The 88,323-nt window shown below is 62.5% G+C and carries 77 protein-coding genes, 1 tRNA gene and 2 pseudogenes; 46 read left to right on the top strand and 34 right to left on the bottom strand.

Annotation, left to right across the window (positions count from 1 at the left end; genetic code table 11):
- Window positions 1-152: 152 nt before the first annotated feature.
- Window positions 153-971: a posphoenolpyruvate synthetase regulatory kinase/phosphorylase PpsR gene (gene ppsR, locus IAE36_RS12660; RefSeq protein ID WP_028632418.1), complete on the bottom strand. Its 819-nt coding sequence runs from the start codon at window positions 969-971 to the stop codon at window positions 153-155.
- Window positions 972-1,147: 176 nt separating this feature from the next.
- On the opposite strand from ppsR, the gene ppsA reads away from it, so the two are divergent.
- The 9 genes from ppsA (at window position 1,148) to IAE36_RS12615 (ending at window position 10,485) form a co-directional block, all read left to right on the top strand.
- Window positions 1,148-3,523 carry a phosphoenolpyruvate synthase gene (gene ppsA / locus IAE36_RS12655; RefSeq protein ID WP_060482150.1) on the top strand — a complete coding sequence of 792 codons (2,376 nt, stop codon included), beginning with the start codon at window positions 1,148-1,150 and terminating at the stop codon, window positions 3,521-3,523.
- A 106-nt stretch (window positions 3,524-3,629) separates the two neighbouring features.
- Window positions 3,630-4,622, top strand: a complete 993-nt coding sequence (locus tag IAE36_RS12650; protein ID WP_201212702.1) for an alpha/beta fold hydrolase — start codon at window positions 3,630-3,632, stop codon at window positions 4,620-4,622.
- Between the two features lie 130 nt (window positions 4,623-4,752).
- Window positions 4,753-5,244 (top strand): ribonuclease E activity regulator RraA, encoded by a 492-nt coding sequence (gene rraA / locus IAE36_RS12645; RefSeq protein ID WP_060482151.1) that lies wholly within the window; start codon window positions 4,753-4,755, stop codon window positions 5,242-5,244.
- A gap of 27 nt (window positions 5,245-5,271) precedes the next feature.
- Window positions 5,272-6,267, top strand: a complete 996-nt coding sequence (locus IAE36_RS12640) for a zinc transporter ZntB (RefSeq protein ID WP_201162722.1) — start codon at window positions 5,272-5,274, stop codon at window positions 6,265-6,267.
- An 87-nt stretch (window positions 6,268-6,354) separates the two neighbouring features.
- Window positions 6,355-6,627 carry a hypothetical protein gene (locus tag IAE36_RS12635; RefSeq protein ID WP_028632423.1) on the top strand — a complete coding sequence of 91 codons (273 nt, stop codon included), beginning with the start codon at window positions 6,355-6,357 and terminating at the stop codon, window positions 6,625-6,627.
- A gap of 2 nt (window positions 6,628-6,629) precedes the next feature.
- Window positions 6,630-7,454, top strand: coding sequence for a mechanosensitive ion channel family protein (locus IAE36_RS12630; RefSeq protein ID WP_028632424.1), 825 nt, complete (start codon window positions 6,630-6,632; stop codon window positions 7,452-7,454).
- Between the two features lie 113 nt (window positions 7,455-7,567).
- Window positions 7,568-8,134: an RNA polymerase sigma factor SigX gene (gene sigX / locus IAE36_RS12625; RefSeq protein ID WP_033727927.1), complete on the top strand. Its 567-nt coding sequence runs from the start codon at window positions 7,568-7,570 to the stop codon at window positions 8,132-8,134.
- Window positions 8,135-8,245: 111 nt separating this feature from the next.
- Window positions 8,246-9,283, top strand: coding sequence for an OmpA family protein (locus tag IAE36_RS12620; protein WP_028632426.1), 1,038 nt, complete (start codon window positions 8,246-8,248; stop codon window positions 9,281-9,283).
- 176 nt (window positions 9,284-9,459) lie between these two features.
- The gene (locus tag IAE36_RS12615; protein WP_201212700.1) at window positions 9,460-10,485 is read left to right on the top strand and encodes a quinone-dependent dihydroorotate dehydrogenase; all 1,026 of its coding nucleotides are present in this window, start codon (window positions 9,460-9,462) and stop codon (window positions 10,483-10,485) included.
- Window positions 10,486-10,579: 94 nt separating this feature from the next.
- On the opposite strand, the gene rmf is transcribed toward IAE36_RS12615, so the two are convergent.
- Window positions 10,580-10,795, bottom strand: coding sequence for a ribosome modulation factor (gene rmf / locus IAE36_RS12610; protein WP_003248687.1), 216 nt, complete (start codon window positions 10,793-10,795; stop codon window positions 10,580-10,582).
- Window positions 10,796-11,355: 560 nt separating this feature from the next.
- On the opposite strand from rmf, the gene rlmKL reads away from it, so the two are divergent.
- Window positions 11,356-13,548 carry a bifunctional 23S rRNA (guanine(2069)-N(7))-methyltransferase RlmK/23S rRNA (guanine(2445)-N(2))-methyltransferase RlmL gene (gene rlmKL, locus IAE36_RS12605; RefSeq protein ID WP_201212698.1) on the top strand — a complete coding sequence of 731 codons (2,193 nt, stop codon included), beginning with the start codon at window positions 11,356-11,358 and terminating at the stop codon, window positions 13,546-13,548.
- Window positions 13,549-13,594: 46 nt separating this feature from the next.
- On the opposite strand, the gene dacB is transcribed toward rlmKL, so the two are convergent.
- The 8 genes from dacB to IAE36_RS12565 all read right to left on the bottom strand — a co-directional run bounded on the left by dacB (window position 13,595) and on the right by IAE36_RS12565 (window position 22,729).
- Window positions 13,595-15,052, bottom strand: coding sequence for a D-alanyl-D-alanine carboxypeptidase/D-alanyl-D-alanine endopeptidase (dacB, locus tag IAE36_RS12600; RefSeq protein ID WP_201212696.1), 1,458 nt, complete (start codon window positions 15,050-15,052; stop codon window positions 13,595-13,597).
- Between the two features lie 311 nt (window positions 15,053-15,363).
- Window positions 15,364-15,708: a YggL family protein gene (locus IAE36_RS12595; protein ID WP_028632430.1), complete on the bottom strand. Its 345-nt coding sequence runs from the start codon at window positions 15,706-15,708 to the stop codon at window positions 15,364-15,366.
- Window positions 15,709-15,758: 50 nt separating this feature from the next.
- Window positions 15,759-19,376 (bottom strand): ATP-binding protein, encoded by a 3,618-nt coding sequence (locus IAE36_RS12590; protein WP_201212694.1) that lies wholly within the window; start codon window positions 19,374-19,376, stop codon window positions 15,759-15,761.
- Between the two features lie 7 nt (window positions 19,377-19,383).
- Entirely contained in the window at window positions 19,384-20,001 is a 618-nt protein-coding gene (locus tag IAE36_RS12585) for a response regulator transcription factor (protein ID WP_201212692.1), read from the bottom strand.
- A 278-nt stretch (window positions 20,002-20,279) separates the two neighbouring features.
- Window positions 20,280-21,611: a deoxyguanosinetriphosphate triphosphohydrolase gene (locus IAE36_RS12580; protein ID WP_060482157.1), complete on the bottom strand. Its 1,332-nt coding sequence runs from the start codon at window positions 21,609-21,611 to the stop codon at window positions 20,280-20,282.
- Window positions 21,612-21,704: 93 nt separating this feature from the next.
- A complete protein-coding gene (locus IAE36_RS12575) occupies window positions 21,705-22,034 on the bottom strand; it encodes a hypothetical protein (RefSeq protein WP_028632442.1) in 330 nt (109 codons plus the stop codon).
- Window positions 22,031-22,405 carry a phage holin family protein gene (locus IAE36_RS12570; RefSeq protein WP_028632443.1) on the bottom strand — a complete coding sequence of 125 codons (375 nt, stop codon included), beginning with the start codon at window positions 22,403-22,405 and terminating at the stop codon, window positions 22,031-22,033. The genes IAE36_RS12575 and IAE36_RS12570 overlap by 4 nt, the downstream gene beginning before the upstream one ends.
- Before the next feature lie 9 nt (window positions 22,406-22,414).
- The gene (locus tag IAE36_RS12565) at window positions 22,415-22,729 is read right to left on the bottom strand and encodes a DUF883 family protein (protein ID WP_028632444.1); all 315 of its coding nucleotides are present in this window, start codon (window positions 22,727-22,729) and stop codon (window positions 22,415-22,417) included.
- 318 nt (window positions 22,730-23,047) lie between these two features.
- On the opposite strand from IAE36_RS12565, the gene IAE36_RS12560 reads away from it, so the two are divergent.
- From IAE36_RS12560 to IAE36_RS12540, 5 genes are all read left to right on the top strand, one after another.
- Window positions 23,048-24,256: an ammonium transporter gene (locus IAE36_RS12560; RefSeq protein WP_201212690.1), complete on the top strand. Its 1,209-nt coding sequence runs from the start codon at window positions 23,048-23,050 to the stop codon at window positions 24,254-24,256.
- Between the two features lie 70 nt (window positions 24,257-24,326).
- The gene (locus IAE36_RS12555) at window positions 24,327-24,566 is read left to right on the top strand and encodes a glutaredoxin family protein (protein ID WP_060482159.1); all 240 of its coding nucleotides are present in this window, start codon (window positions 24,327-24,329) and stop codon (window positions 24,564-24,566) included.
- Between the two features lie 108 nt (window positions 24,567-24,674).
- Complete coding sequence (locus IAE36_RS12550; protein WP_201212688.1) at window positions 24,675-25,106, top strand: D-Ala-D-Ala carboxypeptidase family metallohydrolase; 432 nt, start codon at window positions 24,675-24,677, stop codon at window positions 25,104-25,106.
- A gap of 65 nt (window positions 25,107-25,171) precedes the next feature.
- Window positions 25,172-25,480, top strand: coding sequence for a hypothetical protein (locus IAE36_RS12545; RefSeq protein WP_060482161.1), 309 nt, complete (start codon window positions 25,172-25,174; stop codon window positions 25,478-25,480).
- Between the two features lie 51 nt (window positions 25,481-25,531).
- Window positions 25,532-26,416, top strand: a complete 885-nt coding sequence (locus IAE36_RS12540; RefSeq protein ID WP_201212686.1) for a pseudouridine synthase — start codon at window positions 25,532-25,534, stop codon at window positions 26,414-26,416.
- 43 nt (window positions 26,417-26,459) lie between these two features.
- Here IAE36_RS12540 and IAE36_RS12535 read toward each other — a convergent pair whose 3' ends face one another.
- Window positions 26,460-28,025, bottom strand: a complete 1,566-nt coding sequence (locus tag IAE36_RS12535; RefSeq protein WP_028632450.1) for a methyl-accepting chemotaxis protein — start codon at window positions 28,023-28,025, stop codon at window positions 26,460-26,462.
- Between the two features lie 243 nt (window positions 28,026-28,268).
- Window positions 28,269-31,010 carry an aconitate hydratase AcnA gene (acnA, locus tag IAE36_RS12530; RefSeq protein WP_201212683.1) on the bottom strand — a complete coding sequence of 914 codons (2,742 nt, stop codon included), beginning with the start codon at window positions 31,008-31,010 and terminating at the stop codon, window positions 28,269-28,271.
- Window positions 31,011-31,235: 225 nt separating this feature from the next.
- Here acnA and rlmM point away from each other — a divergent pair, with 225 nt between their 5' ends.
- From rlmM to pdxB, 3 genes are all read left to right on the top strand, one after another.
- Window positions 31,236-32,303, top strand: a complete 1,068-nt coding sequence (rlmM, locus tag IAE36_RS12525) for a 23S rRNA (cytidine(2498)-2'-O)-methyltransferase RlmM (RefSeq protein ID WP_201212681.1) — start codon at window positions 31,236-31,238, stop codon at window positions 32,301-32,303.
- A gap of 136 nt (window positions 32,304-32,439) precedes the next feature.
- Entirely contained in the window at window positions 32,440-32,682 is a 243-nt protein-coding gene (tusA, locus tag IAE36_RS12520) for a sulfurtransferase TusA (RefSeq protein WP_060482166.1), read from the top strand.
- A gap of 60 nt (window positions 32,683-32,742) precedes the next feature.
- Window positions 32,743-33,885 (top strand): 4-phosphoerythronate dehydrogenase PdxB, encoded by a 1,143-nt coding sequence (gene pdxB, locus IAE36_RS12515; RefSeq protein ID WP_201212679.1) that lies wholly within the window; start codon window positions 32,743-32,745, stop codon window positions 33,883-33,885.
- Window positions 33,886-33,971: 86 nt separating this feature from the next.
- On the opposite strand, the gene IAE36_RS12510 is transcribed toward pdxB, so the two are convergent.
- Window positions 33,972-34,148, bottom strand: a complete 177-nt coding sequence (locus IAE36_RS12510) for a PA1571 family protein (RefSeq protein ID WP_169338807.1) — start codon at window positions 34,146-34,148, stop codon at window positions 33,972-33,974.
- A 212-nt stretch (window positions 34,149-34,360) separates the two neighbouring features.
- Between IAE36_RS12510 and IAE36_RS12505 the strand changes: the two genes are divergently transcribed.
- The 3 genes and pseudogenes from IAE36_RS12505 (at window position 34,361) to IAE36_RS24075 (ending at window position 37,929) form a co-directional block, all read left to right on the top strand.
- Window positions 34,361-36,121, top strand: a complete 1,761-nt coding sequence (locus IAE36_RS12505; protein WP_201162749.1) for an ABC transporter transmembrane domain-containing protein — start codon at window positions 34,361-34,363, stop codon at window positions 36,119-36,121.
- Between the two features lie 188 nt (window positions 36,122-36,309).
- Window positions 36,310-37,044: pseudogene (locus IAE36_RS24080) on the top strand (HAMP domain-containing protein); the annotation flags it as partial.
- Window positions 37,045-37,161: 117 nt separating this feature from the next.
- Complete coding sequence (locus IAE36_RS24075; RefSeq protein WP_442967453.1) at window positions 37,162-37,929, top strand: methyl-accepting chemotaxis protein; 768 nt, start codon at window positions 37,162-37,164, stop codon at window positions 37,927-37,929.
- Between the two features lie 66 nt (window positions 37,930-37,995).
- Here IAE36_RS24075 and IAE36_RS12495 read toward each other — a convergent pair.
- Both IAE36_RS12495 and IAE36_RS12490 read right to left on the bottom strand, forming a co-directional pair.
- Window positions 37,996-38,072, bottom strand: a tRNA-Pro gene (locus IAE36_RS12495).
- A gap of 81 nt (window positions 38,073-38,153) precedes the next feature.
- Window positions 38,154-38,375 (bottom strand): YgdI/YgdR family lipoprotein, encoded by a 222-nt coding sequence (locus tag IAE36_RS12490; RefSeq protein WP_028632457.1) that lies wholly within the window; start codon window positions 38,373-38,375, stop codon window positions 38,154-38,156.
- A 186-nt stretch (window positions 38,376-38,561) separates the two neighbouring features.
- Between IAE36_RS12490 and moaB the strand changes: the two genes are divergently transcribed.
- From moaB to yegS, 3 genes are all read left to right on the top strand, one after another.
- Window positions 38,562-39,101 carry a molybdenum cofactor biosynthesis protein B gene (gene moaB, locus IAE36_RS12485; protein WP_028632458.1) on the top strand — a complete coding sequence of 180 codons (540 nt, stop codon included), beginning with the start codon at window positions 38,562-38,564 and terminating at the stop codon, window positions 39,099-39,101.
- On the top strand, window positions 39,085-40,311 hold the full coding sequence (locus IAE36_RS12480; protein ID WP_328822862.1) for a molybdopterin molybdotransferase MoeA: 1,227 nt from the start codon (window positions 39,085-39,087) through the stop codon (window positions 40,309-40,311). Before moaB ends, IAE36_RS12480 begins: the two co-directional genes overlap by 17 nt.
- A gap of 102 nt (window positions 40,312-40,413) precedes the next feature.
- Entirely contained in the window at window positions 40,414-41,301 is an 888-nt protein-coding gene (gene yegS, locus IAE36_RS12475) for a lipid kinase YegS (protein WP_201212677.1), read from the top strand.
- On the opposite strand, the gene IAE36_RS12470 is transcribed toward yegS, so the two are convergent.
- The 3 genes and pseudogenes from IAE36_RS12470 to IAE36_RS12460 all read right to left on the bottom strand — a co-directional run.
- Window positions 41,285-41,944: a response regulator gene (locus IAE36_RS12470; RefSeq protein WP_201212675.1), complete on the bottom strand. Its 660-nt coding sequence runs from the start codon at window positions 41,942-41,944 to the stop codon at window positions 41,285-41,287. The two genes, yegS and IAE36_RS12470, sit on opposite strands and share 17 nt — an antisense overlap.
- Entirely contained in the window at window positions 41,934-42,830 is an 897-nt protein-coding gene (locus IAE36_RS12465) for a sensor histidine kinase (protein ID WP_060482172.1), read from the bottom strand. The genes IAE36_RS12470 and IAE36_RS12465 overlap by 11 nt, the downstream gene beginning before the upstream one ends.
- 354 nt (window positions 42,831-43,184) lie before the next feature.
- Window positions 43,185-43,595, bottom strand: a pseudogene (locus tag IAE36_RS12460) (histidine kinase); the annotation flags it as partial.
- Between the two features lie 349 nt (window positions 43,596-43,944).
- Here IAE36_RS12460 and IAE36_RS12455 point away from each other — a divergent pair.
- Together IAE36_RS12455 and IAE36_RS12450 are read left to right on the top strand one after the other, a co-directional pair.
- Window positions 43,945-44,880: a chemotaxis protein CheV gene (locus IAE36_RS12455; protein WP_060482173.1), complete on the top strand. Its 936-nt coding sequence runs from the start codon at window positions 43,945-43,947 to the stop codon at window positions 44,878-44,880.
- Window positions 44,881-44,935: 55 nt separating this feature from the next.
- The gene (locus IAE36_RS12450; protein WP_201212673.1) at window positions 44,936-45,736 is read left to right on the top strand and encodes an MOSC domain-containing protein; all 801 of its coding nucleotides are present in this window, start codon (window positions 44,936-44,938) and stop codon (window positions 45,734-45,736) included.
- 37 nt (window positions 45,737-45,773) lie between these two features.
- On the opposite strand, the gene IAE36_RS12445 is transcribed toward IAE36_RS12450, so the two are convergent.
- Window positions 45,774-47,699: a transglycosylase SLT domain-containing protein gene (locus tag IAE36_RS12445; RefSeq protein ID WP_201212670.1), complete on the bottom strand. Its 1,926-nt coding sequence runs from the start codon at window positions 47,697-47,699 to the stop codon at window positions 45,774-45,776.
- A gap of 222 nt (window positions 47,700-47,921) precedes the next feature.
- On the opposite strand from IAE36_RS12445, the gene IAE36_RS12440 reads away from it, so the two are divergent.
- Window positions 47,922-49,850: an ATP-binding cassette domain-containing protein gene (locus IAE36_RS12440; RefSeq protein WP_201212668.1), complete on the top strand. Its 1,929-nt coding sequence runs from the start codon at window positions 47,922-47,924 to the stop codon at window positions 49,848-49,850.
- A 63-nt stretch (window positions 49,851-49,913) separates the two neighbouring features.
- Here the strand turns inward: IAE36_RS12440 and IAE36_RS12435 are convergent, their stop codons facing one another.
- Window positions 49,914-50,354 carry a universal stress protein gene (locus IAE36_RS12435; RefSeq protein ID WP_028632467.1) on the bottom strand — a complete coding sequence of 147 codons (441 nt, stop codon included), beginning with the start codon at window positions 50,352-50,354 and terminating at the stop codon, window positions 49,914-49,916.
- A 110-nt stretch (window positions 50,355-50,464) separates the two neighbouring features.
- Between IAE36_RS12435 and IAE36_RS12430 the strand changes: the two genes are divergently transcribed.
- The 7 genes from IAE36_RS12430 to IAE36_RS12400 all read left to right on the top strand — a co-directional run bounded on the left by IAE36_RS12430 (window position 50,465) and on the right by IAE36_RS12400 (window position 58,600).
- The gene (locus IAE36_RS12430; protein ID WP_201212667.1) at window positions 50,465-50,902 is read left to right on the top strand and encodes a hypothetical protein; all 438 of its coding nucleotides are present in this window, start codon (window positions 50,465-50,467) and stop codon (window positions 50,900-50,902) included.
- 409 nt (window positions 50,903-51,311) lie between these two features.
- Window positions 51,312-53,459 carry a fatty acid oxidation complex subunit alpha FadB gene (fadB, locus tag IAE36_RS12425; RefSeq protein WP_201212665.1) on the top strand — a complete coding sequence of 716 codons (2,148 nt, stop codon included), beginning with the start codon at window positions 51,312-51,314 and terminating at the stop codon, window positions 53,457-53,459.
- Between the two features lie 31 nt (window positions 53,460-53,490).
- Complete coding sequence (gene fadA / locus IAE36_RS12420; protein WP_028632470.1) at window positions 53,491-54,666, top strand: acetyl-CoA C-acyltransferase FadA; 1,176 nt, start codon at window positions 53,491-53,493, stop codon at window positions 54,664-54,666.
- Window positions 54,667-54,743: 77 nt separating this feature from the next.
- The gene (locus tag IAE36_RS12415) at window positions 54,744-54,995 is read left to right on the top strand and encodes a DUF1653 domain-containing protein (protein WP_028632471.1); all 252 of its coding nucleotides are present in this window, start codon (window positions 54,744-54,746) and stop codon (window positions 54,993-54,995) included.
- Window positions 54,996-55,095: 100 nt separating this feature from the next.
- Window positions 55,096-57,708, top strand: a complete 2,613-nt coding sequence (gene topA, locus IAE36_RS12410; protein WP_201212663.1) for a type I DNA topoisomerase — start codon at window positions 55,096-55,098, stop codon at window positions 57,706-57,708.
- 92 nt (window positions 57,709-57,800) lie between these two features.
- Window positions 57,801-58,316 (top strand): DUF6586 family protein, encoded by a 516-nt coding sequence (locus tag IAE36_RS12405; protein ID WP_201212661.1) that lies wholly within the window; start codon window positions 57,801-57,803, stop codon window positions 58,314-58,316.
- Window positions 58,317-58,366: 50 nt separating this feature from the next.
- Complete coding sequence (locus IAE36_RS12400) at window positions 58,367-58,600, top strand: hypothetical protein (RefSeq protein ID WP_028632474.1); 234 nt, start codon at window positions 58,367-58,369, stop codon at window positions 58,598-58,600.
- Between the two features lie 48 nt (window positions 58,601-58,648).
- Here the strand turns inward: IAE36_RS12400 and sulA are convergent, their stop codons facing one another.
- Entirely contained in the window at window positions 58,649-59,125 is a 477-nt protein-coding gene (gene sulA / locus IAE36_RS12395) for an SOS-induced cell division inhibitor SulA (protein WP_201162763.1), read from the bottom strand.
- Between the two features lie 13 nt (window positions 59,126-59,138).
- Complete coding sequence (gene lexA / locus IAE36_RS12390; protein ID WP_028632476.1) at window positions 59,139-59,747, bottom strand: transcriptional repressor LexA; 609 nt, start codon at window positions 59,745-59,747, stop codon at window positions 59,139-59,141.
- Window positions 59,748-59,999: 252 nt separating this feature from the next.
- On the opposite strand from lexA, the gene IAE36_RS12385 reads away from it, so the two are divergent.
- Complete coding sequence (locus tag IAE36_RS12385) at window positions 60,000-60,713, top strand: TetR/AcrR family transcriptional regulator (RefSeq protein WP_060482180.1); 714 nt, start codon at window positions 60,000-60,002, stop codon at window positions 60,711-60,713.
- A 70-nt stretch (window positions 60,714-60,783) separates the two neighbouring features.
- The gene (nagZ, locus tag IAE36_RS12380) at window positions 60,784-61,782 is read left to right on the top strand and encodes a beta-N-acetylhexosaminidase (protein ID WP_201212711.1); all 999 of its coding nucleotides are present in this window, start codon (window positions 60,784-60,786) and stop codon (window positions 61,780-61,782) included.
- A 36-nt stretch (window positions 61,783-61,818) separates the two neighbouring features.
- Here the strand turns inward: nagZ and IAE36_RS12375 are convergent, their stop codons facing one another.
- Genes IAE36_RS12375 through mfd form a run of 3 tightly spaced genes read right to left on the bottom strand, consistent with a single transcriptional unit; the run spans window position 61,819 to window position 69,171 of the window.
- Window positions 61,819-65,136: a DEAD/DEAH box helicase gene (locus tag IAE36_RS12375; RefSeq protein WP_201212659.1), complete on the bottom strand. Its 3,318-nt coding sequence runs from the start codon at window positions 65,134-65,136 to the stop codon at window positions 61,819-61,821.
- A 3-nt stretch (window positions 65,137-65,139) separates the two neighbouring features.
- Window positions 65,140-65,712: a CsiV family protein gene (locus IAE36_RS12370; RefSeq protein ID WP_201162766.1), complete on the bottom strand. Its 573-nt coding sequence runs from the start codon at window positions 65,710-65,712 to the stop codon at window positions 65,140-65,142.
- A 9-nt stretch (window positions 65,713-65,721) separates the two neighbouring features.
- The gene (gene mfd, locus IAE36_RS12365) at window positions 65,722-69,171 is read right to left on the bottom strand and encodes a transcription-repair coupling factor (RefSeq protein ID WP_201212657.1); all 3,450 of its coding nucleotides are present in this window, start codon (window positions 69,169-69,171) and stop codon (window positions 65,722-65,724) included.
- Between the two features lie 167 nt (window positions 69,172-69,338).
- Here mfd and IAE36_RS12360 point away from each other — a divergent pair, with 167 nt between their 5' ends.
- Together IAE36_RS12360 and sthA are read left to right on the top strand one after the other, a co-directional pair.
- On the top strand, window positions 69,339-70,802 hold the full coding sequence (locus IAE36_RS12360; RefSeq protein WP_033727928.1) for a glyceraldehyde-3-phosphate dehydrogenase: 1,464 nt from the start codon (window positions 69,339-69,341) through the stop codon (window positions 70,800-70,802).
- A 380-nt stretch (window positions 70,803-71,182) separates the two neighbouring features.
- The gene (sthA, locus tag IAE36_RS12355; RefSeq protein ID WP_060482182.1) at window positions 71,183-72,577 is read left to right on the top strand and encodes a Si-specific NAD(P)(+) transhydrogenase; all 1,395 of its coding nucleotides are present in this window, start codon (window positions 71,183-71,185) and stop codon (window positions 72,575-72,577) included.
- A 42-nt stretch (window positions 72,578-72,619) separates the two neighbouring features.
- Here the strand turns inward: sthA and IAE36_RS12350 are convergent, their stop codons facing one another.
- Window positions 72,620-73,342 carry a glycerophosphodiester phosphodiesterase gene (locus tag IAE36_RS12350; RefSeq protein ID WP_201162767.1) on the bottom strand — a complete coding sequence of 241 codons (723 nt, stop codon included), beginning with the start codon at window positions 73,340-73,342 and terminating at the stop codon, window positions 72,620-72,622.
- Between the two features lie 32 nt (window positions 73,343-73,374).
- A complete protein-coding gene (locus tag IAE36_RS12345; protein WP_201162768.1) occupies window positions 73,375-73,959 on the bottom strand; it encodes a PilZ domain-containing protein in 585 nt (194 codons plus the stop codon).
- Window positions 73,960-74,052: 93 nt separating this feature from the next.
- On the opposite strand from IAE36_RS12345, the gene IAE36_RS12340 reads away from it, so the two are divergent.
- Genes IAE36_RS12340 through IAE36_RS12330 form a run of 3 tightly spaced genes read left to right on the top strand, consistent with a single transcriptional unit; the run spans window position 74,053 to window position 77,296 of the window.
- Window positions 74,053-75,303, top strand: a complete 1,251-nt coding sequence (locus IAE36_RS12340; RefSeq protein WP_028632485.1) for a lipoprotein-releasing ABC transporter permease subunit — start codon at window positions 74,053-74,055, stop codon at window positions 75,301-75,303.
- Between the two features lie 7 nt (window positions 75,304-75,310).
- Window positions 75,311-75,994, top strand: a complete 684-nt coding sequence (gene lolD / locus IAE36_RS12335; protein WP_174435876.1) for a lipoprotein-releasing ABC transporter ATP-binding protein LolD — start codon at window positions 75,311-75,313, stop codon at window positions 75,992-75,994.
- Between the two features lie 60 nt (window positions 75,995-76,054).
- Window positions 76,055-77,296 (top strand): lipoprotein-releasing ABC transporter permease subunit, encoded by a 1,242-nt coding sequence (locus IAE36_RS12330; protein ID WP_201212655.1) that lies wholly within the window; start codon window positions 76,055-76,057, stop codon window positions 77,294-77,296.
- A 40-nt stretch (window positions 77,297-77,336) separates the two neighbouring features.
- Here the strand turns inward: IAE36_RS12330 and IAE36_RS12325 are convergent, their stop codons facing one another.
- A complete protein-coding gene (locus IAE36_RS12325; protein WP_201212653.1) occupies window positions 77,337-78,689 on the bottom strand; it encodes a heavy metal sensor histidine kinase in 1,353 nt (450 codons plus the stop codon).
- Entirely contained in the window at window positions 78,686-79,366 is a 681-nt protein-coding gene (locus IAE36_RS12320; RefSeq protein WP_201212651.1) for a heavy metal response regulator transcription factor, read from the bottom strand. The genes IAE36_RS12325 and IAE36_RS12320 overlap by 4 nt, the downstream gene beginning before the upstream one ends.
- A 155-nt stretch (window positions 79,367-79,521) precedes the next feature.
- On the opposite strand from IAE36_RS12320, the gene IAE36_RS12315 reads away from it, so the two are divergent.
- Window positions 79,522-80,049: a cupredoxin domain-containing protein gene (locus IAE36_RS12315; RefSeq protein ID WP_201162772.1), complete on the top strand. Its 528-nt coding sequence runs from the start codon at window positions 79,522-79,524 to the stop codon at window positions 80,047-80,049.
- Window positions 80,050-80,117: 68 nt separating this feature from the next.
- Window positions 80,118-80,948, top strand: coding sequence for an NADPH-dependent 7-cyano-7-deazaguanine reductase QueF (gene queF, locus IAE36_RS12310; protein WP_201212649.1), 831 nt, complete (start codon window positions 80,118-80,120; stop codon window positions 80,946-80,948).
- 61 nt (window positions 80,949-81,009) lie between these two features.
- Here the strand turns inward: queF and IAE36_RS12305 are convergent, their stop codons facing one another.
- Both IAE36_RS12305 and IAE36_RS12300 read right to left on the bottom strand, forming a co-directional pair.
- Complete coding sequence (locus tag IAE36_RS12305) at window positions 81,010-81,273, bottom strand: DUF4404 family protein (protein WP_028632492.1); 264 nt, start codon at window positions 81,271-81,273, stop codon at window positions 81,010-81,012.
- Window positions 81,274-81,395: 122 nt separating this feature from the next.
- Entirely contained in the window at window positions 81,396-81,959 is a 564-nt protein-coding gene (locus tag IAE36_RS12300; RefSeq protein WP_201212647.1) for a phosphonoacetaldehyde phosphonohydrolase-related protein, read from the bottom strand.
- A gap of 198 nt (window positions 81,960-82,157) precedes the next feature.
- Here IAE36_RS12300 and IAE36_RS12295 point away from each other — a divergent pair, with 198 nt between their 5' ends.
- Entirely contained in the window at window positions 82,158-82,865 is a 708-nt protein-coding gene (locus IAE36_RS12295) for an MlaA family lipoprotein (RefSeq protein WP_028632494.1), read from the top strand.
- A 32-nt stretch (window positions 82,866-82,897) separates the two neighbouring features.
- Here IAE36_RS12295 and IAE36_RS12290 read toward each other — a convergent pair whose 3' ends face one another.
- A complete protein-coding gene (locus IAE36_RS12290; protein WP_028632495.1) occupies window positions 82,898-83,197 on the bottom strand; it encodes a PilZ domain-containing protein in 300 nt (99 codons plus the stop codon).
- Window positions 83,198-83,467: 270 nt separating this feature from the next.
- Between IAE36_RS12290 and rssB the strand changes: the two genes are divergently transcribed.
- Both rssB and rssC read left to right on the top strand, forming a co-directional pair.
- Complete coding sequence (gene rssB / locus IAE36_RS12285) at window positions 83,468-84,652, top strand: two-component system response regulator RssB (RefSeq protein WP_201212704.1); 1,185 nt, start codon at window positions 83,468-83,470, stop codon at window positions 84,650-84,652.
- Entirely contained in the window at window positions 84,649-85,131 is a 483-nt protein-coding gene (rssC, locus tag IAE36_RS12280) for an anti-sigma factor antagonist RssC (protein ID WP_028632497.1), read from the top strand. The genes rssB and rssC overlap by 4 nt, the downstream gene beginning before the upstream one ends.
- Before the next feature lie 4 nt (window positions 85,132-85,135).
- Here the strand turns inward: rssC and IAE36_RS12275 are convergent, their stop codons facing one another.
- Both IAE36_RS12275 and tal read right to left on the bottom strand, forming a co-directional pair.
- Entirely contained in the window at window positions 85,136-86,983 is a 1,848-nt protein-coding gene (locus IAE36_RS12275; protein WP_201212645.1) for an alkaline phosphatase D family protein, read from the bottom strand.
- A gap of 106 nt (window positions 86,984-87,089) precedes the next feature.
- Window positions 87,090-88,016, bottom strand: a complete 927-nt coding sequence (tal, locus tag IAE36_RS12270; RefSeq protein ID WP_201162774.1) for a transaldolase — start codon at window positions 88,014-88,016, stop codon at window positions 87,090-87,092.
- Window positions 88,017-88,323 lie beyond the last annotated feature (307 nt).

Below are 88,323 nucleotides of genomic sequence, written 5' to 3'. Positions count from 1 at the left end.
ACGTAGGAGCGAGCGCAGCTCGCGATGCGCCGCGCGGGCGGCGCTCGATCTTATAAGCGCAGACCCTATTGCGGCGAACACCAGCTGCCCCTCAGACAATCTCGACGTGGGCCTACATCGAAGCATGTGAATGCAAAACGGTTCGCCCAGGCTTACTTGAACCTGCGCTCCACGCCTTTCTCCACCAGAATTTTCGCCGAAATCTCTTCAACCGAGAAATGCGTGGAATTGATGTTCGGAATATTCTCCCGGCGGAACAGGCTTTCGACCTCGCGCACCTCGAACTCGCACTGGGCAAAGCTTGAATAACGGCTGTTGGGCTTGCGCTCGTGGCGTATGGCGGTGAGGCGGTCGGGGTCGATGGTCAGGCCGAACAGCTTGTTATGGTGCTTTTTCAGCACCGGTGGCAGCTGCAGGCGCTCCATGTCGTCTTCGGTGAGCGGGTAGTTGGCTGCACGGATGCCGAACTGCATGGCCATGTACAGGCAGGTGGGCGTTTTGCCGCAGCGCGACACGCCCACCAGGATCAGGTCGGCCTTGTCGTAATAGTGGGTACGTGCCCCATCGTCGTTGTCCAGGGCGAAGTTGACCGCCTCGATGCGCTCCATGTAGTTGGAATTGCCGCCGATCGAGTGGGATTTGCCCACCGAATAGGACGAGTGGGCGGTCAGTTCCTGCTCCAGCGGCGACAGGAACGATGAAAAGATATCGATCATGAAGCCGTTGGAGGTGGCCAGGATCTCGCGAATGTCCTGGTTGACGATGGTGTCGAAGATGATCGGGCGAACGCCATCACGTTCGGCAGCGGTATTGATCTGCTGCACCATGCTGCGGGCTTTTTCAGGCGAGTCTATGTACGGACGGGTGAATTTGTTGAACGGTATGCTCTCGAATTGCGCGAGCAGACTCTGGCCCAGGGTTTCGGCAGTGATGCCGGTGCCGTCGGAGATGAAGAACGCGGTTCGTTTCATTTGCGATCTGGGCCTTAAGATGATGACGTTTCTTGGATATGATAAGTTCGCTTTGCCGAATGCGGCTGTTGGCATTCTCACTTATTTTCCAGGTACAGGCCACAAGCGTCCGGCCCAGTCAACGATGGCAGGCGGCGCCCTTGAGCTTTTCCAATACAGTTAGTGGAGAGATCACCTTGGTAGAGTACGTAGTTTCCCTCGAAAAGCTCGGCGTCCATGATGTGGAGCATGTGGGGGGCAAGAACGCATCCCTGGGCGAGATGATCAGCAATCTTGCCGGTGCCGGCGTGTCCGTGCCGGGCGGCTTTGCCACTACGGCTCAGGCGTACCGTGACTTTCTCGAGCAGAGCGGCCTGAACGACCAGATCCACGCTGCGCTTGACGCCCTGGACGTAGACGATGTCAATGCCCTGGCCAAGACCGGTGCGCAGATCCGCCAGTGGGTGATGGATGCACCCTTCCCGGCCCGCCTGGATGCCGAGATCCGCACCGCCTTCGCCGAAATGTCCAAGGGCAACGACAACATGGCGGTGGCCGTGCGCTCGTCGGCCACTGCCGAAGACCTGCCAGACGCCTCGTTTGCGGGCCAGCAGGAAACCTTCCTCAACATCCGCGGTGTCGACAACGTCATCCGTGCGGCCAAGGAAGTGTTCGCCTCGCTGTTTAACGACCGCGCCATCGCCTACCGCGTGCACCAGGGCTTCGATCACAAGCTGGTAGCCCTGTCAGCCGGCGTGCAGCGCATGGTGCGCTCGGAAACCGGTACTGCCGGCGTGATGTTCACCCTCGACACCGAGTCCGGCTTCCGTGACGTGGTGTTCATCACCGGCGCCTACGGCCTGGGCGAAACCGTGGTGCAGGGTGCGGTGAACCCTGACGAATTCTACGTGCACAAGAACACCCTGCAGGCCGGCCGCCCGGCCATCCTGCGTCGCAACCTGGGCAGCAAGGCCATCAAGATGATCTACGGCGACGAGGCCAAGGCCGGTCGTTCGGTGAAAACCGTCGACGTGGACCGTGCCGAGCGTGCGCGCTTCTGCCTGAGCGATGCCGAGGTAAACGAGCTGGCCAAGCAGGCCATGATCATCGAACAGCACTACCAGCGCCCGATGGACATCGAATGGGCCAAGGACGGTGATGACGGCCAGCTGTACATCGTTCAGGCGCGCCCTGAAACGGTCAAGAGCCGCTCCAGCGCCAACGTGATGGAGCGCTACCTGCTGAAAGAGAAAGGCACCGTACTGGTCGAAGGCCGTGCCATTGGCCAGCGCATTGGTGCAGGCAAGGTTCGCGTCATCAATGACGTGTCCGAAATGGACAAGGTACAGCCAGGTGATGTGCTGGTTTCCGACATGACCGACCCGGACTGGGAGCCGGTGATGAAGCGCGCCAGTGCCATCGTCACCAACCGTGGCGGGCGTACCTGCCACGCTGCGATTATTGCCCGTGAGCTGGGTATTCCGGCGGTGGTCGGGTGTGGCAATGCCACGCAGATCCTCAAGGACGGCCAGGGTGTGACGGTTTCCTGCGCCGAGGGCGACACCGGTTTCATCTTCGAGGGCGAGCTGGGCTTCGACATCAAGCAGAACTCGGTCGATGCCATGCCCGAACTGCCATTCAAGATCATGATGAACGTCGGCAACCCCGACCGCGCCTTCGACTTCGCCCAGCTGCCCAACGCCGGTGTGGGCCTGGCACGCCTGGAGTTCATCATCAACCGCATGATCGGCGTGCACCCCAAGGCCTTGCTGAACTACGCCGGGTTGCCGCCCGAGCTCAAAGACAGCGTCGACAAACGCATCGCCGGCTACGATGACCCGGTCGGCTTCTATGTCGAGAAGCTGGTTGAAGGCATCAGCACCCTGGCAGCCGCGTTCTACCCGAAAAAGGTCATCGTGCGCCTGTCGGACTTCAAGTCCAACGAGTACGCCAACTTGATCGGCGGCAAGCTGTACGAGCCGGAAGAAGAGAACCCGATGCTGGGCTTCCGCGGTGCCTCGCGCTACATCAGCGAAGCCTTCCGTGACTGCTTCGAGCTCGAGTGCCGTGCGCTCAAGCGGGTGCGCAACGAGATGGGCCTGACCAACGTCGAGATCATGGTGCCGTTCGTGCGCACCCTCGGTGAAGCGAGCCAGGTGGTCGACCTGCTGGCCGAGAATGGCCTGGCCCGTGGCGATAACGGCCTGCGCGTGATCATGATGTGCGAGCTGCCGTCCAACGCCATTCTGGCCGACGAGTTCCTCGAGTACTTCGACGGCTTCTCGATCGGTTCCAACGACCTGACCCAGCTGACCTTGGGCCTGGACCGTGATTCGGGCATCATCGCCCACCTGTTCGACGAGCGTAACCCGGCCGTCAAGAAGCTGCTGGCCAATGCCATTGCCGCCTGCAACAAGGCCGGCAAGTACATCGGCATCTGTGGTCAGGGCCCATCGGACCACCCTGATCTGGCCAAATGGCTGATGGAGCAGGGCATCGACAGCGTGTCGCTGAACCCGGACTCGGTGCTCGAAACCTGGTTCTACCTCGCCGAAGGCCAGGGCGCAGCCTGATCCAACGAAACGCGGGGCAGCGTCTGGCGTAGCCCCGCCTGGTATTTCCAGGGCGAGTTCCAGCAATGGATCCCGCCCTTTTTTGTGCACCAAGCCATCTGACCTTATGCAAAGCAGCAGCACTCTTTTTCCCGTGGCCTTGCTCAGTGCCGAGCGCCGCGGTGATCTCAGCGAAGACGTCTACCGAATCAAAGCCGGCAATGGCCCCGACCCCACCGTAGAACTGGCGGTAACGCGCCTGGGGCTGGCGGACCAGCGCGTGGTCCAGGGCACCCCGATCATTCTGCTGCACGGCAGCTTCTCCAATCGACGCTTCTGGTACTCGCCCAAAGGCCTTGGCCTGGGCGCTTACCTGGCGCGCGCGGGCTTCGACGTGTGGATCCCGGAAATGCGAGGGCATGGCCTGTCGCCGCGCAACCGCGACTGGTCACATAACTGCGTCGCCGCCTACGCCCGCGATGACTTGCCGGCCATTGCCGCATTCGTGCGCGAGCAGGCAGGGCAGGTGCCCTATTGGGTAGGCCACTCCCTGGGTGGGACCACGCTGGCAGCGGCATTGGGTGGCGGGTTCTTGAGTGAGGGGCAGGTGGCTGGGGTGGCACTGTTCGGCACCCAGGTCAGCCGCCGCTACTGGCCATTGAAACTCCCGCCTGTGGTGTGGGGTGCAAAAATGCTGCTCAGGCGCTGGGGGCAGTTATCCGGCCCGCGTTTCAAGCGTGGGCCGGAGGACGAACCCATCGGCCTGGCGTTCGAAAGCCTGCGCTGGCACGGCCTGTTCGGCCGCTTTGGCGACAGGCACCAGGATTGGTGGGCCGGGCTTGCCCAGGTGAAGGTGCCGCTGCTGGCCGTTGCCGGTGCGGCCGACGCGCAAGACCCCGTGTGGGCCTGCCGCCAGCTGTTCGCGCAATGGGGTGACGCGCGCAAGCAGTTCATTTGCCTGGGGCCCGAAGAGGGGTTTGAAGCCTTCGGGCATGTCGACATGCTGGTGAGCAAGGCAGCGCAGGCACAGGTATGGCCGCTGGTGGCGCGCTGGCTGCGTGAATCGCCTGCGGCGGTGCAGCGCGCTTGCGACGCATCGCAGCCCTTGACCGCCAGCTGACCGGTGCTCGGCAGTGCTTGCAGCGTCACCGCAGGCAACACATGACTGTGCGGTCCGGGATGACTGCGGCGGCCTCGGCGGTGTAGCCTTGGCCGATACCCGTTTTCGTTGTGACTGACAGGAGCTTCCCATGCAGCATTACGTAACGCCTGACCTGTGTGACGCCTACCCCGACCTGGTGCAGGTGCTGGAACCGATGTTCAGCAATTTTGGCGGCCGTGATTCCTTCGGTGGCCAGATCGTCACCATCAAGTGCTTCGAGGACAACTCACTGGTCCGGGAGCAAGTGGACCTCGATGGCAAGGGCAAGGTGCTGGTGGTGGACGGCGGCGGTTCGCTGCGCCGCGCACTGCTGGGCGACATGCTCGCGGAAAAGGCTGCAAAGAACGGTTGGGAGGGCCTGGTCATCTATGGCTGCGTGCGCGATGTCGACGTGCTGATCCAGACCGACGTCGGCGTGCAGGCGCTGGCCAGCCACCCGATGAAAACCGACAAGCGAGGCATCGGCGACCTGAACGTGGTCGTCACATTCGCAGGCGTCACGTTCCGCCCGGGTGAGTATGTCTATGCCGACAACAATGGCGTGCTGGTTTCGCCTAGCCCGCTGCAGATGCCGGAGTGACGCGCCACGCGCGCTGATGGAGCTTTGATGTTCGAGGAAGACAACGCGCAGTGGGGGCTGGTGCACGCCCTGGTGCTCGATGGTAAAGGTGGCGCACACACGATTGCCCGTACCGAACTGGATGCGCTCCAGCTGCAGCCGGAGCAGAGCCTGTGGCTGCACTGGGACCGCAGCCACCCCCAGACCCGCTCCTGGCTGATGCGCGAGAGTGGCCTGAGCGAGTTCGCCTGCGAGCTGCTGCTTGAAGAAAACACCCGGCCGCGCCTGCTGCCGATGGCGGACGAGCAGCTGTTGCTGTTCTTGCGAGGGGTAAACCTGAACCCCGGTGCCGAACCTGAAGACATGGTATCGGTGCGCATCTTCGCCCAGGCCCAGCGGGTGATATCCCTGCGGCTGCGGCCGCTTCGCGCCAGCGACGAAATCTTGCAACTGCTGGAACAGGGGAGGGGGCCGAAGTCGGCCTCTGAACTGCTGTTGCTGATGGGGGAGCTGCTGACTGAAAAGGTCCAGGGGCTGGTCAGCGACCTGGCCGAACTGGTAGACGTGGAAGAAGAAAAGGTGGAGTCCGACGAGCGGCATACACCGGAGCAAGGCAGTTTGCAGCAGATCCGTCGGCGTGCGGCTGGCCTGCGACGCTTCCTGGCGCCCCAGCGGGATATCTATGCACACCTGTCCCGCAGTAAATGGGCGTGGTTCGCCGATGCCGACGCCGACTACTGGAACGAGCTCAACAACAGCCTCATTCGCTACCTGGAGGAGCTGGAGCTGACCCGCGAGCGGGCAGCGCTGGTGCTGGAAAGCGAGGACCGGCGGCGCAGCGAGCGGATGAACCGCACCATGTACCGCTTTGGCATCATTACCTGCATCTTCCTGCCCATGAGCTTCATTACTGGGCTGCTGGGTATCAACGTGGGTGGCATTCCTGGTGCTCAGAACCCTTATGGCTTCCTGTTCGCGTGCCTTGTCGTGCTTGGGCTTGCGGTCGGGCAATGGTGGCTGTTCAGGCGGCTGCAATGGGTGTGACAGATGCGTTTGGGACCGTGCTGGCGACGCCGGTTGTGACCCATTGGCCGGCGGGCTCGTCTCTTGCTGATACTGCGCGAGGTGCCCATGCACGATCCGTTTGAACAATCCCTGCGTGACCTGCTCAAGGCGTCACCTTCCGGCAACGATCGCCATGACAGCGACGACGCTGCCTGCCTGGGTCGTGTGCTGAAAACCGCCAACCGTCAGGTGGGTGCCGGTGACCTGTTCAGCCTGCTTGGCCGCTGGAGCCAGGCGCTGCTGATCGCCGTCAACAATGGCTCGGCGCATGTGGCGCCGGTGCGCAGACATTCTTCCCGCAACGCTGCCAACGGTAGCAAAGCAGATAAGGCCGATTGAATATGGAACTCGATCTCTGGACCCAGAGCCTGGTCACCGCGATGACCGCCCTTTGGACCAAAGTGGCGAACTTCATCCCTAACCTGTTTGGCGCACTGGTCGTGGTATTGCTCGGCTTTGTCGTGGCCAAGCTGCTCGACACGCTGCTTTCCAAGCTGTTGGCGAAGTTTGGCCTGGACCGCCTGATGGCCGGAACCGGCTTGACCAAGATGCTGGGCCGGGTGGGCATTCAGGTGCCCATCTCCACCCTGATCGGCAAGATCGTCTACTGGTTCGTGCTGCTGGTATTCCTGGTGTCGGCCGCCGAGTCCCTGGGCCTGGAGCGTGTGTCGGCAACACTCGACATGCTCGCCCTGTACCTGCCCAAGGTGTTTGGCGCAGCCCTGGTGCTGCTGGCCGGGGTGCTGCTGGCCCAGGTGGCCAACGGGCTGGTGCGTGGCGCTGCCGAAGGCATCGGCCTCGAATACTCCGCAGGCCTGGGGCGCATTACCCAGGGCCTGGTGATTATCATCAGCATTTCCGTCGCGATCAGCCAGCTGGAGGTCAAGACCGATCTGCTCAACCACGTGATCGTGATTGGTCTGATTACCGTTGGTCTGGCCGTGGCGCTCGCCATGGGCCTGGGCAGCCGCGAGATTGCCGGCCAAATCATCGCCGGCATCTATGTGCGCGAGCTGTTCCAGGTAGGCCAGCACGTGCGGATTGGCGAGGTCGAAGGGCACATCGAGGAAATCGGCACGGTCAAGACAACCTTGCTCACAGATGAAGGCGAGCTGGTGTCACTGTCCAACCGTGCGTTGCTGGAGCAGCGGGTCAATAGCCGCTGAGCGCCCAAAGCTGTTAATGTATGCCGCCGCGAAAACAGACCTGATGGGGTTTCGCGGCGACATTGACCTGACTGTCGGCCAGATCCGTTTTGAATAAAGTGCCTTCGCCGCCCATGCGTTATGAACCCCGCGAGCTCACCGACGAAGAGTTGGTGGCGCGATCGCATGAGGAGCTGTACCACGTTACGCGCGCCTATGAGGAGCTCATGCGGCGCTACCAGCGAACCCTGTTCAACGTGTGTGCACGTTATTTGGGGAACGACCGTGACGCCGACGATGTCTGTCAGGAAGTGATGCTGAAGGTGCTGTACGGCCTGAAGAATTTCGAAGGGAAATCCAAGTTCAAGACCTGGTTGTATAGCATCACCTACAACGAGTGCATCACGCAGTACCGCAAGGAGCGTCGCAAGCGTCGGCTGATGGATGCGTTGAGTCTCGACCCTGTTGAAGAGGCGTCCGAGGACAAGGCGCCGAAAGCCGAAGAAAAAGGGGGCCTGGATAAGTGGCTGGTTCATGTGAACCCGATTGACCGGGAAATCCTGGTGCTGCGCTTTGTCGCAGAACTGGAGTTTCAGGAAATCGCCGATATCATGCACATGGGCTTGAGCGCAACCAAAATGCGTTACAAGCGTGCGCTCGACAAGCTTCGGGAGAAATTTGCCGGTCTCGATGAAACTTAGTGGCCAGCAAATATCTCTAACCAACCGGCGAGTTCTGCTAGACTTGCCGTCGAGTTGTCCCCCTTGTTTTTGGTGGGACTGCTTAACTATCACCAGATGGGGATTTAACGGATGAAACTGAAAAACACCTTGGGCTTGGCCATTGGTTCGCTCGTAGCCGCCACTTCGATTGGCGCTATGGCACAAGGTCAAGGCGCCGTCGAGACTGAAATCTTCTACAAGAAAGAATTCTTCGACAGCCAGCGCGACTTCAAAAACGACGGTAACCTGTTCGGCGGTTCGATCGGTTACTTCCTGACCGACGACGTCGAGCTGCGTCTGGGCTACGACGAAGTCCACAACGCTCGTGGCGACGACGGCAAGAACATCAAGGGCTCCAACACCGCCCTGGACGCCGTTTACCACTTCAACAACCCGTACGACGCTATCCGTCCGTACGTTTCCGCTGGTTTCTCGCACCAGTCGATCGGCCAGACCGGCCGTGGTGGTCGTAACCACTCCACCTTCGCCAACGTTGGCGCAGGCGCCAAGTGGTACATCACTGACATGTTCTACGCCCGTGCCGGCGTAGAAGCTCAGTACAACATCGACCAGGGCGACACCGAGTGGGCACCTAGCGTTGGTGTTGGTCTGAACTTCGGCGGTAGCCCGAAAAACCAAGCTGCTCCAGCACCTGCTCCAGTGGCTGAAGTGTGCACCGACTCCGACAACGACGGCGTTTGCGACAACGTTGACAAGTGCCCGGACACCCCGGCCAACGTCACCGTTGACGCCGATGGCTGCCCAGCTGTTGCTGAAGTCGTTCGCGTTGAGCTGGACGTCAAGTTCGACTTCGACAAGTCGGTCGTCAAGCCTAACAGCTACGGCGACATCAAAAACCTGGCTGACTTCATGAAGCAGTACCCACAAACCACCACCGTGGTTGAAGGTCACACTGACTCCGTGGGTCCAGACGCTTACAACCAGAAGCTGTCCGAGCGTCGTGCCAACGCTGTCAAGCAAGTCCTGACCCAGCAGTACGGCGTAGAATCCAGCCGTGTTGACTCGGTTGGCTACGGCGAAACCCGTCCGGTTGCTGACAACGCCACCGAAGAAGGCCGTGCTATCAACCGTCGCGTTGAAGCTCAGGTAGAAGCCCAGGCCAAGTAATTGGTTTGAAGCTTCATGAAAAACCCGGCTCAGGCCGGGTTTTTCTTTGCCTGTAATGTGTGATTGGCGCGCAGGCGAGGGGCGGGTGAGTAGGCATTCGGGCCACGATGTGCTGTCCTGTGAGGCCTTCGCTGGCTATAATCGCCCCTCACCCATACCCCGAGCCTTGCCCGCCCATGTATAACCTGGCCCGCCAGCTGCTGTTCAAGCTTTCCCCGGAAACCTCTCACGACCTGTCGCTGGACCTGATCGGTGCAGGTGGCCGCCTGGGGCTCAACGGTAAGCTATGTAAACAGCCAGCAGCGTTGCCGGTCACCGTAATGGGCCTGAACTTCGCCAACCCGGTCGGCCTGGCTGCAGGCCTGGACAAGAATGGCACGGCCATCGATGGCTTCGCCCAGCTTGGCTTCGGCTTTGTCGAGGTCGGTACGGTTACCCCGCGCCCACAGCCGGGTAACCCCAAGCCCAGGCTGTTCCGCCTGCCTGAAGCGACTGCCATCATCAACCGCATGGGCTTCAACAACCTGGGTGTCGACCATTTGCTGGCGCGCGTGCGTGCTGCGCGGTACCGCGGTGTACTGGGCATCAATATCGGCAAGAATTTCGATACACCGGTTGAACGCGCCGTGGATGATTACCTCATCTGCCTGGACAAGGTGTACAACGCGGCCAGCTATATCACCGTCAACGTCAGCTCGCCCAATACACCCGGCCTGCGCAGCCTGCAGTTCGGTGATTCACTCAAGCAATTGCTCGATGCCTTGGCCGAGCGCCGTGAGCAATTGGCGTCGGCAAGTGGCAAGCGTGTGCCGCTGGCTATCAAGATCGCACCGGACATGAACGACGAGGAGACTGCACTGGTGGCCGCTGCGCTGGTTGCGTCGGGCATGGATGCAGTGATCGCCACCAACACCACACTGGGCCGTGAGGGCGTCGAAGCGTTGCCGTGTGGCGCAGAGGCGGGCGGGTTGTCGGGTGCTCCGGTTTTGCAGAAGAGCACGCATATCGTCAAGGTGCTAGCGGGGGAGTTGGGTGGCAAGTTGCCCATCATCGCTGCGGGCGGTATCACCGAGGGCCGGCATGCGGCTGAGAAAATCGCTGCGGGCGCCAGCCTGGTTCAGGTCTATTCCGGCTTCATCTACAAGGGCCCGGCGCTGGTGCGCGAGGCGGTCGATGCCATAGCAGCCATGCCCAGGGCTTGAATGGCCCAAAAGAAGGGCCCCTTGGAGGGGCCCCTGGGCCTCAGCCCGCCGCCCGGATGGGGCGTGCATGGTAAATCGAATTCAGCGTCCTCGATCAGCCAACGGCGTGATTTTCGTTGAGTCTATGGATGCCAGCGGTGCCAGTCATGCCGTCCCAGTTATCGCCGCGGCCCTCCCGCCAGCCGTTGATCCAGGCTTGGCGCACAGAAGGAAGATTGAAGGGGCAAAGCTCGCGGGATTTGCCGGTGACCCCGTATTGGTAGCCACGTGAATATGCTCTTTCCAACGGATCACGCTTAAGTCTTCTCATAGGGTGTTGCCCTCACTTGTTGACTGTAATGTCCCGTCGGCCTCCAAGAGGCCGGGCAGAATCGTTCTGCCGGTGTTCGCTCGCTGCCGGCGTCGCGAGCGTGTTGTGCCGCCTCGTTGCGAAGCGGCCTGAGACCAGTTCTAACCAATGCAGGACAGCGTGTGAATGATCGATTTGTCATAAGCACGTAACCTTTCCAAGGGTGAGGGGATAAGTAAATAAATGCGACTCAACCTTATTTGGCCTTGAGGCCGGTATGACCGGGGTTTGCTGAACGTTGACGTCATTTTGCCACCGCTGTTGGCGGTGCCAGGAAATATCTTGAAATGCGACGAAGGGTCACATGTGCCCCTGACGTTGCCAGAATTTTACGTACTGCCTGATGATCTAAGCTGTCTTTGCCCCGTGGCCAAGCGCGCATCCATCAGGCGGCCCGGCCCTAGTGGCACCCAAGGGGGTGTGCAGGGCCACCCGCAAGCCTGTTGGAAAGGTTCGCGGGCAAACATCGCGGGGTGATGCGTTGCCCCGTCTGTCAAATAGCCAAAGGCGCTGGATTACTCATGTCGGACCGTTTCGAACTCTACCTCACCTGTCCCAAAGGCCTGGAAGGGCTGCTCGCTGAAGAGGCGCGTGGCCTTGGCCTTGAAGAGGTGCGCGAACACACCTCGGCCATTCGCGGCGCCGCCGACATGGAAACCGCCTACCGCCTGTGCCTGTGGTCGCGCCTGGCCAACCGTGTGTTGCTGGTCCTCAAGCGTTTTTCCATGAAGAACGCTGATGACCTTTATGATGGCGTACACGCCGTGGACTGGGCCGACCACCTGGCTGCCGACGGCACGCTGGCGGTGGAGTTCAGCGGCCACGGGTCGGGTATCGACAACACCCACTTCGGCGCCCTCAAGGTCAAGGACGCCATTGTCGACAAGCTGCGCAACCGGGAGGGGCTGCGCCCTTCTGTAGAGAAAATCGACCCTGACGTGCGCGTGCACCTGCGCCTAGACCGTGGCGAGGCCATCCTTTCCCTGGACCTTTCCGGCCACAGCCTGCACCAGCGGGGCTACCGCCTGCAGCAGGGCGCTGCGCCGCTGAAAGAAAACCTGGCGGCCGCGGTGCTGATACGTGCCGGCTGGCCGCGCATCGCCGCTGAAGGCGGCGCGCTGGCTGACCCGATGTGTGGCGTGGGTACGTTTCTGGTGGAAGCCGCAATGATCGCTGCCGACATTGCACCTAACCTCAAGCGTGAACGCTGGGGCTTCACTGCCTGGTTAGGCCATGTGCCGGCGTTGTGGCGCAAGGTTCACGAGCAGGGCCAGGCGCGCGCCGAGGCTGGGCTGGCCAAGCCGCCGCTGTGGATCCGTGGCTATGAAGCCGACCCGCGGCTGATCCAGCCCGGTCGCAATAACGTCGAGCGTGCCGGCCTCAGCGATTGGGTGAAAATCTACCAGGGTGAGGTCAGTACCTTCGAGCCGCGCCCGGACCAGAACCAGAAGGGCCTGGTGATCAGTAACCCACCCTATGGCGAGCGCCTGGGTGACGAGGCCAGCCTGCTGTACCTCTACCAGAACCTGGGCGAACGCCTGCGGCAGGCGTGCATGGGCTGGGAAGCGGCGGTCTTTACCGGTGCCCCGCAGCTTGGCAAGCGCATGGGGTTGCGTAGCCACAAGCAATACGCGTTCTGGAACGGCGCCTTGCCGTGCAAGCTGCTGCTGTTGAAAGTGCAGCCTGACCAGTTCGTGACGGGTGAGCGTCGTGAACCCGGCGTAGACGAAGCTCCGGAGCATGCGCAGGCGCCGCAGGCCAGTGAGCCGGCGCGCTTGTCTGAAGGCGCGCAGATGTTTGCCAACCGGTTGCAGAAAAACCTCCGCCAGCTTGGCAAATGGGCGCGTCGCGAGCAGGTCAGTTGCTACCGCCTGTACGATGCCGACATGCCTGAATATGCACTGGCAGTAGACCTGTACGAAGACTGGGTGCATGTGCAGGAGTATGCTGCGCCCAAGTCCGTAGACCCGGATAAAGCGCAAGCGCGCTTGCTGGATGCGCTGGCGGCCATTCCTCAGGCGTTGGGCATTTCGCCGCAGCGTGTGGTGCTCAAGCGCCGTGAGCGCCAGAGCGGTACACGCCAGTATGAACGCCAGGCCACTGAAGGCCGCTTCCAGGAAGTCACGGAGGGTGGGGTGAAGTTGCTGGTCAACCTGACCGACTACCTCGATACTGGCCTGTTCCTCGACCACCGCCCCATGCGCCTGCGCATTCAGCGTGAGGCGGCCGGCAAGCGTTTCCTGAACCTGTTCTGCTATACCGCGACCGCAACCGTACACGCGGCCAAGGGCGGCGCACGCAGCACCACCAGCGTGGACTTGTCCAAAACGTATCTGGACTGGGCGCGGCGCAACCTGGCACTGAACGGTTTTTCAGAGCGTAACCGCCTGGCCCAGGGTGACGTGATGGCTTGGCTGGAAGCCGAGCGCGAAAGCTACGACCTGATCTTCATCGACCCGCCGACCTTCTCCAACTCCAAGCGTATGGAAGGGGTATTTGATGTGCAGCGTGACCACGTTCAGTTACTGGACCTGGCCATGGCGCGCCTGGCAACAGGTGGTGTGCTGTACTTCTCCAACAACTTCCGCAAGTTTCAGCTGGACGAGCACTTGACGGCGCGGTATGCGGTGGAAGAAATCACGGCACAGACCCTTGACCCTGATTTCGCGCGCAACAACCGTATTCACCGGGCCTGGCGCTTGCAACTGCGCTGAACCCGGGTGACGCCGGGCCCCATCAGCGGGGCCCGGCACTGCGGTATCAGTTGGCCGCCGTACCGGTGGTCAGCTTTGGCTGGCGGTACAGGTCCAGCAGTACCTGGTCGAGTACCTGGGAGGCCCCCCACGGTTTAGGGTCGTTCAGGATCGCCGCCACCGCCCAGGTGTGGCCGTTGCTGTCGCGGCTGAAACCCGCAATGGCCCGTACCGTATTGAGCGTGCCGGTCTTGATGTGGCCTTCGCCGGCCATGGCCGTACGCTTGAGGCGTTTGCGCATGGTGCCATCCATGCCCACCAGTGGCATCGAACTCATGAACTCTGCAGCGTAGGGGCTGTGCCAGGCGGCCTGCAGCATTGCCGCCATTTCCCGTGTGCTGACCCGCTCGGCGCGGGACAGGCCAGAGCCGTTTTCCATCACCAGGTGCGGGGCGGTGATCCCTTTCTTGGCCAGCCATTGACGCACTACACGCTGCGCAGCGCGGGCGTCATCGCCATCGGCATCGGTACGGAACTGCGCGCCCAGGCTCAGGAACAGCTGCTGAGCCATGGTGTTGTTGCTGTATTTGTTGATGTCGCGGATCACTTCCACCAGGTCTGGTGAAAATGCGCGCGCCAGCAGGCGGGCGCTTTTGGGGACGTTTTCGACGCGGTTGCCGCCCTGGATGGTCCCGCCCAGTTCTGCCCAGATGGCGCGCACGGCGCCTGCAGCGTAAGTGGGGTGATCGAGCAGCGACAGGTAGGTTTGCGAGTTGCAGCCGTCGCCCAGTTGGCCGCTGACCGTGACGCTGATGCCGTCGGCCTGGGGTACCGGGTTGTAGCGCACGTCGCCTGCGCAGCTCTTCGACGCCACCGCCTTGACCTGGTTGTCGATGCGAATACTGGCGATGGGCGGCTCAACTGCGATGGTGACCTTGCCGCCATCGTTGCGGGCCACGAACCGCAGCGCCTTGAGGTTGATAAGCAGCGAGTCGGGCTTGACCAGGAACGGCTTGTTCTGATCGCCACCGTCGTCGTTGAACTGCGGCAGGTTAGGCTGCACGAAGTGGCTGCGGTCCAGCACCAGGTCGCCGGTGATGGTGCGCACGCCATTGGCACGCAGGTCACGCATCAGCAGCCACAGCTTTTCCATGTTCAACTTCGGGTCACCGCCACCTTTAAGGTACAGGTTGCCGTTGAGCACGCCATTGCTGAGAGGGCCATCCGTGTAGAACTCGGTTTTCCACTGGTACGTGGGGCCGAGCAGCTCAAGGGCTGCGTAGGTGGTGACCAGCTTCATGGTCGACGCCGGGTTGACCGACACATCGGCGTTGAACACCGTGGCGGTACCGGGCCCATCCAGCGGCAGCATGACCAGCGACAGGGCATTGTCCTGCAGTTTGTTGGCCTTGAGGGCCTGCTGCACTTTGGCGGGCAGGGTGGTATTGACGGCAGCAGCCTGGCTGGTCAGTGCAAACGGCAGCAGCAAGCCGGCGAGAACGAGGGGGCGAAGCGTTTTGATCATGATAGATGGATACCCTACAACGAGGAGAAAGGGCATTGGGGCGATAAGAAGATGATGGCCCCAGGATTAAAGAATACGCATTATGCCCCAAGCGTTGCCTGGTTGGGTCAGGTTCGATGCACGCTGTATGCAAAGCCGGGTCATATAAACGAGTTGGGGCCGCTTCGCGGCACATCGCCGGCAAGCCAGCCCCTGCAAGGTTCGTGGGGAACCCGTGGGGGGCCGGTTTGCCGGCGATGGCTGCAAAGCAGCCCCACATGCACACCTTGATGTTGCTAGAGGTCGTGCGCTGCGATCACGTCAGACAGGGATTATTCTGCCTTGTTGATCGGCTTTTCCGGGTACCAGGCGTCCAGCAGCGGGCTGACTTCGACTTTGGTCAGTTCGCTGCGGCCTTTGAGCCAGGACTCTACGGCGGCACGCTGTTCTTCGCTGACCGAGCCACGTTTGACCGAGCACACCAGGCCGAAATCGTCACCGCCTACATAGTCCAGGCCATTGGCGTCCATGGCTTCTGCCAGGAACGCGTCGAGGAAAGCATCGATTGCCTGGTCATCCAGATCTTCCTTGAATTCCAGGTTCAGCTCGAAGCCCAATTCCTGAAACTCGTCGACACACAGCTTTTTGCGCAGACGACGGGAGCGGTTTGTGGCCATGAAACAATCCTCTTAGGTAATAACGCCGCGCAGTCTATCAGTTAACGCGCTCAGGTGCCTGCCTGCGTACAGGTTTCCAGATCCCGTGCGAGGGCCCGCTCAACCCTTCGCATATGGCGCGCAAGCGCCTGACGCTTGCGCCGCAGTTGCACAGGCGTAATGCCCGGGTGGTCCAGCGCTTCACAGGCGTCCATCAGTTCACCGGCCTCGAGCATGCGTGCAGCGCTCAGCACCTTGTGTGCCTGCGCCGCGATGGCAGGGCCGTCGTGCTCAGGGTCTGCCGCCATCAAGGTGGCAAAGTCGGCCTGCAGGCTTTGCTGCAGCGCTTGCATGAACCGCAGGCGGTCTGCCGGGTCATGGCCCACGACGCCCGTGAGCCCGTCCAGGCGATAGGGCTTGGCGCGAGCTTTATTTCGGTCAAGCGGCCGGATGCCGGCCAGGCGCTGGCTGAGGGTGCCCAGGCTGATCGGCTTCAGCAGGCAGTCATCCATGCCCGCGCTCAGGCATTTGCGCCGCACCTCCGGTTGCGCGTTGGCGGTGTAGCCAAGGATGGTACAGCGCGCTCGCCCGGCAGTGCGTTCTTCATTGCGTACCGCCGCCGCCAGTTGGTAACCGTTCATGTGGGGCATGTTGCAGTCGAGCACCAGCACGTCGAAGTCGCCTCCACGCCAGGTGGCGAGGCCTTCACGACCATCCCCCGCGCTGGTGTGCTCGATGCCCAGGTACCCCAACTGCTGTGCCATCAGTTGCAGGTTGGCTGGATGGTCATCAATCACCAGCACGCGCAAGCCTGGGTCTGGGACCACGAGCGGCTCGCTGACAGGGGCCGGCTGGACTGCTGCGTCAACCCTGTGCAGCGGCATCTTCAACCGGACCTGTGTACCCACCCCCTCCAGGCTCTTGATGGCCAGGTCACCGCCCATCATTTCACACAGGTTCCGGCAGATGGTCAGCCCCAGGCCCGTCCCGGCACGGGCCCCCTGGCTGTGAGGGTTGGCCTGCACGAACGGGTTGAACAGCCGCTGGATGTCCTCAGGTGGGATGCCGATGCCACTGTCACGCACTTCCAGGTCCAGCACACCAGCCCCGTCGGCGCCGTCTTGCAGGCTGACACGAATACGTACATGGCCGTGCTCCGTGAATTTGATGGCATTGCTGACCAGGTTGGACAAGACCTGCTTGAAACGAAGTGGATCAAGCAGGGCGTGGCAGCGTGCGCCAGGCTCGATGATTACTTCGAGTGCAAGCCCTTTTTGCCGCGCCTGCCCTTCAAATATACGCCCCACGGACTCGACCAGTGCGGCCAGGTCGACCGCCTCGGGCACCAAGGTCAAGTGGCCGGACTCAATCCGTATGATGTCGAGGATATCGCCAATGAGGCCCAGCAGGTCTTTGGCTGAGTGGTAGGCCAGCTCCAGGGCGTTGCGGTCGACGCGGCCTTGATCGGCGCGTTTCACCGCCAGTTCGAGCATGCCGATCACCGCGTTCATGGGTGTGCGGATTTCATGGCTGATGGTGGCCAGGAAGGTGCTTTTGGCACGGTTTGCGTCATCGGCCTGCTGCTTCGCTTGACGCAGTTCGTTGACCAGCTGGCGACGATCACTGATGTCGATCCACCCACCAATGATCCCCTGGACCTCGCCCAGGGAGTCGCGGTAGGGGAGAATCCAGTGATAAATGGTGATCTCCCGGTCCTTGATGCGCAGCGGGCGGTCCATGATCATCGGCGAGCCGGCCGCCATGACCTTGCGGTAATCCGCCTGGATCTGCCGAGTCTGCTCGCAGTCGGCGAACAGGCTGTTCTCAAGCTGCTTGCCGATCACCTCTTCGGCGCTGGCCTGGACCGCTTCGAGATAGCTGTAGTTACAGCTTTGCAGGCAACCGCTGCGATCGCGCACATACATGGGGTGTGGCGTGCCGTTGAGCAGTGCCCGCATGAACGCCAGCTGATCGTTCAGTGCCCGGTCGGCCCGCTGACACTGGCGAATCTGGCAGCGTAACCGCGCATTCCAGAGCAGCGCGAGCAGCAGGAGCACTGCACTGGCCAGTACCACCGGCACGGCCAACCGACGCAATTCCCCGCTGCTGCCTTCGTCCTGCAGGCTGTAGCCGCGCCAGCGGTTGTTGATGACCCCCAGTTCCTCTGGAGAGATGCTCAGCAGCGCCTTGTCCAGAATGGAGATCAACAGTTGCGAAGGGGCGCTGGTCGCCATGGCGAAGCTGGCAGGGTTGCGGCCAACCGTCGTACGGATGACCAGCTCAGGGTTGATTGCCAGTGCATGGTTGGCGTCGATCAGGGTGGTAATGACGGCATCGACGGCGCCACTGTTGAGCAGCGCCATCGAATAGAACGGGCTTTCGGTTTCCACCCAGCCTATTTCCGGGTAATAGCGTGAGAGCATGTCGTCCAGGCCGCTGTACCGGGTGATTGCAATGCGCTTGCCGCGCATCTGGTCCAGTGACACTGGGGCTTGCTTCTGCTTGCGATTGACCAGCACATAGGTGCTTTCGAGGTAGGCTCGGCTTATCAGCAAGTCGCCTTCGGCCGGGCCACCGGTTGCCAGTGCAGCAATCACATCGGCACGGCCATCCTTGATCCTGGACAGCATGTCGGCGATGCCGCTGGCGCGCTCAACCTCAAAGCGCAGCCCGGTGCGCAGGCTGATCAGTTCGAGCAGGTCGGCGGTGATGCCGCGAAAATGCCCCGACCCATCGAAGTACGACAGGGGGGCAGCGGTGTCATCTACGGTGACACGCATCACGGGGTGGCGCTTCAGCCATTGGGCTTGCGCACTGGTCAGCTGCAGCTTGCGATCGGTGAGCAGCAGGTCGCTGCCAGGGCTCCAGCGCTTGAAAATGCTCGAGCGAATGGCGGCGGGCTGGTTGTCCAGCACAGCGTTGACCAACCCCAGCAGCAGTGCGTCCTGCTGACGCAGCGCGAAGCCGAACCCGAGCGCTTCATGCTTGCTGAAGCTCGCCATGCGCAAACGGGGCAGTTGCCCACGGCTGAGTTGGTAGTGGGTAGAAATGGTATCGCCGATAAACACATCGGCCTGGCCGAAGGCCACGGCGTTGAGTGCTTCGCTCGTGGACCCGAATGCCATGAGCTGCGCCTGGGGGTAGGCGCTGAGTACTTCCTTGCGCGGCAGGTAATGGTAGAGCATGGCCAGCCGCATGCCACCCAGCCCTGTGTCCAGTGCGCGCTGCTCGTCCTCACGGGTCACCAGCACGGGTTGGTCGATGGCGTACGCATGGGAGAGCCGCAACCCGTCATACACGGCGTCGTAACCGTTGGCACTGCCCAGTAGATCGATGTCGCCATCCTTCAGTGCTTGAAGGGCCGCTTGACGGTCCGGGTAGCGCATGACGCGGATCGGCAGCCCAAGTGCGTCGCCGATCAGGCTCGCATACTCGGCAGTGAGGCCCTGGTAGTCACGGGCGCCGCTGCTGATGTCAAAGGGCGGGTAGTCGGGTGCCGAGGTGCCCAGCACCAGTTCGTCGCGGCTGAGCAGCCACTGTTGCTGCTCAGGGGTGAATGCCGGCTGCGCCGGCTGTGCAGTCGACCGTGCCAGCAGCGTATAGGGCGCCACCTCCCGCTGCTGTGCTTGGGTCAGGGCACCGGGCAGCAGGAGCACGAGCAGCAGACAGCAAGCGAGAAGGCGCACCATGCTGCCCTCAGACCAGTGCGTTGCGCTTGGCCACTTCGATCAGGTCGACCAATGTGTTGACTTGAAGTTTGTGCATCAGGCGCTTTTTATAGGTGCTGACAGTTTTGCTGCTCAGAAACATGCCCTTGGCAATGTCCTTGTTACTGCGCCCCTGGGCGAAGAGTTGCAATACCATCAACTCGCGGTCATTGACGTGGCGCAGAAGTTCGAGATCGTTGTCGGCAGTGTGGGGGTATTTGATCGCCTGGCTGGGGAAATAGTTATAGCCTGCCAGCACCGCCTTGATTGCGCTGAGCAATTCGCCCAGGTCTTCCTGCTTGCACACGTACCCGGCCGCGCCGGAGTGCATGCAGCGCACGGCAAACAGTGCAGGTGATTGCGCAGTGAGAACCAGCACCTTCAAGGGCAGTGCCATGGACTGAAAACGCGCCAGCACCTCCAGCCCGTCAAGCTTGGGGATGCTGATGTCGAGAATGACCAGGTCGGGTGTGGTTTCGCGAATCATCTGCATGGCGTCGACGCCGTTGTCCGATTCCCCGACGACCCGGTAATTCTGGTTTTCCAGAAGCATACGAACGGCCAACCGGATCACGGGATGATCGTCGACGATAAATATGGAGTGCATGTTCAACTTCCCTGCGTTCTATGAGGGTGACAGGCGGCACCTTATCGCAGATGGAAGTCGTGGGTAACGTGAGGATTGCCCATTCTTTGTTTATGGGAAACGGCTTACAGGATAAAACAAAAGAGGCTACGTAACAGCCGATTAATGGAGGAAGTCAAAAGGTGTTTGGTAACTTTTCATTGGGATTTATGCTCGATGTTTAATAGTGCGCTCAAGTTGTAGGAAGTTTCCTAGCTGGAGCCTGCGGCACGGCCGTGCCACGCCGCAGGGGCCCTGCCTTACGGCGGGCCAGAGCGCCCCGTCATCTCCCGTGCCATTTCGCTGGCGTAGCTGTCCGTCATGCCCGCGATGAAGTCGATCATGCGCAAGAAAGCGCCATACAGCGAGCCGTGAGGGTCGGGTGCATTGCTGCCCAGCAGGTCCAGCACGCGGCGGCTCTTGAAGGAAGGGCTGCGCCCACCATGCTGCTCAAGCGCCGCCCCACAGAAGGCATTGAGCAGAATTTCGAGCGTGGTGTAGGCACCGATTTCGTGCAGCGTCTTGCGTTTATCCTGGAATATCTTGTTGCGCGCCATCGCTTTTGCCTGCAGCACGCAGCGTTGGGCTGGGCCGTGCATGTGCTCGACCAGATCGCCAGGCAGGCGGCCGGCCAGCAGCGCCTGCTGTTGTTCGACAAAGGCGTAGGCTGCGGCGTTGGTCAGGTGCTCGATGGCTTTGCCGCGCAGGATCGCCAGCTTGCGCCGACGGGAGTCATTTGGCCCCAGCTGCCGATAGGTTTCCGGCAGGTCATTGCCCACCAGGTCCAGCAGCAGGGCTTCTACTTCTGCGTACTGCAGCAAGTCCATCTCCAGGCCGTCTTCCAGGTCGATCAGCCCATAGCAGATGTCGTCGGCTGCTTCCATCAGGTAAACCAGCGGGTGGCGTGCCCAGCGTTGGTCCTCAAGCAGTGGCAAACCCAGTTTGCGCGCAATTTGCTCGAGCAAGGGCAGCTCGCTTTGGTAGCTGCCGAATTTATGCTTCTTGTAACCCAGCGCGTCGGCGTGGCGAGCGCTCCAAGGGTACTTGAGGTAGGTGCCGAGCGTGGCGTAAGTAAGGCGGGTGCCGCCGTCGAACTGGTGATATTCCAGCTGGGTCAACACCCGGAAGCCCTGGGCGTTACCTTCGAAGTTGAGAAAGTCGGCGCGCTCATCATCGCTCATGTCGTCCAGCCAGCCGCGCCCCGCAGCCTGCTGGAACCAGTGGCGGATAGCATCTTCGCCTGAGTGGCCGAACGGTGGGTTACCGATGTCATGGGCCAGGCAGGCTGACTGCACGATCATCCCCAGGTCGCTGGGTGCACACCAGTCCGGCAGGCTGTTACGCAAGGTTTCGCCTACCCGCATACCCAGTGAGCGGCCCACGCAGCTGACTTCCAGCGAGTGGGTAAGGCGCGTGTGGATATGATCGTTGCTGGTGACCGGATGAACCTGGGTTTTGCGCCCCAAGCGGCGGAATGCGCCAGAGAAGATGATGCGATCATGGTCTTTGTGGAAGGGGCTTCGGCCAAGTTCATCGGCACTGTACTGGGCTTTGCCTAGGCGTTCGCGGGTGAGCAGGGTATGCCAGTCCAAGGCGCGGTCTCCTGTGAGTCCAAAGGCCAAGCATACGCGCTGCCGGCGGCCGTGCAAGGCCGCAGGTTTGGTGGATGTGCGTATGCCTGGTCTTCAGGCGCGGCGATTGCCCTGAAGGTAAAGGCGCACCAACGGCAACAAGCTGGTGCCCAGGCGTACGAGGCGTGGCAGGCTGCCGCTGCGAACACCCTTGCCGGTCAGAAAGCCCAGCGCGACGACTGCGCCGATCCCCCACAAGGGTGCATGCTTGATGCCAAGGCCTGCCTGCAGTGAGCCGCCCATGCCGCGCATGCGGCGTACCGGCTCAAGCAGTTGGCCGGTTTCGTGGCGAATTTCCTGGCGGTTCATCTCCATGCGCAAGCGCAACAACGCTTTACGCAATTCTTTAGGGTTTCGCGAGGTGGGCAGTTCTGGCAGGTTCATGGCAGAAGGCGCTCCCTGTCCTTGGCAAGTTCTTCGAGAGTGGCATGGAAGGGCGACGATTCATCGAACACCGCGGCCTTCAGGCGCAGGCCGCAGTAGACCGCTGCCAGGCCGTAGAACACGCACAGGCCAATAATGCCGGCCAGGCGATAACTGTCCCACAGCAGTACCAATAGCAGGCCGGAGAGGGCCGTCAGCAGCAACAATGCAAAGACCAAGGCCAGGCCTGCGAACAGCAACAGGCGCAACGTACGGCCTTTCTGCTCTTGCAGTTCAATGCCGAGCAGTTCGATGTGGTTATGCAAAAGTCCGAGGATGGCGGCACCCAGGCGCCGACCTGCGGCGCCGGCACCTACAGCATCATTGTCCATGTAGACCCCTTAACGCCGGTTGGCCAGCAAGCCGATCAACAGCCCCACGCCCGCGGCGATGCCGATAGCGTGCCAGGGCTTTTCCTGAACATACAGTTCGGCCGTGCCGAGCGCTGCTTCACCACGCTCACGCACCGACTCCTGTGTCTCGTGCAGGGTTTCGCGGGCCTGGGCCAGACGCTCATGGATCTGCTCGCGCAATTCGTCAGCCTGGTCGCCTGCCAGGTTGGCAGTGTCGGCCAGCAACTTTTCCGTGTCGCGCACCAAGGCCTGGAAGTCAGCCATCAGTACTTCTTGTGCATGCTTTGCCGATTTGCTGGCCATGTGTCTCTCCCTGTCAATCAATGATGGTACTTCGAGTGATGGCACACCCGAAGGTTCAAGTGTGTCAGCTGGTATGACCTTTGCTATGGGTTTGCCTGAGGGCTGCTTCGCCATGGTGCGCTGCAAGCCCTGTTTGCGCCGATCAGGGGCGCCCATCCGAGGCCCTGGCGCTAAACCCTAACCCAATTCGCCTTGACGGCCATGAGCGACTTCGCAGCGCGGGTCCATTTTCTGGAATGGACCATACCGGCACCGTGATGGTGCATGCCTGCGGCCCCATGAGCTGTCCTGGTGCTTTTTCGCAGGTCTGCCAACCCCATGGAAAATCCGCTCAGCGCGATGGACTCACTGGTCCACGGTTCCAACACCCTGTTCATTCTGATGGGGGCCATTCTGGTGCTGGCCATGCACGCCGGCTTCGCGTTTCTTGAAGTGGGCACGGTGCGTTACAAGAACCAGGTCAACGCATTGTCAAAGATCCTTAGCGACTTCGCCGTTTCGGCGCTGGTGTACTTCTTCATCGGTTACTGGATAGCCTACGGCGTGAATTTTTTCCAGCCGGCGGCCGCGCTCGCCGCTGACCAGGGGTATGCGCTGGTCAAGTGTTTCTTCCTGCTGACCTTTGCTGCTGCGATCCCGGCAATTATTTCGGGCGGTATCGCTGAGCGAGCACGGTTTGTACCGCAGTTGTGCGCCACGGCAGTGATCGTGGCATTCGTCTACCCGTTCTTCGAAGGCATGGTCTGGAATGGCAACCTGGGTGTACAAGCTTGGCTGCAGGCCCGGTTTGCTGCACCGTTTCACGATTTCGCCGGCTCCATCGTGGTGCATGCCATGGGCGGCTGGCTGGCACTGGCCGCAGTCGTGCTGTTGGGGCCACGCCGTGGGCGTTATCGGGACGGCCGCCTAGTGGCATTTGCGCCTTCCAGCATACCGTTCCTGGCGCTGGGCTCGTGGATCCTGATCATCGGCTGGTTCGGCTTCAATGTGATGAGCGCTCAGACGCTGCAAGGGGTCAGCGGGCTGGTGGCGATCAACTCGCTGATGGCCATGGTGGGTGGCACCTTGTCGGCACTGCTGGCCGGGCGCAATGACCCAGGGTTCCTGCATAACGGGCCGCTGGCGGGGCTGGTTGCCATCTGTGCGGGTTCTGACGTGATGCACCCGGCCGGTGCACTGGCGACCGGCCTGGTGGCCGGTGTGCTGTTCGTCTGGACCTTCACCGCCGCGCAGAACCGCTGGAAGATCGATGACGTACTGGGCGTGTGGCCCTTGCACGGCCTGTGTGGGGTCTGGGGTGGGGTGGCGTGTGGCATCTTCGGCCAGACCGCGTTGGGTGGTTTGGGGGGGGTCAGCCTGTGGAGCCAGCTGTTGGGTACCCTGGCCGGGGTGGTGGTGGCGCTGGCCGGTGGGTTTGCGGTGTATGGCACGGTGCGCGCCGTGCTTGGCTTGCGCTTGAGCCACGAGCAGGAATTCGAGGGGGCTGACCTGTCGCTGCACCGCATCGGCGCCACTACCCAGGATTGATCAGGTTCGGGTGCAGGGGCAGCGTTAACGGCCTAGAATAGCGTTCTGCACATGCAACGGAGCCCGCCCCATGCTGCCTGAATGCCAATTGTTCGGCACCCTTGGCTGCCACCTGTGCGAGGTGGCGGAGGCTGTGCTGATGCCTTTCGTCGACCATGGCCTGTTGGTCGAGCTGGTGGACATTGCCGACAACGAGGCGCTGTTCGAGCGCTACGGGCTGGTCATCCCGGTGTTGCGCCGTTGCGACAACGGGGGTGAGTTGCACTGGCCATTCGATGCCGAACAGGTCGTGGCTTTCCTGGAGCAATGAGGCCCCTGGAGGATCCCTGACCCTGCTCCAAGTGGGCGGTGTTGGGTGAATGATTGGCCGGCGGCACACGGGTGCCGACCTAGTCAACCTTCATCGGAATCGCCTGTCATGCTGCTTACCCCGCACTTCACCCTCAGGGAAATGATCGTGTCCCAGCTAGCCGCCCGGGACGGGTTCGACAACACCCCGCCACGCCCTGTGGTCGACAATCTCAAACTGCTGTGCAACACCCTCGAGCAGGTGCGCGCGCTGTTCGACGCCCCCATCATCATTAGCAGTGGCTACCGCAGCGAGCGCCTTAACACGTTGATTGGTGGCTCCGCCAAAAGCCAGCATGTGCAGGGGCTTGCGGCCGATTTCACGGTCATCGAGGTATGCCCGCGTGAAACAGTACAGCGCATCTGCGACAGCCCCATTGGGTTCGACCAGCTGATTCTGGAGTTCGACAAGTGGGTGCACCTGTCAGTCAGCCGTGGGGCGCCAAGGCGGCAGGTGTTGACCATACGCAAGGGCAGCGGTTACCTGCCCGGCCTGCAATAGGGTGCATTGACGACCACGGAGGGATGTTCGTATGCTGTATATAAATACAGTATCGAGGTGAATCCATGCTCAATGTCGAGCAATTGAAGTACAGCGTCAACCGCATGCCTGTCGAGCGGGTGGCCGACGCTGTCCTGGAGCTGCGCCTCGAAGGGCTGGTGACCGACAACCTCACGCCTTTTGGCAAAGTGCATTTCAATACCTGTTTTGCCGAGATCGAGGCCTTGTTCCAGCGTGCGGGGTACCACCGTGGCCTCGATGTGGTGGGTTATGAGGGGCTGCTGTACGCCCTCTACGACCCGGGGCGCTGGGAGCCCGTGCAGGTGTTGCGGTGGTTGAAGGCACGCAGCGAGGCGTTGGCCCAGGCTGGCTGACAGCGCAGGCATGGGGGATAATGCGCGGCCTTACCCGCTTCGAGCCATGCCATGACCACGCCCTTCGACCCCGCCCAGCAGCAAGCCAGCACGGTGTGCTTGCCACCGGGGGGCTGGGCAACCGTGCTCGACTGCTTGTGCGATCACTTCAAGGCCATCGACCGTAGCCAGTGGCTCGACCGTTTTGCCCGTGGCCGGGTGCTGGATGCGCAGGGGCGGCCGGTAGCGGCCAGCCTGCCGTACAAGCGGGGCATGCGCCTGCATTATTTTCGCGAGGTGCCCAATGAGCGGGTCATCCCTGCCCAGGAAGTGGTGCTGCATGCTGACGAACACCTTGTGGTGGCCGACAAACCGCATTTCCTGCCCGTGACACCTGGCGGCGAATACGTGGAGCAAACGCTGCTGCGCCGCTTGATCCGCCGCCTCGGCAATCCGAACCTGGTCCCGTTGCACCGGATAGACCGCCATACTGCGGGCCTGGTGCTGTTTTCTGCCAACCCGAACTCCCGCAGCGCCTACCAGCGGCTGTTCCCTGAGCGGCGTATCGAAAAACGCTATCAGGCCATTGCCGCCGCCATGCCGCAGCACAGCTTTCCGCTGGTGCATAAAAGCCGTCTGGAGCACGGTGAGCCGTTTTTCCGCATGCATGAGGTGGACGGGCAGGCCAACAGCGAAACCGTGGCTGAGGTGCTGGAAAAGAATGGCGGGCTATGGCGCTACGGCCTGTCCCCGGTAACTGGCAAGACCCACCAACTGCGGGTTCACATGGCCGCGTTGGGGGCGGGTATCAGCAACGATCCTTTCTACCCCCACCTGCGCACTGTCGAAGATGATTACCAGCAACCGCTGAAGCTATTGGCTCAGAGCTTGCGTTTTGTCGACCCGCTTTCTGGCGAGGAACGCTATTTCCAGAGCGGTCTGCAACTCGACTGGTAACGCCTGCAGGGGCGCCCGATAACGGGCGCCTGAGGCACCGGAATCAGCGGTTGAACCGCTCCACCAGCGAATACTGGCTGCCGGCAGTGGTGTTCAGCTCCTCGCTCAACAGCGCCGAATGTTGCGCCTGCTCGGCCGTTTGGTCAGCAAGGTCGGCAATGGTGCTGATGTTGCGGCTGATCTCGTCGGCCACTGCGGTCTGTTCTTCGGTTGCGGCAGCAATCTGTGTGGCCATGTCGGTGATGTTGGCCACCGCCTCACTGATGCCCACCAGTGCCTCGTCGGCCTGCATCACCCGATCCACCCCCTCCTGCGCCTGACGGTGGCCGCTTTCCATGGTGGTGACGGCATTGCTGGCGGTCTGTTGCAGCTTGGCGATCAGGCTGTGGATCTGCCCAGTGGACTCGGCAGTACGCTGGGCCAACTGGCGCACCTCATCGGCGACCACCGCGAAACCACGCCCCATCTCACCCGCGCGCGCTGCCTCGATGGCTGCGTTGAGGGCCAGCAGGTTGGTCTGGTCGGCAATGCCTTTGATCACATCCACCACGCCGCCGATCTCGTCGCTGTCCTTGGCCAGCTGAGTCACGGTCTGCCCGGTTTCGCCAACTGCCGCCGACAGGCGCTCGATAGCTTCACGGGTTTCACCCGCAATCTGCCGACCCTGGCCAGTAAGGCGGTTGGCCTCCTGGGTGGCATCGGCGGTGCGTTGCACGTGGTTGGCCACTTCCTGGGTAGTGGCGGCCATCTGGTTGACGGCGGCAGCAACCTGCTCGGTTTCCACCCGCTGGCGTTCCAGCCCCGAAGAGCTCTTGTGTGCCAGTACATCGGATTGACGCGCCTGATCGCTCAAGTGCTCGGCGGTATCCTGCAGGCGGGTCAGGCAGGTTTTCATGCGTGCGTCCTGGCTCAGCATGGCCATTTCCAGGCGTGCCTGCACCCCGCGGCTGTCGGTGTACATTTGCGCGATCAGTGGGTCGGACGTGGTCTGTTCAGCCAGGCGCAGCAGGCGCTTGAGCCCGCGCTGCTGCCAGGTCAGGCCCAGCAGGCCCAGGGGCACGGAAAGCGCCGCGGCCAACGCGAACCCCCAAGAGTGCCCCAGCCATATGCCAATCAGGAAGCCGATCTGGCTGATCAGAATGAACGGCAGCCAGTCCTGCAGCACCGGCAGCCAGCGGTCGCGGCGCGGAACTGCGGGTTTGCCCTGGTTGATGCGCTTGTACAACGCCTCGGCGCGGCGGATCTGCTCAGCGGTCGGCTTGACCCTGACCGATTCGAAACCGACAACCTCGTTGTTTTCGAAAACCGGTGTGACATAGGCATTGACCCAGTAATGGTCGCCGGTCTTGCAGCGGTTCTTGACGATACCCATCCAGGGCTGGCCCTGCTTGAGGGTTTGCCACATGTGGGCAAAGACGGCGGGCGGCACGTCGGGGTGACGGACCAGGTTATGCGGCGCACCCATCAGCTCATCGCGGGTAAAACCGCTGATTTCGATGAACGCATCGTTGCAGTAGGTAATAACGCCTTTGGCATTGGTGGTGGAGATCAACCGCTGCTTGGCAGGGAAAGTCCGTTCTCTCTGGGTAATCGGCTGGTTGTTACGCATGGCTTGGATGTCCGCGGGGCTTTGGAGGGCTATCGGCACGCCGCGTGTTTTGTTGAGGGAATATTTGCAGGGGTTGATCCAAGGCAATACGCCAGTGAAGCACTTGAATTACCGAACGTGAAAGTTCGCAGCTGATAGCCGCAATAACGCGCTTTTTATTGCGTTTAAGTGATGGCGCGGTGAACTATTCATTGCGTTGATTGTCGGGGCACCTGCGCGGAAGGCGCAGATGCCCCATTGCCTTCACGCCGCTATGAGTTGGCGCAACACGTAATGCAGAATGCCGCCGGCCTTGAAGTATTCCACTTCATTGAGGGTGTCGATGCGGCACAACACCTCGATGTCCAGCTGTTGCCCATCCTCGCGGGTGATGCGCAGTGGCAAGCTCATGCCGGGGTGAATGTGCACGCCTTCAAGGCCGGTTAGCTCGACCTGCTCCCTGCCGGTGAGGCCCAGCTGCTTGCGGTCTTGCCCAGCCTTGAACTGCAGGGGGAGCACGCCCATGCCGACCAGGTTTGAGCGGTGGATACGCTCGAAGCTCTCGGCAAGCACAGCCTTGACCCCCAGCAGGTTGGTGCCCTTGGCCGCCCAGTCGCGGCTGGAGCCAGTGCCGTACTCCTGGCCGGCAATCACCACCAGCGGCGTGCCGTCCTGCTGGTAGCGCATGGCGGCATCGTATATGGACAGTTTCTCACCCGTGGGTACGTACAAGGTGTTACCGCCTTCCTCGCCGCCAAGCATTTCATTGCGGATACGGATGTTGGCAAAGGTGCCCCGCATCATCACTTCGTGGTTGCCGCGGCGCGATCCGTAGGAGTTGAAATCCCTGGGTTCCACCCCTTTGTCACGCAAATAACGCCCTGCCGGGCTGTCGGCCTTGATGTTGCCCGCGGGCGAGATGTGGTCGGTGGTGACCGAGTCGCCCAACAGCGCCAGTATGCGCGCGCCACGGATGTCGGTGATCTGCGGGGCGGGGCCCTCGATCCCCTCGAAGAAGGGCGGGTGCTGGATATAGGTGGAGTCGTCTTGCCACACATAGGTCGCTGCCTGCGGCACTTCGATAGCCTGCCACTGTGCATCGCCGGCAAACACCTCGGCGTACTCCTTGTGGAACATCGCGGTATCGACCTTGGCTACCGCAGCAGCCACTTCCTGCTGGGTGGGCCAGATGTCCTTCAGGTAGACAGGTTGGCCATGCTTGTCGGTGCCCAGCGGGTCCTTGGTCAGGTCCACGCGCACACTGCCAGCCAGGGCATAGGCCACCACCAGGGGCGGGGAGGCCAGCCAGTTGGTCTTGACCAGTGGGTGCACCCTGCCTTCGAAGTTGCGGTTGCCCGACAGCACCGAGGCGACGGTCAGGTCGGCGTTGGCAATGGCTTTTTCAATCGGTTCGTCCAGCGGCCCGGAGTTACCGATACAGGTGGTGCAGCCATAGCCCACCAGGTCGAAGCCCAGTTCGTCGAGGTAGGGCGTAAGCCCGGCCGCGTGGAAGTACTCCGTGACCACCTTCGAACCAGGGGCCAGCGAGCTTTTGACCCACGGCTTGCGTTGCAGGCCTTTTTCCAGGGCCTTTTTGGCAACCAGGCCTGCCGCCATCATGACGCTGGGGTTGGACGTGTTGGTGCAGGAGGTGATGGCCGCAATGACCACGGCGCCGTCGCGCAGTGTGTGGGTCTGCCCTTGGTGGCTGTAGTCGATTTCGCCGGCCTGGTCAGCATTGCCAACGGCCACGCCGCCGCCGCCCTCGCTCTCCAGCCGCCCGACTTCGCGGGCAAGCGGTTTGGGCTGCAGTTCGATGAAGTGGTCGAAGGCCTGGCTGACCTGGCCCAGTGCTACCCGATCCTGCGGGCGCTTGGGCCCTGCCAGGCTGGATTCCACATCGTGCATGTCCAGGGCCAGCGTGTCGCTGAACAACGGTTCCTGGCCCGGTAGGCGCCACAGCCCCTGGGCCTTGCAGTAGTGCTCCACCAGTTCCACGGTGGCAGCCGGCCGGCCCGACAGCCGCAGGTAGTCCAGGGTTACATCATCGACCGGGAAGAAACCGCACGTGGCGCCGTATTCTGGTGCCATGTTGGCGATGGTTGCACGGTCGGCCAGGGGCAACTCGGCCAGGCCGTCGCCGTAGAATTCGACGAACTTGCCCACCACACCTTTCTTGCGCAGCATTTGGGTCACCGTCAGCACCAGGTCGGTGGCGGTGATGCCTTCGCGCAGCTTGCCGGTCAGCTTGAAGCCAATCACCTGCGGTATCAGCATCGACACCGGCTGGCCGAGCATCGCCGCTTCCGCTTCGATGCCGCCCACACCCCAGCCCAGCACGCCCAGGCCATTGATCATGGTGGTGTGCGAGTCGGTGCCCACCAGCGTGTCGGGGAACGCGTAGGTACGGCCGTCCGCCTCGCGGGTCCAGACCGTACGGCCCAGGTATTCAAGGTTGACCTGGTGGCAGATGCCGGTGCCCGGTGGTACCACGCTGAAGTTGTCGAAGGCACTTTGGCCCCAGCGCAGGAATGCGTAGCGCTCGCCGTTACGCTGCATTTCGATGTCGACGTTTTCGCCAAAGGCCTGTGCAGTGCCGTAGTGGTCGACCATCACCGAGTGGTCAATAACCAGGTCCACTGGCGACAGCGGGTTGATGCGTTGCGGGTCACCGCCGGCCTTGGCCATGGCCGCGCGCATGGCGGCCAGGTCGACCACTGCAGGGACGCCGGTAAAGTCCTGCATCAGCACGCGCGCAGGGCGATACTGGATCTCGCGGTCCGAGCGGCGCTCGGTCAGCCACTGGGCCAGCGCTTGCAGGTCGTCGCGGGTGACGGTTTTGCCGTCCTCCCAGCGCAGCAGGTTTTCCAGCAGCACTTTCAGCGACATGGGCAGGCGCTGCAGGTCACCCAACTGGCGGGCGGCCTCGGCAAGGCTGAAATAGTGGTAGGTCTGGTTGCCGACTTGTAGCGGCTTGAGGGTTTTCAGGCTATCGAGCGAGGGCATTGCCAACTCCTTCTGCGCCGGTGCCGGGCAACGACTCAAAGGGTTGCCGGTAGCACCGCTGTGTACCAGCCCGCACGGCACGGGCCTGGCTGAATGGTCAGGTTAGTCCGGTTTGCGTTACCTGACCCTTTTCTGGACCGGCGGGGCATGTCGCAGGTTCCGAACTTCCTTTATCATCGCGGCCCCGCCGGCGCCTTGGGTGCGCCAGCCGTCGTGGAGTGAGAGATGAATACCCTGTTCATGCATTGCCGGCCCGGTTTCGAGGGCGAGGTGTGCGCCGAGATCAGCGAGCATGCTGCCCGTGCGGGCATCGCCGGTTACGCCAAGGGCAAGGCGCATGGCGCCTGCGCCGAGTTCGTCTGTAGCGAGGCGGGCGCTGCCGAGCGGCTGATGGGCGCGCTGCGCTTCAGCCAGCTGATCTTTGCGCGGCAGTGGGCATGTGGTGGGTACATCGAGTTGCCGGAAACCGACCGTATCAGTGTGCTGCTGGAGCAGCTGGCGGGCCAGCCAGTGTTCGGCAGCCTTTGGCTGGAAGTGCTGGACAGCAATGACGGCAAGGAACTGTCCACGTTCTGCCGCAAGTTCGAGGCGCCGTTGCGCAAGGCGCTGGAGAAGGCTGGCCGGCTGGTCGAGGACACCTCACGCCCGCGCTTGCTGCTGACCTTCATCAGCGGCCGACGGGTGTTTGCCGGGAGTGCACCGCCTGCCAACAGCGCGCTTTGGCCAATGGGCATCCCGCGCCTGAAGTTCCCCCGCGAGGCGCCCAGCCGTTCGACGTTGAAGCTGGAAGAAGCCTGGCACCAGTTCATCCCGCGGGACCAGTGGGAGCAGCGCCTGGGCGACGACATGACGGGGGTGGACCTGGGTGCTTCGCCTGGCGGCTGGACGTATCAGCTGGTGCGACGGGGCATGCTGGTCACGGCCATCGATAACGGGCCTATGGCAGAAAGCCTCATGGACACGGGGTTGGTACAGCATTTGATGGCCGATGGTTTCACCTGGCGGCCGAAGCAGGCGGTGGACTGGATGGTGTGTGACATCGTCGAGAAACCGGCGCGGACCACTTCGTTGATCGAGACGTGGTTAGGGGAAGGGCTGTGTCGGGAGGCGGTAGTCAACCTCAAGTTGCCGATGAAGCAGCGGTATGCAGAGGTGCGGCGGTTGCTGGATCGGATGGAGGCGACGTTCAAGGCGAGCAAGGTGAAGGTGTCGATTGCTTGCAAGCAGCTTTACCATGACCGTGAGGAAGTGACGTGTCACTTGCGCCGGTTGGATCTGAAACCGCGCCAGTGATGGTAACCACGGGCTTGCCTTGGTTTGGGCGGTGGTGCTTGGTCTTGCAGGCAAAACCATTATCGAGGCGAGCACCATCCAGCTTGGTCCACACCGAACAATGCGCGACAATGGCAATCATTTTGCGGAGCCCTCCATGACCGACTTCACCCCTGATGCCACCCTCGACGCCACGGGCCTGAATTGCCCTGAACCGGTGATGATGCTGCACCAGCACGTGCGTGATCTGGCCGCAGGCGGCCTGCTCAAGGTCATCGCCACCGACCCCTCCACGCGCCGCGACATCCCCAAGTTCTGCAACTTTCTTGGCCACGAACTGCTGCAGCAACAGGAAGAGGCTGGCACCTTCCTGTACTGGATCCGCAAGAAAGCCGACTGAAGCGCTCTGGAACACACCCCGCGTTGCGCCTACACTGCGCTCCCCAGACAGGAGAGCGCCATGCTGATAGTTGCCGACGAGAATATCCCGCTGCTCGATGCATTCTTCCAGGGCTTCGGCGAGATACGCCGATACCCAGGGCGGGGGCTCGATGCTGCCAGCGTCAGGGATGCCGACATTCTGCTGGTACGCTCCGTCACCAAGGTGGATCGCCAACTGCTTGAAGGCAGCCGCGTGCGCTTCGTGGGTACGTGCACCATTGGCACCGACCACCTCGACCTCGATTACTTTACCGAAGCCGGTATCCGCTGGAGCAGCGCCCCTGGCTGCAATGCCCGAGGCGTGGTGGATTACGTATTGGGCAGCCTGCTGACACTTGCCGACCTCGAAGGGGTTGCGCTGCCTGACAAGGTCTACGGTGTGGTGGGCGCCGGTGAGGTGGGCGGGCGGCTGGTGCGCGTACTGCGTGGCCTGGGGTGGAAGGTCATGGTGTGCGACCCGCCGCGCCAGGCTGCCGAGGACGGTGATTACGTCAGCCTTGATGCCATCCTGGAACACTGCGATGTGATCAGCCTGCATACGCCCCTGCAGCGCGGCGGGGATTGCCCTACCTGGCATCTGCTCGGCCAGCCGCAACTGGCCCGCCTGCGCCCCGGTGCCTGGGTGCTCAATGCCAGCCGCGGGCCCGTGATCGACAATGCAGCCTTGCGCGAACTGCTGAACGCGCGTGCCGATGTGCACGCTGTATTGGACGTGTGGGAAGGGGAGCCGGAGGTCGACCTGCCATTGGCCGACCTGTGCACGCTGGCCACCCCGCATATCGCAGGCTACAGCCTTGATGGCCGCCAGCGCGGTACCGCACAGATCTACCAGGCGCTGTGCCGCTACTTGGGCGTTGATGAGCAGGTGGCGCTGGCCGACCTGCTGCCACGCCCGCCGCTGGCGCAGATCGAGCTGGATGCCGGTGCGGATCTGCAATGGGCACTGGCTACCCTGTGCCGTGCGGTCTATGACCCACGCCGCGACGATGCGGATTTGCGCCGCAGCCTCAGTGACGACAGCCAACGGCAACGCGCAGCGTTCGACCAGCTGCGCAAGCACTACCCGCCGCGTCGGGAAATCGAGGGCCTGGCCGTTCATGTGCGTGGAGACTCGCCGCAATTGGTGCAGATGGTAGGGGCGTTGGGCGCAAGGCTGGTTTGAAAGCAGCCGAGCAGGGGGTGGCGAACATCGCCATCTAGCGGGCGAAAAAAACCCGGCACAGGTGCCGGGTTACAGAAATTCGCCAATCAGTCCTTGCGTACGCGTTCCACCCGGCTTTCTTCCAGGGCTTTGCAGGCCTGCTGGATCATCTGCTCGGTGATGGGTACCTCACGCCCCTGTGCGTCGATCAGGGCGCCGGCGACCTTTTGCTGCGGTGCGCACCCAGGCTTGGCGTGGTGGTCGTGGTTGGATTGCACGTTCATGCATGGTCTCCTCTTCAGTGACGGAATCAGGTTAACCCTGCGCCATGACCAGGCGGTGACAAGCCTCTCGCGGGCCAGGCAGGCACAGTGCAACAGATACGGCGCAAAAGCTCCATACCAGGGTTAGATCGATAGGCTATAGCAGCCTGCGGCAGTTCCATGAGGGGGGATGAGTGGTAGGCTGGAGGGCCCACCTTTTTGTGATAACCCCCATGCCTCACTCCGATGCTCGCCCACGCCGCGCCTTGCGCCTGGCCTGGCAGTTCGTTCGCCCCTACCGCCAGCGCGTGCTGCTGGCGCTGCTGGCACTGGTTGTGACCGCAGCCATTACCCTGTCCATGGGGCAAGGCATACGGTTGCTGGTGGATCAGGGGTTCATGACCGGGTCGGTGCACCAGCTCAACCAGACTATCGCGCTGTTCATGGCGTTGGTTGTTGCTCTGGCGTTGGGAACGTTCAGCCGCTTTTACCTGGTGTCGTGGATTGGCGAGCGCTGTGTGGCGGATATCCGTCGGGCGGTGTTCGACCACCTGCTGACGCTGCACCCTGGGTTTTTCGAAGACAACCGCAGCTCCGAAATACAGTCGCGGCTGACCGCCGATACCACCTTGCTGCAGTCGGTGATCGGTTCGTCCCTGTCCATGTTCCTGCGTAATGCGTTGATGGTGATCGGCGGGGTGATTGTGCTGTTCATCACCAACCCCAAACTGACCAGTATCGTGGTGGTGACGCTGCCAGTGGTGCTCGCCCCGATTCTGTTGTTCGGTCGCCGGGTACGCAGCCTGTCGCGCCTGAGCCAGGACCGGGTGGCGGACGTGGGCAGTTACGTGGCCGAAACCCTCGGCCAGATCAAGACTGTGCAGGCCTATACCCATCAGGCCCACGACCGCGAGCAGTTTGCCGAGGCTGTCGAAGAGGCGTTTTCGGTGGCTCGCAAGCGTATTGCCCAGCGAGCCTGGCTGATCACGCTGGTCATCATGCTGGTGCTCGGGGCGATTGGGGTGATGTTGTGGGTAGGCGGTACGGACGTTATCGCTGGGCGCATTTCGGCCGGCGAGCTGGCGGCGTTCGTGTTCTATAGCCTGATCGTGGGGAGTGCGTTCGGTACGCTGAGCGAAGTGATTGGCGAGCTGCAGCGGGCGGCGGGCGCGGCTGAGCGCATTGCCGAACTGCTGGCCGCCACCAGTGTGATCCAGCCCCCTGCACCAGCACAGCAACTGCCCCTGGCGCGGGCGAGCGGGCGCATCGCGCTGCACAACATTGTGTTTGCCTACCCCTCACGCCCGGCAGTGGCAGCCATTGACCACCTCAGCCTGGAGATCGAGCCTGGGCAGACGGTGGCGTTGGTTGGGCCTTCGGGGGCTGGCAAGTCCACCCTGTTCGACTTGCTGCTGCGCTTCCATGACCCACAGCAGGGGCGCATCCTGCTTGATGGCATTGCAATTGACCAGCTCGAACCTGACACGTTACGCCGGCAATTCGCCCTGGTGGCGCAGAACCCCTCGCTGTTTCGCGGTACGGTGGCGGCGAATATCCGTTATGGCCGGCCGCAGGCCACCGACGTGCAGGTTGAAGCGGCGGCGCAGGGTGCCCATGCAGACGCGTTCATCCGCCAATTGCCGCAGGGTTACCAGACCCTCCTCGGGGAGGGTGGCATCGGCCTGTCCGGTGGCCAGCGACAACGCATCGCGATAGCCCGGGCCTTGTTGGTGGATGCGCCGGTGCTGCTGCTCGATGAGGCCACCAGCGCCTTGGATGCGCAAAGCGAGTACCTGATTCAACAGGCACTCCCCGCGCTGATGGCAGGCCGGACCACGCTGGTGATCGCCCACCGCCTGGCGACGGTGCAGCATGCCGACCGCATCGCAGTCATCGACAAAGGCCGCGTGGTTGCGGTGGGCACTCACCGCCAGTTGATCGAGACCAGCCCGCTGTATGCGCGGCTGGCTTCGTTGCAGTTCAATACCGATTAGCCTGCAGCGGGGTTGTCATATTTTTGTAGTAATTGCCTGAGACTATCTGCCCCAACTGTTGTGCACGTGCTCGAACTGGCTGCTATCTGCTTGATGGCAGCTTTTTTTTGGCCTGCCTTCCGGGACAGGGAGTGTCTAGACGGGTGTCGCGAGCGCGCGCCGTTTCTTCCCTTCCTGTTTTGAGATGCATGATGTTTAGCAAATCCCTCAAGGTGCAGATTCTGCTGATGCTGGGCGGTAGCCTGGCGGCCATGCTGCTGATCGCGCTGGTGTGCTTTCAGTTCCTGTCTTCCAGCGTTCGAAGCTATGCCCAATTGGTGGACGGGCCACTGCAGGCCTCCCAGATGATCGAAGAGGCCAATCTTCAGTTCAAGATTCAGGTGCAGGAATGGAAGAACGTGCTGCTGCGCGGGCGTCAGCCTGCGGATATGGACAAGTACTGGCAGCAGTTCCAGGCGCGAGAACAGCAGGTGCAACAACTGCTGGACCAATTGATCGAGCGCAGTGACAGCCGCTTGAAGGGGCCACTGCAGCAACTGCGTGACAGCCACCTGCAACTGGGGCAGGACTACGAGCGCGGGCGTCAGGCCTTTATCGCCGCCGGGGGCGACCCATTTGCCGGCGACCTCGCGGTGAAGGGCGTAGACCGCGCGGCCAGCGAGCAGATGAGCCAGCTTGTCGAGCAGTTGCGTGCCGAGGCCGGCCAACGTGCCGGCGTCATCAATGCCAGTGCCGAACGTACGGTTTGGCTGGGCCTGCTGGTGATGCTGGCCTCGACACTGCTGGTAGGCCTGCTGAGCCTGTGGCTGGTGAACCGCAGCCTGGTCCAGCCTATACGGCAACTGATCGACTACGTCGCTCAGCTCAGCCAAGGCCGGTTCGAAGGCCGCGTGGAAAGCCGCCGGCAGGATGAACTGGGGCGCCTGGCGAAGGCCGCCAACACCTTGCGGGATTTTCTGGCCGAGACCGTTGGCCGGCTCAAGGGCAATGCCCACGAGCTTGAGGACGCCAGCGGCCAGCTGCGCCACATTGCCAGTGAGATGGCAAACGGTACCGAAGACCAGTTCCAGCGTACCGACCAGGTCGCCACCGCCATGCACGAGATGTCTGCCACGGCCCAGGAAGTTGCCCGGCACGCCGCCGAGGCGGCGCGGGCAGCGGATGACGCGGACCAAGGTGCCCAGGCGGGTGAGCAGGTGATGCAGCAGACCATCGACATCATCGGCATGGTGAACCGGGAAATTACCGGCACGGCGGCGGTGATCCGCCACCTGGAAACCGACAGTGCACGCATTGGTAAAGTGCTTGAGGTCATCCGTGGTATCGCCGAGCAGACCAACCTGCTGGCCCTCAACGCTGCTATCGAAGCGGCCCGGGCCGGTGAGGCCGGGCGTGGCTTTGCCGTGGTGGCGGACGAGGTGCGCAGCCTGGCGCAGCGCACCGCTGCCTCGATTGCCGAGATCCATCAGATTATCGACGCCGTGCAGGGTGGTGCGGTTGAAGCGGTGAAGGCCATCCAAAGCGGCCAGCAGCGCAGCGAAGAGGGTGCCGAGCAAGTGCAGCAGGCGGGCCAGATGCTGCGGCGCATCACCTTGGCCGTCGAGGCCATTCGCGATATGAACAGGCAAATTGCCACGGCCGCTGAAGAGCAGACCAGTGTGGCCGAGGACATCTCCCGCAACCTGGTCGAAATCACCCGCATCGCGACCGCCAACCAACAGGCGGTGCAACACACCGAGCAAGCGGGCCAGCGCCTGCATGGGTTATCTGGGCAATTGGCGCAGGTGACCTCGCGGCTCAGCGCCTGAGGCGTTGCAACCCACAAGAAAGGCACAACAAAAAGCCCGCTCATGGCGGGCTTTTTGATAAGGATTTGGTCGGAGAGACAGGATTCGAACCTGCGGCCTTCTCGTCCCGAACGAGACGCGCTACCTGGCTGCGCTACACTCCGATGAACAAAATCCTACTGCATCCCGATTTTGCACGCAAGCCCTTGTTGTTAAAAGGGGCTTTGCCAAAATCGGGCGCCTGCTCAGAGCTCTTTGACGGTACGGATCTGGTCTTTGTTCAAGCGCATGCGCTTGCCGTCCAACTGCTCGAATTCGTAGAAGCCGGAGTCTTCATCGTAGGACGGTTTGTCCACTGCCTGAATTTCGCGGCCGTCGTTCAGGGTAATGACGGATGGGGTCGAGCAGCCTGCGAGGGCGGCCATGCCCGCAGCGAGCAGGAAGGCGGGAAGGGTCCGTTTGATCATCGTGGTTCTCCAAGTGCGATGGTGCAAGATGACAGTTAAGACGCGGGACGTTAGTGCAAGTTCCTTTCAAGTGCAGCATAACGGCAATGCCGTTGCTTGATCCAGCGCAAGCGCAGGGCACATCCTCTGCCGGCGCATGGGCTGTGATATAACTGCGGCCATTGCATGTACTTGTGATGGATACCCATGAAAGCCAAGGCAGATACCCCCTTTGTACCGCTGAACATTGCTGTGCTCACCGTCAGCGATACCCGTACCTTCGACACCGATACCTCTGGCCAGGTCTTCGTTGACCGGCTGAGCGCTGCAGGCCATCGTCTGGCCGAACGCGTGCTGCTCAAGGACGACCTGTACAAGATCCGAGCGCAGGTTGCCACCTGGATCGCCGATGACCAGGTACAAGTGGTGCTGATCACCGGCGGTACCGGCTTCACCGGCAGGGATAGCACCCCAGAGGCAGTCACGTGCCTGCTCGACAAGCAGGTAGAGGGTTTTGGCGAGCTGTTCCGGCAGATATCAGTGGCTGATATCGGGACATCGACGGTGCAGTCGCGGGCCCTGGCCGGCCTTGCCAATGGCACCCTGGTGTGCTGCCTGCCTGGCTCGACCAATGCCGTGCGCACAGGCTGGGACGGCATCCTGGCCGAGCAGCTTGATGCGCGGCATCGCCCGTGCAATTTTGTGCCCCACCTGAAGCAGGCAGCGGCCTGTGAAAGCCGTGGTTGAGGCGATTCAGGCCAGCGCGCTGATGCCAGTGGAGCAGGCCCTCGACCAATTGCTGGCGTTGGCCGATGCTGCGCCGCTGCGCGAAGTGCAGACCGTTGCACTGGCCGAAGCACAGGGCAGGGTGCTGGCAACCGACCTGGTGGCGTCCCTCGACCTGCCGCCTTGGCCCAACAGTGCCATGGACGGGTACGCATTGCGCATGGCTGACTGGCAGGGCCAGCCGCTACCCGTCAGCCAGCGGATTTTTGCCGGCCATGCCCCGCAGCCTTTGCAACCAGGCACCTGTGCGCGCATTTTTACCGGGGCACCCGTGCCGCAGGGCGCCGACTGTGTGGAGATGCAGGAAAATGCCGTGCTTGGCGATGACGGCCGTGTCACCTTTCTGCAGGCGTTGAGCCCTCAGCAGAACATTCGTCCCCAAGGCCAGGAAACCCGCAAGGGCGAGCAGGTGATGGCTGCGGGCACTCGGCTGGGGCCGATCGAGTTGGGCCTTGCGGCGACATTGGGGCACGGGCACCTGGATGTGGTGCGCAAAGTGCGCGTCGCCGTACTGTCTACAGGTGACGAGCTGGTCGAGCCTGGCCTGCCGCTGGGGCCTGGGCAGATCTACAACAGCAACCGCCAGCTGTTGCTCAGCTGGTTGCTGCGCTTGGGCTGCGACGTGGTAGATGCTGGCATCCTGCCCGATGACCTGGCGCGCACGCGAGCCTGCCTCGCAGACCTGAGGGATGTCGACCTGATCTTGTCCACCGGTGGGGTGTCTGTCGGTGAGGCGGACTACCTGGGCGCTGCCCTGCGCGAGGCCGGTGAATTGGCGCTGTGGAAGCTGGCAATCAAACCGGGCAAGCCGCTCACTTTCGGCCATTTCCAGGGTGTGCCGGTGATCGGCCTGCCGGGTAACCCGGCCTCCACCCTGGTCACCTTCGGCCTGCTGGCCAGGCCTTACCTGCTCCGCCGGCAAGGGGTTGCCGCTGTGACCCCGTTGAGTTTCCCCATGCCGGCCGGCTTCGACTGGCCCAAGCCTGGCAACCGCCGGGAGTACCTGCGTGCGCGCATCGAGCAAGGCCAGGTGCGTATCTACAAAAACCAGAGTTCAGGTGTGCTGCGCAGCGCAGTGTGGGCCGAGGGCCTGGTCGAGGTGCTTGAGGGCACCACACCGAAGCAGGGCGACAGCGTACGGTTCATTCCTTTCAGCGAATTGCTCGGCTGAGCGGCCTCGGTGCCTGCACCCGCTATTTTCGGGGGTGCATGCAACGAATAGGCGCTGCGAATGGTCGAGATCAGGGTCGGTCAATTTCACGGAGACACCTTCATGCAAGGGCGCAAGGCGATGCTGATCCTGCACGGCAAGCAGGCGATGAACGAAGAGCTGCGCAGTGCCGTGCATGCCCTGCGGGACACGGGCTGGCAGTTGGATGTCAGGGTGACCTGGGAGGGTGGCGATGCCCAGCGCCTGGTCGGCGAAGCGCTGGCTGCAGGTTACCCGCACATCGTTGCAGGTGGTGGCGATGGCACCTTGCGCGACGTGGCTGAAGCCATGGGCCTGGCGGGCACGCAGGCGAGCCTCGCGCTGTTGCCGCTGGGTACCGCGAATGATTTTGCCAAGGCTGCCGGTATCCCCCTGGAACCTGCTGCGGCACTGGCCCTGCTCAACCAGCCTGCCCAGGCGATTGACCTGGGCCAGGTAGGCGAGCAGCTGTTTCTGAACATGGCGACCGGTGGCTTCGGCAGCCAGGTCACGGCCAGCACCTCTGAGGACCTGAAAAAGGTGCTCGGCGCTGCAGCCTATCTGTTTACCGGGTTATCGCGGTTCAGTGAGCTGCAGGCCGCGTCCGTCGAACTGCAGGGGCCGGATTTCCACTGGCAAGGGGATTTGCTGGCCCTCGGTATCGGCAATGGCCGTCAAGCCGGCGGGGGGCAGGTGCTATGCCCCGAAGCGGTGGTCAATGACGGCCTGCTGGATATCGCCATCCTGCCAGCACCCACCGAGGTGGTGGGCGCCCTGCGTGATCTTTTCGGGGGCGAAGGGTTGTTCATCAGGGCGAGGCTGCCGTGGGTCGAGGTGAAGAGTTCGCAGGGGCTGGACATTAACCTGGACGGTGAGCCCCTGAAGGCAGACAGCCTGCGCTTTGCAGCAAAACCTGCGACCTTGCGCCTGCACCTGCCCAGTGCCTCGCCGCTGCTCAGTCATCCAGGCTGATAATTTTCTCGCGCACGGCGAACAGCACCAGCCCGGCCACGTCATGGATCTGCAGGCGTTTCATCACTTGGGAACGGTGAGTTTCCACGGTCTTGATCGAAAGACCAAGGCCGGCTGCTATTTCGCGGGTCGATTTGCCACGCACGATCAGGCGCAGAATTTCCAACTGCCGGGCGGTGAGGTTGTGGCGATCGCACGCCGCATGCTTGCCGTGCCTGCTGTGCCGCAGCGCCTGGTTGATCACGGTATGTGCAATGGCTGGGCTGAGGTAGCGCTCACCACTGCGCACCGCCCCCAGCGCCTGTTCCAGCTCGGTGGCGCTGGTGTCCTTGAGCAGGTAACCATGAGCACCGCTTTCAAGTGCGCGCATGATCAGGTCCGGGTCTGTGTGCATGGACAGGATCAGCACCCGGCAGGGGCTGCCGCTGGCGCGTAGCTGGGTGAGTGCATCCAGGCCGCTGGTCGAGCGCATCGAAATGTCCAGCAGGATGATGTCCGGGTTCAGGGTGCGTACCTGGTCCAGCAGCTGGCTGCCGTCATCGGCCTCGCCAATCACTTCGTAGCCCGGTATATCGCCCACCAAGGCTCTGACCCCGGCACGGATCAGCGAGTGATCGTCTACAAGCAGCAGTCTACAGGTCATGGGCAGCCGCTCTTCCTGCCCGTTGCCGGGTGCGCGCAGGCCATGGGAACACCGCCTCTATGCGTACCCCCCGGCCTGGCTCGCTGATGATGTCGAGGCTGCCCTGCAACGCCGTTACCCGCTCCAGCATGCCGGCCAGGCCGCGTTGGCCTGCCAGGGCAGGGTGCTTTGCAGGGGTGAACCCGCAGCCGTCGTCGTGAATCGACAGCGCCAGCCCCGCCGCAGTACGTTGCAGGCGGACGACCAGGTTACGGGCCTGTGCGTGTCGCAGCATATTGGTGACGGCCTCCTGGGTGATCCGGAACACCGCCATGGCGACCACCTCGTCGATGCCCCCCAGGCGCTGTTTGCAGGCCAGGCTCCAGTGCACGCCACTGCTGCGCAATGTGCGCACCAAGTGCGCGCGCAGGCTGGCCTCAAGGCCCAGGCTGGCCAGTTGCCGAGGGTTCAAAAGTGCAGAAACATCGCGCACGTTGCCCAAGGTGTCGTCCAGTGTACTGCGCAGGGCGTCACAATGGCTTTGCAACTCGGAGGGCAAGCGCCGCTGCAGCCATTGCAGTTGCAACTTGGCTGCAGTCAACAGCTGGCCAATGTCGTCATGCAGCTCCCGGCCCAGGTGCTGACGCTCAGTTTCCTGCACTTTCAGCATTCGCTCAGCCAGCTCTGCAGGCCGCAAACTGATGCACCTGGCACCCACCCCCAGTTGCAGCGCGGCGCACAGCGCCGTGGCCAGCTGCAGCACCATCAGGCTTGAGGGGATGGGCTGATGAAGCAGGTAAAGCGCCAGGTGAGCGCCGCACGAGGCCAGGCACAGCACTGCCGTTGCCCAGCACAGCAGGGCGGACGGGGAGTGGCAACGCAAAGAAGTCATCAAGCGTGGGAACATAGGTAGGGAAGCCACTGAAGTATTGCTGATGGAGGCCTTGCACAGTGCAGCTCAGAGGCTTTGGCGCAGTACTTTCGATGTTTTTTCAACCACGTGATCTTTCAACCTTTCTTCAAGTTGCAAGCGTTTTGGGGGCGCATACTAACACTTCGTATTCAGGTGGTCGCCGCTGGCCGTTGACGGTAGAGGCTGTTTGCGTTGGGCATGACGAGTAGCAAAATGCCATCCATCGACCATGTTCTACGCACTTTCCTTGCAACTTTCCGAAACACGGACTTCAACTTTACAAGTTCATCCCCGGCGAGCGTCTCTTACTAGCGGCCAAGTTGAACTTTGTACTGCTTAGTGTGAAGTCGCTGGGCAGCCGGGTTGCACCACCTTTGCCAGCTCGCCCAACAGCACCAGTTGTTCGCCGATGTCCAGGTTCAGCCGCCCCGTGTGCAGGTCGACCAGTTCAAGCTGCCAGGCCAGCAGTGTCAGGCACGCCGTTGCTGCTGGCAGCGCCTCGGGCTGCAGGCAGGCACGTTGGCAGGCCGGTGCAAGTACCTCGTGCAGGGAGGCGGTGTAGTAGGCCACTTCACGCAGCCCCAGGTGATTGGCGTGCCGGGCGAGCCCGTCGAGGGTGTCATCCAGGCAGTGGCAGGCATCGGGGTCGTTTTCAATCAGTTCCAGGTGATGCAGGCATTCCTGTGCCCGTGTCAGCAGCACCTGGGCGTCCACCAGAAAGCATTGGAGGGCGTCATTGAACGGTAAGGCACTGTCCATCACGAGGTCTCCACGCGCGGGACAGGCGCAGGGGACGGGCACGCCGTTACGGTAGCTAGCAAAGCCTGACTCCATTCATGCAGTGAGAATGGCGTCACATTAATGGCTAAAGGATATTGCGAACATCAGGTTGCGCCCGATTGCCACTAGGGGTTTCCCTGATGGCGGGCTCAGGGAAGGAACTTTCATACCGCCGGCGAGATCTGCGGGGGTCCGCAGTTAAGCATGGTGGTAAAGTGATATCAATTGCCGGTAAGGGCAGCATACTGCAGGGGTCAAGATGCAGGTGACGCCGCCGATACAGCTTCAATATCCCAATTTTTTTCGCAATACGCCTGGGGGCTCTCCAATGGCTGGCATTCTCGACACGGTAGACCAACGTACGCAACTGGTAGGTGAGAACCGCCTGGAAATTCTCATGTTTCGGCTGGCCGGGCGCCAGCTTTTCGCGATCAACGTTTTCAAGGTTCAGGAGGTGCTGCAACTGCCCAAGCTTACCCTGATGCCTCAGCGCCACGCCTTCGTGTGCGGTGTGGTAAACCTGCGCGGGCAAACCCTGCCGGTGATCGACCTGTCCCAGGCGATTGGCATGCGCCCCCTGCAGCCTGGGCCGGACAGCACCATCATCGTCACCGAATACAACCGCTCGGTGCAGGCGTTTCTGGTAGGGGGCGTCGACCGCATCGTCAACCTCAACTGGGAGTCGATCATGCCGCCGCCCACCAGCGCCGGGCGCCAGCATTACCTGACCGCCATCACCAAGGTCGACGACAAACTGGTCGAGGTGATCGATGTCGAGAAGGTACTGGCTGAGATCGTGCCTTACAACGCACGGGTTTCGGGTGACAAACTGGCCGACCCGGTGCTCGCCAGGGCCCGAGGCCGCGAGGTGTTGCTGGTGGATGACTCCAGTGTTGCCCTTGCGCAGTTGCGCGACACCTTGTCCCAACTGGGTATGAAGTTGCACGTGGCGAGCGATGGCCTCAAGGCACTGCGCATGCTCAAGGGCTGGGCAGATGCCGGTGAAGATGTGTACGAGAAGTTGCTGATGGTGTTCACCGACGCCGAGATGCCGGAAATGGACGGCTACCGCCTGACCACCGAGATCCGCGACGACGCACGGCTGCGCAAGCTCTACGTGGTGCTGCACACGTCCCTGTCGGGCAGCTTCAACGAGTCGATGGTGAAGAAGGTGGGTTGCGACAATTTCCTGTCCAAGTTCCAGCCGGATCGCCTGGTGGATGTGGTCAAGCAGCGTCTGTTGCTGGACACCACGCCAGCGTGAACCTTGGGCCAGTGCGGTATAAGCTTGACGTTTGACGCGACGTGAGGCGGCAGGGATGTTTCTCAGTGAGTTGTACCGGTACCCCGTGAAGTCCGGGCAGGCGCAGCGCCTGCTTTCATCGCAGGTGGGGCTGCTGGGTTTGCAAGGTGACCGCCGCTGGATGGTGGTGGCGGAAGAAAACGGGCGCTTCCTCACCCAGCGCGCCTGGCCACAATTGGGGCAGTTACAGGCCATTGACGAGGGCAACGGCACGCTGTTGCTGCGCGCCCCCGGCCAGGCGCTGTTGCAGGTGCCGGTACCTGAGGCCGATGTGGATTTGCGCGGGGTTACCCTGTGGCGTGACACGTTCCGCGTGCCGGACGCCGGCGACGCTGCGGCTGCCTGGCTCAGCCAGTGGCTGGGCGTGAAGGTACGGCTGGTGCACTGCCCGGAGAAGCGAGCCCGTTACCTGCCCAATGGGTACGGCACCAACGCCGACCGCGCGGCCTTTGCCGATGGTTTTGCGCTTTTGCTGATTGGTCAGGCCTCCCTGGATGCCCTCAACCAGCGCGTTGGCCGCCCGATGGAGATGCTGCGGTTTCGGCCGAACCTGGTCGTGCAGGGCGCCGAAGCCTTTGCCGAAGATGGCTGGGAGCGTATTCGCATCGGTAGCCTGGAGTTCCGGGTACTCAAGCCGAGTGTGCGCTGTATCTTCACCACCATCGACCCGGCCACCGGTGAGCGCAGCCCTGACCGCGAGCCGATGACTACCCTGAAAACCTTCCGCCAGAAAGAAGGCGATGTGTTGTTCGGTCAGAACCTGGCGGCCGACGGCTGCGGCTACCTGGAAGTGGGGATGCCAGTGGAGGTGTTGTAGCAGCGGCCCGGTTGGGCCGCCGCTACAGGGCGGGTATTTACATGTCGTCGAAATAGCGCTCGTGCCAGTCCACCAATGGCTGCGGCGCGTTCAGTTTCTGCCCGTAGATGACGGAGTACGACAGCACGTTCTGCACGTACTGGCGGGTTTCATCGAACGGGATGGACTCCACCCACACATCGAAGCTCAGGTGCTTGGCACCCTTCAACCACTGCCGCACGCGCCCCGGCCCTGCGTTGTAGGCGGCGGAGGCCAGCACCCGGTTGCCGTTGAACTGGCTGTGCACCTGGCTGAGGTAGGCAGCGCCCAGCTGAATGTTCTTGTCCGGGTTGAGTACCTGGGCGGGGGAGGCCAGGGGGATGCTGAACTTGCGTGCGGTTTCCTTCGCCGTGGCGGGCATCAGCTGCATCAGCCCGCTGGCACCCACGGGTGAGCGCGCATCTTCCATGAAGGCGCTTTCCTGCCGGGTAATAGCGAATACCCAGCTGGAATGCAGGCCGCGCACCTTGGCCTCGCGCACCAGGGTGTCGCGGTGGGCCATGGGGAAGCGGATGTCCAGGTCATCCCAGTATTTGGCCTGGCTGATGGTGCGAATGGCCGGGAAGTACCAGCGCAAGTCGTAGCCAAGGCGCGCCTGCGCGACCATTTCGTCACGGTTGAAGTGCCGGCTGACGTGGTACCACTCGCGCCGGCCTTCGACGATCTGCCCCCGGGCATGGAACTCCAGCGCTCGGCGGATCCCAGGGGTGTTGCGGACCTTGTTGACCAGCTGCGGGCTGAGCGCCAGCGGCTTGTTGTTCAGTTGATACGGCGTTTGAGCGCGGTCTGCGGCGAGGAACCCGTAGAAGTCGCGTTCACGGGACACGTTCTTGTACAGCAGTGGAACCTGCGGGTTGTTGGGTTGCGCAAGCTCCAGGCTGCGTGCCTGCCAGTACTTCCAGCGGCTGCTCTGGGCCAGGTCCTTGGGCAGGCGCTTGGTCAGCTGGTAGGCATCCTCCCAGCGGCCAAGGCGCAGCAGCAGTCGCAAGCGCCATTCGCTGACCGTGTCGTCGCGCAGTTCCGGGTCGTAGCGGGTCATCAGGTCCAGCGCGCGGGGGTCGTAGCGGCGGGCCAGGGTCAAGCCGATTTCCCGGGCGATGGCGACCTTTTCGTCGCGGGAGAAGTGCATGCGCTGGGCGTAGTCGTCGAGCAATGCCATGGCCCGCTCGGGGTCTTGCCGGGCGAGCCGGCGCAGGCCAAGGCTGACCACGTCGGACATGGCGTCGTCGGCCGGGGCGAAGCGTGACGGCTGGTTGAGCAGTTCGGGTTTTTGCGCCACATCCACCAGCAACCGCCCTTGTGGGCCCAGGGTGGTGAGGGTCTTGACCAGGTTGTTGGCCAGTGCGTAATTGCGCACTTGTGCGGCCAGCTTGGTGCGCTCCCAACGCTTGGCTTCTGTGAGCTGGCCCTCTGCTGCCCACATGGCGAACAAGGTATCGCAGGCCGCGGGCTGCGACTTGCCGACGCTCCACAGTTTGTCGGCGGTGGCAAAGCCCTCGGCGCGCAGGCCATGGCTGAGCTGGTACTGGCCGTTCAGGCAATCCAGTTCGGTAAAGTTGAGCTTGGGGTCGTAGTATTTGACGAAGGGCTGCCATTCGCCGCGCTCTGCCAGCCAGCGTAACCAGCGCAGTTTCATCCAGTTGGCCTGGGGCAGGTCGCCGTGTTTGGCCAGGAACTGCTCGATTTCCTCGTTGCTGGCGGTTTTCAGGCGCGCGGTGAGTTCGTCATAGGCGAGGTAAGGCGTGAGCGGGTAATCGCTCAAGGCATCGGCATAACGCAGGTACGGGCCTTTGTCGCCCTTGGCCAGGGCGCGCTTGGCCTCATCGAAATACTGGCGTTGCACGGTAATGTCGGTGGCCTGGGCCGTGCAGGTGGCAGAAGTGAGCAACAGGCAGGAAGCAATTTGTAACAGGCGGCTGCGCATGATACGTCCGGGCAGTTGAACCATGGGGAAGTGAAGGCGGAGCCAGCACTGTCGGAAGCTATGGCCCTAGCTTAGCCGTTTGCCGGCGGTGGGTGAAAGCACTGTGCTTGTATCGGGATATTAAGTTCGACCAGGTGTCGTCTGGTGGCTGGCGCAGGGGCATTCGGATGTCGGCCAACCGCCAACTCAGGTAGAATGCGCGCCCGATTTATGGAGACGAACATGACCCTGCTCAAATTCAGCGATGTGTCCCTCGCATTCGGCGCCATGCCGCTGCTGGACAAGGTGTCCTGGCAGATCGCTCGTGGCGAGCGGGTGTGCATCATCGGCCGCAATGGCACCGGCAAGTCCAGCATGCTGCGCCTGGTCAAGGGCGAGCAGAAAGGCGACGACGGCGAGATCTGGCGCGCACCAGGCCTGAAGATCGGCGAGCTGCCCCAGGAACTGCCGGTAGCCGACGAGCGCACCGTGTTTGATGTGGTCGCCGCCGGGCTTGACGGCGTTGGCGAGCTGCTGGCGCAGTTCCACCACCTGAGCATGAACATCCAGGGTGACGAAGACCTGGAGAAGCTCATGCACGTCCAGCACGAGCTCGAGGTCCGTGACGGGTGGCGCCTGCAGCAGGTGGTGGAGAGTACCCTCAGCCGCCTGCAGTTGCCGGCAGACAAGACCCTGGCCGAGTTGTCCGGCGGCTGGCGCCGTCGTGTGCTGCTGGCCCAGGCCCTGGTGTCGGAGCCCGACCTGCTGCTGCTCGACGAGCCTACCAACCACCTGGACATCGGCGCCATCGCCTGGCTTGAAGAGGCGCTGCGCGGCTTCAACGGTGCGGTGCTGTTCATCACCCACGACCGTTCGTTCCTGCAGAACCTGGCAACCCGCATTCTCGAGCTTGATCGGGGTGGCCTGATCGACTGGAACGGCGACTACGCCAGCTTCCTGGTGCACAAGGAAGCAGCCCTGGCCGCCGAGGAAACCGCCAACGCCCTGTTCGACAAGCGCCTGGCCCAGGAAGAGGTATGGATCCGCCAGGGCATCAAGGCCCGTCGCACCCGTAACGAAGGGCGAGTACGGGCGTTGAAGGCGCTGCGTGTGGAACGTGGTGAGCGCCGCGAGCGCCAGGGCAAAGCGAATATCCAGATCGAATCGGCTGAGAAGTCGGGCAAGCAGGTGATGGTGCTGGAGCATGTCAGCTTCGCCCACCCCGACGGGCCGCTGCTGGTCAGTGATTTCTCCATGGTGCTGCAGCGCGAAGACCGCATCGGCCTGCTGGGTGCCAACGGTACCGGCAAAACCACCTTGCTCAAGCTGATGCTCGGTGACCTTGAACCTACCTCGGGCAAAGTCGAGCGGGGCACCAAGCTGGAAGTGGCCTACTTTGACCAGATGCGTCACCAGCTGGAACTTGAAAAGACCGTTATCGACAACCTGGCAGAAGGCCGTGATTTCATCGAGATCGACGGCCAGAACCGCCACGTGCTGAGCTATCTGGGCGACTTCCTGTTCAGCCCTCAGCGTGCACGCACCCCGGTAAAAGCGTTGTCCGGCGGCGAGCGCGCGCGTTTGCTGCTGGCCAAGCTGTTCAGCAAGCCGGCCAACCTGCTGGTGCTGGACGAACCGACCAACGACCTGGACGTTGAAACCCTCGAGCTGCTTGAAGAGGTGCTCTCCAACTACAAGGGCACCGTGCTGATGGTCAGCCACGACCGGGCATTCCTCGACAACGTGGTCACCAGCACCCTGGTCTTCGAGGGTGACGGCAAGGTGCGCGAGTACGTGGGTGGCTACGAGGACTGGATCCGCCAAGGCGGTTCCCCCAAGCTGCTGGGCGTGACGGAGAGCAAGGGCGGCAAGTCGGCGCTCAACAGCGCGGTGGTGGAAAAGGTGGAGGCCAAGCCCGCACCTGTCGCCGCGCCAGTGGCCGAGGACACGTCGAAGAAGAAGCTCAGCTACAAGCTGCAGCGAGAGCTGGAAATGCTGCCAGGACAGATCGATGCGCTGGAGCAGCGCATGGCCGAGGCCCAGGAAGAGGTGAGTGCGGCGGGGTTCTATCAGCGGCCCATCGCAGAAACGTCGGCCGTGCTCGCCCGTATCGAAAAGCTGCAGGCCGAGCTGGATGTGCTGGTGGAGCGCTGGGCTGAGCTCGAAGGCTGACCAGCATCAAGCTGTAGGGCCCTGCGCGCCAGCATGCCGGCGTCAGGGCCTGCGTACAGCCCGTCAATCTTTTTTCAGCAAGCGGACCGCCAGTACGTCGCACGGTGCGCCATGCAGCACGTCATTGGCAGTGGAACCCAGCAACAGCGCCAGGCCATGGCGGCCATGGCTGCCAACCACGATCAGGTCGCACTGCTGCTCTTTGGCCAGTTGGTGGATTTCTTGCCGGGGCTGGCCGTAGGTCAGGTGCGAGTCGCCGCGGTTGATGTCCGGGTACTTGGCGAACAGGCGGTCCATGCGCTCCTTGGCCTGGTCGAACTGCTGTTGTTGCAGCTGCGACAGGTCCATGGGTACATCCCCCCCAAAGGCCATCGCCATAGGCTCGACGATGTGCACCAGGGATACCTTGGCGTTGGACGGGGCGGCCAGGGCCATGGCGCGCTTGATCACCGGGTCGCATTCTTCAGTCAGGTCGACGGCGACCAGAAGATGTTCATAGATCATGAGCTGTACTCCAGACAATCGCATTAGATGAAGTATGGTCGCTTTCGGGCGGGTCTTCCGTGAAAAATGGCTAACCGGCTCATTTGCAACGTTTTATGGGAACTACTGATATGACGGTATTGCTGGTGGTGTCAATCCTTGCGCTGATTCTCAGCCCGCTTTCCTGGCTGCGCTCGTCGCGCCAGCAGAGCGAGCAGATGCGCCTGCGCCTGGAGGCCCGCCGCATGGGCCTGGCCATGCAACTGGCGCCGCAGCAGTGGCCGCATTGGCTTGAGCGGCAACCGCCAAGCCCTTGTCCGCAATACCATCGGGCCCGTCGGCGTGGTCACCAGGACAGCTTCAGCTTCTGGCAGGTCAGCCCGGGCGTGTGGTGGAACCAGTGGCGCGAACCGTGTGAGGATCCACGTTTTGTGGACGCGCTGGCCCGGCTGCCTGCCAGCGTGTACAAGGTCGAGGCAAACGCGCAAATGATCGCCCTGTACTGGACCGAACGCGGTGATAGCGCTGTATTGCAAGATGTTGCTCACGTGCTCGAAACCCTCGCCTGATCCTCACCCCCTCACTTGCACTGATGCCACGGTCCCACCTGGGCCGGCATCTGCCGCTTCCGGTTTGTAATACCCAGACTCACATGCAGCCCCCGGGCCTGAGTGTGGTCAATCGCTGACGTGAATGCACCTCGATCATTGTCATCATCGTTCGTATCAGGCCGGTACAAAATGACCGGAAAGTCGCGTTTTCGACCCGTTCGGCAGCATTTGACAACGCTGACCTTTTCGGAGAATGTGTGCACACCCAAATCAAACGGGCGTATGAATTGAGCGTTTGTATGGCACTGCGCCAATTCATGCCCCGGCGAGCGCGCTGACGGGTGTGCCTGGGGCAGGGCAGGCGAGCCTGCTTTTGCTGCAGTGATCGGCGTGTACAGTTCAGCTTCCATATCGTGGAGATCAGTTGATGATTTACGAAGGTAAAGCCATCACGGTTAAGGCTCTTGAAAGTGGCATCGTCGAACTCAAGTTCGACCTCAAGGGTGAGTCCGTCAACAAGTTCAACCGCCTTACCCTGAGCGAGCTTAGCCAGGCCGTCGATGCCATCCGGGCCGACGCCTCGGTCAAGGGCGTGATCGTCAGCAGTGGCAAGGACGTGTTCATCGTCGGCGCCGACATCACCGAGTTCGTCGACAACTTCAAGCTGCCCGAGGCCGAACTGGTCGCCGGCAACCTGGAAGCCAACCGCATCTTCAACGCCTTCGAAGACCTCGAAGTACCCACCGTGGCCGCCATCAACGGTATCGCCCTGGGCGGTGGCCTGGAAATGTGCCTGGCCGCCGATTACCGGGTCATGTCCACCAGTGCCCGTATCGGCCTGCCGGAAGTCAAGCTCGGCATCTACCCAGGCTTTGGCGGTACCGTACGGCTGCCGCGCCTGATCGGCTCGGACAATGCCATCGAGTGGATCGCCGCCGGCAAGGAAAACCGTGCCGAAGACGCACTCAAAGTGGGTGCCGTAGACGCTGTGGTTGCGCCTGAGCTGCTGATGGCGGGCGCGCTCGACCTGATCAAGCGCGCGATTGGTGGCGAACTGGACTTCAAGGCCAAGCGCCAGCCGAAGCTTGAGAAGCTCAAGCTCAATGCCATCGAGCAGATGATGGCGTTCGAAACCGCCAAGGGCTTCGTCGCCGGCCAGGCAGGCCCGAACTACCCGGCCCCTGTCGAGGCCATCAAGACCATTCAGAAGGCGGCCAACTTCGGCCGTGACAAGGCGCTGGAAGTGGAGGCAGCAGGCTTTGCCAAGCTCGCCAAGACCTCGGTTGCCGAAAGCCTCATCGGCCTGTTCCTGAACGACCAGGAGCTCAAGCGCAAGGCCAAGGCCCATGATGAAATCGCCCATGACGTGAAGCAGGCCGCCGTGCTCGGTGCTGGCATCATGGGGGGCGGCATCGCCTACCAGTCGGCGGTAAAAGGCACGCCTATCCTGATGAAGGATATCCGCGAGGAAGCCATCCAGCTGGGCCTGAACGAGGCCTCCAAGCTGCTGGGCAACCGCGTGGAGAAGGGCCGCCTGACCCCGGCCAAGATGGCGGAAGCGCTCAATGCCATTCGCCCTACCTTGTCCTACGGTGACTTTGGCCATGTCGACATCGTGGTCGAGGCAGTCGTGGAGAACCCCAAGGTGAAGCAGGCCGTGCTGGCCGAGGTAGAGGGGCATGTGGGTGACGATGCCATCCTGGCCTCGAACACTTCGACCATCTCCATCAACCTGCTGGCAAAAGCGCTGAAACGCCCGGAAAACTTCGTTGGCATGCACTTCTTCAACCCGGTTCACATGATGCCGCTGGTAGAAGTGATCCGTGGCGAGAAGTCCAGTGACGTTGCGGTCGCTACCACCGTGGCGTACGCCAAGAAAATGGGCAAGAACCCGATTGTGGTCAATGACTGCCCGGGCTTCCTGGTCAACCGCGTGCTGTTCCCTTACTTCGGCGGCTTCGCCAAGCTGGTCAGCGCTGGCGTCGACTTCGTGCGCATCGACAAGGTCATGGAGAAATTCGGCTGGCCCATGGGCCCGGCCTACCTGATGGACGTGGTTGGCATCGACACTGGCCACCACGGCCGTGACGTGATGGCCGAGGGCTTCCCGGACCGCATGAAGGACGACCGTCGTTCGGCGGTGGATGCCCTCTACGACGCCAACCGCCTCGGCCAGAAGAACGGTAAGGGCTTCTATGCCTACGAAACCGACAAGCGTGGCAAGCCGAAGAAGGTGGCTGACGCCACGGTGCTCGACGTGCTCAAGCCTGTGGTATTCGAGCAGCGTGAGGTCACCGACGAGGACATCGTCAACTGGATGATGATCCCGCTGTGCCTGGAAACCGTGCGCTGCCTGGAGGACGGTATCGTCGAAACCGCCGCCGAAGCGGACATGGGCCTGGTTTACGGTATTGGCTTCCCGCCCTTCCGGGGTGGTGCGCTGCGGTACATCGACGCCATCGGTGTGGCCGAATTCGTTGCCCTGGCCGATCGCTACGCCGATCTGGGCCCGCTGTACCACCCGACCGCCAAGCTGCGTGAAATGGCCAAGACTGGCCAGCGCTTCTTCAACTGAGCGGTCAACGAGCTAGAGCGAGAGATTTGATATGAGCCTGAATCCAAGAGACGTGGTGATTGTCGACTTCGGTCGCACGCCCATGGGCCGCTCCAAGGGTGGCATGCACCGCAACACCCGCGCCGAAGACATGTCGGCGCACCTGATCACCAAACTGCTGGAACGCAACGACAAGGTCGATCCCAAAGAGGTGGAAGACGTGATCTGGGGGTGCGTCAACCAGACCCTGGAACAGGGCTGGAACATTGCCCGCATGGCCTCCCTGATGACGCCCATCCCGCACACCTCGGCTGCGCAGACGGTCAGCCGCCTGTGCGGTTCGTCGATGAGCGCGCTGCACACCGCTGCCCAGGCCATCATGACCGGCAACGGCGATGTCTTCGTGATCGGCGGCGTCGAGCACATGGGCCATGTGAGCATGATGCATGGCGTGGACCCTAACCCGCACCTGTCGTTGCACGCGGCCAAGGCCTCGGGGATGATGGGCCTGACCGCCGAGATGCTCGGCAAGATGCACGGCATCACCCGAGAGCAGCAAGACCTGTTCGGCGTGCGTTCGCATCAGCTGGCCCACAAGGCTACGGTGGAAGGCAAGTTCAAGGACGAGATCATCCCCATGCAAGGGTATGACGAGAATGGCTTCCTCAAGGTGTTCGACTTTGACGAAACCATTCGCCCGGAAACCACGCTTGAAGGCCTGGCCTCGCTCAAGCCTGCGTTCAACCCCAAGGGGGGGACCGTGACTGCGGGCACGTCGTCGCAGATCACCGACGGTGCCTCGTGCATGATCGTGATGTCGGGGCAGCGTGCGATGGACCTGGGTATCCAGCCGATGGCGGTTATCCGTGCCATGGCAGTGGCCGGCGTAGACCCGGCAATCATGGGCTACGGGCCAGTGCCCTCTACCCAGAAAGCCCTCAAGCGTGCGGGCTTGACCATGGCCGATATCGACTTCATCGAGCTCAACGAAGCCTTCGCTGCGCAGGCCTTGCCAGTGCTCAAAGATTTGAAAGTGCTCGACAAGATGGATGAGAAGGTTAACCTGCACGGCGGCGCCATTGCCTTGGGCCACCCGTTCGGTTGCTCGGGGGCACGTATTTCCGGCACCCTGCTCAACGTCATGAAGCAGAACGGCGGTACCTTGGGGGTGGCGACCATGTGCGTCGGCCTGGGCCAAGGGATCACCACTGTCTTCGAACGCGTCTAAACGCGTAAGCTGACAGCGACCGGGGCCTTGTGCCCCGGTTTTGTTTTTTCTACCGTTTTGACCCAGAGGTGGGCGGCATGCAGATACAGCCAGGTGTGTACCGGCATTACAAAGGGCCTGAGTACCGTGTCTTCAGCGTTGCGCGACATTCCGAAAGCGAGGAGTGGATGGTGTTCTACCAATGCCTGTATGGTGACTACAGCTTTTGGGTGCGCCCCCTTGCAATGTTCTGTGAGTCGGTTGAGGTTGACGGCGAACAGGTGCCACGCTTTGCTTTGGTCAAGGCCGAAGAGGGCCTGGCAGGGGTGTCGGACAAGTCGCACGGCTGATCAGCCGAACTTGACCTCGCACTTTTGCCACTATATATAGCGGTGCCGCGTCTGGCACCTGACGTGTTTTTTATCTTCAGATTCAGGAATACACCGATCCATGGGCAAATCGCTGGTCATTGTGGAATCCCCGGCCAAGGCCAAGACCATCAACAAGTACCTGGGCAACCAGTACGTGGTGAAGTCGAGTATCGGCCACATCCGAGACCTCCCCACCAGCGGTTCGGCCAGCGCCAGCAAAGAGCCCGCCGCCAAGCGTGGCAAGGCGGCCGCGGGTGAGGCACCGGCCCTTTCGCCGAAAGAAAAGGCTCGCCGTCAGCTGGTTGCACGCATGGGCGTCGACCCGGACCACGGCTGGAAGGCCAAATACGAGATCCTTCCCGGCAAAGAGAAGGTGATCGACGAGCTGCGTCGCCTGGCCAAGGATGCTGACACCATCTACCTCGCAACCGACTTGGACCGCGAAGGGGAAGCCATTGCCTGGCACCTGCGCGAAGCCATTGGCGGCGACGACACCCGCTACAAGCGCGTGGTGTTCAACGAGATCACCAAAAAAGCCATCCAGGACGCGTTCTCGCAACCGGGGGAGCTGGATATCGACCGGGTCAACGCGCAACAGGCCAGGCGCTTCCTGGACCGCGTGGTGGGCTACATGGTCTCGCCATTGCTGTGGTCCAAGATCGCTCGCGGCTTGTCCGCCGGGCGCGTGCAGTCGGTGGCGGTGAAGCTGGTGGTGGAGCGTGAGCGTGAAATTCGTGCGTTCATCCCCCAGGAATACTGGGAAATCCACGCCGACCTCGGCACTGCAAAAAATGCCAAGGTGCGTTTCGAGGTCGCCCGTGAGAACGGTGAAGCCTTCAAGCCGCTGAATGAAGCCCAGGCCATGGCGGCCCTGGACAAGCTCAAGGCGTCCAGCTACAGCGTGGTCAAGCGTGAAGACCGCCCGACCAGCAGCAAGCCGTCGGCGCCGTTCATCACCTCGACATTGCAGCAGGCTGCCAGCAACCGCCTGGGCTTCGGCGTGAAGAAGACCATGATGATGGCCCAGCGTCTGTACGAAGCGGGCTACATCACGTACATGCGTACCGACTCCACCAACCTGTCCGTGGACGCCCTGGACATGGCGCGCAGCTACATCGAGCGCGAGTTCGGCAAGCAGTACCTGCCTGAAGCGCCCATGGTCTATGGCAGCAAGGAAGGCGCGCAGGAGGCCCACGAGGCTATCCGCCCTTCGGACGTCAACACGCACCCAACCAAGCTCAGTGGCATGGAGCGTGATGCCGAGCGCCTGTACGAGCTGATCTGGCGCCAGTTCCTGGCCTGCCAGATGCCACCGGCCCAGTACCTGTCCACCAGCGTGACCGTGGCGGCAGGTGACTTCGAATTGCGTGCCAAGGGCCGCATTCTGAAGTTCGACGGTTATACCCGGGTACTGCCGCAGCAGAGCAAGCCGGGCGAAGACGATGTGCTGCCAGAGATGGTGCAGGGCGAAGCCATGAAGCTGATGCAGCTCGACCCGAGCCAGCACTTCACCAAGCCGCCAGCGCGTTTCACCGAGGCCAGCCTGGTCAAGGAAATGGAAAAGCGGGGCATTGGCCGCCCGTCAACCTATGCGGCGATCATTTCCACCATCCAGGACCGCGGCTATGTGACGTTGCACAACCGCCGTTTCTACTCCGAAAAAATGGGCGACATCGTAACCGAGCGCCTGTCGGAGAGCTTCGCCAACCTCATGGACTACGGCTTTACCGCCGGCATGGAAGAGAACCTGGACGACGTGGCCCAGGGTGAGCGCGACTGGAAGAACGTGCTGGACGAGTTCTACGGCGACTTCAGCAAGAAGCTGCAGACTGCCGAGTCCAGCGAAGACGGCATGCGCGCCAACCAGCCGACCATGACCAACATCGCCTGCAAGGAATGCGGCCGGCCGATGATGATTCGTACCGCCTCGACCGGTGTGTTCCTGGGCTGCTCCGGTTACAGCCTGCCGCCCAAAGAGCGCTGCAAGGCGACCGTCAACCTGGTGCCGGGCGATGAGATTGCCGCCGACGACGAGGGTGAGTCGGAGTCGCGGGTACTGCTAGGCAAGCACCGCTGCCCAATCTGCGCCACGGCGATGGATGCGTACCTGCTGGACGAGAAGCACAAGTTGCACATTTGCGGCAACAACCCTGACTGCCCAGGTTACGAGATCGAAGAGGGTAGCTACCGCATCAAGGGGTACGAAGGGCCTAGCCTTGAGTGCGACAAGTGCGGCAGCGAGATGCAGCTTAAAACGGGCCGGTTCGGCAAGTTCTTCGGCTGCACCAACCCGGCCTGCAAGAACACCCGCAAGCTGCTGAAAAGTGGCGAAGCGGCGCCGCCGAAGATGGACAAGGTGGACATGCCCGAGCTCAAGTGCGAAAAGGTGGATGACACCTACGTGCTGCGTGACGGTGCGTCAGGCTTGTTCCTGGCTGCCAGCCAGTTCCCGAAAAATCGGGAAACCCGTGCGCCGTTGGTCTTGGAGATTGTGCCGCACAAGCACGAGATCGATCCCAAGTACCACTTCCTGTGCGATGCGCCTGCCAAGGACCCGGACGGCCGCCCGGCGGTGATCCGCTACAGCCGCAAGACCAAGGAGCAGTACGTGCAGTCTGAAGTCGACGGCAAGCCGACTGGCTGGAAGGCGTTCTACGATGGCAACGCCTGGAAGGTCGAAGACAAGCGCTGAGCAACAGCGTGTATTGTATTGGGGCCGCTATGCGGCCCTCGTCATTCATGAGCCGTCTAATTCGCCATGCAGCCTGATGGGAGGGCATAGAAATGGCCCAGGAAGTCTACACCCGTACCAACCAGAAACTGTTTTTTGCCGGGCTTGCGCTTGAATCCATGGCCAAGGCGGAACAAAGCCAGGCCATGAACGCGCAGGGCCTGGTCCAGGCAGAGCGTGAAGCCGCGCTGTTTCACCTGTATGGCGCATTGCTAGGGCTGTGTCATGAGGTCAGTGCTTTCTACCGTCTTCCAGCTGCTGCCAGTGTGGAGCAGGCCTTGGCGGATGATGCGCTTAATGGCCTTGCCATCCCAGAGGTTGCAGAACTGCTGGAGCTTGCCCGTCAGCGGGAGACCTGGCTGGCGCAAATGCTGGGGGCTTACGCCGACCTGTTCCGGCCGCCCGTCGCACGCAAGGCGCCAAAAACTGACGTCACTCAGCCGCTGATCCAGGCTGTAAGCCTTGATGAGCCGGCCACCGAACCACTGTCGAGGGATGAGTTGGAAAGCTGGCGCTCTAACCTCAAAGCGCTCGTCAGGCGTTTTCGCGACGCGTTGAGTGAGTGCTGAGTCCAGCCAGCGCTGGTACAATGCTGGCCTTTCGTGGAGAACCGCCGTTTATGTCTACGTCTTTTCTGGAAATTGTCGAGTTGCCTGATGGCCGCATCGAACTGCGTCGCGCCGAGGATGAGGGCTCATTGGTAACCTTGGATTTCTCGGAGGATGCCAAGGTGTTTCTGCAGGGTCAGCATGTGGAGGTGGCCAAGGCCATGCTCAGCGTTGGCGTGCAAATGGCCGGGCGGCTTATGGATGGCGAGCTTGAGCGGGAAGAAGGGCCGCGCGTACTGCATTGAGGTGCGTCACGCTTAATGTTCTATGTGGTCGCAGGCAAGGCCTGAACATCAGCCAAAGCGGATGTTCAGGCTTTGTGCATTACCCGTGCTGGCAGCGCGGACCAACTGCTGGCGTGCAGTTGCGTTGACGTTGCCCAGCCAGCTGACCACGGTATGGCTGCGCCCCAGGCGCAGCGCTTCGCAGGTCAGTTGCAACGGGCTCTTGTTGCCGCGAGGGTGCAGCAGCAGGATGCGCTCACGGTTGAGGCCGGCATCCCGTAGCCACGCCTGGGTCAGGCTGGACGGCGGGGCGATCAGGGTGAGCCAGCGGGCTTCGTCCTCTTCGCTCAGTTCGCGCAGTACCGGTGCCAACAAGGTCTGGCAATGGCTGGGTGCGCCGTGCAGCGACAACTCGCTGAACAGGTCGGGCGCGCTGCTCTGGCGACTCAGTTCGCTGGCTTTCAGCCCAGGCAATACAGGCTGTGCGAGGAATGCTTCGAACAGGGGCAACTGGACTTGCTCGTGTGCGTGAATGATCTGCTGCATGACGCCTCCTGGATCAGCGGCGAATGACGCCGACGCTCAAGCCCTCGATCACCAGTTCCTGTTCTTTCAGGTTGACTTCGATGGGGGCGAATTCTGGGTTTTCAGCGAGCAGCCAGACCTTGTTGCCTTCGCGCTTGAAGCGCTTGACGGTCACCTCGTCGCCGATGCGGGCCACGACGATCTGCCCGTTACGGGCTTCGCGGCAGGTGTGCACGGCCAGCAGGTCGCCATCTAGAATACCGACGTCCTTCATGCTCATGCCGTGGACGCGCAGCAGGTAGTCGGCCTGAGGGTGGAAGAAGGCAGGGCTGATGTTGCACGATTGCTCGATGTGCTGCTCGGCCAGAATGGGGGCACCCGCTGCCACCCGACCGATGATCGGCAGCCCGGCTTCTTCGGCCTTGGCTTCCAGGCCCGGGATGCGAATGCCGCGCGATGCACCAGGGGTCATCTCGATGGCGCCTTTGCGGGCGAGTGCCTTGAGGTGTTCTTCTGCGGCGTTGGGGGACTTGAACCCGAGCTCCTGTGCAATCTCGGCGCGGGTCGGCGGGAAACCGTTGTCCTCAAGGCAACGCTTGATGAACGCGAGGATTTCGGCTTGGCGTGGCGTCAGTTTCAACATGATCAGCGCTCTGTCTTTTTGTACAGTGACTGGGATTATATACAGTATTGGGGTGGCTGCAAGCCTCTAGCCTCAAGCTGCAAGTGGCAAGCTGCAAGTGGCGAGTAATAAGCATCCCCGGCAAGGGCCGGCAGGGCAGCCCAGAACGGGGAGGAAGCAGGTGAGACTGGCCGGTCACGGAGCCTTGACAGACGCAGGGTTGAAACGTATGTTTCAAACACCTGTTTGTCTGGCGGAGCGCGCGGAGTAATCATGGCCCAATCGGAAACCGTTGAACGCATTCTCGATGCTGCCGAGCAGCTGTTCGCGGAAAGAGGGTTCGCCGAAACCTCGTTGCGGCTGATTACCAGCAAGGCCGGGGTCAACCTGGCTGCGGTAAATTACCATTTCGGCTCCAAGAAAGCCCTGATCCAGGCCGTGTTCTCGCGGTTCCTGGGGCCGTTCTGCGCCAGCCTGGAGCGCGAGCTCGAGCGCCGTCAAGCCAAGCCGGAACCCAAGCCGACCCTCGAAGAACTGCTGGAAATGCTGGTTGAGCAGGCGCTGGTGGTGCAGCCGCGCAGCAACAATGACCTGTCGATCTTCATGCGCCTGTTGGGCCTGGCCTTCAGCCAGAGCCAGGGGCACCTGCGCCGCTACCTCGAGGACATGTATGGCAAGGTGTTCCGCCGCTACATGCTGCTGGTCAACGAGGCTGCGCCGCGCATCCCGCCGCTGGAGCTGTTCTGGCGCGTGCACTTCATGCTCGGCGCTGCTGCCTTCAGCATGTCGGGTATCAAGGCGCTGCGGGCTATTGCGGAAACCGATTTTGGCATCAACACCTCCATCGAACAGGTGATGCGCCTCATGGTACCTTTCCTGGCGGCCGGCATGCGTGCCGACACCGGTGTCACCGACCCGGCCATGGCCAGTGCCCAGTTGCGCCCGCGCACCAAGGCCGCCCCCGTGGTTTCCAGCGCCAAGGCTTGATGCCGCCACGCCGCGAGGCTGCGGCGCGCGCCACCCCGTCTCAATTCAAGGATTACCCATGACCGTCAGCCTGCAAGGCTCCCTGATGGTGGATATCGCCGGCCAATGGCTGACCGCCGAAGACCGCCACCTGCTGCGTCAACCCGAAGTGGCGGGGTTGATCATCTTTGCCCGCAACATCGACAGCCCGCGCCAGGTGCGTGAGCTGTGCGCCTCCATTCGCGCCATCCGCCCTGACCTGGTGCTGGCAGTGGATCAGGAAGGCGGCCGCGTCCAGCGTCTGCGCCAGGGGTTCGTACGGCTGCCGGCCATGCGGGCATTGGCGGACAACGGCAATGCCCTGTACCTCGCCGAGCAATGCGGCTGGATGATGGCCACCGAAGTGCTGGCGGTTGGCCTGGACCTGAGCTTTGCCCCAGTGCTCGACCTTGACCACCAGCGCAGCGCCGTGGTGGGCAGCCGAGCCTTCGAGGGTGACCCGCAGCGCGCTACCGATCTGGCTGCCGCGTTCATCCGGGGCATGAATGCGGCGGGCATGGCTGCCTGCGGCAAACACTTCCCTGGCCACGGCTGGGCTGAAGCGGACTCCCATGTGGCCATCCCGACCGACGAGCGCAGTTTGGCGCAATTGCGCCAGGCCGACCTGATTCCCTTCAGCCGCCTCAGTGGGCAGCTGGCGGCGGTGATGCCGGCGCATGTCATCTACCCGCAGGTCGACGACCGCCCGGCTGGCTTTTCCCGGCGCTGGCTGCAGGATATCCTGCGCGGCGAGCTGGGCTTCGACGGTGTGATCTTCAGTGACGACCTGTCCATGGCCGGGGCGCATGTGGTGGGTGACGCCGCCAGCCGAATCGAGGCGGCCCTTACCGCCGGCTGCGACATGGGCCTGGTGTGCAATGACCGGGCTGCAGCGGAGCTGGCGTTGAGCGCAGCGCAGCGTATGCAGGTGAAGCCCTCGCCACGTATCGCACGCATGCGCGGCCAGGGCTTTGCCTGCACGGACTACCGCCAGCAACCGCGCTGGCTCGAGGCGTTGGGGGCGTTGCGCGAGGCGCAGTTGATCGACTGACCCCGCGGCTGCGGGGTCGGCATGGTTCCGTACCCGTTAGCGGCCGCGCTTACCCGGCAGTGGTGCAAACAGGGCTTCGATTTCCTCATCCCCCAGGCGCCATTGCCCGGCCTGCCCGCCGTCGAGCAAGCTGGCGGCCAACGCTGCCTTGTCTTGTTGCAGCAGCTGGATCTTCTCCTCGACGGTGCCGCGGGTAATCAGCTTGAACACGAACACCGGCTTGTCCTGGCCAATGCGGTAGGCGCGGTCGGTGGCCTGGCTCTCGCTGGCCGGGTTCCACCAGGGGTCGAAGTGGATCACGGTGTCGGCAGCGGTCAGGTTCAGCCCCACGCCGCCTGCCTTCAGGCTGATCAGAAATACCTCGCTGTGACCCTCCTGAAACTGTTGCACCGGTGTGCGCCTGTCACGGGTATCCCCTGTGAGCAGGCTGTAACGTATGTGATGCTTTTGCAGTTCCTGCTCGATCAGGGCCAGCATCGAGGTGAACTGGGAGAACAGCAACACCCGCCGCCCTTCACCCAGCAACTCGGCGAGCATCTCCATCAGTGCACCCAGCTTGCCCTTGTCGGCCTGGTTGCCCCGGGTCTCCACACTCTTGACCAGGCGCAGGTCGCAGCACACCTGGCGCAGTTTGAGCAGCGCATCCAGGATGACGATCTGGCTGCGCGCCGCGCCACTGCGGGCAATTTCGTCGCGAACCTTTTTGTCCATCGCTACCCGCACCGCCTCGTAGGTGTCGCGCTGGGCGTCGCTGAGCTCGACCCAGTGCACCATCTCGGTCTTGGCTGGCAGCTCGGTTGCGACCTGTTCCTTGGTACGGCGCAGCAGAAACGGGCGGATACGGGTCACCAGGTGGGCCAGCCGCTCACTGTCGCCTTGACGCTCGATCGGGTTACGGTAGTCCTGGTTGAACCGCTTCAGGTCGCCCAGCCAGCCGGGCATCAGGAAGTGAAAGATCGACCACAGCTCGCCAAGGTTGTTTTCCATCGGCGTGCCCGTCAGGCATACGCGCTGGTTGGCCTTGAGCTCGCACACCGCTTGCGCAGCCTTGCTGGTGCTGCTCTTGATGTTCTGCGCTTCGTCCAGGATCAGCACGTGCCAGGGTTGATCCTGCAAATAGCCCAGGTCGCGGGGCACCAGTGCATAGGTGGTCAACACCAGGTCGTATTCGTGCAGGTTTGCAAAGTGCTTGTTGCGCGAAGGGCCCTGGAGGGCCAGCACGCGCAGTTCGGGGGCGAAGCGCTGGGCCTCGTCCAGCCAGTTGGGTACAAGGCTGGTGGGCATCACCACCAGGGCCGGCGAGCCGAGCCTGCCGGCTTCTTTTTCCAGCAGCAGGTGCGCCAAGGCCTGCAGGGTTTTGCCCAGCCCCATGTCATCGCCCAGGATGCCGCCCGTGCCCATCTCGCGCAGCGCCTGCAACCAGTTCAGGCCTTGCTGCTGATAGGGGCGCAGGCTGGCCTGTAGCCCTGTGGGTGGTGGCACCTGCAGGTCGCGGGCATCGCGCAGGCGGCGGCCCAGGTCGCGGACATGCGCGCCGCCTTCCCAGTGCAGGGGCAGCCCATCGACTTCGTTCAGCCGCGCGGCATCGGCGCGGTCCAGGCGTACGGCGGGGCCGGCCTCGTGTTCACCGAGGTACAGCCCGCCCAGGGTCGCCATGACCGCCTTGACCCGGCCATAGGGCAGGGCGACGCGCAGGGCAGGGCTGTCCAACCGCCCGCGGTTCAGGTCAATCAGCAGGTGTTCGTCATCGTTGCGTTTGGCCAGTTCGCTGGGGCGTAGCAGTTCGGGGCTGCTGCGCAGCAGTTGCAGCACGATGGGTAGCAGGCTGTGGCGCTGCCCTTCGACCACGATGCCCAGTTCCAGGTCGAACCATTCATGGCCTGGCGCTTCATCGATGGACGCATACCAGTCATCCACTTCCTGCAGGTTGAAGGCAAAGTCGCGGTGCATATCTATTTGCCAGCCCGCATCACGCAGCTGCCCTGCGCCTTCGCGCGCGAACTTCAGCCATGCTTCGTCGTCGGCGAGTTGGAACATTTCACCCGCGCTGTCAGGCAGTGCCTTGCTCTGCCGCGTTGCCACCTTGAAGCCCATGTCGCGCAGCGCTTTGCGCAACCGTTGCTCAGCTTCGGGCTGGCGGCGGATGCGTTGGCTGGTGCTGCCCACCAGGCGGGTCAGGGGCTTGTCGTCATTGCCACTCGCCCGCAAACCATCGTAGTCGAAGGCCAGTGCGGCGCGGTGCTGCAACTGCCGCTGCATGCGGCCGGTCTTGGGCATGTAGGCGGTGAACTCGACACTGCCCAGGGTCAGGTGGGGCGTGGGCGGGATGTCGTCGATCAGTTGCTCCTGTACGGGCGCCGGGGTGGGCACCTGATGGCTGAGCGCGTTGAGTTTATGGCTGAGAGGGACGACCAGGTGCTCAGGCACCACAGGGGCGACGGTCAGTTGCATGGCCGTGTGCGGGTTCAGGGTGTGCTCGACCGTGCCGACTTCTTTTGTATCGATATCGAGGTAGTAGAGTGGTACCAGGGGGATGACACACAGCATCTGCCCCCCTTCGCTCACCCAGGTGCCGCGATAGGCACCGCTGTCCAGCCGTACCCAGCGAAACTCGGCCTTGAGCGCAGGCCCCTGGCGCAGCAGCGGCAGCTCTGGTAGGTACAGCAGGCGCCCGGTATCAAGGGCGCGCTGGAACAGCTCGCCGCCTTCGTGACCCCTCAGCCGGTAGCCGCGATCCTGGCCGCCGCCCTGGTTCAGTGCCGAAAGCAGCCGCAGGATGCGGATGTCGTCCTCGGTGACGAAGTTCGGCGGCTGATACAGGTAATCGTAAAGTGACTGCACACGGCTGTAACGGATGCCATCGGCAGTGCGTGTGCCTTTGCGCACCATCAACGAGCAGCTGTCGTCGTTCTCGAGCCTGAGTTCGTAGCACACCATGCGCCCGCGTTTGTCCTTGCCTTCTTCGGTTTTGCGGGGTGCCTGCTCCAGGCCGGTCAGCCAGTGCTGAAGCTCGGGCGAGAGGGTCGCGCTTTTGGGTGCGGCGGGCGCAAGGCTGGCGTAAGGGTCACAGATTGAAAAAAGCACAGCGGCGCAGTGTTTGCAGTTGACCTGCACGGGGCAGGTGCAGTCCCCGTCGATCATGCACCGCCCGTTTTCCAGGGTGACGAAGATCGTCTGACTGTAGCGCTGCCCGCGGCTTCCCTCGCACGTGGCGGAAATCAGCTGTGTGTCTACGGCCTCCAGTTCGACCCTGCCTTCTTCGGCGTATTTCTCGCCCCGCTGCAAAGCGCCACGGTCGAAGCATTTGACCCAGTTCGGATTGTCGCTCAAGCATTCGAACGCATCTCTTGCCATGGCTTACTGCTCCAGCAATTCCGGGTCCATGGGCGGCATTTTGGGCGTGCCCGGCGGCGTTACTTTCAGCAGCAAGGCCAAGTGGCCGCCGTCGAGGAAGGTGAGTTGGCCGGCCTTGACGTTGCTGTTGGCCTGCCTGAACTGCTCGCTTTGCAACACGCTGCCATTGCCGTCGAGCTGGTTGACCCACAGGTTGGCCTCCACCGTGATGAAGCGGCCCTGGCCAATGCTGAGGTTGCCTTCGATAGGGAAGTGGCCGAACTGCTCGTTGCCCTCACCCAAGGCAATACGGCTTGGCCCATCGCCCACCTGCTGCTGCCAGGCCCGGTGCATCAGCACGGTGTAGTCTGCCGTGGCCTCCAGGCGGGTGGCTTCATCTTCAAGGGCAGGGCGCTGTTCGGCGTCCTTGCCAAGGCGTGGGGCACCGGCACTCCAGTTTTCAGGCGCGAACGGGCTGGTGAAGGCGGGCACGTTGTTTTGCCGTACCAGTATCATTTCTACCTGGTACAGGCCCTGGGCGAATGCGCTGGGGGCAAAAGCCGCCAGCAGCAGGGTCAGGCAACGGATGGCACGCATGGGTCTTCCTTAAGCAGGCTGTGGTGTCAGGCGCTCGAACAGCGCCTCCAGGGTATTGAAGCGTTCGTCGGGCCGTTCCATCGGGACCATGAAGCGGAACTGGGTAGCACCCTCGAACTTGTAGCGTTTGGGTTGGCCCTGGATCAGCTTGATCAGGATCAATGGGTCGACCGGGGTTTCGGCCTCGAACTCGAGCTTGCCGCCGTTGGGGCCGGCGTCGACCTTCTTGATGCCGAGCTTTTCTGCCTGCAGCTTGAGCGCCGTCAGGCGCATCAAGTTCTTGGTCGGCTCCGGCAGCAGGCCGAAGCGGTCGATCATCTCCACCTGCAGGTCCTTGAGGCCTTCTTCGTCGGCGGCCGAGGCGATGCGCTTGTACAGGATCAGCCGCGCATGCACGTCCGGCAGGTAGTCTTCCGGGATCAGCGCCGGCAGGCGCAGGTTGATCTCCGGGCCGCCGCCCAGTGGCTGCTCGAGGTTGGGCTGGGTGCCCTTGCGGATGGCCTTGACCGCGCGCTCGAGCATTTCCATGTAGAGCGTGAAGCCCACCGCCTGGATCTGACCACTCTGGCCTTCGCCCAGCAGTTCGCCAGCCCCGCGGATTTCCAGGTCGTTGGTGGCCAGCACGAAGCCGGCCCCCAGGTCCTGGGTGTTGGCGATGGCTTCCAGGCGCTTTTCGGCGTCGGCGCTCACCTTTTGCCGGGTGGGCGTGAGCAAGTAGGCGTAGGCCTGGTGGTGGCTGCGGCCTACCCGGCCACGCAGCTGGTGCAGCTGGGCCAGGCCGAACTTGTCGGCGCGCTCGATGACGATGGTGTTGGCGCTGGGCACGTCGATGCCGGTTTCGATGATGGTCGAGGCCACCAGCACGTTGAAGCGCTTGTGGTAGAAGTCGCTCATCACCTGCTCCAGCTCACGCTCGCGCATCTGGCCGTGGCCGATGCCGATGCGCGCCTCAGGCACCAGCTCTGCCAGGTCGGCGGCGCACTTCTCGATGGTTTTTACATCGTTGTGCAGGTAGTACACCTGGCCGCCGCGCAGCAGTTCGCGCAGCAGCGCTTCCTTCACCGTGCTGTTGTTCTGCTCCATGACGAAGGTGCGCACCGACAGGCGGCGTGCCGGCGGCGTGGCGATGATGGACAGGTCACGCATGCCGGCCACTGCCATGTTCAGCGTGCGCGGAATGGGCGTGGCGGTGAGGGTGAGGATGTCGACCTCGCTGCGCAGCGCCTTCAGTTGTTCTTTCTGGCGCACGCCAAAGCGGTGCTCTTCGTCGATGATGGCCAGGCCCAGGTCCTTGAAGCGCACATCGTCCTGCAGCAGCTTGTGGGTGCCGATGAGGATGTCGATCTTGCCCTCGGCCAGGTCCGCAGCGGCGCTGGCCACCTCCTTCGCGGACTTGAAGCGGCTCATGACCTCTACGGTCACCGGCCAGTCGGCAAAGCGGTCGCGGAAGCTGTTGTAGTGCTGCTGCGCGAGCAAGGTGGTAGGCACCAGTACGGCCACCTGGCGGCCACTGTGCACCGCGATGAACGCGGCGCGCATGGCCACTTCGGTCTTGCCGAAGCCCACGTCGCCGCACACCAGGCGGTCCATGGGCTTGGGCGCCAGCATGTCGGTGCGCACCGCTTCGATGGCCGCCTGCTGGTCAGGGGTTTCCTCGAACGGGAAGCCGGCACTGAAGGTGGCGTAGTCGGCGGCCGGGTCGGCGAAGGCATAGCCCTTGCGCGCGGCGCGGCGGGCATAGATGTCGAGCAGTTCGGCGGCCACGTCGCGCACCTGTTCGGCGGCCTTGCGCTTGGCTTTTTGCCAGGCTTCGGAACCCAGCCGGTGCAGCGGGGCCAGGGCATCGTCGCTGCCGGTGTAGCGGGCGATGAGGTGCAGGTTGGCAACCGGCACGTACAGTTTGGCGCCCTCGGCATACTCCAGGGTAAGGAACTCGGCGGCCTGGCCGTCGATTTCCAGCGTAGCCAGGCCCAGGTAACGGCCAACACCGTGGTCGATGTGCACCACGGGCGCGCCTTCGCGCAGTTCGGTCAGGTTCTTGATGACGGCGTCGTTGGCGGTTTCGCCGCGCTTGTCACGGCGCCGGCGCTGCATCACGCGCTGGCCGAACAGCGGGCTCTCGGCAACCAGGGCAATGGCGGGGTCGTCCAGCACCAGGCCTTCGTCCAGCGGGGCGATGGTAATGGCCAGGCGCTCGCTGCCGGTGATGAAGTCTGCCCAGCCCTCGACCGTGTGCGGGCGCAGCTTGAGCCGCTCGAGCAGCTCCAGCAGCACTTCGCGGCGCCCGGCGGATTCGGCGGTGAACAGCACGCGGCCGCCGAACTGGTCGAGGAAGGCTGACAGCTCGGCCAGTGGCTGGTTGGCCTTGGCTTCGATCGCAAGGTTGGGCAGCGCCCGGGCAGCGAAACGCGCGCGGCCAGCGCCAGCGTCCAGGTCCTCGCTGCTGACCACCACCCGGGGCCATTGCTTGAGCCGGGCGAAGCAGTCTTCTACCGGCAGGAACAGTTCGGCCGGGGGCAGCAGCGGGCGGCTCAGGTCGCCGCGGCGGTCTTCATAGCGCCCGCGCACGTCGTTCCAGAAGTGCTCGGCGGCCTGCTCCACGCCTGGCAGCGAGAACACCTGGGTGTCGGCGGGCAAGTAGTCGAACAGGGTGGCGGTTTCTTCGAAGAACAGCGGCAGGTAGTACTCGATGCCCGCCGGGATGATGCCGCTGGCGAGGTCCTGGAAGATGGCGCTGCGGCGGAAGTCGACGTCGAAGCGCTCGCGGAACCGCGCCTTGAAGCGGGTCACTTCTTCCTTCTGCATCGGGAATTCCCGCGCCGGCAGCAGCCGGATCGAATCCACCTTGTCGATGGAGCGCTGGGTTTCCGGGTCGAAGGTGCGCAGCGTTTCGATCTCGTCATCGAACAGGTCGATGCGGTAGGGCAGTTTGCTGCCCATGGGGAACAGGTCGATCAGGGCGCCACGCACGGCGAACTCACCGTGTTCGTACACGGTATCGACGCATCGATAGCCCGTGGCCTCCAGGCGGCTGCGCATCTGCTCTACGTCGATGGTCTGGCCTACGTCCAGCACCAGGCTGCTGCCCAGCAGAAACCGTGTAGGCGCCAGGCGGTGCAGGGCGGTGGTGATGGGAACCACCAGGATGCCGTGGCTGAGCTCCGGCAGCCGGTACAGACTGGCGATGCGCTGGGAAATGATGTCCTGGTGCGGCGAGAACAGGTCGTACGGCAGGGTTTCCCAATCGGGAAACGGCAGCACCGGCAGCTCGGGGGCGAAGAACTTAAGCTCTTGCTCGAGGCGGTCGGCGGCCTGGCTGTCGGCGGTCAGCAGCAGGGTGAAGCGGCCAGCGCTGCTGGCGGCCTCGGCGATGGCAAGGCTGAGGGCGGCCCCGGGCAGGTTGCCCCAGGTTTGTTTGCCGGCCGTGGCCGACAGTTGCGGTAGGCGCAGAACTGACACGGGAGATGGCACTCCAAGCGTTGCGGCAAAGAGGTCGATTGTACCGGTGACCGTGCCGGCTGTCAGGCTTGGATGGGCATGATTGCTGGCCTGCGTCACCGCGACAGGCGCTCATTGCCGGTTACGCATCGGGGCGTCATAATGTAGCCCCTTTTTTCTGTCCCTACATGTGGAAGGTTCCCGTGACTCAGAAGCCCGACCAGTGTCTTGGTGAGTGGATCGATCGTGAAGCCCTGGCTGAAGCGATGATCCCGCTTATCGGTCAGCTCTACCGCAACAACAATGTGGTGAGCTCGATTTATGGCCGTAGCCTGATCAACCGTTCGGTTATCTCGATCCTCAAGGCGCATCGCTTTGCCCGTCATCGCCAAACCGACGAAACCGAACTGTCTGTTCACGAGACATTCCCCCTGCTCAAGGCCATGAGCGAGCTGAAGCTGGGCGCCGCTTCGGTCGACCTGGGCAAGCTGGCCAACAAGTTCAAGCAGGAAGGCAACGGCCGCACGGCCGAGCAGTTCGTCCGCGAAGAGCTGGCCGAAGTGGTTGGCCAGCAGAATGCTGCTGCGCGCAAGGGCACCGACGTGGTGCTGTATGGCTTCGGTCGCATCGGCCGCCTGCTGGCCCGCATCCTGATCGAAAAAACCGGTGGTGGCGACGGCCTGCGCCTGCGTGCCATCGTTGTGCGCAAAGGCGCTGAAAACGACCTGGTCAAGCGCGCCAGCCTGCTGCGTCGCGACTCGGTGCACGGCCCGTTCGATGGCACCATCACCATCGATGAAGCCAACAACACCCTCACCGCCAACGGCAACCTGATCCAGATCATCTACGCCAAGAGCCCGAGCGAAGTCGACTACACCCAGTACGGGATCGAGAACGCACTGATCGTCGACAACACCGGCGTATGGCGCGATGCCGACGGCCTGGGCCAGCACCTGGCCTGCCCGGGTGCTGGCCGCGTGATCCTTACCGCACCAGGCAAGGGCGCGCTGAAGAACATCGTGCACGGTATCAACCACGGTGACATCGCTGCCGATGACAAGATCATCTCGGCCGCCTCCTGCACCACCAACGCCATCGTGCCGGTGCTCAAGGCTGTCAACGACCAGTACGGCATCATCAATGGTCACGTCGAAACCGTTCACTCGTTCACCAACGACCAGAACCTGATCGACAACTTCCACAAGGGCAGCCGTCGTGGCCGTGCCGCGCCGCTGAACATGGTCATCACCGAAACCGGTGCTGCCACCGCTGCCGCCAAGGCCTTGCCAGTACTCAAGGGCAAGCTGACCGGCAACGCCATTCGCGTGCCGACGCCGAACGTGTCGATGGCCATCCTGAACCTGAACCTGGACAAGGCCACCACCCGCGAAGAAATCAACGAGTACCTGCGCCAGACCGCCATGCACTCGGAGCTGCACAAGCAGATCGACTACGTCAGCTCGCAGGAAGTGGTGTCCACCGACTTCGTCGGTTCGCGTCACGCCGGTGTGGTAGACGCCGAGGCCACCATCTGCAACGACAACCGTGTCGTGCTGTACGTGTGGTACGACAACGAGTTCGGCTACAGCTGCCAGGTGGTGCGTGTGATGGAAGAAATGGCCGGGGTCAACCCGCCAGCATTCCCACACTGATACGCCTGCAAGGCCATGAGCAGACGGGAACCTTCGGGTTCCCGTTTTCGTTCTGGCCGGCGGCGGCCAGGTGAGTGCCGGGGTGACTCCATCCGGCATTTGACGGAGAATGGCCGACGCTTTTGTGCAGTGGCTGGGTGACTGCCCCGCATTCGGCAGGCGTCGAAAGGCGAGTGAAAGCACCAGCAGGGATGATCAACGCCAGGGAATCGGTGACCCTATGTAGTGCGGGTAAAATTGGCCTACGACGCGACCAAGGGTTAATGTGCGCGGCGTTCACGCTTGATTAGACTGCACCCGAATTTTCTCATGGCGCCCTGGCGACATGATCGCGCCCCGCAAGCGACCGTGGCTTGCGGGCCAGTTCTGAAGGAGTACGCATGGCTGTCTACAACTACGACGTAGTGGTGCTGGGTTCCGGCCCGGCCGGTGAGGGTGCGGCGATGAACGCCGCCAAAGCAGGGCGCAAGGTGGCGATGGTGGACAGCCGTCGCCAGGTCGGGGGTAACTGCACTCACCTGGGTACCATTCCGTCCAAGGCACTGCGTCACTCGGTGCGGCAGATCATGCAGTTCAACACCAACACCATGTTCCGCGCCATCGGTGAGCCGCGCTGGTTCTCGTTCCCTGATGTGCTGAAAAGCGCCGAAAAGGTCATCGCCAAGCAGGTGGCTTCGCGCACCGGCTACTATGCGCGCAACCGCGTCGACCTGTTCTTCGGCACGGGCAGCTTCGCTGACGAACAAACCATCGAGGTGGTGTGCCCCAACGGTGTGGTTGAAAAACTCAACGCCAAGCACATCATCATCGCCACCGGCTCGCGCCCCTATCGCCCTGCCGATATCGACTTCAACCACCCGCGGGTGTATGACAGCGACACCATCCTCAGCCTCAGCCACACCCCGCGCAAGTTGATCGTATACGGGGCCGGGGTGATCGGTTGCGAATATGCCTCCATCTTCAGCGGCCTGGGCGTGCTGGTGGAGCTGGTGGACAACCGGGGGCAGTTGCTCAGCTTCCTGGATTCGGAAATTTCCCAGGCGCTGAGCTACCACTTCAGCAACAACAACATCACCGTGCGCCATAACGAAGATTACGAGCGCGTGGAAGGGCTGGACAACGGTGTGATCCTGCACCTGAAGTCGGGCAAGAAGATCAAGGCCGATGCCTTGCTGTGGTGCAATGGCCGTACCGGCAACACCGACAAGCTGGGCCTGGAGAACATCGGCATCAAGGTCAACAGCCGCGGCCAGATCGAAGTGGACGAGGCCTACCGCACCAGCGTGTCGAACATCTATGGCGCGGGCGACGTGATCGGCTGGCCGAGCCTGGCCAGTGCTGCCCACGACCAGGGCCGTTCTGCCGCTGGCAGCATCGTCGACAACGGTAGCTGGCGCTTCGTCAACGATGTGCCCACCGGCATCTACACCATTCCCGAGATCAGCTCCATCGGCAAGAACGAGCAGGAACTCACCCAGGCCAAGGTGCCGTACGAGGTGGGCAAGGCGTTCTTCAAGAGCATGGCGCGGGCGCAGATTGCCGGTGAGCCCCAGGGCATGCTGAAAATCCTGTTCCACCGGGAAACCCTGCAAGTGCTGGGCGTGCACTGCTTCGGCTACCAGGCTTCGGAGATTGTGCACATCGGGCAGGCGGTGATGAACCAGCCTGGCGAACTGAACAACCTGAAGTACTTCGTCAACACCACTTTCAACTACCCGACCATGGCCGAGGCCTACCGGGTAGCGGCGTACGACGGCCTGAACCGGCTTTTTTGAGCGGCTCCGACCGGTGGCCTGAGCCGGTCGGAGAGACCGAATTCAACCCTGCCCGAGGGTGGTCCTGGCCAAACCGGGAAAGTCTGTAATCAGGCTGTCCACGCCGAAGTCGGCGAGCCTTCGCATCAGCGCGGGTTCGTTGACCGTCCACACCGACACGTGCAAACCCTGGCCCTGCGCTTTGAGCAGGCGCTCGGGGGTGCACAGTGTCCAGTTCAGCGCCAGCATCTGGCAGCCGTAGTTCTGGGCCACTTTCAGCGGGTCCAGCCAGGCGTACTCGGCCACCAGGCCGCGCTGCACGTCCGGCACCAGTTCCTGGGCGGCGCCCAGTACTTCACGTGAACTTGACGTGATGGTCACCTTGTCCAGCAGGCCGTATTGCTGTGCCAGCTCGCGAATGGCCAGAACCGTGGTGGCGGCGCGGGTGCGCGAGGCGCTTTTCACTTCCAGCTGCCAGTGCTCGAACGGGCACTTCTCGAACAGCTCCTCGAGCCGCGGAATAGGGCAGGGCTGCACCCAGCCCGGGCCGCCGCTGCGTGCGTCGATCTTGACCAGGTCTGCCGCCGGGTGCTCGACCACCTTGCCGCGTTTGCCTGTGGTGCGTTTGAGGCTCGGGTCGTGGATGACCATGAGCTGGTTGTCTGCCGACAGGTGCAGGTCCAGCTCGCAGCGCATCACGCCGTGAGACAGGCACTGGCGGAAACTGTTGAGGGTGTTCTCGGGTGCTTCGCCCTTGGCGCCGCGATGGCCGTAGATCAGGGTCACGTTCGTTCCTTCAAATCAGAGAGAAAAGGCATTCAGGACGCAGGGTCGTTGTGTTCCAGTTGCTCACGTCGCTGTTGTTGCTGGCGCTGCAGAATATAGCGGGCCAGCAATTGACGCTGGGCGTCTGTCATGTCGGTAAATTCGGTGCCAATGTCGAAACCGCCCTGGCTGCGCGGGTCGCAATGGGTCACCTTGCCGCGCAGCAGCAGGCCATGGGCGCGCGGCATCAGCACCAGTTTCACCTTCACGCGGGTGCCCGGTGGCACGGGCGTGGCCTGCACGCATTCGATGCCGCCTTCGGAGATGACCACCGGTTGCGGTTGGCCCACTTCGCCGAGCAAGGTCTGGGCCACCACTGCGCTGAGCAGGTCCAGGCGTTTGTTCTGCGCCCGCAGGAACGCGGCCAGGGTGCGGTCCTTGTCGCTCAGCTGGCGCAGCAGGTGCTGGGCCTCGAAGTCGGACAAATGCAGTTCGCTGAGCAGGTTGAACAGAGGGGATTCATCCTGCAGCACATCTGGCTCAAGGGCTTGCGCTGCGCTCAAGGGGCTTAATTGAAGTGCGATGCGGTCTGCGATGCGGTAGTATTCGCGGCGATCTTCTTCGTCTAATGTCGTCATGGCGAACCCTAGGTAGCGGCAGTGGTCCGAGTGTAAAGCCGCCGCAGGCGCCTCGCCACAAGGACGTTCCCTTTCATCCGAACAAGCCCCGACATGTTCAGACCTCTTTTCGCATTCATTGGCACGCGCTACACCCGTGCCAAACGCCGTAACCACTTCGTCTCGTTCATTTCCCTGACCTCGATGATCGGCCTCGCCCTGGGCGTGGTGGTGATGATCGTGGTGCTATCGGTCATGAACGGTTTCGACCACGAAATGCGCACTCGGGTGTTGGGCATGATCCCGCATGCCACCCTGGAGAGCGGCCAGCCCATCGCTGACTGGCCTGCCCTTGCCCAGCAAGTAAAGCAGAATCCTCAGGTGCTGGCCGTAGCGCCCTACACCCAGATGCAGGGCCTGCTGACCCACGATGGCAAGGTGCAGAAGGTGCTGCTCAACGGCATCGACCCTGCGCGCGAGCGGGAGGTGTCGATCATCGACAAGTTCCTCCTGCAAGGCCGCCTGGACCAGCTGGCGCCGGGCGAGTGGGGCATCATGATCGGGGACAAGGCCGCTGCCAAACTGGGCGTGGCCATTGGCGACAAGCTCACGTTCGTGGCCCCCGAGGTCAGCGTGACGCCTGCCGGCATGTTCCCGCGCATGAAACGCTTCACCGTAGTGGGCACTTTCCACGTTGGGGCGGGCGAGATCGACGGCTACCTGGGCCTTACGAACATCAGCGACCTGTCGCGCCTGCACCGCTGGAAGCCCGACCAGGTGCAGGGCCTGCGGCTGAAGTTCGATGACCTGTTCCAGGCGCCACGGGTGGCCTATGACATCGCCCAGCGCCTGGGCGACCAGGAATTCTACAGCCGCGACTGGACCCGTACTCACGGTAACCTGTACCAGGCCATCCGCATGGAAAAGGCCATGATCGGCCTGCTGTTGCTGCTGATCGTGGCAGTGGCTGCGTTCAACATCATTTCCACGCTGGTAATGGTGGTGAACGACAAGCGCGGCGACATCGCCATCCTGCGCACACTGGGGGCTACCCCGGGCCAGATCATGCTCATCTTCATGGTCCAGGGCACGGTGATTGGCGTGATCGGCACCCTGATCGGCGCCGTGGTCGGCATCCTCGCGGCGCTGAACGTCAGCGCCGCCATCGCCGGCATCGAGAAACTGATCGGGCACAAGTTCCTCAATGCCGACGTGTATTTCATCGATTACCTGCCCTCGCAGATCCAGGCCCAGGATGTGTACATGGTCTGTGGTGCGGCGCTGGTCCTGAGTTTCTTCGCCACCCTGTACCCGGCTTGGCGTGCCGCCCGCACCCAGCCTGCAGAGGCGCTACGTTATGAGTGAGTCGCGCATGAGTGATAAAGCCGTTCTGAGTTGCCGCAACCTGGGCAAGGCCTACGACGAGGGGCCGGAATCGGTGCAGGTGTTGTCCGGGCTCAACCTGGAACTGCACCCCGGTGAGCGTGTGGCCATCGTCGGCAGTTCTGGCTCGGGCAAGAGTACCTTGCTCAACCTGCTGGGCGGCCTCGACCGGCCGACCCAGGGCAGCGTCTGGCTGGCCGGTGAAGAGTTGTCGGCGTTGGGGGAACGTGCCCGCGGCCTGCTGCGCAACCGGGCGCTGGGTTTCGTCTACCAGTTCCACCATCTGCTGCCCGAGTTCACCGCCGTCGAGAACGTGTGCATGCCGTTGCTGATCGGCCGTACGCCCATCCCCGAGGCCCGTGAGCGTGCCGAAGCGCTGCTCACGCGCGTGGGCCTGGCCCACCGCTTCAACCACAAGCCGGCAGAATTGTCCGGCGGTGAGCGTCAGCGGGTGGCCATTGCCCGGGCCCTGGTCAACCGCCCGGGGCTGGTGATGCTCGACGAGCCCACCGGCAACCTCGACCACCACACCGCCCAGGGCATACAGGAGCTGATGCAGGAGCTGTCGGGCGCATCGCGCACGGCATTCCTGGTAGTCACCCATGACCTGAACCTGGCCCGTCAGATGGACCGCGTGCTGAAGCTCGAAGACGGCCACCTGGTGGCGATCTGACCGATTTGCCGGGGCGGCACTGCCGCCCCGTTTTCCGTTTTTCATTGGGTGTTCTTGCACATGTTCAGACCCTTGCCCATTTTCATCGGCGCGCGCTACACCCGGGCCAAGCGCCGCAACCACTTCATCTCGTTCATCTCGATGACTTCGATGATCGGCCTGTCGCTGGGCGTGCTGGCAATGATCGTGGTGCTGTCGGTGATGAACGGCTTCCAGCGCGAAATGAGCTCGCGCATCCTCGGCCTGGTGCCCCATGCCGCCATCCTTGGCGAGCAGCCACTGGACGATTGGCACAAGGTGGCCGACGCCGCCCTGCAGAACCCTGCCGTGATGGCGGCGGCGCCGATCACCGAGATGGAAGGCATGTTGTCTTACAAAGGCGCGATGCAGCCCATCCAGGTGGGCGGTATCGACCCAGCGCAAGAAAGCAAGGTTTCGATCGTTGGCCAGCACATCGTTCAGGGCCAATTGCAGGACCTGCAGCCCGGCGAGTACGGGGTGGTGATCGGCGAGCTGACCGCCCGGCGCTTTCGCCTCAATACCGGTGACAAGCTGACCCTGATCGTGCCGGAAATCAGCACCGAGCCAGGTGGTATCACGCCGCGCATGCAGCGCCTGACCGTGGTGGGCATCTTCAAGGTGGGCGCCGAACTCGACGGTTCCCAGGCCTACATTCACATGGCCGATGCCGCAGCCATGCAACGCTGGGCGCCGGGCCAGGTGCAGGGCGTGCGGCTGAAGCTGCATGACCTGTACGCCGCGCCGCAGGTGTCCAAGGCCATTGCTGCGCAACTGGGCGACGGCTACCGCGCCGACGACTGGTCCCACACCCAGGGCAGCCTGTTCAGTGCCATGAAGATGGAAAAGACCATGATCGGCCTGTTGCTGATGATGATCATCGCCGTGGCCGCATTCAACATCATCGCCACCCTGGTGATGGTGGTGAACGACAAGGGCCCGGACATCGCCATTTTGCGCACCCTGGGTGCCACGCCTGCGCAGATCATGGGCACGTTCATGGTGCAAGGCAGCCTGATCGGGGTGGTCGGCACGCTCATTGGCGGCGTATTGGGCGTGATTGCCGCGCTGAATGTGAGCCAGATCGTCGGTTGGCTGGAGCGTGTGAGCGGCCAGCACATCTTTACCTCGGACGTGTACTTCATCAGCAGCCTGCCCTCCGAGCTGCAGTGGGGAGATGTGGCGATCATCTGCACCGCTGGCCTGGTGATGAGCTTCCTTGCCACCCTCTACCCGGCCTACCGCGCCTCGCAGGTGCAGCCGGCGATCGGCCTGGCTGTGTAACCACAGCCGGTACCCCAGGAGGGGCGTGCTGCGCCCCCTCTCAGTGCGCTTCTGAGAACGTGATCACGAAGCGTGTCCAGCCGTTTGCACACGCTACCGTAATGTCCCCACCATGGGCTTGCACGATGGACCGGGTGATCGCCAGGCCCAGCCCCGCATGCTCACGGCTGCCTTCATGGCGGGCCGGGTCTACCCGATAGAAACGGTCGAAAAGCCGCGGCAGGGCGGCCGGGCTGATGGCCGCGCCGGTGTTGGCCACGCAGATGACAGGCCCGGGTTGCAAGGTCACCTGTACCTGCCCACCGTTGGGGGTAAAGCGCAGGGCGTTGTCCAGCAGGTTGGACAGTGCCCGGCGCAACATCGGCCGGTCGCCGCTCAGCGTGGCCTGCCCTTCGCGATGCAGGGTCACGTTGTTGTCTTCGGCCAGCGGCGCGTAGAACTCCAGCAGGGCATCTGCTTCATCATGCAGCGCCAGCGGCGTTTGCCCAGGTACCAGCAGGCCATGGTCGGCCTTGGCCAGGAACAGCATGTCGTTGATCATCTGCGCCATGCCCTGCAGCGCTTCGAGGTTGCCATGCAGCGCCTCGTGGTATTCCTCCAGGCTGCGCGGGCGGGTGAGGGTGACTTGGGTGTGGGTGAGCATGTTGGACAATGGCGTGCGCAGCTCATGGGCGATGTCGGCTGAAAATGCCGACAGACGCTGGAAGGCGTCGTCCAGGCGTTGCAGCATGGCATTCATGGCGGTGGCCAGTTCTGCCAGCTCGTCGGGCATCTGCGCCACCGGCAGGCGTGTGGTCAACGAGCGTGCGCCCACGCTGGCCGCCACCTGGCCCATTTGCCGTAACGGCCGCAGGCTGCTGCGTGCAGCCCAGGCGCCCAGCAGGGCAGTGGCCAGCGCCGACAGGCCCACCGTGAGCCAGATCAACCGTTGCATACCCTGCAGAAAATGCTGGTGGTGAGTGATATCCAGGTACAACGCCACTTGCGGCGACTGCGGGGCGCCCGGCAGCAACGGTTGCGCCAGGCTGCGGTAATCGGTGCCCTGGGCATGCAAGGTGGCAAGGCCGCCGGGCACCGGCAGCGCAGGTAACCCGTTGCGGCTTTCGAACCAGCGTGTACCGTCGCTGGCGGTGATGCGCAGGCCCAGGTCGGCCTGGTGACCCAGTTCGGCCCTCAGGGCGGGCAGGCGGGCGCGCAGGTCTTCGGCGCGGGTGACCCCGGCCAGTTGCGCGCGCAGCAAGGACAGTCGGGATTCCAGCAGTTGTTGGTCCAGCTCGATGAAGTGCTGCTCACTGGCGTGGTTGAACAGCAGGCCGGCCCCTAGTGAAACGGCGGCTGTGCAGGCGGCGAACAGCAGCGCCAGGCGGTTGACCAGCGATACCTTGCCTATCACGGTGCCCGCTCTTCAAGCACGTAGCCCATGCCGCGGACGGTGTGGATCAGCTTGTTGGCATGCGCGTCGTCGATTTTCAGGCGTAGCCGGCGGATCGCCACTTCGATCACATTGGTGTCGCTGTCGAAGTTCATGTCCCACACCTGCGAGGCGATCAATGATTTGGGCAGCACTTCGCCCTGGCGGCGCAGCAGCAGTTCCAGCAGGCCGAATTCCTTGGCGGTCAGGTCGATGCGCTGGCCGGCCCGTTCGGCGCGGCGGCGGATCAGGTCCAGGCGCAGGTCGGCCAGGCCCAGTGAGGTTTCGCTGGCCGGGCTGGCTCCCCGGCGCAGCAGGCTGCGCACCCGGGCCAGCAATTCGGAGAATGCGAACGGCTTCACCAGGTAGTCATCGGCACCCAGTTCCAGCCCCCGCACCCGGTCTGCCACCGCGTCACGGGCGGTCAGGAACAACACCGGGGTGCCCAGGCCTGCCTGGCGCACGGCCTGAAGGATCTGCCAGCCATCCCGCCCTGGCAGCATCACATCGAGAATCAACAGGTCGTGGTCGCCGGTCAGGGCCAGGAACTGGCCGGTTTCGCCGTCGGTGGCCAGCTCGGTGGCGAAGCCGGCTTCGTTCAGGCCTTGGCTCAGGTACTGGCCGGTGCGGGCCTGGTCTTCGACGATCAGCAGTTTCATTGCGGGCTTGGGCTCCGGCGTTGCGAGGTCTTAAATAATACGTGACCCGGCATGCTCCTAGCCAAACTGACAAAGTTGTAATGTTGCGGTCAGCTTGCTGGCAGTCGCCGCAGTTTAAGGTTTGCGGCATCTGATCGTTGAGTTGTGGAGACGCCATGTACCGCCTGTTGATCGCATCCGCCCTTGCATTGGCCAGCCTGCCTGCGCTTGCAGAGCCTGCGCAACGCTTCCCCTTCGGTGAGCCTGCGCCGGCTGCGAAAGCAACCCGCACCGTCGAGGTGCTGCTCAAGGACATTGCCTTCGAGCCCAGGAACCTGCAGGTAAAAGCAGGTGAAACTGTGCGTTTCGTGCTGGTGAACGAGGGCCAGCTGCCCCATGAGTTCAACTTGGGCACCAAGGCCATGCACGAGGAGCACCAGAAAGAGATGGTGGCCATGCAGGGCAAGCTGTACAGCGCAGCTGGCGGGCATCAGGGCATGGATCACGGGCAGATGGCAGGCCATGCGCAAGGCGCAGAGCAGGCGGGCGGGCATGCCCACGGTGGCGGCAACACGGTGCTGGTGATGCCCGGCCAGCGCGCCGAGCTCACCTGGACCTTCCGCACCTCGGCGCCCATCGAGTTCGCCTGCAATGTACCGGGGCACTACCAGGCCGGCATGGTCGGCCCGTTGACCATCGAGTGACGGGCGCTGCAAGGCGGGGCGCAAAACCGGTAGACTAGGGGCAATTTCGAACTTGCAGGTCAGTTTCCATGCACCCCGCCGCCGAACACTCACCGCTGGGCAAATCCAGCGAGTACATCGCCACTTATTCGCCGCAGTTGCTGTTCCCGATTCCGCGCACCGTCAAGTGGGCGGAACTGGGCGTCACTGCCCAGACCCTGCCATGGCAGGGCGTGGATTACTGGAACTGTTTCGAGCTGTCCTGGCTATTGCCATCGGGCAAGCCCGTGGTGGCAATCGGTGAGTTTGCGATCCCTGCCGACTCGCCGAACATCATTGAATCCAAGTCGTTCAAACTCTATCTCAACTCGCTGAACCAGACCGTGTTCGCGTCGTTCGAGCAGTTGCAGGCGTGCCTGGAAAACGACCTGTCAGCCGCCGCCGGCAAGGCGGTAGCGGTCAGGGTTCGCACCCTGGCCGAGGTCGAGGCGCAGGGCGTGGTGGCGTTGCCAGGGCTGTGTGTAGATGCGCTGGACGTTGCCATCAGCAACTACGAACAGCCTCAGCCTGAACTGCTGCGCTGTGATACCCAGCGCGTGGTGGAAGAAACCCTGCACAGCCACTTGCTGAAGTCCAACTGCCCGGTGACCGGTCAGCCCGACTGGGGGAGCGTCGTGGTGGAGTACAAGGGCAGGGCGCTGGATCATGCCAGCCTGCTGACTTACCTCATCAGCTTCCGTCAACATGCCGATTTCCACGAACAGTGCGTGGAACGCATTTATCTGGACCTGAAAAACCTGCTCCAGCCGGAGCATTTGACCGTGTACGCACGTTACGTGCGCCGTGGCGGGCTGGACATCAACCCCTACCGCAGCACAACCACCATCACCCCAGCCAACGGCCGCCTGGTGCGCCAGTAGCCTCGCCCGGAGTCAGGGGCGAGCGCGGGTTACGACCGGGGGCCAAGGCCCCCGGGTAACCTCAGATACCCATGCTGTGCAACGAGTTGGCAATACTGCGCAGCGTGGCCGTAAGGTCAGGGTGCTCCGCCTCGAACCGTTCGATGGCAAGGTTCACACCATCGACCACATTGTTGTCAGGGGTGGCTTCCTCAAGTTTCAGCTGCGCCTCGATCTGGCGCGCCTCTTCGTGCAGCGCGGCCAGCTCTTCATCCGAGAGCGGAACGTTGCGGTCCAGTTGCTCGCGCAGGGTGTTCAGACGCTCTTGCAGTTCGCGGGCAGGCATTGGCTTTTCTCCATCAATGGCTTGGCAAGCCATGGACCTCAGCGAAGCGGCAAAGGTTCTGGCCTGTGTAAAGCGTAATCCACCTGCAGCGGCTTTGCATGACCCGCGTCAAGAGTGCTGTATCAGGGTTTTTCACCCTTGCTGCGGCGCTGGGCGATATGCGCCAGGCAGTTGTCCAGGGCTTCCAGGTGGTCGATCACCGAATGCACCCCCAGGCTGAACAGTTCCAGGGTCGCTTTGCCGCGCGCCGCACCCTGCTGCTGCGCAGTCATGCTCTGCCACTCACGGGCACTGCGCTCGCAGTGTGGGCTGCAGGCGGCCAGGCCAACCGTCCATAGCCCTGCATTGAGGCCGGCTTGCAACAGCCCAGGTTCGCCGCTGACCAGTACACAGCCGTCCAGGCGCTGGCTGCCCAGCGCCATCAGTGCCTGCCAGCAACCGTTGGGGGCAGGCCAGCGGGCGCCTTGCTCCCGGTGCCCAGGCAACCAGCCTGGCAGCACATTGGCGAAGGGCTGGCTGGGCTGGCCTGTGAGGTCATCCAGCCAGATGCAGGGCACCTGGCGTTCGCGCAGGTGGGCGAGGGTGGCCAGGGCGCCGGGGGCGGGCGATGGGCCGGTTTCGGCGCTTTGTACCAGGCAGCCGCGCAAGCCGAACAGTACCGCTGTGAAGGCCGGTTCAGCATCCATGGCAACGTCCTCGCAAATAGCCGGCAGATTATTGAAAAAATGTTGCCGTGCTGTGACAGCACGTCTTGAGCAACACTTGGTCACAATAATTCCATATACACTTGCAAAGCTGTTTATCAGCACGCAAGTCTCTATACTGCCGCCTTACAGCAGCGCGACCGGTTGCGCTTGCGGCCGAAAACCCGATGGAGAAACACTATGCGTAGGATCGGTGCCAGTGTGATCGAACGAGTCACCCAGGCCTGTGTCTGTGCCGGCATGTTGCTGGCACCCGTGGCAGCCACCCAGGCCGCCACCGAGGAAGATCCCTGGGAAGCGGTCAACCGCCCGATCTTCCGTTTCAACGATACCCTCGACACCTACGCGCTCAAGCCGTTGGCCAAGGGCTACCAGTTTGTCACGCCGCAATTTCTTGAAGACGGCATCCATAACATCTTCCGCAACCTGGGCGATGTCACCAACCTGGCCAACAACGTGCTGCAACTGAAGCCGCATGCGGCGGGCGTGGATACTGCGCGAATCATCGTCAACACCACCTTCGGGCTGGGCGGCTTCTTCGACGTGGGTACCAAGATGGGCCTGCAGCGCAGTGATGAAGACTTCGGCCAGACCTTGGGCTACTGGGGGGTGCCAAGTGGCCCGTACGTGGTCATCCCGCTACTGGGGCCGAGCACTGTACGTGACGGCGTGGCCAAGTACCCGGACACCTTCACCAGGCCGTACCGCTATATCGACCATGTGCCAACGCGCAACTCCATCTTCGCCCTCGACGTGGTGGATACTCGCGCCAGCCTGCTGTCTGCCGAGAAGCTGATTCAGGGTGACAAGTACATCTTCATCCGCAACGCCTACCTGCAGAACCGCGAGTTCAAGGTGCGCGACGGCGAGGTCGAAGACGACTTCTGATGGAGAGGGGGGCCGCACCGCGGCCCCTTGGGTCAATGCATGGCCAGAATGCGCAGCCCGAAGGTGTGTTGACCGTCTGGCTGGCCCGCAATCCACACCACTTCCGTGCTGGCACGCAGGCCTTTGAGTGACGGGTGGTCGGAGTCGATGCGCACTTCCAACTTATCACCTACCTGAAAGCTTTGTGGCGCCTGCACCTGCATGCCACTGCTGGACAGGTCCAGGCACACGGCGGCAATGACCTGGCCCTCGTGCAGCAGGGTCACCTCGGTATCGATGCGCATGCGTATGAAATCGCGTTTTTCGCTGTGGCTAATGGACGTGTTAGACATGCTGCATCCTTCCGTTAGGGTTGCACTGGTCGGCTTTCTTATAACTCCCGGTGATTTGCCCTGTAAAGAGCGCCCTGGCTGACCGTTACACGCTTGAAACGCCTGGCGGATGGGAGTACCGTCTGCGCCTTACAAGGTCGCTCTGACAGTTGCCGGGCAGGTGTTCTTGGCCTACAACTCAGGTAGAGTGTGAACAAATAGAACTCCCGTAGCTGGCCGTCTGCCTTGCCGACACCGCTGCACCAACCCAAATCGGCGCCGTTCGCCCACATGCAGAAAACCAGTGCAACGCTGCTGATCATCGATGACGACGACGTGGTCCGTGCAAGCCTCGCCGCCTACCTTGAAGACAGTGGCTTCAGCGTTCTCCAGGCTGGCAACGGCCAGCAGGGGCTCCAGGTCTTCGAAGAACACCAGCCTGATCTTGTGATCTGCGACCTGCGCATGCCGCAGATGGGCGGGCTCGAGCTGATCCGCCAGATCAGTGCACGCGCGCCGCAGTTGCCGGTGATCGTTGTGTCGGGTGCAGGGGTCATGACCGATGCAGTCGAGGCCTTGCGCCTGGGTGCTGCCGATTACCTCATCAAGCCCTTGGAAGACTTGGCGGTACTTGAGCTGTCGGTACGGCGCGCGCTCGACAGGGCGCACCTGGTGCTTGAAAACCAGCGCTACCGTGGCAAGCTCGAAGCCGCCAACCGCGAACTGGAAGCCAGCCTGCACCTGTTGCAGGAAGACCAGACCGCCGGGCGCCAGGTGCAGATGAACATGCTGCCCGAAAGCCCTTGGGTAGCGGGCGACTTCGCTTTCGAGCACCAGATCATTCCATCGCTGTACTTGTCTGGCGATTTCGCCGACTACTTCCGCGTGGATGAGCGCCGCATCGCGTTCTATCTCGCCGATGTATCTGGCCATGGCGCATCGTCAGCGTTCGTCACGGTGCTGCTCAAGTTCATGACCACCCGTTTGTTGTTCGAATTCAAGCGTGGCGGCAAGATGCCCGACTTCAAACCGTCGGAAGTGCTCAGCCATATCAACCGTGGGTTGATCAACTGCAAGCTCGGCAAGCACGTGACGATGGTGGGGGGGGTGATCGACGAGGACACCGGCCTGCTGACCTACGCCGTTGGCGGGCACCTGCCCCTGCCGGTGTTGCACACCCCGGAGCACACCCGCTACCTCGAAGGCCGTGGCTTACCGGTGGGGCTGTTCGACGAAGCGAGCTATCAGGACCAGGTGATCGAATTGCCACCGCGGTTCAGCCTCAGCCTGATGTCCGACGGTATTCTGGACCTTTTGCCGGGTGCCACGCTCAAAGATAAAGAAGCCGCCCTGCCGGAGATCGTCAGGGCAGCAGGTGGTAGCCTGGATGGGCTGCGTCAACGTTTTGGATTGGCTACGCTTGGGGAGATGCCGGATGATATCGCCCTATTGGTGTTGAGCAGGAACCTTCAATGAGTACCGGTAGAATCCAGTTCGCCGAGCAGAACGGTACCTTCGTACTGAAATTCGTCGGTGAAGTGCGCCTGACCTTGTGTTCGGCGCTGGATGCAACGATCGAGAAGATTTTCACCGCGCTGAATTTCTCGACCATTGTCATCGACCTCACCGAAACCGAGAGCATCGACAGCACCACCCTGGGCCTGCTGGCCAAGCTGTCGATCCTGTCACGCCAGAAAGTGGGCTTGTTGCCGACCGTGGTAACCACCAACCCGGACATTTCCCGGCTGCTGCAGTCGATGGGCTTCGACCAGGTGTTCAACATCGTCGACCGCCCGATACCCTGCCCGGAATGCCTTGCCGACTTGCCTTCGCAGGACCAGAACGAAGAAGTGGTGCGGTCCAAGGTGCTGGAGGCGCACAAAATCCTCATGGGCCTGAACGACTCGAACCGTGAAGCCTTCCATGACCTTGTAAGTGCGCTGGAGCGCAGCTGATCGTTTACCGGCGCTCAAACTCGGTAGCCTCGCCACCGCCCGCATCAAGCTGATAAACCCGCGCCGGGCGCCCTTGTTCGTTAAAGAATACCTGCCCCAAACCTGCGCCGTTCCAGAGCCGCTCGCCGGCCTGGCTGCGGTTGGGTGTGCGTGGCTCAACCTGCATTTCACGGCGCGACGTGAACCAGTTCAGGGGTGACCTTGGCGCGTAGAGCCATCGGTTGAGGCGGTCGAGCACATCCAGCAGACGCCTGGGGAATTCGTTCTTGATCCCGCTGCTGGTGACCTGCCACAGGTGTGGGCTGTGCTGCCGGTCGCGGATCAACACTTCGTAGACGAATGAGTAGTGCACATCCCCTGACAGCACCACGTAATGCCCAGGTGTGCGCGAGTGGCGGAAGATGTTCAGGATGACCTGTGCCGCTTCGCGGTGGGCCATCCAGTTCTCGGCGTCTACCAGCAGGGGATAACCCAGGGTACTGAATACTTTTTGCACGGTCTCGATCAGTTTCACGCCAAAGATAGGCGCTGGCGACACGACCACCGCAGAGGGGTGGTCCAGCAATGCCTGCTGCAATTCGCTCAGGGCCTCCCAGTCCATCAGGCCCGAGGGCCTGGCCGGGTTACCTTCACTGCGCCAGCGGCGGGTGCGGGTGTCGAGCACCAGCAACGGCGGGTGGGTGGGCAGGCTGAATTGCCAGCCCTGGAAGCGCAACAGTTCACCGATCAGCGCATCCTGGTTGTGTGCGTTCATAGATTGGCAGCGGTTGATCAGTGGCCCGCATCCGTCCGGGTCGTTACCCCAGCCTTGGCACACCAGGTATCCCATCAAGGCATTGCCGATGATGCGTCGCGAAAGTGGATGGCCGTAGGCGGTGTGCTCCCACTGCGCCGAGAGGTTCCAGTCATCGGTGATGTCGTGGTCGTCAAAAATCATCAGGCTGGGCAGGTGAGCCATTGCCCGGGCGACTTGCCCCAGGCGTTCGGCGAACCCCTGCACCAGCGGTAATTCGCGCTGGTAGCGCGTGCGGCATGCAGGGTCGAGGCTCTCGGGCATGTCCAGGTGCACCAGTTGCCAAGGCACGGGCGACCATACCAACAGGTACATGGCCATGACTTCGGCGAAGGTGACCAGGTGGTTGTCGGCGTTGCTGGACGAGAAGATCGGCTTGCGCTTGCCACCGAAAAAGCGCGCCCGCAGGTTTTCGTTACGGGCTTGTGCGGGTAGCAGATGGGCGCGGTGGTAGTAGCTGGCTGGGTGGCGGTACAAGGCCTGGCTGTCCGCCACCACTGCGCCATCGAGCTGCTCGTCGTGCAACCCCAGCCGTTCGATCAATGTATGAATGGCTCGCAGCATGGGGCCTGCCACATCGTCGGCGTATACCTGGTCCCCTGTCATCATCAGCACTGCCGGGCGATCTTGGGGTTGTGTGCACCGCTCAAGCAACCGATCAGCGCACAGCAGGCCGTCAGCCGCGGGGTGGTGCGGTTTGCGGCAGGAGCCATGCAGCAGGTGATCAAGCCGCCCGCGCAGCACCAGGTTGGGGCGCTGCTGGCCGGGGTAGAGCAGGTGTGGCGCCCAGCTTGCAATACCCTCGCCATTGATCAGCACGTCGTAGTCCAGCCACTGGTCGCAGGGGAGCGGCTGCTCGAAGCGAACTTCCAGCAGGTGAATGAACGCATGCTGCCCCACCGCAACCACCTGGCATTCCACCTTGGTTTCGGCCGAAGGGAACACGACGTCGGGCTGTAGCGGTTGTGTGGCTGCCAGCCAGATAGCCAGGCGCTGAGGCTCCAGCCGGCGAAGTATCGGGCCGGCGAGGACAAGGGGTAGTTCAGGAGGCGTGGTCATGTGAGCGAGGGCCGGCCGCACGGGCCTAGTCAGGATTGCAGGGGCAGAAGCAAAACGGGCGGGAAATGCTGAACATTTCCCGCCCGTCAGGCAAACGCGAACTGTGTCAGGCCTTTTCTGCCATCACCTTCTCGAGCTTTTCCTGATCGCGGGCGAATTGGCGAATGCCTTCGGCGAGCTTCTCTGTCGCCATGGCGTCTTCGTTCATGGCCCAGCGGAACTGGCTTTCGTTGAGTGCTTGCTTTGGCTCACCGGCATTGCCGGGTTTTAGCACCTGTGGCAGGTCGCCCTGATCGTCGCTGAGTTGCTGCAACAGTTCAGGGCTGATGGTGAGGCGGTCGCAGCCCGCCAGGTGTTCGATCTGGCCAACGTTGCGGAAGCTGGCACCCATCACCACGGTGTCGTAGCCATTGGCCTTGTAGTAGTTGTAGATGCGCGTAACCGACTGCACGCCTGGGTCTTCTGCGCCGGTGTATTCCTTGCCGGTACTTTTCTTGTACCAGTCGTAGATGCGGCCTACGAAGGGTGAAATGAGGAACACGCCCGCATCGGCGCAGGCCTGGGCCTGGGCGAAGGAGAACAGCAGGGTGAGGTTGGTCTGGATGCCTTCCTGCTCGAGCTTCTCAGCGGCGCGGATGCCTTCCCAGGTAGACGCCAGCTTGATCAACACGCGGTCACGGCCGACCCCGGCTTTGTCGTACAGGCCGATCAGCGTGCGGGCCTTGGCCAGCAGTGCAGGCTCATCGAACGACAGCCGCGCATCCACCTCGGTGGAAATCCGCCCAGGGATCGCTTTGAGAATGCCGGAGCCCACCGCCACCGCGAACGCATCGCAGGCCAGGTCCACGTCACCCTTGGCTTCGGCTTTAACCTGCTTGAGCAAGTCGGCATAAGCCGGGATGGCCGCTGCCTTGAGCAGCAGCGACGGGTTGGTGGTGGCATCGACCGGTTTCAGGCGGGTAATGGCGTCCAGGTCCCCGGTGTCGGCGACCACGGTGGTGAACTGCTTGAGTTGTTCCAGCTTGGAGGTCATGGGCGTGCTCTGTCCTGTGCAATGACTCGACATTACCCCAGCCCCGAGGGTCGCTCAAGGGCAAGGCTTTACGAGAGGTGACTGTTCGAGTGTGCGCTGGGGGCCAGGTTCCCGCGTGGGTGCGGCGCAGCGCGAAGGCGCAAGCATTTGACCGTAGTCGCCAGACCGACGTTTAGAACGTCTCGGCATAAACAGGCCGGAATCGCTTGCCCGCCCATACCCCATTCAGCGTAGGAGCGAGCAAAGCTCGCGATGGGCCGCGCGGGCGGCGCTCGATCTCCCAGGCGCCGCACCTGTAAAGGCGAAC

The organism is Pseudomonas sp. S36, assembly GCF_016647875.1.
GTDB classification, from domain to species: Bacteria; Pseudomonadota; Gammaproteobacteria; order Pseudomonadales; family Pseudomonadaceae; genus Aquipseudomonas; species Aquipseudomonas parafulva.
Note: the sequence above shows the minus strand (reverse complement) of the source record. Positions and strands in the feature narration are given on the sequence as shown.

What these genes read in the sequence shown, in the direction of transcription:
- IAE36_RS12370 (WP_201162766.1), bottom strand. Translation starts at nt 65,712, where the DNA reads ATGCGTGCCATCCGTTGCCTGACCCTGCTGCTGGCGGCTTTTGCCCCC.
- IAE36_RS12405 (WP_201212661.1), top strand. Translation starts at nt 57,801, where the DNA reads ATGGCCCAGGAAGTCTACACCCGTACCAACCAGAAACTGTTTTTTGCC.
- IAE36_RS12445 (WP_201212670.1), bottom strand. Translation starts at nt 47,699, where the DNA reads ATGCGCAGCCGCCTGTTACAAATTGCTTCCTGCCTGTTGCTCACTTCT.
- IAE36_RS12465 (WP_060482172.1), bottom strand. Translation starts at nt 42,830, where the DNA reads ATGTTCCCACGCTTGATGACTTCTTTGCGTTGCCACTCCCCGTCCGCC.
- IAE36_RS12560 (WP_201212690.1), top strand. Translation starts at nt 23,048, where the DNA reads ATGGAAAATCCGCTCAGCGCGATGGACTCACTGGTCCACGGTTCCAAC.
- IAE36_RS12345 (WP_201162768.1), bottom strand. Translation starts at nt 73,959, where the DNA reads ATGACGACATTAGACGAAGAAGATCGCCGCGAATACTACCGCATCGCA.
- IAE36_RS12360 (WP_033727928.1), top strand. Translation starts at nt 69,339, where the DNA reads ATGTGGAAGGTTCCCGTGACTCAGAAGCCCGACCAGTGTCTTGGTGAG.
- IAE36_RS12490 (WP_028632457.1), bottom strand. Translation starts at nt 38,375, where the DNA reads ATGATCAAACGGACCCTTCCCGCCTTCCTGCTCGCTGCGGGCATGGCC.
- IAE36_RS12385 (WP_060482180.1), top strand. Translation starts at nt 60,000, where the DNA reads ATGGCCCAATCGGAAACCGTTGAACGCATTCTCGATGCTGCCGAGCAG.
- IAE36_RS12290 (WP_028632495.1), bottom strand. Translation starts at nt 83,197, where the DNA reads ATGTCTAACACGTCCATTAGCCACAGCGAAAAACGCGATTTCATACGC.
- IAE36_RS12450 (WP_201212673.1), top strand. Translation starts at nt 44,936, where the DNA reads ATGTTTCTCAGTGAGTTGTACCGGTACCCCGTGAAGTCCGGGCAGGCG.
- IAE36_RS12435 (WP_028632467.1), bottom strand. Translation starts at nt 50,354, where the DNA reads ATGATCTATGAACATCTTCTGGTCGCCGTCGACCTGACTGAAGAATGC.
- fadA (WP_028632470.1), top strand. Translation starts at nt 53,491, where the DNA reads ATGAGCCTGAATCCAAGAGACGTGGTGATTGTCGACTTCGGTCGCACG.
- IAE36_RS12375 (WP_201212659.1), bottom strand. Translation starts at nt 65,136, where the DNA reads ATGGCAAGAGATGCGTTCGAATGCTTGAGCGACAATCCGAACTGGGTC.
- fadB (WP_201212665.1), top strand. Translation starts at nt 51,312, where the DNA reads ATGATTTACGAAGGTAAAGCCATCACGGTTAAGGCTCTTGAAAGTGGC.
- IAE36_RS12340 (WP_028632485.1), top strand. Translation starts at nt 74,053, where the DNA reads ATGTTCAGACCTCTTTTCGCATTCATTGGCACGCGCTACACCCGTGCC.
- lexA (WP_028632476.1), bottom strand. Translation starts at nt 59,747, where the DNA reads ATGTTGAAACTGACGCCACGCCAAGCCGAAATCCTCGCGTTCATCAAG.
- rlmM (WP_201212681.1), top strand. Translation starts at nt 31,236, where the DNA reads ATGAATACCCTGTTCATGCATTGCCGGCCCGGTTTCGAGGGCGAGGTG.
- IAE36_RS12550 (WP_201212688.1), top strand. Translation starts at nt 24,675, where the DNA reads ATGCTGCTTACCCCGCACTTCACCCTCAGGGAAATGATCGTGTCCCAG.
- rmf (WP_003248687.1), bottom strand. Translation starts at nt 10,795, where the DNA reads ATGAGAAGACTTAAGCGTGATCCGTTGGAAAGAGCATATTCACGTGGC.
- tal (WP_201162774.1), bottom strand. Translation starts at nt 88,016, where the DNA reads ATGACCTCCAAGCTGGAACAACTCAAGCAGTTCACCACCGTGGTCGCC.
- moaB (WP_028632458.1), top strand. Translation starts at nt 38,562, where the DNA reads ATGAAAGCCAAGGCAGATACCCCCTTTGTACCGCTGAACATTGCTGTG.
- acnA (WP_201212683.1), bottom strand. Translation starts at nt 31,010, where the DNA reads ATGCCCTCGCTCGATAGCCTGAAAACCCTCAAGCCGCTACAAGTCGGC.
- rssC (WP_028632497.1), top strand. Translation starts at nt 84,649, where the DNA reads ATGAGTACCGGTAGAATCCAGTTCGCCGAGCAGAACGGTACCTTCGTA.
- IAE36_RS12535 (WP_028632450.1), bottom strand. Translation starts at nt 28,025, where the DNA reads ATGCGTAACAACCAGCCGATTACCCAGAGAGAACGGACTTTCCCTGCC.
- IAE36_RS12320 (WP_201212651.1), bottom strand. Translation starts at nt 79,366, where the DNA reads ATGAAACTGCTGATCGTCGAAGACCAGGCCCGCACCGGCCAGTACCTG.
- pdxB (WP_201212679.1), top strand. Translation starts at nt 32,743, where the DNA reads ATGCTGATAGTTGCCGACGAGAATATCCCGCTGCTCGATGCATTCTTC.
- yegS (WP_201212677.1), top strand. Translation starts at nt 40,414, where the DNA reads ATGCAAGGGCGCAAGGCGATGCTGATCCTGCACGGCAAGCAGGCGATG.
- IAE36_RS12505 (WP_201162749.1), top strand. Translation starts at nt 34,361, where the DNA reads ATGCCTCACTCCGATGCTCGCCCACGCCGCGCCTTGCGCCTGGCCTGG.
- IAE36_RS24075 (WP_442967453.1), top strand. Translation starts at nt 37,162, where the DNA reads ATGGCAAACGGTACCGAAGACCAGTTCCAGCGTACCGACCAGGTCGCC.
- IAE36_RS12570 (WP_028632443.1), bottom strand. Translation starts at nt 22,405, where the DNA reads ATGGACAATGATGCTGTAGGTGCCGGCGCCGCAGGTCGGCGCCTGGGT.
- topA (WP_201212663.1), top strand. Translation starts at nt 55,096, where the DNA reads ATGGGCAAATCGCTGGTCATTGTGGAATCCCCGGCCAAGGCCAAGACC.
- sthA (WP_060482182.1), top strand. Translation starts at nt 71,183, where the DNA reads ATGGCTGTCTACAACTACGACGTAGTGGTGCTGGGTTCCGGCCCGGCC.
- IAE36_RS12300 (WP_201212647.1), bottom strand. Translation starts at nt 81,959, where the DNA reads ATGGATGCTGAACCGGCCTTCACAGCGGTACTGTTCGGCTTGCGCGGC.
- IAE36_RS12545 (WP_060482161.1), top strand. Translation starts at nt 25,172, where the DNA reads ATGCTCAATGTCGAGCAATTGAAGTACAGCGTCAACCGCATGCCTGTC.
- rssB (WP_201212704.1), top strand. Translation starts at nt 83,468, where the DNA reads ATGCAGAAAACCAGTGCAACGCTGCTGATCATCGATGACGACGACGTG.
- IAE36_RS12430 (WP_201212667.1), top strand. Translation starts at nt 50,465, where the DNA reads ATGACGGTATTGCTGGTGGTGTCAATCCTTGCGCTGATTCTCAGCCCG.
- rraA (WP_060482151.1), top strand. Translation starts at nt 4,753, where the DNA reads ATGCAGCATTACGTAACGCCTGACCTGTGTGACGCCTACCCCGACCTG.
- IAE36_RS12620 (WP_028632426.1), top strand. Translation starts at nt 8,246, where the DNA reads ATGAAACTGAAAAACACCTTGGGCTTGGCCATTGGTTCGCTCGTAGCC.
- IAE36_RS12315 (WP_201162772.1), top strand. Translation starts at nt 79,522, where the DNA reads ATGTACCGCCTGTTGATCGCATCCGCCCTTGCATTGGCCAGCCTGCCT.
- IAE36_RS12510 (WP_169338807.1), bottom strand. Translation starts at nt 34,148, where the DNA reads ATGAACGTGCAATCCAACCACGACCACCACGCCAAGCCTGGGTGCGCA.
- IAE36_RS12635 (WP_028632423.1), top strand. Translation starts at nt 6,355, where the DNA reads ATGCACGATCCGTTTGAACAATCCCTGCGTGACCTGCTCAAGGCGTCA.
- ppsR (WP_028632418.1), bottom strand. Translation starts at nt 971, where the DNA reads ATGAAACGAACCGCGTTCTTCATCTCCGACGGCACCGGCATCACTGCC.
- sulA (WP_201162763.1), bottom strand. Translation starts at nt 59,125, where the DNA reads ATGCAGCAGATCATTCACGCACACGAGCAAGTCCAGTTGCCCCTGTTC.
- IAE36_RS12470 (WP_201212675.1), bottom strand. Translation starts at nt 41,944, where the DNA reads ATGACCTGTAGACTGCTGCTTGTAGACGATCACTCGCTGATCCGTGCC.
- IAE36_RS12595 (WP_028632430.1), bottom strand. Translation starts at nt 15,708, where the DNA reads ATGGCCACAAACCGCTCCCGTCGTCTGCGCAAAAAGCTGTGTGTCGAC.
- IAE36_RS12330 (WP_201212655.1), top strand. Translation starts at nt 76,055, where the DNA reads ATGTTCAGACCCTTGCCCATTTTCATCGGCGCGCGCTACACCCGGGCC.
- lolD (WP_174435876.1), top strand. Translation starts at nt 75,311, where the DNA reads ATGAGTGATAAAGCCGTTCTGAGTTGCCGCAACCTGGGCAAGGCCTAC.
- IAE36_RS12615 (WP_201212700.1), top strand. Translation starts at nt 9,460, where the DNA reads ATGTATAACCTGGCCCGCCAGCTGCTGTTCAAGCTTTCCCCGGAAACC.
- dacB (WP_201212696.1), bottom strand. Translation starts at nt 15,052, where the DNA reads ATGATCAAAACGCTTCGCCCCCTCGTTCTCGCCGGCTTGCTGCTGCCG.
- IAE36_RS12455 (WP_060482173.1), top strand. Translation starts at nt 43,945, where the DNA reads ATGGCTGGCATTCTCGACACGGTAGACCAACGTACGCAACTGGTAGGT.
- IAE36_RS12555 (WP_060482159.1), top strand. Translation starts at nt 24,327, where the DNA reads ATGCTGCCTGAATGCCAATTGTTCGGCACCCTTGGCTGCCACCTGTGC.
- sigX (WP_033727927.1), top strand. Translation starts at nt 7,568, where the DNA reads ATGCGTTATGAACCCCGCGAGCTCACCGACGAAGAGTTGGTGGCGCGA.
- IAE36_RS12590 (WP_201212694.1), bottom strand. Translation starts at nt 19,376, where the DNA reads ATGGTGCGCCTTCTCGCTTGCTGTCTGCTGCTCGTGCTCCTGCTGCCC.
- IAE36_RS12650 (WP_201212702.1), top strand. Translation starts at nt 3,630, where the DNA reads ATGCAAAGCAGCAGCACTCTTTTTCCCGTGGCCTTGCTCAGTGCCGAG.
- IAE36_RS12640 (WP_201162722.1), top strand. Translation starts at nt 5,272, where the DNA reads ATGTTCGAGGAAGACAACGCGCAGTGGGGGCTGGTGCACGCCCTGGTG.
- IAE36_RS12540 (WP_201212686.1), top strand. Translation starts at nt 25,532, where the DNA reads ATGACCACGCCCTTCGACCCCGCCCAGCAGCAAGCCAGCACGGTGTGC.
- queF (WP_201212649.1), top strand. Translation starts at nt 80,118, where the DNA reads ATGCACCCCGCCGCCGAACACTCACCGCTGGGCAAATCCAGCGAGTAC.
- IAE36_RS12400 (WP_028632474.1), top strand. Translation starts at nt 58,367, where the DNA reads ATGTCTACGTCTTTTCTGGAAATTGTCGAGTTGCCTGATGGCCGCATC.
- IAE36_RS12630 (WP_028632424.1), top strand. Translation starts at nt 6,630, where the DNA reads ATGGAACTCGATCTCTGGACCCAGAGCCTGGTCACCGCGATGACCGCC.
- IAE36_RS12275 (WP_201212645.1), bottom strand. Translation starts at nt 86,983, where the DNA reads ATGACCACGCCTCCTGAACTACCCCTTGTCCTCGCCGGCCCGATACTT.
- IAE36_RS12565 (WP_028632444.1), bottom strand. Translation starts at nt 22,729, where the DNA reads ATGGCCAGCAAATCGGCAAAGCATGCACAAGAAGTACTGATGGCTGAC.
- IAE36_RS12575 (WP_028632442.1), bottom strand. Translation starts at nt 22,034, where the DNA reads ATGAACCTGCCAGAACTGCCCACCTCGCGAAACCCTAAAGAATTGCGT.
- IAE36_RS12305 (WP_028632492.1), bottom strand. Translation starts at nt 81,273, where the DNA reads ATGCCTGCCCGCGAACTGCAAGAGCGTCTGAACACCCTGCGCGAGCAA.
- tusA (WP_060482166.1), top strand. Translation starts at nt 32,440, where the DNA reads ATGACCGACTTCACCCCTGATGCCACCCTCGACGCCACGGGCCTGAAT.
- IAE36_RS12585 (WP_201212692.1), bottom strand. Translation starts at nt 20,001, where the DNA reads ATGCACTCCATATTTATCGTCGACGATCATCCCGTGATCCGGTTGGCC.
- rlmKL (WP_201212698.1), top strand. Translation starts at nt 11,356, where the DNA reads ATGTCGGACCGTTTCGAACTCTACCTCACCTGTCCCAAAGGCCTGGAA.
- IAE36_RS12415 (WP_028632471.1), top strand. Translation starts at nt 54,744, where the DNA reads ATGCAGATACAGCCAGGTGTGTACCGGCATTACAAAGGGCCTGAGTAC.
- IAE36_RS12295 (WP_028632494.1), top strand. Translation starts at nt 82,158, where the DNA reads ATGCGTAGGATCGGTGCCAGTGTGATCGAACGAGTCACCCAGGCCTGT.
- IAE36_RS12440 (WP_201212668.1), top strand. Translation starts at nt 47,922, where the DNA reads ATGACCCTGCTCAAATTCAGCGATGTGTCCCTCGCATTCGGCGCCATG.